The following is a 100,421-nucleotide window of genomic DNA, read 5'->3' as shown; positions in this document are numbered from 1 at the left end:
CATCAGAAATACATTATAAATTGGGGTTTTGAGTTTTTTCTGCGGTTACCACGCCCCCCCCCCCCCGGGGGGGGGCCGCCCCCGTGGGGGCGGGCCCGGGCGCCCCGGCGCCCGCCGGCCCCCTACCGGGTTCAGTTGCCGAACGAGAACCAGTTGAGGTTGACGAAGTCGGCGGGTTGCCCGCTGGTGAAGGTGATGTAGACCGTGTGGGTTCCGGTCACCGAGGCGATGTTGGCCGGGACCGTACGCCAGCTCTGCCAGCCGCCGGTGTTACCGATGGCGAAGTCGCCGATCGGAGCCGCGGTCAGGCTGTCGAGGCGCACCTGGACCAGCCCGCTGACCCCGCCGGCCGCCCCGGACGCGACGCGGGCCTTGAACTGGGTGGCCGCCGCGCCGCCGAAGTTGACTCCGTCGAAGCGCAGCCAGTCGCCGTTGCCGATCTGCGCGACGTTCTGCCCGCCGCCGGTGTCCGTGGTGGTCTCCAGCGACGTGCCCGCCTGCGCCTGGTAGCGCTCGGCCTGGATGGTCGAGCGGGCGTCCACCCCACCTGGAGGGGGAGTGATCGTCGGAGTGGGATTGGAGCCGGAGCCGCTCTGCCAGACGGCCACGTAGTCAACGAGCATCGGGCGGCCGGAGACCGTGGCCGCGGTCGGGGTCTGCCCGGCCAGCGCGTTGGGGAACGCCCCGCCCATGGCCACGTTGAGCAGGATGAAGTAGCCCTGGTGGCCGGTCATGTTGTTCCAGGTCCCGGCGTCGAACTGGGACTGGCTGACGCTGTGGAACTGCTGCCCGTCGACGTACCAGCGCAGCTGGTTCGGGGTGATGCTGCGGTCCCACTCGAAACGGTAGGTGTGGAACGCCGACTGGCAGGAGGAACCGGGGCACGTCCGGCTGGCGCCGATGCCGGTGGTCTCGTTGCAGGGCCCGCCGGGGTTCACACCGCAGTGGAGCACGCCCCAGACGGAGTTGATGCCGTTGACGTTCTCCATGATGTCGAACTCGCCGATGCCGGGCCAGTTCCAGTAGCTGCCGCGATACGGCGCGCCCAGCGCCCAGAAAGCGGGCCAGTAGCCCAGTGCGGCGTTACCGGTGACGTTGGGCATCTGGATACGGCCCTCGATGCGCAGGATACGGCCGTCGGCGGGTTTGAAGTCCGAGCGGCGGGTCTCGATGCGGGCGGACGTCCACTCGCTGCCGCTCTTTATCGGGGTGATGCGCAGGTTCCCGCCGCCGTCGAGGCTCAGGTTGGCGGGACTGTCGGTGTAGCGCTGGATCTCACCGGTGCCCCAGTTGGCGGGGCCGCCCGGGTAGGCGTGGCCGGTGTCGACGATCCAGTTGGCGGAGGAGGGAAGTGACCCGGCGCCGCCGGTGAAGTCGTCGCTCCAGACCAGGGACCAGCCGGAGGGGGTTGCCGGGACGGAGGCGTGGGCGGTGATGGCGATCATCATCGGCACCAGCGCGGCGACGATGACCGGGATCCATCCGAGAGAGCGCTTTCTTCTTGGGGGGTGGCTCATTCGAAACCTCTCACAAGGCGAACGAGGCGGACGGTCGAACATCGCTGCAGCATAAAGACCGATTGATACCACTGTTACGCGAAGGTTAAGCCAGGGTCAACACCCGAGTCGGAAAAAGCCAGAGAGCGCTCTCAGCGCTTGTCCGCGAGGTGTTCGGTCGTCGCTTCGCGCTCCGGACGTCCTGCCCGCGCCGCCGTTTGACGTGCGGCACCCTGCCGGGATCCGGGCGGCCGCCCGCCTTTGTCGGGGCCACGGTCGCCGGGCGCCTCGGGGGCATCCGTCCGGCCGGAAGCCTGACAACGTTTTCGGATATTCGCTGACTCGAATATTTACTGTTAGGAAAGTTTCCTTTATATTCGAGTCACCCCCCAGCGAAGGAGCAGTACATGCGCAGAACGGTCACCTTCCTCGCGACGGCGATCATCGCCATCGCCGCCACCGTGTTCATCGCCTCACCGGCCAGCGCGCACGGCTACATCTCGTCGCCGCCGAGCCGTCAGGCCATGTGCGCCCAGGGCCGCGTCTCCAACTGCGGCGACATCATCTACGAGCCGCAGAGCGTGGAGGGCCCCAAGGGCCTGCGAAACTGCCACGGAAACGTCGGTCGGTTCTCCCAGCTCAGCGACGAGAGCAAGGGCTGGCCGGCCACGAGTGTCGGCAACTCGGTCACCTTCAACTGGGTGCTGACCGCCCGCCACGCCACCAGCACCTGGGAGTACTACATCGGCAACACCCGGATCGCGGTCTTCAACGACGGCGGCAGGCAGCCCGGCGCCACGGTCTCGCACAACGTGAGCCTGGGCGGCAGGACAGGCCGCCTGAAGGTTCTCGCGGTCTGGAACATCGCCGACACCGCCAACGCCTTCTACTCCTGCGTCGACCTGCAGCGCTGACCCGTCCGACCCGCTCCCTCCGCGCCCCGGTGGGGGCGGGGCGGTTCCCGTCATCCTGGCCGCCGCTCGGGTTTCCCGCAGTGAGCGAGCGACCCGGCGGCGCCCTCTGGCGCCCTACCCCGCCGGGCGGCGCGCAGGGCGTCGGCGAACCGGGCGAGGTCCAGTTCCCTGGCGGGCAGGTCGCCGTTGACCACCGCGCGGGCGCACCCGCGGAACACCTCACTGAAAGCGGAGTAGTAGGAGTACTGCGGGCGTGATTCGGCCTTGCACAGGGCCTGGTGGATCTTCCCGGCCAGTTCCTGGAGCATGAGAGCGGTGATCTCAGGGTCCTCGCCGGGAGGGCCTGCGGCGGCGATGGCCGCCCCCGTCGAGGGATTCGCTCCCGTCCCCGGCGTGCAGTCCGTTCTCCCGGAGAAGCCCGTTTCCGTCCCGGGGGAAACCGAGAGCTGGTCACAGGTGCGCGGGTCGCGCCGGTATTCCTCGTAGACGGATTCGAGCACCGGCGGGTAGCCGCTGCAGGCGAACAGCCGAGCCTGGGCCTGGTGGCCGGTCAGGAAGTCGATGAGCATCCGTGCTTTCTCCGGATTGTCGGAGCGAGCGGAGATCGCCAGGTTGAAACCACCGAGGATGCCGGCGCCGGGCAGTGCGGCCATGCCGAAGCGCAGACGCCGGTGGCCGTCGTACATCGAGCGGTCTGTGGCCAGGCGGTGAAACGCGAACGGCCAGTTGCGCATGTAGGCCGCCTCCTCGTCGCGGAACGCCTGGAGGCTGCTCTCCTCCGCGGAGTCCTTCGGGCCTCGTGCGAGGAAACCGTCCCTGAAGGCGTTGAAGGTGTCCTGCTTGGAGAAGTTCTCCGCCCCGCGTGCCAGGGTGCCGTTCTCCAGCAGGGCTCGCCAGCGCGCGAGCGCCTCGCGCGTCCGCTCGCCGTTGACTCCCTCGTCCAGCACGATCCGGTCACCGTCGGTGACCCTTCCACCCGCGGACAGGACCGCCTCCAGCAGGTTGACGGTGCCCCCCTCGTAGTCGCCGAGCTGCACGGCGTACCCGCCGTTCGCGGCGGCGTACTTCCAGAGCTGCTCCGTCGTGGTGGGCACGGGCAGGCCGCGGCGATGGAACAGCAGGGGCACGTCGGTGACGAAGGGCACCGCGTACTGGACTCCGTCCACCTGGCCCGTCTTCAGGACGTTGTCCACGAAGAGGCCCGCCTTCTGTGGATCGAGAGGGTACGGAAGGAGATAGCCGCTCCGGGCGAATTCGGCGGTCCAGGCCACGTCCACCGAGAGCACGTCGTAGGCGCAGCTCCCCAGCCGGGCACGGCCCGCCATCTCGGCCCGCTCCTCGTCCGTACGCTCGGCCACCTCGACCAGGGTGACCTGGGTGGTGTGCGTGCGGTTCCACTCCTCGATCAGGTCGCGGCGGAAGCTGCCGGCGGTGATGTCGGCGCCGGTCGCCACGGTGAGCCGGTCAGGCCCTCCGCAGTCGGCGGGGAAGGCGGGCTTCCCGCTGAGGAGCGAGGGATCCCCCGCGGTGAGGGAGATGAGCACCGAGGCCAGCACCAGCCCCGCCACCACCCCGGCACCGCCCCAGCGACGCTGGCCGGGGTTCAACCTGCCGAGCAGGGCGCGCGGGCGTCGCGTCAGGCTCATCGAATCTCCTCGGTTGTGGAGATCCCGGGCTCCGGCCCTGGGAGGGAGGTCAACGGCGGTCCTTTCCACGCAGGCTGGAGATCAGGTGTCTCAGCGCCTGCCGCATGTCGGCTCCCGCCTCCACACACTCGCGGTACTTCCCCGCACGCGGGGGAGAGCGATCACAGCCGTTGTCGCCGAGGGCCAGCACATAGAGGGCGTTGACATTGGACGCGCGGGCGAGCGTCCCGCCGACGCCCTTCCCCCGTCGCTCGTTGTCGAAGACGCCCCCGTCGGTCACGACGACGAGGGCACGCCCAGGAGATCCGGCCCGCCGGTTCAGGTTCATGATCATGTCTGATATCGGGGCGTCGGAGCCCTCCGCCCTGGTACCGGCGACGCTCCTGGTCAGTTCGTCGAACTCGGCACGGCCCGCCGCCGGCTGGAGCTCCCTGACCCGGGTCCTGCGGCCGACCGTGGAGAAGGCGCTCAGCGCGAGGTCGTCACGAGGGGTGATCAGCGGTTTGATGTCGGGAAAGGTCTCACGCAGGCGTACCAGCAGGGAGCGGGGCGGTGCGGTCATCGAGCCGGACACGTCGAGGGCGATCTCGGCGTCGAGCCGGGGCAGGAGACCGAAGAACCGGCTCTGGGCCTCTCGCAGTGCCGCGGGGGAGCGCACGACCGCCCTCTCGGCGGAGCGCTCACCGAAGAGCGGGTTGGCGGCCAGCCACGAGCGAAGAAGGCCGAGCACGCTCGTGCGCTCCGCACTCCGCTCGTCCGGCCAGCTGATCGTGACGAACGGGTAGTCCAGCCCGGAGAGCCCGGGAGAGAAGAACTCCTTGAGCTTGGTCATCCCGCTCGGCGCCCCCTCGGGGCAGTGGGGGTCGTTGAACCGCCCGTCGTTGTAGTCCGTCAGACTGTGAAACGGGATCACCAGGGCGGGGCTCCGGTTGAGCTCCTCGCCGCCGGTCCCGCGGCTCGCGGTCCTGAACCGGCAGAGCAGCGAGCTGACGCTCTCGGCGACGATGTCGCGCTGCTCCCGATCCACGATGTCGCCCAGGGGCATGAGGTCGGAGACCGCTACGAGCCCGGCGGTGGAGAGTTCGGGCTGCGGGTAGCTCACCGGCATGCCGAATTTCGATCGGACCACCTTCCACAGGACCGGGAGGCTGTGGCTGCCCGGCCGCCCCGCCGGCAGTTCCTTCCTGACCTTCTCGGCACGCCCGCTGATCATGCCGACCACCAGGCGGTCGGACGCGACCGACGGGCCGATGTCGAGGGTGGCGCCGCCCGCTCCCACGTCCTCGGCGACGAGCCTGGCCTCGCCGGTGCTGGTGGCGACCCAGGCGTCGGCCCGGGGACCGTACAGCCGGCGAAACGGCTCGTCACCCTCCTGGCGCGCGTCGTCGCGGTACCAGTTGTCGCCGAAGGCGTAGGCCAGTTCCCCGACCGAGGGCGCCACCCCCACCGAGATCGTGTACGGTGCGCAGCCGTCCACCAGCCTGCCCTGGACGAACAGGGCGATGCTCTCGCGCAGGGCGGTCACGTTCTCCGGGGCGGTGACGACGCGTAACTCCAGCGGCCGCTCGCAGTCGGGGGGCCAGATCCGGTGGCTCAGCCACGTTCCGCCCTGGACGACTCCCCACGGGACCGTTACGGCCGCGGCGCCGAGGAGGACGCCGAGGTAGCCGGCCGACAACTTGAGCACGAACCCCTCCAGCCGCCGGTGCCTCCGCCCTGGCATGCCCGGTGCGGGCCTTCCCGCCGCGCGACGGCGCGCGACGGCCCGTCCGGCCGGTTCGAGCCATCGGCGCAGCAGGCGGGCGAACCTTCCCAACGTCAGCAGGACGGCCACGGCCAGGCCGATCATCGCGCAGACGAGCAGGGCGAGACCCGTGCCGAGTGCCCGCACCCCGTCCGTCAGCACCGCGAACAGGGTGGTGACGCCGCCGGTGACCAGGGCGGTCGCGGCGATCTCCTTGAGCTTCGCCGGGAGGCCGCCGGGCGGGCCGGCGTCCGGGTCCCGCGAGCCGTCGGCGGGTGAGGAGGGGGAGGGGCCGGACATGGAGATCACTACCTGTTCGACGACGTGAACGACGGGCTCTCAGACGGCCGTACTTCGAACGGGGCACTTCGGATGGCGAGGTTCCAGGCGATGGATTTTCCTGTGACAGGATTTTGACGGGGTTTCGAGGACGGCGCCTTGGCGTGAGATGAGCGGGGAGCGGCCTTTCCCGGCTCGGCTCTGGCCGCGTTAGATCCTAATCCGTCGGCCCGTCGAATGCGATGGATATCTTGATTTCACTGTCTTTTTTATCGACACTAAACATCGATTCGGACACGAGCCTCTATGTTCGTCTTATGGCTGCATTTAGTGACAGAGGAAGTGTTTGCGGCACACCGCCGTTCGCGGCCTGGTCGCGCGCGGCGGCTCCCCGCAGGCGGCCCTGGCCGCTGACGGCCACGGCGGACCCGGGCGGCGGCTCGAAAGGGATGGCCGAGGGTGATCGCGGCACCACGGAAAAGGGCCTCCATTGAATGTGAATCGGAATGGTCGGTGTCGATGCCGTGGACATAGCAGCGCAAAGCGTGCAACATGGCTTTCTGTGCGCACGTTAATTACCCGAACCTCGGTGATTCAACTCGGCGGCAATGGGGAACAGATATCGTGCGTTCAGGGTTCCCAGCGCCCGTCTGGGCAGGGGTCGGCACTGTCGAGGTGATCGTTGGCTCGTCGCACAAAAAAATTCGCCGATATGGCCACGGCGCTTCTGGTAGTTGTTGGAATCCTGGTCGGGCTGCCGATTGGAATGGTCGGAGAATATTTTCCGGAAACGGTGGCCGAGAACCGGATCACCTGGGTCGCGATTTTCGGGTTGACCGCCTTCCTCACCGTCCTGCTGACCCGGCTGACGCCGGAACTGATGAAGTCGCGCGCTCACGGCGGGCTCTTCCGGGTGCCCGAGAGAAAGGCGGGGTGGGTCCGCAGAACCGAGCTGGACGACGTGGTCTCCACTCTGACGATGAGAGGCTCGGGAACGGTCGGCCTGACCACCGGCATCGCCGGGGCGGGCGGTTTCGGTAAGACGTCCCTGGCCGTGGAGGCGTGCCACAGCGGTGAGGTGAGGAAGCGGTTCAAGGGCGGTGTCATCTGGGTCACGGTGGGCCGCGACCGCACCGGTGTCGACATCGCGGCGCTGGCCAACGACGTCACGGAGGCCGTGACGGGCACCCGGCCGGAGTTCTCCAGCCCGGAGCAGGCCGGCCACCGGATGGCCGAGATCCTGGCGGAGCGGGGCCAGACGCTGCTGGTGGTCGACGACGTGTGGAGCCTGTCACAGCTGAGACCCTTCCTGGCCGCGGCGGTGCGGTCCCGGGTGCTGGTGACGACCCGCCTGCCCAGAGCCCTTCCCCCGAACGCGATCGCGATGATCGTCGACGAGATGGCGCCGCGGGTGGCCGTCCAGTTGCTGAGCCGTGGGCTACCGCCGATGAACCCCGGCGTCGTCAACGGCCTGATGGGCCTGACGGGAAGATGGCCGCTGCTACTGGACCTCGTCAACGCGCGCCTGCGTGACGAGCACGGTGGCGGGGTGAACGCCGACGTCGCCGCCCGCCGGGCGGCCGAGCGGCTCGGCCGGGCCGGACCGGCCACCCTGGACGTCACCATTCCCCGCCAGCGGGAGACCGCGGTGCGCGTGACGGTCGAGCACAGCCTCGAAGCTCTCGGCGTGTTCGACCGTGCCCGCTTCCTTGAGCTGGGCGTCTTCCCGCAGGACGCCGACATACCGGTCGGCACCGTCGGGCTTCTCTGGCGCGCCACCGCCGGACTCACCTCCGAGCAGACCGAGCGCCTCTGCGCGAGGCTGCACGACCTGTCACTGATCGGCAGGCGCGAGGCGGAGGGAACGGTGCCGTCGATCACGATCCACGACGTCATCCGTGCACACCTCCGCTCGGAGTACGGGCTGGGGAGAGAGCGCGTCGAGGCGGCCAACCGCGACTTCCTCGACGAGGCCCGCGAACTGATCCCCGACGACGACCTCGCGGCGGACGCCGAATGGTGGAGACTGCCCAGGGAGGTGCCCTATCTCTGGGACCATCTGCTGTTCCACCTCGCCGAGGGGAGAAGGCATCGGGAGCTGGAGTCGCTCCTGCACGACGTGCGATGGTTCGTCACCCGGATACGAGCCTTCGGGGTGGCCGCGGCGGAGTCGGATCTGATGCTGTCGACCTCCCGCTCCGTCGCCGGGGTCCGGCAGCTGATCGCCCGGAGCGCACACCTGCTCACCCCCTTCGAATCGGATGCCGTCTCCACCGCGAACCTGCTGGCCCGCCTGTACGCGTTCCCGCCGATGCGGGCGTCGATCGAGCGCTACAGTCAGGAGGCCGAGACCCCTTTCCTGAGAGCCCGCTGGCCGCTGCCCGACATCGGCGCCACCTGCCTGCTGGGAACGCTGACCTCGACGACGAAACGGCTGAGGGACGTTTCGATCACACCGGACGGATCGAGATTCGTCGTCCACGGCCGCGACGGTGTGCAGATATGGAAGGCCGACGGCACTACCCGGACAACGCTGGCCACTCATCGGAAGCCGGTTCACGAGGTCGCCGCCGCGCCGGACGGTTCGTGGCTGGTGACCCGTTCCGGACGCCGGAGAGTGCAGGTCTGGGGGATCGACGGCACCCAGAGAGCGATCCTGGAGAACGGCGTCGGCAGGCTTGCCGGGATGGTGGCCGCGCCGGACGCCTCGTGGCTGGCGACTCTCTCCGCGCGGGGAAGGGTCGCCCTGTGGAACCCCGAAGGAAGCAGGCGCGCCGTACTGAAGAGCGGGATCGGCAGGCTTGCCGGGATGGTGGCCGCGCCGGACGCCTCGTGGCTGGCCACCTTCTCCGTGCGGGGAAGGGTCGCCCTGTGGAGCCCCGAGGGGAGGAAGCGCCTGACCCTCAGGAGCCCGGTCAGGGTGAGGACCAAGCCGCGAACCCTGAGGGACACCCTGCTGATGCGTGGCTGGAACCAGGAGAACGAGAAGGTCTCCGGCCGGAACAGGCCGATACGCGAGGTCTCCAAGATGGCCGTCTCGCCGGACGGCGGCTGGCTGGCGACCCTCTCCGGAGACGGGAGCGTGCGCCTGTGGGGAATCGACGGCGACGAGCGAGCCGTCCTGACGGGACACACCGGAGCGGCGCCCGGGATCCGCATCGCCCCTGACGGCAGCTGGCTGGCCACCTGGACGTCCACCGGCTCGGTCCGGCTGTGGGATTCCGACGGCAGGCAGCGGGCCGTTCTGTCCGGGCATGCCGGGGTGGTGCGTCAGGTGGTGATCGCCCCGGATGGCGGCTGGCTGGCGACTCTTTCCGAGGATCGGAGCGTGCGGCTGTGGGATTCCGACGGCAGGCAGCGGGCCGTTCTGTCCGGGCATGCCGGGGTGGTGCGTCAGGTGGTGATCGCTCCTGACAGCAGCTGGCTGGCGACCCTCTCCGGGGAGCAGAGCGTGCGGCTGTGGGAGTCCGACGGCAGCGAACGGGCAGCTCTGTCCGGGCATGCCGGGGTGGTGCGTCAGGTGGTGATCGCTCCTGACAGCAGTTGGCTGGCCGCCTGCTCGCAGGACGGGGAGATCCGGATCTGGCAGTCTGAGCGCTCCGGGCGGCAGAGCCGCAGGGGCCGGACCGGGATGGTGCGCAAGGTGACCATCTCCCCCGAGGGGAACTGGATCGCCACACACTCCGGCGACGGCTCGGTGAAGCTCTGGAACGAGGACAGGATAGAAGGAGCGACCCTCACCGTTCCCATCGAGACCGGTCACTATGGCGCGATCTCGCCGGACAAGACGTGGCTGGCCGTCTGGTCCGGTGATCACGTGATCCGGATACGCGGAGCCGGTGGCCGCAGGAGGGCCATTCCGACGGGGCACACCGGACGCGTGCGGGGAGTGGCGATCGCCCCCGACAGCACCTGGCTGGCGACCTGGTCGGCCGACCGGACCGTACGGCTCTGGGGTGCGGGCGGCAGCAGGAGGGCGGTGCTGGCCGGTCACACCGGGCCGGTGCGCGAGGTGGTGATCGCCCCCGACAGCACCTGGCTGGCCACCTGCTCGGAGGACGGCACCGCGCGTATCTGGTGGGCCGACGGCACCGAGCGGGCAGTACTGGTCGCGAACATCCGGGCGACCGCTCACATCCTCATCTCACCGGACGGTGCCTGGCTCGCCACCCTGTCCATCTACGGAAGAATCCAACTCTGGAAACCGGACGGCAGCAGGTACGCCGCCCTGAAAAGCAGGGTGGAGGCCATAGGCGAGATCACCGTCGCCCCCAACGGCAGGTGGTTCGCCATCGTCTCGGTCAACGGGACGGCGGGCCTGTGGGGAGCCGACGGAAAGGCGCGGGCCTCGCTCAGGGGATGCCCGGGAGCGGCCCGGCAGGTGGCGATCGCCCCCGACGGCACCTGGCTGGCCGCCTGCTTCGAGGACGGCACCGCGCGCGTCTGGTCGGCCGGCGGCAGGGATCGGGCGACGCTGCCCGCGAACTCGGGAAAGATCCGCGGCGTGGCCATCTCCCCGGACAGCAACCTGCTCGCCACCTGCTCGGACGACGGAACCATCCGGCTGTGGGACAGGTACGGCGAGTCGGCGGGCGCCGGAGCCAGGGTCGAGGCGGGTCTCAACTGTCTGGCCTGGTTCCCCAACGGCTTCGGTCTGGCCGCCGGGGGAGACCAGGGCCTGTACGGCTTCGACCTCTACCCACCCCCAGCCTGAACCAGGCCTGGAGGATCTGACAGGTCACTCGCCCCGGAATGCGTCGACCTCGTACTGGTCCCGGCTGTGCAGCCACGACTCGGCGATCTTGCCGTCGCGCATCGTGATGACGTGGGCCAGGTTGTTCTCCAGCGGAACCGAGCGGTCGGGCCTGGTCGCCGTGTACGTGGCGAGCGCGACGGCCGCCTCGTCGTCGGCCAGCACCCGGTGGACGTCGAGCCGCAGCGTTCGAACGGAGCGTCGAGGACCATCTCCAAGGGCTGGGAACGCTCCTCGGCGGGCTCTCGGACGACGAGCGCGAGCGGCTTTCCGATCTCCTCGCCCGGCTCCTGGAGAGCATGACGGAGTCCTGAGAGCGCGTTGGAGATGGGCGGTCAGGTCGGTTGGGTGGTGGGCTGGTTGCTCGCGCCGGGCCACGCCGGCTACCCACATCCTGAGATGTTCTTCGCCAAGGTACGCGACCACTGCGCCCTCTCGGAGCCGGTCGAGGAGCAGCCTGGTCAGCGTGCTCGAAGCTAGCAGCCCAGTCCGGCCACCCGCCGTTTGGCGGGCGGCGGGACAGGCCCGACGATTGGAGGTGCTCATGTGTCTACTGCGACATTGTGGGTTCCGGGGTTGCGGAGGGGCTCGGTTTCCCCTTCCTGCCCGACTTCGCCGCGGACCTCGTCAGTTCCTGGATCTTCCTCAGGCCTGCGTCGACGCTGGCAACGGGGATGCCGTCGCGGACCTGGCCTTGCTGGAACGCACCAAGAACCGAAATCGACGTGGCACTGCTGTGGGCGACGCTGAAGAACTCGATGGGGCCCAGGCTGGTGTTCACGCCCTGAAAAAGCACGATCTCCTCACCTCGAGCCCCTACGAAGTACTGAGCATCGAGCCATTGGCTCAAGAAGTACCAGCCCAGGCCGCCGCTGACGAGGACGAGGGCGAGGATTGAGATCAGCGCCCGCCGCAGCAGACGCCGTGACCGCCCCGAAGGGTGGGTCTGATCTGGAGGAGCTTGTTCTGGGGGTGCAGCCTGCCCGGGGAATCCGTCCGGCGTCGCACCATTCCCCGAAAATCGACCCCGATTCACCGATGACAGATCGGAAACCAGGCGGTCTCGACTGAACGGCTTGGTGGCGGGACCCTTGGCAATGGGGCGATCTGTCGGAGAGGTGGAACCGAAGTGAGGACCAGATCCGCTCTCTTGGTGAGGAAGTGAATCGGCTGCCGAGCTCTTGGAAGGGGTGATTTCCTCAGCCGGTCGACCATCATCAACAGCACTCCTGGATGAAATCCGATCTCGTCGGAGCGCGTCGATGTCAGGCTGGTTGGACAGAGAGGTCTCATTTCCAGGAACGGCTTTACCTTTGTCGGGCTTCGGCATTATGTCAGCCATCGATGTGACATGAGGACTGACATCAGTACTTGCCGGTCGGGCCTCCGTGGCGATCATTGGCGAAGGCGAGTCAACTGGCTGGCTTTGGATACTGGATTGGGAGGAAAGATCGAAAGGTCGACTGCCATGAGCGTGGGTCAGGTGACCGAGTAGATGGTCAATCGTTGGTCGTGCGCCAGACTGTTTGTTCAGGCACGCTGCGAGCAGGGGGCCGAGGTTGTCGGGCACGCCGGTCAGGTCGGGGGCGCGGGTCAGGACAGCAACGATTATCACCTGTAATGTGGCTCCAGCGAAGGCCAGATGTCCAGTGGCCGCGTACACCATGGTGGCGGCCCAGCTGAACACATCTGATGCCGGGCTGGCGATGTTATCGTTAATGTGTTCGGGCGCCATATATGGGAAGGTGCCGATCGGTGGCCCCGAGTACGAGGCCGTTTGATCGGTGAGGCGGGCGATGCCGAAGTCGATGATCACCGGGCCTCCGGGGCCAAGGATCACGTTTTGCGGCTTGAAGTCGCGGTGGATGATCTCCGCCCGGTGGATGGCGTTCAGCGCGGTTAGCGTGGTGACGGCAAGCCGCTCAAGGTCACTACCGGTCAACGGGCCATTGCTGTTGACGGCTTCCTTCAAGGATTGGCCGGCGATGTATTCGCTGATGATATAGGGCGAGTGGTTGACGACGCCCGCATCGAGGACCTTGGCGGTACAGAAGGGCGCGACCCTGCGGGCGGCTTCGGCTTCAGCCAGAAAGCGTTTGTGTGCCTTGGGATCCTTGGTGGGGCGCAACATCTTGACGGCGACGCGGGCGCCGAGTGGGGTCTCGCCGAGGTAAACCGCTCCTTGACCCCCCTCGCCTAGTTTGCCGATCAGTCGGTAGTTCCCGATCTGTTGGGGATCCCCTATATCGAGCGGCGGAATGGTACGTGGCACTGCCCACCTCTTCACAGACCTCGACGATCGTGATGCGAATTATGGCTATAAGACCGTCTCTGTAGGGCTTGATCCTGCTCAGGTCGCGATGCTCTACCACATAGGTGGTATGCCGAACGGCCATGCATCAGCATGATGACCATGTCAAAGACAGTCTGGCAAGGGAGCTGATCCTTGCAGATCTCCACTCGAGTCTCCGCTGAACCCGGGACGATTCACCAGGCCTGTTGGACCTGGATGGTTAGGACGCCCAGGCGTTCCTTTTCGGGTGGGTAGATACTTCGGATCACGGTCAGGAACTCGTCGCGGGACTCGCCGAGGTGGCCCGACGGCGTGCGGGTCCTCGTGGTCGAGCATCTCCTCGAACGACGCGTATTCGGTGACCTGTTTCACCTCGGTCGGCAGTTTCTCATCGCCGCAGACGAACTTGAGGCTCTGCCCCGGCCGGATCTTCCGCATGCCGGCGTAGCCGACCCGGACCTCGACCGTCCTCACACCGGAGGCGATCAGGTCGAAGTACGGCTTGCGAAGCCGCAGTCGATCGGGGTGGTGCGGGAGACTTGGAAGGTGACAATCGAGAACGCCCGTCCAGGTCCGCCGGAGACCAGCCCCTCCATCGTGCTGCTCACGCTGGCGCACCGGATCGAGTCCGAGCTCGGCGCCGCCCTCGCGCCGCTCGGACTGACGGTGAGCAGGTTCGGCCTGCTCGGACACATCACCGGCGTGCCCGGCGCGTCGTTCAGCGACTTGGCGCGAATGTCCGGAATCACCGTTCAGAGCGTTCATACGGCGGTGAAGGCGCTGTCCGGGGCAGGGCTCGTTCGTGACAACACCGCTCGCGCCGGGTCCGCTTCGGCCATCGAGATCACGCCCGAGGGTGCGCGTCTCATGCGGGAGGCGATGAAGGCCGTGGCCGAGGTGGACGAGCGGCTGTTCGGCCCGGACGCCGACCCGATTCAGCGTCAGATCGCCGACGCCGCACGCGCCGCGTTCGAAGGGCGTTCCCGGCTCTGACCTGACGTGCGAGACGCCCCGGACAGCAGGGGTGCCATTCCTTTGCCGCCACCTTCAGAGAGCCTGAAGCACCTGCTAAGCTTCAGGCTCTCTGAAGGCTGTGGAGAGGGGAAGCTCGTGGAAGGTGTGCTGCTGTCGGTCCATGTACTCGCCAGCATTGTGTTCGTCGGAGGCTCGGCCGTCGCGACAAGCCTGTTCTCCCGCTATGCCCCGGTCGCCGCGAGTGTCGCGGTGAGCCCGGCCGCCGCGGGCGCGTCTGTCGACCCGCGGTCGGAAACCTCGGGAGACCGCAACCGGGCCGTGGCTGTCGCACTGCACCGCATCACCCGCGGCTACGGCGTCTTCGGCATCGTCGTGCCCGTCGTGGGAATCGCTCTGGCCGTCACCCAGGGCCGGATGGGCGAGATTTGGATAAATATCTCCATGGTCCTCACCGCCGCCGCCGGTGGTCTGCTCGCCCTGCGAATCTGTCCGGAGCAACGCGAGGCCCTCGCCAACCCCGACGACGGCAAGCGGTTGCGCACCCTGAGCATGCTCGCCGGAATCTACAACCTGCTGTGGGCGATCGTCGTGGTCCTCATGATCGTCCGCCCGGGAGCCCAGACGTGACCACCGTAAGCGGCTCAGCGAGAAGCCGCTCTCTTCAGGGAGCGGAGGAGTCGCTTTCCCGGGACGCGTGACGGCTCGTCTGCGCGGTGACATCCCCGATCAAGAAGTGCGGGCGTGAGGTGGTGCCTTCCGGGTGGCCTTTGCCCTGGGGAGAGAATCTCCGATGGAAGCCGGATCGGCGGCAGACGGACATGGTCGCCGGGAATCACGCCGCCTCGGGGCGCGTACCCGCCGGGCGGCCTGAACCCCGCTGCCGGGGGGTGGAGCGGTCATTCCGCGATACGGGGGATGATCTCCGCGGCTATCCTCTTCGCTCCTTCGAGGGTGCCACCGAGCAGGGCCGTGCCGCCACTGTTGTTCAGGTTGGTGCTGATCAGCATCACCACGCCGTGGGCGTACACGCAGAGGTCTCCCTTGCCGGGAACCCAGACCGCCTGGTCGGCGACACCCTCCAGGTCCTGGGAGTCGGCCGTTCTGATGTTGTCGCAGAATTCCTCGTTCCTCTCCACCCCGGCGTTTGTCAGCGGAGTGCGCATGAGAACAAGGGCATACAGCGTGCTTTTACTGTTCTTGTAGTTGCACTGCGTGGTGACGTATGAGATTCCCTGCAGGGGATCGGCGGTCGGCGCGGCCGAGGGCTCGTCCTCTATGGTGCTGCCCTCGCCGAAGACCTTCTGAGCGGCGTCCCAATCGAGCACCTGGCACGCTCTCAGCGCCTGTTCACGCGGGCCCGGACCACATCCCGCGACGAGGGCGGCGACCACCACCAGCGCCGGTAGGAGGATCTGATGTCTCCGCCGGCTCATATTGATCACGACTAAGAACGTAGGCGCGGCCGGCGAGCCGTACAAGGGCTCATTGGCCAGAGGGCGCGCGGGAACTCCCGGCCCAGCGTGGCGGTCTATTCGGTCCTAGCGGAAGGCGGCGCCATTCTCCGAAGCCCACTGCTGGAACGGTCTGGCCGGGGAGCCGGTGATCCTCGGTACCGTGTCGCGCACCTTCAGCAGCTCATCATTGATGTCTCCGCCCATCAGGTCGAGCACCGCGTCGGCGGTCTGCTCTCCCATGAAGGAGGCCATCTGCAGATGGGCCTCCTGCCGGCTGATCTCGACGAAGGCCACCTCCCGCCCCACCGCCGCGGCGATGGCCTCGATCTGTCGCCGGGGTGTGATCCGTTCCGGACCGGTCAGTGCATACGTCCTTCCCTGGTGGCCGGGCTCGGTCAGCGCCACCCGGGCCACCGCGGCGATGTCCGCAGGATGGATGGTGGGCAGGCCGATGTCCGCGTAGGGCACTCGAACCGTCCCATGCTCGCGGATCGACTGCGCCCACCACAGGGCGTTCGAGGCGAACTGTGTCGGCCGCAGGATCGTCCAGGCCATGCCGCTGTCCCTGAGCAACTGCTCGACGGCCAGATTCTCGGCGGTGGCGGGCAGGTGCGGATGGGTCTGGACCGTGATGGACGACACGAGCACCACGTGTTCCACGCCTGCTTGCCGGGCGGCCATGAGGACGTCGGCCTCCGCGCCCAGGCCCCGCAGCAGGAACAACGAACGCACCCCGTCCAGCGCGGGCTTCAGTGAGTCCGGCTGAGCGAGATCACCCTCAACGGCTTCGACCCCCGAAGGGAATGAGACCCGTGCCGCGTCACGGGTCAGACCTCGCAAGCGTGTGAAACCGGACGTGTGTAGTTGCCTCAGCAGAGCGCTTCCGATGTTTCCGGTTGCGCCGGTTACGAGGATCATCATCGTTTCCCTGTCGTCAGTCGGTGGTCATGGCTACGGCACGTTAGAACCTCAACTGAACTTCAGGTCAAGGACGTGCGCGGTGAGCTGGGGCTTTCGGCGGAGGCAATGCCGTGGCGGGCCTGGTCGTCGTGTACGACCACGGTGGCTCCCTTCTTGATGGTGAGCGCGGTGGCCGGCGGGTGGAGCCTGCGCCGGCCTTCGACGCGGCGGGGGAATCCACGCTGATTCCGCTGCGTCATGTGATTGCGGAGCCCATCCACGCCCTGGACCGGCGGCGGGGCCTGGCGCGGGGTGTAGTGCGCCCCGAACAGCCCAGCGATCAGCTCGATGACCCCTCATGCCTCCGGTGTACCCCCGGTGAATCCCGGTCGGCGATCGGCCTGTCCCTAACCTGACCGCAGCCTTTCGAGATCATTAGCAGGGCTGGACATGCTCACCGTGTGCTCCGCGTGATTTTCCCAGGCGGCGCAGGATCAACATCGCGGCTCCCGCGACGACGATCTCGGCCACCGGGAAGCTGATCCACAACCACAGGGTTCCGAAGAGGCTGAAGGCGAGCAGCAACGGCACCCGGACCGCCACGATCGACCCGATCGAGATCACGTAGGACGGTCGCGCCCGCCCCAACGCCTGGAAGTACGCCGACACGAGCATCGCCACCCCCGAGAGGGGATAGCCGAGCGCGATGATTCGCAGGGCATGGGTCGCCGCTTCCCGGACCGCTGGATCGTCGGTGAACGCCGCCGTCAACGGCGCGGCGGCCACCAGGAGGACGAGACAGGCCGCCGTTCCGTAGACCGCTGTCGCGCGAAGGGCGAGTGTTCTCGTGCGGCCGACGCGAGCGGCCAGGGCGCGGCCCGCGTTGTATCCGATCAGCGGCTGCATCCCCTGTGAGATGCCGAGCTGGGGCATCAGGACGAACGTGCCGATCCGGCTGCAGATGGCGTAGGCGCTCATCAGCACCGGGCCGCCGAGCGTCACCAGCAGGTTGTTGACGAGCGCCACGACCAGGGTGTTGCCGAAGCCTCCGAGAAAGGACGGTGCTCCCACGGCTACCAGCAGGCGCAACGTGGGGCCGTGCGGGCGCAGATCGGCGCGGGTGACGCGGTAGGGGCGGTCGCGCTGGACGAAGAAGAACCACAGGCTCATACCCATGGAAACCGCCTGGCCGCCCACCGTTCCCAGCGCAGCGCCGCGAACCCCCAGGCCGAAGCCGAAGATCAGCAGCGGATCGAGCACGATCTGACAGACCACCGGAGCCACCCAGAGCATGGTCGAGAAGCGCATCCGTCCCTCGGCCCGCACCAGGCTGGAGAAGCCGGTCGCCGTGATCGCACCTGCCAGAATGATCAGGGCGTAGTCGCGCGCGTAGCCGTGAGTCTCGTCCGTGGCGCCCAGCAGGGTGAGGAGCGGGTCGACCAGCAGCACTCCCAGCACGCCGATGATCACGGCCGTCGTCCAGTAGACGAGGAACGCGTTGCCGGTCGCCCGAGCGGCTTGCCGGAGGTCGCCGGCGCCGAGGCTGCGGGAGACCAGCGACGCGCCGCCGATCCCGACCGTGGTCGCCACCGCCCCGAGGATCAACAGGATGGGCGTCACGATGTTCACGGCCGCGAACGCGATCGCCCCCACGCCGCGGGAGACGAACCAGGCGTTCGTCAGCGCGTAGATGCCGTAGGTCGCGACCGACACGGTCGCCTGGGAAGCGGAGTCCCAGAGCAGCGGCCCAACCGGTCGCGTACCGAGGGCCGTGGTCCGGTCCCCGCGGTCACCGCGTGGACTCGACGGGAGAGTCCCCGCCGGAGTCACCGCCGGTGGCCGAAGGTTTCCATGATCTGCGCCAGTTTCGTCCGCGCGAAGTCGTACTGCGAGGAATCCGTGTGCCCGCGGTAGACGGTCTCGATGACCATGATCAACAGAAGGTGAAGGTTGTACAGGCGGCGCCGCGTTCTTTCAGCCGGAGTGAACGGCTCCCTGCCGTAGCCCCGGATGAAGCTCTCCACGTCATTCGACATGCCGTCTGTCTCGGTGGCGACGAATCCGGCCTCCATGATCGGATCGCCGTACAGCGCACGCTCGTGGTCGATGATGCTCACCAGGGCGCCGTCGCGCACCATGACGTTGGAATCCCAGAGGTCCCACTCGACGAACGTCGGCTCGGTCACCTCGTCGAGGCAGTCCGCGTGCTCGGCCACGAGCCGGCGGATGACGTCGTAGTCCCAGCCGATGTCGACGTTGCGCCGCTCTCCGTCGCGCAGGACGTCTTCGACGATGCCGGTGAAGACCTGCCGCCAGGTGGCCCCGCTCGCCGTGTCGTCCAGCAACGGCCCGAAATGATCGCCCTTGATCTGGTTGAGGGCATGGTTCGCCGCGCCGAGTGCCTCCTGGTAGGTGCCGTATACCTCGGGGGACAACCGGTCCTTGATGATGCCGAGATTGTCGGCGTCGACGAACTCCATGAAGAAGTAGTCGGCGTCGCACAGCTCGTGGCTCTCGTCGTAGAAATGAACGGCGGGCACCGGTACGAAGGTGCGCTCACGGACCATCGTCAGCGCGTGCACCTCGGTGCGCATCATGTTCCGTTCGTACGTCATCACCTCGACGTCGGCAGGCGGCGCGATCTTGAGCACCACTGACCGGCCGTCTCGCAGGCGGATCCGGTAGGCCACGTTGAACCAGCCGTGGCCCAACTCCTCGACCCAGTCCTCACCCTCGGGCACCTGGGCATCTCCGAAGGCACGCGCGACCATGGCACGCAAGCCGTCGATCGACTGCCGGTTCTTGGTGACGCTGTCGGTCACGGCTTTCATGAAGATTCTCCGAGGTCGCGTTGGGGGGTGATCCGCTCGTCCATTCTCCATCCTCCGTACGGTGTTCCACGGGGCGGCCGAGTGGATCTTCGCGGCATGCGGCGCCGCGGCCCGGCCGAGTCGATGAACGGACTCTCGTAGGGTGACGGGACGGCAGTGATCTGGGCCGGCCGGTCGAACGACGACCGGACGCCGCGTTGAAGGGGGCTGGTGACCTTCAGCTCACTCGGCACCTGCGGGCCGCCCGCATGTCATGTGGCGGAGTGTCCGCTTCTAAACTCCAAGGTGTGACGAAATACCTTGATGTGCATCCGGACGATCCGCAGCCTCGGCTGATCCGCCAGGTGGTCGAGCTTTTGCGCGCGGACGGGCTGATCGCGTACCCGACGGACTCGTGCTACGCGCTGGGGTGCCGGCTGGGCAACAAGGAGGGCATCGACCGGATCAGGGAGATCCGCGACCTGGGCAGTGACCACCACTTCACCCTGGTCTGCAGGGATTTCGCTCAGTTCGGCCAGTTCGTACATGTGAGCAATGCACTGTTCCGCTCGGTCAAGGCGGCGACCCCCGGCGGATACACGTTCATCCTGCCCGCGACCAAGGAGGTGCCGCGGCGGTTGCTGCACCCCCGGAAGAAGACGGTCGGCGTCCGGATCCCCGACCACGCCATCACGCAGGCGCTGCTGGCCGAACTCGGCGAACCGCTGCTGTCGAGCACCCTGCTGCTGCCCGATGAGACCGAGCCCCCGACGCAGGGCTGGGAGATCAAGGAGAGGCTCGACCATGTGGTGGACGCCGTCATCGACTCCGGCGAGTGCGGCGCCACCCCGACGACGGTCGTCGACCTTTCGCAGGGCGAGCCCGAGATCCTCCGCCGGGGCACCGGAGACCCGTCCCTCTTCGAGTAAGGCGACCGGCACCGTTCACGTCTTCCCGGCGACTTCGCCAGGCGCAGGCCCTGCCGAACGAAGACCGCGCAGCACGACCGCAGGGCCTCGGCAAGTTCTCGGCCCAACCCGTTTCGCTCCCGTGGTGGGCGTGACCGCATCGACCTGTCGCGCCTGATCAACGGGCTGTCGTTTTGTAGCTGATTCCCGACACCATGTGGTCACCGATGGCGACGGCATCCCGCTTATGCGGCCATGGGGCGTGGCCGCTTCAACAGCTCGCGGGCGAGGGTGGCGCCGCGTTTCACGTCCGCGGTCGGGGCGGGTTTTCTGGTCTGGGGGTCGGCGCACTGAGGGCATCTGCCGGGGTTCGGTACGGGGCGTGCGCAGTCGTCGCACTCGGTGCGAGCCACGAGTCTGGCAGATGCGGTCATCGGCGCGGGGGCGGGCAGTTTGGTCCGCAGCCGGTGCATGATCAGTTTGGCGGGTGAGCGGATCTCGTCGGGGAGTCCGACTGTCAGAACGGTTCGGATCTGCGTCTCGGTGCTGCCTCGGGCGAGCCACTCGGCGAGGAGCGGCAGGACGGGGGCCATCTCGGGCGCGCCGACGGTCAGCCGGGGTTCGGCCCGGCCCAGGCGGGTCAGGAGGGCGACGCCGAGGGCCGCAGATCCACCCCCGCCGCCGTCTCCATCGTCCCCGCCATCCCCGTCGCCCTCGTTGTCTCCGCTGTCCGGGGGTGGCTTGGCGGGCCAGACGGGCTCGCCCGAGCCGCGCCGTCGCGCGGCCGGTCCGGGGGAGGGGGTGGTTTCTTGGAGTTCTTTCTTTACTCCCGTAGGGAGCGCGCTCGTCTCACCAAGGCTCGGTTTCCCGAGAGCCGGGGTGACCTGGAGATCGCTGTCGGGGCGGTCGTGCTGCGGGGTGTCGTAGACGTCCACCACGGTGCGCATCTTCCCGGCCTCGTCGCGGAAGCGCCTGCGGATCAGGTAGCCGTGGGCGGTCAGCTCGCGCATGGCTCTGGCGATGGCCTGCTGGCCCTCGGGGTTCTCGGCGGCGAGGGTCTTGATGTCCTGGTGGGGGCTGTCGGAGAAGGACATCAGGTAGGCGAGCAGGCCGCGCGCTAGGAAGGATAGGCGCCGGTTTTTGAGAAAACCGTTGGGCAGGATGGTGAAATTGGCCTTGGGGTTGCTACGGTGTATACGCATTCGGAAGGTTCTCCGGGTGCCGTGTCCCGGGGGTGTTGGAGCACCCGCCGGGGCTTTTAATGTTTCGGGGGGAACCATAGCCCGCCCGATGACCTGGCGGGCCGTAATACCCACTTACGTTGCGTGACAATCCCCGGCTCTCAGGTGTCTCCGTCTCTGGTCCTTGCTGATGTCCGAAAAAGCTTGTTACATACCATTCATGAGTTATGTTGCGAGACAAGAGCTAAATGATGAATGGTCGAACAGTCTGCACATGGAATGTTTCGTCGTCTTTGCTGGAAGGTTTGTCTGAAATACTCTTCTTTGTCGGGGATTTTCAGGTGAACATGTGAGTCCGCGTGCGCCGGCCCGTGCGGCGGACGGCAGGCACTCCAAAGCGGCCGTCCGCCTGATCTTTGGCAGGATGGATCTTCGAGGGGAGGGCGTCCGGACCGTTCGGTGCCGTCGCCGATATCGCCATCGTCGGTGACGGTCGCAATGTCCGGCTCGGATTCAGGGGAGAAGTGCCGGAAAGGGGCGGTCAGGTGCCGGATGATCTAATGATCGCATGCGACAGCATTCCAGCAGGGACGTCCCGACGATCTATCCGGTCGGTGTGGTCATCGCGCTTCTTTTCGCCCTCATGGCGTGCACGAACTCATCCGCTCCCAAGGTCACGATAACCGGAACGGATCCGCTGATAATCGTCCAGCGCTTCACCGGGGCGCACGAAGCGCTGCTCTCCGGGACCTTGACTTACGAGGCCGGGAGTAAGTGCCTGAGAATCGGCCCCGCCGGTGGAGGGGGCCAATCGGCGACGCCCGTGTGGCCGTCGGATACGCGTCCCGTGCTCATCGGCGGCAAAAGGGGAGTGGACGTTCCGGATGTCGGCACGATTCTGGAGGGCGACGGCGTCAAGGCCAAGGGCGGTGGCTCGACCTGGCGTAAGAACCCGCCCTCCGGTGTGGCCATCCCCGACAACTGCCTTCCCCCCGGGCCGGACGGGGCGGTGATGATCATCAGTGAGGTCATCGCCGTCACCCGGTCGGGCTGACCGGGTGACGGCGCGAGCCTGTGCACGCTCCCGCCGTCTCGGGCGACTACCGTCACGATTCCGCACAGGCCGCTACGTATCACCTGGGGGCACTTCGGAAGCGGAGGGCCATGACGCCGGCCCCGGCGCCTTCAGGGAAGAAGCGCCGGGGGCGGCCTGTTTCCTCGCGCTCAGGGCGTGATGCTCTACAGCTTCACGGTCCTGGACGGGTCGAGGGCGAAGTCATCCTGAACCGCCGGGGCATTGCAGCCAGTGTGAACGTCGGTAGCGGTGGCCGGCCTGGCGGCCAGGGCAGGAGGCGAGGAAGTCATCACGGTTCCTTTGGGGGATGGGGCCCGGCCGGACCCGGTGCGGCCGCCTACGGGCGGACCAGGACCTTGAGGGCCTCGCGCCGGTCCATGGCGCGGTATCCGTCGGGAGCCTGCTCCAGGCCGACGGTGCGGTCGAAGACCTTGCCGGGCTGGACGGTGCCCTCCAGGACACCCGGCATCAGTTCCTCGATGTAGGCGCGGACCGGGGCCGGGCCGCCGGTCAGGGTGATGTTCGGGCCGAACAGGCTGGCGAACCCGACCGGCGCGTCGCCGTACTGCGGCACCCCGACCCGGGAGATCACCCCGCCGGGCCGGACCACGCCAACGGCCTGCTCGTAGGCGGGCATGTGGCCGACCGCCTCCAGTACCTTGGCCGCGCCGTGCCCGCCAGTCAGCTCCCGGACCTTCGCGATCCCTTCATCCCCGCGTTCGGCGACCACGTCGGTGGCGCCGAACTCCCGGCCCAGGTCGGTTCGGTCCTTGTGCCGGCCCATCAACACGATCTGCTCGGCGCCCAGCTGCCGGGCCGACAGCACCGCCAGCAGGCCGACCGCGCCGTCGCCGATCACCACGACCGAGTCACCCGGGCCGACGTTCGCGCTCTTGGCGGCGTGGTAGCCCGTCCCGTACACATCGGACAGGGTCAGCAGGCCCGGCAGGAGCTCGGAGTCCTCGCCGACGGGCGCCTTGACCAGCGTCCCGTCCGCCAGGGGCACGCGGACGGCCTCGGCCTGGCCGCCGCCGATCCCGCCCGTGGCCCAGAAACCGCCGTGCAGGCAGGACGTCTGCAGCCCCTCCCGGCAGAACTCGCAGGTGCCGTCCGACCACGCGAACGGCGCGATCACCACATCGCCTCTGCGCAGGGTGGCGACCTGCGAGCCGGTCTCCTCCACGACACCGACGAACTCATGGCCCATCGGGCTGCCCTCGGAATCGGCGGGCATCGTGCGGTACGGGTGCAGGTCCGACCCGCAGACGCAGGCCCGCACAACTCGCACCAGCGCGTCGGTGGGCTCCTGCAGCACCGGGTCGGGAACTGTCTCGATCCGCACGTCTCCCGCCCCGTACATGAACGTCGCTCGCATATCCGTCTTCTCCCTGGTCGTTATCGCTGCTGGTGTGAGCCCTGCCCCGGGACGGCCCGGCCGCCGAGGCGGCTCATCTCCAGCAAACGTTCTTTCGCCAGGTGGAGGCAGTGCCTGTCGTTCCAGGTAACGCCAGTACCTGCCTCGCTCAGGGACCCTCGCATACCGTGGAAATATGGACGACCGCGCCGAAATCCAGCAGCTCCTCGCCTCCCGCCGGGCCCGCATCACCCCCGAGCAGGCCGGGCTGCCCGCCTACGGCGGCACCCGGTGGGTCAAGGGGTTGCGCCGGGAGGAGATCGCGATGCCGGCCGGCGTCTCGGTCGACCACTACGTGCGGCTGGAGCGCGGCAACCTGTCCGGCGCCTCCGACGGCGTCCTGGACGGCGTCGTCCGTGCCCTGCATCTCGACGACGATCACACCACCTCGAAGTCGGCCATCATCGCCATGTCCTCGTGTTCCAGGTTGTGGCAGTGCGTCATGTACCGGCCTCGGTAGCCTTCGAAGCGGACGAGCACCTCCACGACCTCGTACGGCCGCACGTCCACGGTGTCCTTCCAGCCCGCGTCGGTGGCGGCGGGCGGTCTGCCGTTGCGGGAGAGCACCTGGAAGTGGGCCAGGTGCACGTGCACCGGGTGGTGGAAGTCGCTGGTGAAGCGCCAGATCTCGGCCGTGCCGAGACGCGGGCGGGCCAGCGGGCTGCCCGGCCGGAAGGGCTGCCCGTTGATCGTCCAAAGGGCACCCGGCCCCCGCCTGGTGGCGCGGAAGTCGAACGTCCTGGTGGTCACCGCCGAGGACCGCTCGGCGGGCTCCGGCCGCGACAGCCGTTTCGGGATCGCGCTGTCGTCGACGGCCCGGTGAGTGACCAGGAAACGCAGCACGTTCCTGGTGGGGCCGCTCCCCAGGGTGTTGACCAGGGTCACCTCGCTGCCCACCGGGTAGTCGGAGAAGTCCACGACCAGGTCGAACCGTTCGGCGGGGGCGATGGTGACCGCGGTGTGCGTCACCGGCGCGGCCAGCAGCCCGGCGTCGCTGCCGACCTGTGTGAAGCGGCCGCCGGGAGACAGCTCCAACCGGTAGCGGCGGGCGTTGGAGGCGTTGAGCAGGCGCAGCCGGTGGCGGGTGGCCGACACCTCCAGGATCGGCCACGGGGCGCCGTTGACCAGGATCACATCGCCTTCGACACCCTCCATGTAGGCGTCCTCGACCCCCGCCGTGACCCGCAGGCTCGGGTCGAGCGACGGGTAGCGGAACGAGCCGTCCTCCTCGAAGGACCGGTCGCAGATCATCAACGGGATGTCGCGCTCGCCCTTCGGCAGCGGCAGCGCGTCGTCCTCGTCGTCGCGGACGATCAGGAATCCGGCCAGCCCTCGCCACACCTGCGGACCGGTGAAGTCCATCCGGTGGTCGTGGTACCAGAGCGTGGCGGCCCGCTGGTCCAGCGGGTAGACGTAGTCCCTGGCCCCGGAGTGGAACGTCCACGACGACAGGTCGTGCTGGGAGTGGCCTCCCGGCGGCGGCCCGAACCCCTGGCCCGCGGGCACCACGAGATCGGTCGGGTAACCGTCGGAGTCGGGTGGGGTGACGCCGCCGTGCAGGTGGGTGGAGGTGGGCACCGGCAACTCGTTGCGCACCCTGACGGTGCTGCGGCCGCCGCGGCGCAGGTCGAAGGTCGGCCCGGGGAAGGTTCCGCCGAACCCCCACACCTCGGTCGTGGTACCGGGGATGATCTCCACCCTGGCCGCGCGCTGGACCACCTCGTAGTGGCCCGGCCGTACCGGCCGGGCGAGTGCGGGGACGGGCAGCGGTACGGTGAACGGCCTGGGCAGCGGCAGCGCGCTGGCAAGGGCCTCGCCGGTGGTCTCGCCGGTCAGGCTCCCGCATCCGGCGACGGCGAGGCCCGCGCCGCCCAGCAGCCCGAGGAAGGCTCTGCGCGAGGTCATGCCGCGGCCCTCCGCAGGCCCCGCCAGGTCCAGACGCACAGCACCGCGGAGAGACCGAAGATCGTCATGCCGAGCGGGAAGTGCAGGGCGATGACCCGGTCCTGGCCCAGGGCGACCTGCGCCGTCTCCAGGGCCACGAGCCCGGCGCTCGCCCAGGCAGGCCAGAGTGGCCCCCGGCCGGGCCGCCACAGTCCGATCGCGGCACCGAGCTGGAGGTAGAGCAGGACGTGCGTGACGCCGGCGTTGTTCCGGTGCCAGGTGAGCATGTCCACGTCACCGGTGACGAACAGCCCGGCCAGCACGGCCTGCCCGAGCACCCCGGCCAGGTGCGCGGTGGCGAACAGACGCAACGACCGGATGATCCAGCCGGGGGAGGGTGGGGAGTCCATGCGGGCCATGCTGTCGATCCGGGGTCTGACGGTCGTCGCCTCCAAGATGGCCTTTCCTCGTACGACCCGGGATGTATCCGGGGCCGGAATACGGCGGGGGAGGTATGCCGGGCCTCCACCGCGGGCGGGAGGATCCGCCTCCTTTGGTGACCTACCGTTGCGGGGGTGAGGAACCAGAGGACGGACGTGCTGATCGCGCTGGCCGCGCTGAGCGGGATCGTCGGGGGTACCTATGGCGGACTGTCCTGGTCAGGACCGTTCGAGCGGCCGCTGGACACCACGGGTCTGGCGCTGATCACGGTGTCGTCGCTGGCGCTGGCCTTCCGCCGGAGGACGCCGATGATCGTCGGGGCGGTCACCGTCGCGTGCGGCATCGCCTACTACGCGGGGCGGTATCCGGGTGTCTTCGTGGCCGCGCCCGCGTTGACGGCGATCTACACGGCGTCGACCCTCGGCCGCCGCCGGCTGGCCGTCACGCTCGCCGTGGTGCTGGCCGCGGGCGTCTACGGCCCCATCGCGCTGTCCGACTCCGATCCCGCACCCGGCGATGGGTTCAACCTGCTCAGCGGGTGGCTGGTGGCGATGGTGGTCATCGGCGAGGTCGTCAGGAATCGCCGCGCCTCCGTGCGGGAGGTCGAACGGCGCGCGGCCGAGGCCGAGCGCACCCGTGAGGAGGCCGCGCTGCGCCGGGCGGGAGAGGAACGGCTGTGGATCGCCCAGGAACTGCACGACACGCTCACCCACAGCATCTCCGTGATCAACGTCCAGGTGGCGGTCGCTCTGGAGCTGCTGGATCGAAAGCCCGAACGGGCCCGCGAGGCGCTGGTCGCGATCAAGGACTCGGGACACGAGGCGATGCGGGAACTGCGCGCCACGCTGGGCGTGCTGCGGCAGGTGGAGCCGGACGGCCCCGAGACGGGGCTGGCCCGCCTGCCGACGCTGGTGACCAGGGCCGAGGCGGCGGGGCTGCCGGTGAGGTCCGCCGTGGTGGGAGTGCCGCGCGAGCTTCCCCCCGACGTCGACCGGGCGGCCTACCGCATCGTGCAGGAGGCGTTCACCAACGTGCTGCGCCACGCCGGGCGCGCGTCGATCGCGCTGACGCTGGAATACCATCCCGTCATGATCGTGGTACGCGTCGAGGACGACGGTGAGTCCGGCACGGGCACCGTGGAGCACGGGATGGGCCTGATCGGGATGCGCGAGCGCGCGGTGGCCGTCGGCGGCTCGCTCACCGCCGGGCCGCGTGACCGGCACGGGTTCGCGGTCCGTGCCGAGCTGCCGCTGGCCGGACAGCCGTGATCCGGGTGCTGCTGGCCGACGACCAGGCGCTGATGCGCGCCGGCTTCCGGGCCCTGCTCGAACTCGCCGACGACATTGTGGTGGTCGGCGAGGCGGCCAACGGGGTGGAGGCCGTCGAGCTGACCCGGCGGCTGCTGCCGGACGTCACGCTGCTGGACGTGCGGATGCCGCTGCTCGACGGGATACAGGCCACCCGCAGGATCGGCGAGGATCCCGAGCTCGACGGAGTCCGGGTGGTGATCCTCACCAACTACGCCCTCGACGAGTACGTCTTCGCCGCCCTGCGCGCGGGAGCCAGTGGATTCCTGCTCAAGGACATCGAGCCCGCCGAACTGCTGCAGTCGGTACGGGTGGCCGCCCGCGGCGACGCGCTGCTTTCGCCGTCCGTCACCCGGAGGCTGATCGAGGAGTACGTCTCCACGCCGCCGCGCCCGGTGGCCGGTCCGGGGCTGGAGCGCCTGACCGAGCGGGAGCGCGAGGTCCTGTCGCTGGTGGCGGCGGGCATGTCCAACGAGGAGATCGCCACCCATCTGGTCATCAGCCACGCCACGGTCAAGACGCACGTCAGCAGGACGATGACCAAGCTCGGCGCCCGCGACCGCGCGCAACTCGTCGTCTTCGCCTACGAGTCGGGGCACGTCGTCCCGGGAGCCGGTCGCTGAACCGCGCGTCTCCCTGATCGGCCGGGAAATCGGCTCCTCGGCTCGATGGGGCCGCGACGTGATGTCGTGAATCGCCGCAGTGCCGCGACGGCGCGGGAGACCCTCATGAAGGCGGTTGTCCAGGACACGTTGGGTGTTCCTCAACAGCGGCGGCGAGGTCTACGGCGACGACCTCCGCGCCGAGTGGCCGGCTATGCCAGCGGCCGAAGTTCTCCGCCGGTGTCCTCGATCGATCGGACACGTGTCGCGGCCGGAGGGCGGAGCAGTGTGACCCCGAGCGCGAAGGTCCAGAGGGTGAACGGCTCGAGGGCGAGCCGTTCGAGGATGCCGAACCAGAGGGCGGGCAGCCGGAGGACGAAGAGCACTGTGCCGACGGCGCCCACCGCTCCGACGACGAGGGAGAAGGCGGCGAGCCGGCGTCTCTCGTGGCGCAGGGCGAGGCCGAGAAATATCGGCGCCATCACGGCGGGTAGCTGAAGCAGCGCCCCGAGGCTGTGCAGATGCAGGGCGGTGTCGGAGGGGGCGAGACCGACCAGGACTCCGCTGGCGCCGGCGAGGTTCACGCCGATCAGGGCCGCAGTCGTCAGCCGGGAGCGTGGCCAGGCCCGCCGGGTCAGGATCGCGCCGACGGCGGTCGTCACGCCGACGAACACGAATCCGATGTTCATCAGCGGGTGCAGCGGCGAGCAGACGAAGATCTCGCGGCCGGGGAAGGGACTCGATTGTCCGCAGCTCGTGACGCCGAGATCGCTGATGGTGTTGGCCGTCAGGGAGTAGGGCTCGGGCCAGGCCAGCGCCACCACGAGCTGGATCGGGAAGTAAAGGATGGTCAGTGTCCAGGCTACGGCGCCGAGCCGGGTGTGGTTCGTCAGGGCCGGCATGTCACTGTGCGATCGCTTGCGAGGTGCGGGCCGGAGCTCCCCGGAGCTGGGCGGCACCGAGGCAGATGATCCAGAGGTTCACGCCGATGGTCGCGCCGGCGAAGACCAGCCAGTCCGGGAGGAGGTTGACGCGCAGAGCGAGCGTGAGCCCGCCGACGACCGAGAACGCGCCGAGCGCGACGGCGGTCCAGCCGAGGACCGGGCGGGCGGTGAGCACAAGGGAGGATCCCGCCAGCATCGGGGCGAGGCCGTAGAGGATGACGACCCAGGTCAGGGCCGTTCCGACGAGCGCGGCGGGAGCGATTTCGGCGATGGCCTCGAACGTCTCCCTCGATGCGCCGGGTTCGGACCAGAGCGCGGCCAGGGCGGTCATCCCGATCCCGTCGATGGAGAACTGCACGGCCATCACCGCGGCCCCGGCCAGCGCGGCGTGGCCTGCCGCTGCGGCCAGCCACTGGCCGGTCGGAGCCGCCCGGTCGACGTATCGGCCGGCCAATCCGATCGACCAGAGCACGGCGCCGAGAATCGAGACGATGTGGACCAGCGCGTATGCGGGATGGTCGGCCACGAACTGAAGGGCGGCCGCGCCCGAGTCCTCGGGCAGGTCTCCGTGGGTGGCTCCCCCGATCAGCCCGGCCGCGCCGCCGACGATCAGGAAGACCGGCCCGACCTGTGCGACGGGACGTCGTTTCCCGGTCATCGCTCGACCTCGTCGCCCACGATGAGGTCTGCCGTGCGCTCGAGCACCGCTCGCGCGGTCGGCGGATCGAGCCGGACCCCTTTCACGACGGCGATCACCAACTCGACCAGGCCGATGTCGCCGTCGAGGAGCTGCCCGAGTCCCAACCGCCAGCCCTGCTCGACTCGATCGATGATCGCCCGCACCTGCGCGTCCCTTCGGGCCCGCAGGTCGATCTCGGCGAGCACCACGAAGAGGTCGGGCTCGGTTTCCATCATCTCGGCGAGAATGCGGACGTGGCCCCGTAGACGCTCGCCGGCGGACGATCCGGAGGGAATCGTTCGGTACAGAGGCGCGGTCGCTCTGTTGACGACCGCCTCGATCAGATCCTGCTTGGTCGCGAAGTGGTGGTGGATCGTCGAATGGTCGATCCCGGCCGCACCGGCGACCTCTCGAAGGCGCAGCCCCTCGAAACCATGCCGGGCGATCGACTCGAACGCGGCCTCGACCAACGCCGCCCTGCGATCGATCGGCACCTGTGTGGCGTTCATAGCGATGACCTTATCCCCCAAGCGTTTGCTTGTCAACCAAGTGGTTGGGGGAGTTGAACGGCGGCCCGGAACGCTTGGCGGCGGGCCGTTGATGCGGCAGAGTGAAACATTGTTTCCCTTTTGGAGGTCGCGCTGTGCGTTACGTCATCATCGGCTGTGGCAACGTGGGCATGGAACTCGCCCGCCGCTGGACCTCCGCGGGTCATCATGTGACCGGCACCACCACCTCGGCCGGGCGTGTCGACGAGCTCAAGGCCGTCTGTGCCGACGTGGCGATCCTGCGGGGCGGCGACAGCACGGCGGTGCGGGACGCGACGTGCGACGCCGACGCCGTCGTGCTGACGGTGAGCCCGCGGGTCGCCCGCTCCTTTGACGCGAACGGCCGGATCGCCGAGTACGCGGACACGCTCACCGCCACCGCGCGGACCGCCGCCACCGTGCACCCACGAGTCGTCTTCACCAGTTCGACGTCCGTCTACGGTTCCGGTGACGGGCGACCGCTGGACGAGTCGAGCCCGACGACCGACGATCCGGACGCGTCGCCGCGCAACTTCGTCGCCGCCGAGGACGCCGTCCTGGCCACGCCGCGCGGGGCGGTGGTGCGCATCCCCGACGTGTACGGGCATCCGCGCGACATCGACTACGTGACCAGGGTGAGGCTCGTCCACGAGATGCTCGGCGGCAGCGTGCCGTTCGCGGCGAACGCCCTGCTGTACCGCGTCGACTACCGCGACGCGGCCGCCGCGCTCGACTTCGTGGTGAGCCACGACCTCGTCGGAGTCTTCAACGCGGTTCCGGACGCGACCGTGCCGCCGACCAACGGGGAGGTGTTCGGCCGGATCTGTGCCGAACAGGGCTGGCCCGAGCTGAGCTACCGCGCCGAGATCAAGACCCCGTCCGTCCCGGTGTCCTCCGCCAGACTACGGGCGGAGGGTTTCGGCTTCGCGCACGACGGGCCCCAGCCCGGTCACTCCTCCGCCCCGGCGAGGTGACGGCCCACCAGCCGGCCGAAGGCCATGGCGGGAGTGAGGCACATGCCGGAACAGAACGCGTTGCCGTTGACGGCGGCGGAGCCGATCACCTCACCGACCGCGTACAGGCCGGGAATGATCCGACCGTCGCCGCGACGCACCCGCAGCCGCGCGTCCACGTCGAGTCCGGCGAAGGTGATCAGGGTGACCGGGTGGTTCTCGATCGCGTAGTACGGCGGCTCGGCGATCGGCGCGGGCAGGTGGGCGCGGGCGAAGTCGGGGTCCTGCCCCGCCGCCACGAAGAGGTTGTACCGGGCCACCTCGTCGATGAGCCCGGCCGCGTCGATGCCCGCGCGCTCGGCGAGTCCGGCCAGGTCGGAGGCCTGGTGCACGCCGTGGCGGCGCCCGCACCGCGCGACCAGCTCGGCCGGACTCCACCCGTGGACCATCGGCTGCGACTCGCGCAGCGCCCGCGCGTCGAACACCATCCAGAAGGTCATCCGCTCAATGGTGGTGAGCACCCGTTCCTTGCGGTCGATGCTCGGCTCGTCCTCGGCGATCCAGCGACGGCCACGCAGGTCGACGTAGATCTCCCAGGGCGGCCGCTCGGCGGCCACCAGCTGGGGCCGGTGCGACCAGTCCACCCGCAGGTCCCCGCCGTGCGGGGGCAGCCCGCCGAAGGTCGGGATGTACATGCCGGAACCTTGCAGACCGGCCCCGGCCCGCCGGCCCATCAGCAGTCCGTCGCCGGTGGAGGTGGGGGCCGCCGAGGTGGTCAGCGGCGCGCCCTCCAACTCGGCGAACAGGTCCGGCTCGTACCCGAACCCGCCGGTGGCGAGCACCACCGAGGGTGCCCGCCACCGGGTGCCGCCCTCGATGATCACCCCGGTCACCGCACCGTCCTCGATCAGCAACTCGGTGACCCGTGCCTCGCAGCGCAGGTCGATCCGGCCGGCGGCGCGGTGCGCGTCCAGCAGCGGGCGCAGTACGGCCAGGATCGCCGGGCCGCCGGGTACGGCGGTGGCGTGGACGGTGCGTGGCGTGCGATACGGCTCGTGCCCGTGGACGACGCGGGGTGTCCGCGGATCGGGGACGAACCCGGCGGCGAGCAGCCATTCCAGCACGGCCGGCTGCTCGCGCAGTGACAGCCTGGTCAGATCCTCGCGGGCGGTGCCCCGGCTGATGCGCCGGATGTCCTCGAGGTGACGTTCCGGATCGTCGTCGATGCCGCGCTCGCGCTGCGCGGAGAACCCTCCGGCGGACAGGTGGCCGCCGGAGTAGGGCAGCGCGCCGCCCACCTCGGAGGCCTTCTCCAGCAGCAGCACCCTGGCCCCCGCGTCCGCCGCGGCGATGGCGCAGGCGAGGCCACCGGGCCCGGCGCCCACGATGATCATCGCCGGTCGCGCTCCCGGGGCGGGCGCCACGCGCGTCTCCCGCTCATCCACGGCATGTGTTTCCATAATGGAAACAGTGTTTCCGGCAACCGGGTGGGCGTCAAGGTGTGATCACCGGCCGGTCCGATCGCGGTTTCAGACGGCCGTCTCGCCGCGGAGGACGGACTTGGCCACCAGCGTGCGCAGGACGTCGTTCGTGCCCTCGCCGATGCTCATCAGGATCGAGTCGCGGTAAAGGCGCTCCACCTCGTACTCGGTGGAGTAGCCGTAGCCGCCATGGATCTTCATCGCGTCGATCGACGCCGCCAGGGCGACCTCGGAGCAGAAGATCTTCGCCATGCCCGTCTCCCCGTCGGCGCGGCCCCGGCGGACCGCGTCCGCGGCCCAGTAGGCCATCAGGCGAGCGGCCTGAACCTGGGTGGAGAGGTTGCCGAGCTGCAACTGGATCGCCTGGAAGTCGGCGATGGCCTGGTTGAACGCCCTGCGCTGTTTGGCGTAGGCGAACGCCTCGTCATGGGCGCGCTGGGCGATGCCGACCGACCGTGCGGCGATGTTCACCCGGCCCCACTCAAGCGCGGAGAGCGCGTGTTGCATCCCCCTGCCCTCGACGCCGCCGAGCAGGTTCTCCCTGGGGACGCGCACATCGTCGAGCACCACCTCGCAGGACTCGGTGCCCTTGTAGCCGAGCTTCGGGATGTCCTTGGTGACCTGGTAGCCCGCGAGGGACGAGTCCACCAGGAGCACGCTCATGCCCTTGTGCGCGGGGGAGGTGCCCGGGTCGGTCTTGACCAGGACCGGGAGCGGGTCCGCGTACCGCGCGTTGGTGATCCACATTTTGGTGCCGTTGACGACGTAGTGATCGCCGTCGAGCGTCGCGGTGGTGCGGATGCCCTGCAGGTCGGTGCCGGCGTCGGGCTCGGTGAGGGCGATGCCGGTACGGCGGATGCCGGCGGCGAGGTCGGGAAGGTACTTCCGCCTCTGCTCCTCCGTGCCGCGCATCGCGATCATCCGGCAGGCCAGGGAGTGGCTGCCCAGGATGCCGGCGATGCCCATCCAGCCACGGGCTATCTCCTCGAAGACCAGCGCGAACGAGACGGGGTCGAGGTCGAGGCCGCCGTACTCCTCGGGAATCGTCATCCCGAACAGGCCCATCTCCCGCATCCCGTCGACGATCTCCGCCGGATAGCGGCCCGACTGCTCCCACTCGCGGGCGACCGGGATGATCTCCCGATCGACGAAGTCGCGCAGGACGGCGCGGAACTCGCGCTGGTCCTCGTCAAGCTGGAAATCCACTGCGACTGCCTTTCTCGCCCGGAGCCTCCCGGACTCCGTTGTTCAGGAAACGCCGGCGGGAACGAAGACGGGAAGGGCGCGCCCGTCATCGAGGTCCACCCAGGTGAGCCGGACCGGGTCGTCGATGCGCCACTCCTCCTCCGGCCGGCCTTCCAGCCGGGTGAGCAGGATGACCCCCTCGGCCAGCCGGACGCGGGCGATGACGTAGGGAACGTCGAGTTCCGGGCGCGGTGCCCGATACACGACGGTGAACGAGTCCACCACGCCGGCCCCGGCCGACGTGCTCCAGTTCAGCCGCTCAGAGCCGCAGTGCACGCACAGCGCGCGCGGCGGGTGCTGCGTCCCCGCGCAGCCGGCGCAGGTCTGCACCAGCAGCCGACGGTCCCTGGTCGCCTCCCACCAGGGCAGGGTGATCTCGTCGGGCGGCGGAACCTCGGGGGCGATCACGCCTCCACCCCCAGCACCACGGTGGCGTGCGTCGACAGGATTCCTCCCGTACCGTGGGCCAGCGCGAGACGCGCGCCGGGAACCTGCCGGTCACCGGCCTCGCCGCGCAGCTGCGCCACCGCTTCGATCAGCAACATGACCCCGAACTGGCCGGGGTGGCAGTAGGACAGGCCACCGCCCGAGGTGTTGAGCGGAAAGTCGCCACCCGGGCGGATCCTGCCGTCCGCGATCCAGTCCAGCGCCTCGCCCCGGCCGCAGAAGCCCAGCGCCTCCAGGGTGAGCGCCACGGTGATCGTGAACGAGTCGTAGACCTGCGCGACGTCGATGTCGGCCGGGGTGACGCCGGCCCGCGCGAACGCGTCGGCGCCGGAGCCGACCGCGCCGGTCACGGTCAGATCGGCGACGGCGGTCATCGAGGTGTTGGTGGTGCGCTCGCCGTACCCGAGCACCTCGACCGGCTTCCTGCGCAGGTCCCTCGCGCGCTCGGAGGAGGTCAGCACGACCGCGCCGCCGCCGTCGGTGACCAGGCAGCAGTCCAGAGCGGTCAGCGGGCTGGAGATCGTCGTGGAGCCGACCACCTCCTCGGCGGTCAGCGACCGGGTGCCGTAGCGGAACGCGGCGGGGTTCAGCAGCGCCCACTCCCGCGCCGCCACGGCGACCTCGGCGAGTTGCTCCCGCGTCCCGCCGCCGGTGTGCAGGTAGCGTCGCGCGGCCATCGCGTAGTACGAGAGCGGATAGAGCGGGCCGTACGGCGTCTCGAACTGGGCCTCCGGCGTGTGCTCCTCCACCACGCCCCCGAGAGAGCGGGAGCGGGCCGACCGCTGGTTGGAGGCGAAGCTGATCACGACGGTCTCGGCCTGACCCGCCTGGATGGCCTGGGTCGCCCGCGCCACGAACATCTCGAAGGCGGAGCCGCCCGCGTACGTCGAGTCGGTCCAGCGCGGCTGGAGACCGAAGTGGTCGGCGAGCTGGGTCGCGGAGAACCGGGAGACCCCGGTCGTCGCCAGCCCGTCGACGTCACGCAGGGTCAGCCCCGCGTCGGCGAGCGCCCGGCCGATCGCCTGGGCCTGCAGGCCGAGAATCGACCGGTTGGTGACCCCGAGATCCGACTCGGCGGCCCCGACGATCGCGACACCGGTGCTCATCTCGCCTCCGGTCCGCCGGCGCCGCCGAGTCTCGCCCCTGGCCCGTCGGCGACACCGAGCAGGACCCGGGCGCGCGCGGGACCCGCGGCGACCCGGTCGACCTCGCCGTCGGCACCGACCACGACCACCCGCTGGCTGAGCACCAGGAAGTCGTCACCGACCTCGGAGACCGTGCCCTCACAGCGCACGGTCTCCTCGGCGAAGACCAGTGCCTTGAAAGTGAAGTCCAGCTCGCGCACGAAACACCGCGGACCGAGCCAGTCCTGGATCTGCTCGACCAGCAGGGCACCGAACACCTGGCCGTCGACGACCGGCGCGGGAACCTGCTGCCTGGCGACGAACTCGGAGTCGTAGTGCAGCCGGTACCAGTCCCAGGTGGCTCCGGCGTAGGCGACCATGTTCGCGAGCCCTACTTTGCGTTCGAGCGGGGGGACGACCTCCCCGGGTTCGTGGGTCATGCCCCGGCCCCCAGCGATACGAAGATGATGGTCTCCTCGTTCTCCGCGAGCAGCTCGTCGTGCTGGTCGGTGTAGGCCGCCCGCGAGGTGATGATCAGCATCTTCGCGCCGGACCTGGTGGTCTTCTCGGTCGCGTCCTTGATCTCCCAGGTGGCGGTGACGACGTCGTCGGGGCGGATCCGGCGGTGGAAGACGTAGGAGTTGCCGCCGCGGACCTTGCGGGTGCCTGGGATCTCGATCCCCCAGTTGTGCCCGGCGTCGCCGTCGGGGCCCATCGGCAGGCCGGCGTACTGGTTCGTCTCGCAGATCAGGGTGGGCGGCGCGGTCACCCCGGACAGTCCCTGGGCGCGCGCGTATTCGGGATCGGAGTACAGCGGATTGTCGTCCCCGACGGCGAGGCCGAAGTACCTGCACGCGGCGGGGCCGAGCTCCTCCGGCGCGGTGTAGACCCGCCTGCGCCCGACGAGCGCGCGGATCTCCTCGGTGAGCAGCGTCACGACGGGTCCTTCGGGTAGAGAGCGGTCGGGAACACCTCAAGCAGGAACTCGGGACGGAGCAACTCCTTGCAGATCGCTCCGGTCGAGGCCGGCCACGGGGGCGAGAGCAGGCGTTCACGGACCGGCGCGACCACGCGGTAGTCCGGCAGGGCCGACTCGACGCAGAACTCGACGATGGAGAGCAGGTTCTCCGGACCGAGACCGGCATGGGAGAGCAGGTGCAGGATCGCCCCGTAGGTCTCCTCGGCCTGTGCCCGCAGGTCGCCCGGGTGGAGCGCCTGCTGGGTCTCCATGTCCAGCGCCGCGAAACCGGACATGAACAGCGTGCGGCCGGCCCGGACGCCCGGCGAGTACGTCAGGGTGTCATACCGTGACCAGCCCGGGTTCACCAGCTCCAGCGGATGCCTGGAGGCGGTGACGTCGATCGCGACCATGGACTCCGGGTGGTGCAGGCGGCTCATCAGGATGCCCCCGGCCCCCGGGTACACCCCCGCTCCGCCGAGCCGTTCCTTACGCACCCGGTGGCTCTTGCGATAGACGCCGCGAGAGGCCGGGGTCGAGTAGTCGTAGGTGGTCACGGCGTTGTCCAGGGACAGGCCGGCCTGGCGCAGCAGCGCGTCCGCCCGGTCGAGGCAGTACGCGTACTGGCCCACGAAGTCGCCGGGGGAGACGATGTCGCCCGACTCGTCGACGGGTACGACGGTCGGCAGGTACACCGTGCCGTCATGCCCCTCGCGCACCGGAGAGGCGGCCCGCACACCGGCCTCCCGCCGCTCGCCGGCGGCCGGCAGCTCGGTGCCGCCGCCCCGGACGGCACGCATCTCGATCTCCAGCAACGCGGTCGAGCGGACCAGCCGCTCCACCACCACCGTGGAGAGCGTGGGCCGGTGCGCCCCGAAGACCTCCCCGCGCACGGCGGCCGCGGCCTCGTAGTCGGGCAGGCCCGCGAGGGTGACGTTCTCCGTCACGTGCACGACGTCGTCCGGGCCGAGACCGGCGGCCTCGATGATCGTCAGCACCTTCCGGTAGGCGATCCGCGCCTGCTCCTCCATGGTGCCGGAGACGACCATCTTGCCGAGCGCCTCGTCCCGTGCGGCCGCGCTGTGCCCGGACGACCAGGCGCTGTCGCCCTCGGACAGGCCGAGGCAGAAGGTGAAGTCCTCGTAGGGGAACCAGGGGAACTCGGCGGGTCTGACAGCTCGCAACGTCATCTCTGCTCCTGACTGCGCTGGGCGAACTCGGCTGCGGCGGCGGCCGCGGCACTCAGTACGGCGGTGAGATCCGGTTGCTCGTCGAGCGCCTCGACGACGTCGACGAGCCCACTCGCCCGGCCTCCCACGTTGCCCTCGAACTTGGCGACCAGCGCGTCCCGGCCGAGCGGGTTGACCCCGCCCCCCTCGCTGCGCCGCACGAAACCCTCGACGACCCGGCCGTCGCGGAGCCTGATGGAGACGCGCCCCGGCGCATCGGCGGCCACGAGCCCCGAGGGCTCGGTGACGTCCCAGCGGACCCGGGCGGCGAGCTCGCTCACCTCGGCCCGGGCGATCGAGTGCGGCTCGAAGGTGTCCAGGCTCACCCCCCGGTCGACGACCAGTGCCGCGACGGTCCAGGGGAGCGAGAACTTCGCGGCGTACGCGCTCGCCGGTCGCAGCAGGTCGCGGGAGGTGTCACAGACCACCGAGGCGGAGTCGGGGTGGACCTGGGCATGTATCTCGGAGACGTCCTCGGGGCCGAACGGCTCGCGCGCCATCGCGTCGAGGGTCGCCCCCATGGTGGCATGCGACAGCTGGCAGGCCGCGTAGGGCTTTATGCCGATCCGGGTGGTCTCCCACCGGTCACCGAGGTCGGCGACGATCGAGTGCGGGTCCACGCCGCCCTGTGCGAGCGCGTCGAAGACACCGTGCGGACCGTCGAACACCGTCTCCGGTCCGGTGGCACCCGCCGCCGCCAGGCGGGCGGCGATGATGCCCGACTGCGAGGCGAACCCGGGATGGAGCTGTTTGGTGGAGGCCCCGGTGCCGAGGAAGGCCAGCAGGCCGCCCGCCTGACTGCCCGCGATCCCCAGCGCGTTGGCGGCCTGGGCGACGTCCAGGCCGAGCAGCCGCGCGGCGACCAGAGCCGAGGAGAAGACGCCCGCGACCATCGTCGCGTGCAGGCCACGCGCGTGGAATCCGTGCGGGGCGGCGGCGGCCACCCGGCAGGCGGTCTCGTACCCCGCCACGGCGGCGGTGAGCACCTCCCGGCCCGACGCGCCGACCTGCTCGCCGACGGCGAACGCCGCGGGCAGGACGACGGCGGTTGCGTGCACGAGGCCGCCGGCGTGGGTGTCGTCGAAGTCGAGGGCGTGCACGAGGGTGCCGTTGGCGAGGGCCGCGGCGGGTGCCGAGAGCCGGTGGCCGGTGCCGAGGACCGTCGCCTCATCGGGGCCGCCCAGGTCTCGGGCCACGGTCAGCGCGGGGGTCGCGGCTCCGGTCCGGTACGCGCCGAGCGCGGTGCCGACGCCGTCGAGCAGGTGCCGGACGGCGGCCTGGCGGGCCGCGGCCGGAACGTCGGTCAGACCGAGCGCCCACCGGGCCAGCTCCCGGGCGATCATCGCGTGGCCGCCTCGGTCACCTCGCCGAACGCGCCCTGGGCCTTCAACTCGTCGATCGTCGCGTCGTCGTATCCCACGATGTCACGGACCACCAGGTCGAAGTCCTCGTTGCGGAGCGGGGCACGGCGATAGGTCGGCGGTTCGCCGCCGACCCGCACCGGTGAGGCGACCTGCTCGACCGTACCGAACCTGGGGTGCTCGGTGGTCACCCGCAACCCGCGCGCCCTGGTGTGCTCCTCCTCCAGCGCGGCCGCGACGTCGTTGATGGGAGCGCAGGGGATCGAGGCCGGATACAGGACCCTCAGCCACTCGGCCACGGTACGCCTGCGGAAGATCTCTTCCAGGAGTCCCAGCAGCTCCACGCTGTTTCGCTGCCGGCCCGCGAACGAACCGTACGGGGAGTCCGGCTCGGCCCATTCGGGATGGCCGACGACCTCGGCGAGCCGCGCCCAGAACTTCTCCTTGGCGCAGCCGACGACCAGCCAGCCGTCGCCGGCCTCGAACGCCTGGAACGGCACCAGCGAGGGGTGGGCCGAATGACGGGTTCGGGCCGGGGTGAAGCCCGCGTTCAGGTGCCAGGCCGCCGGATAGGTCAGCATTCCGATCGCGGTGTCGTACAGGCTGACGTCGCAGTCCATGCCCGTCCCGTCGCGTCGCGCCGCGTGCACGCCGGCCAGCAGCGAGAGGGCGGCGACCAGCCCGCCGGAGTAGTCGACCAGGGAGAGCCCGGACTTGGTGGGCGGCCCGTCGGGCTCGCCGGTGAGATCCATCCAACCGGCCAGGCCCTGGAGCACGTAGTCGTAGCCCGGCTCCTTACGGCGCGGGCCGGTCATCCCGAAACCGGTGAGCGAGCAGCAGACGATGGCCGGGTTCAGCTGCTTGAGGTCGTCGTAGGTAATACCGATCTTCGCCGGGACGTCGCCGCGAAGGTTGGAGTAGACCACGTCGGAGACCTTCACCAGGTCCTCGAAGACCCTGCGCCCGGCCGCCGAGGACAGGTCGAGGGAGAGACTGCGCTTGTTGCGGTTGAAGGTCTCGAAGAAGAGCGAGTCCTCCCCCTCGCCGTACGGCGGCACGTAGCGGCCCACGTCACCGCCCACCCTCGGGTCCTCGATCTTGATCACTTGGGCGCCGAGATCGGCGAGGTGCACGCTGCCGAACGGGCCGGCCCCGTACTGCTCGACGGCAATGATCCGGATGTCTTCCAGAGGCTTCAAAGGGTGCTCCCTGCGATGTCTGCCATGAGCGACAGGATCTCGTTCTGAGCCGCGCGGATCTCGGCGGCGGTGAGCCCGTGGGTCGGCGGGCTGAGCTTCACCGAATCGGCCTTCCCCGTGTAACCGGCGATGCGTTCGGCCACCTGGTCGCGGGTGCCGGTCATGGTGAGCACGTCGACCATCTCCGGGGAGACCGAGCCGGCGAGGTAGTCCGCGCCCCGGCCCTGCCGGAACGCGTCGACGACCGCCCGCTGCTGGTCGGCCAGGCCGTGGAAGCCGAAGAAGTCGGCGTAGGTGCGGACGCTGGCGTAGAAGCCGACGACACCCGACACGCGGCGGACAGCCGTCCGCCGGTCGTCGGCGACGGAGCAGCAGGCGGACACCACGACGTCGAGGTCCGCGCGCCTCTTGCCCTCGACCCGGGCGATCCCCGCCTCCAGCTCCGGCAGAACCAGCTCGTCCAGGTAGCGAGGGGAGCAGAGCTCGTGGCTGATCCAGCCGTCGCCGATCGCCCCGGCCAGCCGGGTCATCACCGGTCCCATCGCCGCCAGGTAGATCGGGATGTCCGTCCGCCGCACCCCGAAGGGCCGCGCGTAGCCCCGCATCCGCATCGGCTCGTACTCGCCGGTGAGAGCGATCTCGGCGCCGGTGGTGCAGGTCTCCCAGAAGTGGCGGATGTTCCGGACGGTCTCCCTCATGTGCCCGGACGGCTTGCCGAAGCGGGCGTTGTGCCAGTCCTCGTTGAGCCGCCGCACACCGGTTCCCAGACCCAGGACGAAGCGCCCGTCCGACAGCTCGTCGATGTCGAGCGCCTCCAGGGCGGTGGTCATCGGGCTGCGGGTGAAGGCGAGCGCGATGGCGGTGCCGATCCTGACCCGCCTGGTGGCCGTCGCGAGAGCCGCCGCGGTGACGGTGGCGCTGCGATGCAGCTCGGGAACCCAGATGACCTCGGCGCCCGCGGCCTCCGCTCTGCGGGCCACCTCCATCAGCTCCCCGAGGGACTCACCCCAGGGGGCGAAAGTGATCCTCATGCCTGGGACGGCCCCTGGTCACCGGTGAGCGGCTTCTTGCCGGTGGGGAAAAGGCCCTCCAGCTGGGGCGCTCCCCTTTTGTAGACGTAGAAGGTGCGCTTGAACGAGCAGACCTCGTCCCCGTCCTGGTTGAGCGTCCGGGTGCGCACGGTGACGATGCCCGCGTGGGGACGGCTGCCGGACTCCCGCTTCTCCAGCACGAGCGACTCGCTGTACAACGTGTCACCCGCGAAGACCGGGTGGGTCATCCTGATCTCGTCCCAGCCCAGGTTGGCGAACGCGTTCTGGGTGATGTCGGTGACGCTCTGCCCGACCGCGATCGCCACGGTCAGGGTGGAGACGACGAGCGGTCTGGTGAACTCGGACCGCTTGGCGTACTCGGTGTTGAAGTGCATCTGGTTGGTGTTCATCGTCAGCAACGTGAACCACGTGTTGTCGGACTCGGTGACCGTTCGGCCCAGGGGATGCTGGTAGACGTCACCCACCTCGAAGTCCTCGAAGAAGCGGCCCTTCCATCCCTCTTTGATCGCCATCGCCTTCCCCGGATGCTCGCGTCGGTAGATAATGTCAGACGTATAAAGCGTAGGGCAATGCGGTGACCTTGTCTAAGGTGTCCGACGCCCCTGGTGCCGCCGGTGTGAGGTGCTGTGCGCGTTGTTCAACAGGCAGGGCAGCGGTGATCGCCGTTCGTGTCTCCGGCTGGGCGCGCCCTGACATCCGACGGTCAGAGCGTCGGGAAAAACGCCTGTGGCGAATACATCAGATATTTTAAGCGAGCCTCAGCCCCCGGGCATGCGGAAGCCGGAGGGGACGGATCGGCGAGGACGCGCCGGGCGTACCGGCCTCGCGGGTCCCGGCGCGGTGAAGTCCGCCCCGACGCACGCTCGTGCGGCGCGGAGCCGGCCGGAAACGCTCGCCGGGACCTTCGCTCAGTCGTGGTAGGCGTCGCGGATTCTGCTCAGGTGAACCTGCATGGCCTCGGCGGCGCCTTCGGCGTCGCCGGCGTCGATGCGATCCACGATCGTTTCGTGCTCACGGTCGACCTGCGCCCAGAACTCGCGCGGCACGTCCGGGCTGAGGAACCGTGACCGCAGGACCCGGAAGACCGGCTCGGTCATCACGGTCAGCAGGCCGTTGCCGGTCGCCTCGATGATGATTCCGTGGAAGTGCCGGTGCTCGTTGAACTTCACGCTCCGGCCGCGACTGTGCTTCTCGCGCTCCATGGCGGCTCGCAGCGCGTCGACATGTCGTGGCTCGCGGCGCCTCGCCGCGAGCCCGGCGGCGCGGACCTCCAGCATCTCGCGCGCCTCCAGGATGTCCGACAGGGTCAGGGTGTCCGAGCCCGACATCAGGCCGATGCTGGTCTCGAGGTAGTCGCTGACCTGGTCCGGCTCGACATGGGAGACGAAGGTTCCGCCGGTGGTGCCTCGAACCGTCCTGACGAGACCCTGCGAGGCGAGAACGCGCAGCGCCTCGCGGACGGTGCTCCGGCTCACCCCGAAGTCGCCGCCGAGATCGGCTTCGGGAGGCAGACGATGTCCCGAGGTGAGCGAGCCGTTGAGGATCAGCTCGCGCAACTGGTCGGCGACCTGCTGGTACGCCGGGCGTAGCCGGCTGACCGGTAGCGGGGACGGTGCCGTCGAAGGAGTCGCGCGCGTGGCGTCGTTCTGTCTCGCCGTGGACGGCGTGCTGCCCTGCCCCATGGTTTCGCCTTCTCAACCGATCGTCTGGCGGTCCGTGCCGTCCTGCGGAGGGAGCCGTCGGCGAACGAGCCGGTCCTGTCCGTGGCCGGTCGGCCCCCAACTCTGTGATCATGCCTCTGATCAGGAATACATCAGACATCGACTATACCTGGACCGGGGCCGAGCGGAGCACGCGATCGCACACCCGGCCAGGGAACATGGGCCGTCATCCAGGCCGCCCCCGGAGAGATGTCGTTGCGGGCGGAGCGACACTGCTTGACCCTCAAATAGTCTGACCTTTAGTCGCGGCTCGCCGGGATCGAGTGACACCGCCTCGTCCGGTGGTGGCCGAGGCGTCCGTGCCCATGCGTGTGTGATCAGCGCGGTCGACGAGAACGGCATCGAGCGGGCCAAGCAGGCGGGCGTCATCGTCATCGCGGTCGACATCCCGGCCAAGGGCCCCGACGCCGTCATCATGACCGACGCCGTGCAGGCGGGCGAGCGGTCCTGCGACTACCTGTTCAAGGAGATGGGTGGCAAGGGCAACGTCCTGCTCGTCGACGGCACGCCGATCCAGACGATCCGTGACCGGATCACCGGCTGTGACAACGCTCTGAAGAACCACCCGAACATCAAGGTCGTCGGCCGGCAGGCCTCCAAGAACGACAGGGCCTCGGGACTGGCCGTCACGACGGACATGCTCACCGCCTCCCCGGACGTGCAGGGCATCTTCGGCATGAACGACCCGTCCGCACTGGGTGCGGTCCTGGCGGTCGAGCAGGCCGGCAAGTCGAAGCAGGTGAAGGTCACCGGCGTGGACGGCAGCCCCGAGGGCGTGGCCGATTCGAGGCGGTCGCCCTTGATGAGACGATCTTCCCGGGACCGGCTTCCAAGACCGTGGAGTTCCATTCCGAGCTGTCCCGGGCGATGATCTGGTGGACGGCGGCACCCTCTGGAGCCTTTCAGATCGTCCAGCGGCGCCAGTCCGGCTGGGTCAACTGGGGGACGAACGGCGAGAACGAATGCCCGGAACTCCCGGTGGGCGTCGCGATCAAGACCGCGTACGGCATGTTCAAGGACTCCTGGAGAGACGTGGCCGACCAGCTCGCAACCCCTCCCACCGTGACGGACCGGCCGGGATCGGCGGCCCACGCACCGGACGGCACGCCGTGATCAGCGTCATCGGCGAGTCGGTCGTCGACATGGTCGCGGAGGACGACGGCCGAACCTACACCGCGCATCCGGGCGGCAGCCCGCTCAACGTCGCGGTCGGCCTGGCCCGCCTGGGCGATCCCACCGCGTTCGTCGCCCGCCTCTCGTCGGGGGTGCTGGGCCAGACGCTGCGCGCGCACGCCGCGGCGAACGGGGTGGACCTGCGATGGGCGGTTCCGGCGAGCGAGCCGGCCACCCTCGCCATCGTCTCCGTCGACGAGGCGGGTCAGGCCGCCTACGACTTCCACGTCGAGGGCACCGCCGACTGGCAGTGGCGGGACGGCGAGCCGCACCTGCCGGCGGAGACCCAGGTGATCCACGCCGGGTCCGTGGCCGCCTGGCGGCCGCCCGGCGGTGACCGGATCGCCGACGCCGTCGCGCGGGCGAGAGCCGAAGGCCACGTACTGATCAGCTACGACCCGAACATCCGGCCCGCCCTGCTCGACGACCCTGCCGCCGCGCGCCCGCTCATCGAGCGGTACGTGGCCCTCGCCCACGTGGTCAAGGTGAGCGAGGAGGACCTGCGCTGGCTCTACCCGGAGCGGCAGGCGAGCGAGGTGGCCGAGGGATGGCTGGCCCTGGGCCCCGACCTGGTGGTGGTCACCTACGGCGGCGAGGGCTGCCTGGGGCTGACCCGAGGCGGCCACGCGCTCCGGCGACCGGCGATCCCGGTCCAGGTGGTGGACACCGTCGGCGCCGGAGACGCTTTCACCGCCGGTCTGCTCGACGGGCTGCTGCGGGGCGGTCGCGCCACCCCGGCCCTGATCGGCGAGTTGTCCGAGGCGGAACTGACCGGAGTCCTCGACCAGGCGGTCATGGTGGCGGGCCTCACCTGCGAACGCGCGGGAGCGAACCCGCCCACCCGCGTCGAACTACGGGCCGCCCAGGACCCGGACCGTCGGTACCGACGCACGGCAAATAGGTAGCGCGGGCGGTGGAGGCCGATCGGTGGCCGAAAACAGGTCCGGCCGGACGCGGCCCGTCGCCCCGGTCGCCATGAGGCTCCGAGCGCGGGACGCGCCCGCCGGATCCTCAGCGGAGCGCCTTCTCCAACTGCGCCTTGCTCATGGTCGAGCGGCCCTTGATGTTGCGGCGCTTGGCCTCCGCGTAGAGCTGCTCCTTGGTGCGGCCACCGGCTCCGGAGCGTGAGCGCAGTCCGCCGCGCCGGGACGAGGAGATGTCCTGGGTCGAGGTGCGGCTCGCGGTGCGGGACTCCCCGGCACGGGCGCGTTCCTTGTTGACCGTACGGGCCGCGATCTCCTCGGCCCGGCTCTCCTTCTCCCCGCGCCGTCGCGCGCTCTCCTTGATGTGCCTGTACTGCCGCTCACGCTTGGAACTGGAACCACGCGGCATGGCGATCACCTCTTCGCATCGTTCACTTCTGCCTTACCACTCCGCTACCCGCGCCGTCCCGCCTGACACCGGCATCACCGCCGTCCCAGACCGACTCTTGACGATGCCCATGCCGGGACCATCCCCGCGCACGTGGGGACGGTCCCGCGAAGAGCGATGTCGTGTTCCGGGCTCACGGCGGGGCGACCGTCGGTTCGAACTGTCGGTGAGGCGTCGTAAGGTGAGGCGGTTCGCTGGGTTTTCCTACGAAGGGGGCGGTGTCGGTGAGTGACGGGCTGACGTTGATGGCGGTTCATGCTCATCCCGATGACGAGGTGATCGGGACCGGCGGGATCCTCGCCAGATACGCGGACGAGGGCATCCGCACCGTCCTGGTCACCTGCACGAACGGCGAGCAGGGCGACGCGCCCGGCGGGGCGAAGCCCGGGGAGCCCGGCCATGACGAGGCGGCGGTGAGCGCGCTGCGGCTGGAGGAGCTCCGCGCCTCGGCGGCCCACCTTGGGATCTCCCACCTGGAGTTGCTCGGCTACCGAGACTCGGGCATGGTCGGCTGGGCCGGGAACGAGGCCGAGGACGCCTTCGCCAACGTGCCGTTCGAGCAGGCCGTGGGCCGGCTCGTCGCGCTGATGGAGCGCTACCGCCCGCAGGTCGTCGTCACCTATGACGAGAACGGCGGCTACGGCCATCCCGACCACATCCAGGCTCACCGGATCGCGGTCGCCGCGACCGAGGCCAGCGGGATTCCCGGCAAGCTCTACTACACGGCGGTGCCCCGCGAGCGGATCGCCGAGATGTTCGCCTATCTCCGCTCGACCGGTGCCGCCCCCGAGGACCTGGAGCTTCCCGACGACTTCGGCGTCCCCGAGGAGCAGATCACCACCGTGGTCGACGTGGCGGACCAGGTGGAGCGCAAGCGCAAGGCGCTGGAGGCGCACGCGAGCCAGGGCGAGAACATCTTCCTGCTGCGCATGCCCGCCGAGGCCCAGCACCGGGCGTTCGCGCAGGAGTCCTTCATCCGCCGGCTCAACCGCGTCCCGGCCGCAGCCGACCGTGAGGACGATCTCTTCGACGGTCTCCGTTAGCGCGCCGGCCGGAAACGTTCACCCGGTCGAGTGACCCTCGATCTCCAGCCGCGGGCCTGGCCGGAGCGACTGTCGCGGAACCGGCGAGGATTCGGGGTCTCCGCCAGCCACGCTCCGGTACCGAAGTCGAGAAAAGCCTGGTTCGCCACTGGTCATCACCTTTACGATCTTTTCGCTGGTGAGCAACCGTGGAAACCCAGGGGAGTAAACGGTTATGCGGGATCGACGGCTCCTCGTGCTGGCCGCCTCGGCGGTCGCGATCGTCGCCTTCGGCGTGTACGGGGTGATGGCGGCACCGGGGGCCGTGGTGGCCTCGCCGTCGCCGCGGTCCACGCCCACCGAGGAGCCGCGGCCCGACCCGAGGCTGACCCTGTCCGATCCGGCACCGGTCACACCGACCCCGGTCACACCGAACCCACAGGACGGTCCCGCGCAGGCCGGAGCGAGATACCTCACCGCCTGGCAGGCCGGTGATCTCGCCGCCATGGCGGACCTGGTCGCCGACCCCCCGGCCGACTTCGCCGACCGGCACCGCAGGTTCGACGCCGACCTGCGGGCCTCGTTGTCCTCCCTCGCCCCCGGCGAGCTGCACCGCGAAAGCGAGGCGGCCGAGTTGTCCTTCACCGGGGTGAGGGAGGTCGCGGGGCTGGGCCGCTGGCCGTTCACCTCGGTCCTGCGCCTGGTGATGCGGGCGGACACCTGGAAGGTGCTCTGGAGTCCGGAGACGATGCACCCGGCGCTCAAGGACGGCGGGCGCCTGGTGCTGAAGGAGACGGAGGTCCGGCGCCCGGCCACGCTGACCCGCGAGGGGGTGCCGTTCCCCCGCGACAGCAGGGCGGGCGACTACTTCACCGGGCTGGGCGACACGGTCCTCGACGTGAAGCTGGAGGAGGAGAGCTCCGGCCGGGTGCTGCTGGCCTCCCCGCCCCGGCCGCCCTCGGGGAGGAAGACCACGATCTCCCAGCCGGTCCAGGCCGCCGCCGCCCGCGCCCTGGACGGTGTCGGGCAGCCCGCCGCGATCGTGGCGGTGGACATCAAGACGGGCCAGGTGCGCGCGGTGGCGGACGGGCTGGGCCGCATGGAGGCGTTCAACGGCCTCTACCCGCCGGGCTCGACGTTCAAGGTGGTGACCGCGGCCGCGCTGCTGCACAACGGCATGACTCCGGAGTCGCAGGTGGCCTGCCCGGCGGGCTACACGATTCCGAACGGCCGGAGTTTCACCGACTCCGACGGTGTCGACCACGGCACCGTGAGCCTCACCACGGCCTTCGCGCTCTCCTGCAACACCACCTTCGCCCAGCAGGCGTACGAGCGGCTGCGCGACGACCGGTTGCGTGCCGAGGCGGCGGACCGGTTCGGGTTCCGGGAGAAGCCGGGGCTGAGCTCCTGCCGGATCCAGCCGTACGAGAGCGCGGACCAGCTGGGTTCCGACGCCATCGGCCAGAACTCGGCGCAGGCCAGCCCGCTCTGCATGGCCGAGGTCGCCGCCGCGGTCGCGAGCGGCGTGTGGAGACCCGCGATCACGACCGCCGAGCCCCCCGCGGACTCGCCGCCGCCGGTGCCGCTGGGCGATGAGGTGGCCTCGGGCCTGCGGACGATGATGGGCGCCGTGGTCAGCCGGGGTACGGCCGCCGGGGCGGGCCTCCCGCCGGACACCGCCGGCAAGACCGGTACCGCCGAGGTCGAGAACGGAGAGGACCACGCCTGGTTCATCGGCTACCGGGGCTCCCTGGCCTTCGCGGTGTTCGTCCGGCACGGCGGCGCCGGGGGCGCGATCGCGGCGCCGATCGCCGCGAGGTTCCTGAACGCCCTTTGACGACAGAGGCGGCAACCGGCCATGGGCGGAGAACGGGCTAACGTACGGAGGGTGTATGTGAAGATCTGCGGGCTGCGTGAGCCCGGACATGTGGCGGCCGCCGTCGAGGCGGGCGCCGACGCCATCGGATTCGTTCTCACCAGGAGCTCGCGGCGGGTCACCCCGGCGCGGGCGCGCGAACTGGCCTCGGCGGTCCCCCCGCACGTGCTGACCGTGGCGGTGTTCGCCGGCGAGCCCACCGAGGAGGTCAGGGCGGCCACCCTGGAGTCAGGGGTACGCGCCGTCCAGCTGCACGGCGAGCACCCGCACGCGGACTTCACCGCGCTGAAGGACCTCGGCGTCACGCTGGTCCGCGCCGGGGCCGCGAGCACCGACCTGCGCTGCGGCGCCCTCGACGAGGACCTGCTCATCGTGGACGCGCCCAGGCCGGGCTCGGGGGAGCCGTGGGACTGGGCGGCCGTGCGCGGGCGCCCGGAGGGCCGCTGGCTGCTGGCGGGGGGCCTGACCCCGTCGAACGTGGCCGAGGCGATCACCGCGGCCCGACCCTGGGGAGTCGACGTGTCGAGCGGCGTGGAGGTCGCGCCCGGGGTCAAGGACTCCGGGCTCATCAGGGATTTCATCACCGCCGCCCGCGCGGGGTAGAGCCGCCGTCATTCTTGCTGGTCGTTCAGGTTGCCCGTTATGACGACTCATGAAGACATGTCCACGCGTGCCACTCTTTCCGCAGGATCGGGGAGGGCGACCAGGAGGCAGTGGTCGCGCTGCACGTCACCGTGGAGAACGGGCCGGTCACCCGGCAGCACCGAGGAAATGGGATGCCAGCGGTCGGAGGCGCTTGCTACCGTCGGCATCATGCCCAGTCCGGAACCCAGGAGCAACCGGTCGGTCACCTGGCGTCGCCTCACCGAGCAGGACTTCCCGCTGCTGCGCGAGTGGCTGCAGCAGCCGCACGTGGCCCGCTGGTGGCACCACGAGACCTCTCCTGAGGCGGTGGCCCGCGACTTCGGCCCCGCCGCCAGGGGAGAGGAGCCGTCCGAAGACCTGCTGGTCTTTCTCGACGGACGGCCGCTCGGCCTGGTCCAGCGGTCGAGGTACGCAGACTACCCCGAGTACATCGCCGAGCTGGCAGCCATCGTCGCCGTCCCCGAGGGGGCGATGAGCATCGACTACCTGATCGGCGATCCGGCGCAGGTCGGGCGCGGCCTCGGGACGCTGATGATCCGGACGGTCATCGAGCGGACCTGGGCGGAGTCCCCGGCCGCCTCCTGCGTCCTGGTCCCGGTGTCGGCGGCCAACCGCGCGTCCTGGCGGGCGCTGGAGAAGGCCGGGCTGCGCCGGGTGGCCGAGGGTGAGCTGGAACCGGACAACCCGATCGACGACCGCGCCCACTACGTCTACCGGATCGACCGGTAGACCCCGGACCCGGGCGTGGGTGACCCGCAGCCCTCCCAGTTCCCTGGGCGTGCGGTCCGTCCACCGTGTCGTCCACACGCGCATGAGATCAACCGGTCTGGTGCCAACCTTTCCGGGCGCGGGCCGGGTATCAAGGAACGTGAAGGCTCTCATACGCGCGCTGATCACCGGCGGCGCGGCCACGGCCGTCGTCCTGTCGTCCGGGATGGCCGATCACAAACTCGCCGGGGCCCTGACCGAGCAGCCGAGGCTGTTCCCGATGCCCGGAGCCGGCATGGATCCGGGCCTTCGACGAGGAAGGCCGCACTGGAGCGCCTCCCGTATCGGGGTGTTCGGCCACGGCGGCATTTTCGTCCCGCCCGGTGGGGAAGGCGACACGGCTCTCACGGTGGCTGACACGCCGACCGTGGATCTGGCACTGACGGGTGATGGGTCGGCGGCCAACCCGTATGAGGTGACGGCGAACGTCATCGTGGATGCGGCGCCGCCCGGCGGAGGCGCAACCTCCTCCATGAAGGCCAGGACGGCCTCTACGTCGAATGCGCCGACGTGCGGACCTGCCTGTCAGCCGGCGACGGCATCGACTACGACCCGGCGACCGGCGTGATCGAGGTGGACATCTCCCCGCAGGCCGGCAATCAGGTCGTCCTCGCTCCGGACGGCGGCCTGTACGCGCCGCCCGCTGCGCTGGCCGAGCTTGAGATCAGCTGCGGTCTGGTCGGCGACGGCACCGCAGGGGTGCCGTTGGCGGCTGCGGTCAGCGCTTGGCCGTACCCGTGTGACGTCAAGGCTCAGGGTGGCCTGGTCTACTGCGACTCGGCGGGCAACCTGCGGTCCGAACCGAGAGGTAAGGCCCAGTACTTCACCACCAGCCTCAACCAGACGTGCACGCCCACAGCGGTGCCGGCGACCACGACCGTCGGCGGCACGACCGTCGAGACACGCAGCCTGACGGTGACCAACCCCGACCCGTGCCGCGACGCGATCGCGATCACCGTGGCCGAGCTCGACGTCGACTTTGTTCTGCCGCCCGGAGGCCGGGCGGGGCAGTTCATGTACGGCGACGAGACATACCGATTCGAGAACCGGGGTTCGGCAGCGGTTAACGACGTCCACACGCAAACGGTGAAGGTGCTGGGCAACACGATCATCCCGGCGGGGGCCACGGTCAACGTCGACCTCGTCATCGGCCTTGGGTTCGGTCTTGGCGGCGCCACCTACAACCGCATTCAGACGTTCATCCGCGCCGTACTGATCGCCCTTTGAAAGGTGGACCCCATGGCATTGGCAGCTGAGCAGGAGTACGTGCGGCACTTCCGCGCCCCGAACGGGTCGGTGGGGGAGATCCGCGAGTCCGCGCAGCAGGTCACCCCGCTGCCTGGCGGCGCCGTTGAGATCACCGCCGAAGAGTACGAGCAGAACCTGGCCGCCCTCCAGGCCGATAAGGCCGAGTATGTGGCGGAGCTGGAGGCGGCGGAGGCAGGCCGGGCGAAGAACGACTTCGACGCGCTCACCGCGCCGGGGCTCCCCGAGGCGAGCGCGCGCCGCCTGAGCGGCTACATCCCGACCGAGCGCACCGGAGAGGAGGTGACGCGGTGAGTGCGATGAAAGCGGCGTTCGATCTGCTTACTCCCGCCGAGCAGGCCGAGGCCCTACGAGACTCCGAGCAGCACCCTGTTGACCCTCGCCGCAGTGCGCCGGCCAGCACCTCGGAAGCGACGCCGGTCGGGTCACCATGACGGCCGGGGATCCGTTCAGCGGGGTCGTCACGGCGACCACCGTGTACGGCAAGGTCGTCGAAGTCGGTGAGCGGGTCGCCCAGGTCGACAGCAAGGTCGACCGGGTCGATCAGAAAGTCACCGGCGTTGTCGCCCGCGTCGACGACCACGAGGAGCGCATCCGCGTACTGGAGACGGCTCGCTGGCCGCACGGGAAACTCACTCTGCTGGTCTCGATCGCAGGTCTTGGCCTTTCCTTATTCGCTCTGATCATCGACTTGATCATTCAAGGAGGAAGCCCGTGAACCTCGGCCAGCTGGAGTGCTCCAGATGCCGTACCTGACGCAGCTCGCCGACGTCGCCCGCCGTACTGGGTATCCGGTGACCGAGGTCGCCGGGTGGAAGAGCCGGGGGCACGGGCCGCAGCCCGCCGTCGACGGGATCGTGTGCCACCACACCGCGGGCCCACCCGCAGGTGGCGACTACCCTTCCCTCGCCGTCGTGCGCGATGGACGGCCAGGCCTGGACGGGCCGCTCAGCCAGTTCGGGCTCGGCCGCTCGGGCCGCATCTACGTGATCGCGGCCGGACGGTGCTGGCACAACGCCCCGTCGACCTCGACTCGGCATGACAACTCCAGCAGCCTCGGGATCGAGGCGGAGAACGACGGCCACCAGCCATGGCCGCCCGCACAACTGGACGCCTACCACCGGCTGTGTACCGAGCTGTGCAAGGAGCTTCGGCTCCCGGCCAGCGTGGTGAAGGGCCACAAGGAGGTCAACGCCTCCAAGCCCGACCCCCACAGCCTCAACATGAACACCTTCCTGGCCGAGGTCGCCCGGCTGATGAAGGAAGACGACATGCCAACCGCTAAAGAGATCGCCGACGCTGTGTATGAGCGGCTGTCGCACACCGTCACCGAGGACGTATGGGCGGCCAAGGAAGGGATTTTGGCGCCGGGTCAGAAGATCGACCCCAGGACGGCGCTCAGACAGGTCTGGGCCTACGGCAAGGACGGCTACCACCGCCAGCGGGAAGTCCTCGCGCGGCTCGACGCCCAGAACGCCACCATCCGCGAGCTCGTCGGCGCGCTCGCCCAGCGAGACGGCGAGATCGACGTGGAGGCCCTCGTTCACCGGATCGAGGTGGCCATCTCCGGGATCACGGTCCGGCTCGATGTCAATGACTCCGCCTGATCAGAGGTCGCGTCCGCTGCGCGTGGCGAGCGAGCCCGCCGCACCTCGTTGACGTGAGTCTCGAACCCCGCCACAAGCGGGCTGCCCCTGAAAGGAAAACGTATGAAGGACGACACCAAGCAGGCGCTGCGCACGATCCTGCAGACCGGCGTCGGGATCGCCGTGGCACTACCGATGATCGTGACCGTCTCCGGGATCCCGGAGGCACTGCCCTGGGTGGCGGGGGCGCTCGCGGTCGCTGGTGGCGCGGCCCGGGTGATGACGCTCCCGGTCGTGCAGGTGCTGCTGCCGTCGTGGCTGCGGACCGGCACCCCCCAGCGGTAGCCTGATCTTCCTGGTGAGAGCTTCGGGGGACCTCAAAGCTCAGGGAACGTCCGTCTCTGCTGCCTCCACGGGCGTGGGGAGGACGGGAGCCGAAGCCCTCGCCCGGCGCGTGCGGACGGCTCACCCCCATGTGCGTAGGGAGGACGGGCAGCTCCGGCACTTGCGTGGCCGGGGCTGCGGCTCACCCCCAAGTGCGTGGGGAGAACCCGTGGTGGATGATGCCGGTCGTGCCCCACAGCGGCTCACCCCCAAGTGTGTGGGGAAGATGATCGCCCCTACACGCGGGGCCGCCATCAGATGGGCTCACCTCCACCTGTGCGGGGATGGTTTTGTTCGTGGGAACTGACCGCACTTGGCGGCCGGAAGCATGATCTATGTTCGCGAGAAGTGACCGCACTTTTGGCGGCTGCGGGTCTGCGGCCGTGGTCGTCCTGGTGCGGGGTGAGCGGAACCGTGCTCCCGCCAGGTCGCGGCCGCTCGGGCATAGCCGGACCACGTGGGGAACGTGGTGAGCGGTTGGCGCTTCTGCTACGGCGGTAGCGGGGCGGTGGCTAGTCGGACATGGTGTAACGAATGACCACTGTGCGCATGATTGCGGATCAAGAACCCGTTGAGATCGTCATTGCGGATGAGAGCGATCTCCCCGGGATCGTCGACATCTTGAACGACGTGGCGGCAAGCTCGATCGCAACCTTCGATACCCGGCCGACCAGCGTGGCCGAGCGGCACGCCTGGTTCGAGCAGTTCTCCCCGACAGGCCCCTACCGGCTGCTGGTCGCTCGGCGTCACGGTCGAATAGTCGGTTACGCCTGTAGTCAGCCCTACCGGAACCACGAGGCGTTCCGGGACACTGTTGAGCTCAGCGTTGCTCTCGACGCTGGTTGCCGGAGCCGGGGCATGGGAACGTCGCTGTATCGAGCCTTATTCGAAAGCATCGCCGACGAGCCGATCCACGCCGTCGTCGTGGGAATCGCCATGCCTAACGACGCGTCGGTCGCCCTCCATCGCAAGTTCGGCTTCACAGAAGTCGGTACCTTCCGCGAGTACGCCACCAAGAACGGCCAGTACATCAGTTCGCTGTGGATGCAGCGGCTCTTCTGACTGTCGACTGTTCGCGCCTCGAAGGATGAGTTGTCGGCCAGGTGGGTACTACCAAGGCTCTGGCGATGTGGTTTTGTTCGCCAGTTCCGGCCGCAGTTGTTCGCGACCGGCGACCGCACCTCCGACCTGGTGTGGTCGATGTTCGCCAGTTCTGACCGCACCTGGTCGTCACACGAGCAGGTGCCGCTGACCTCGGCCAACACCCTGCCTGATTTCACCAGCGGCAACTGGCCCCACTTGTGGATCTTCGGTAGGTGCGAAGTTCGCGTGGGAGTTGGGTTCTGGCCCACATTTCGTGATGGATGCGGGGCTACCGCGATTGGTCTCGCCTGTAACTTGCCGTGCTATGGGGTGTTGAGTGCCTCGTTGATCTTCAGGTGCTCGTCCAGAGCTGCAATGAGCGGGACGGTCAGCTGGGGAGTGGTGCGGGAGGTCCACTGCTGGGCGAGGTTGAGGAATCCGCTGAGCTGCTGTTGCGCTGAGGTGAGCAGGCCGGGGATCTCGTTGACATTGATCTCGATGGTCAGGGATGGAGAATCATCCCGATCGTCTGGCGAGAGCCGGATGAACTGGCCATCGTGTTCAAGACGTGGCGCTGGGCTGTGTCCGAGCCAGAGCTCCTGACCGCGCATCACGTCCAGCCAGTCGCGCCAGTTCTCCAGGCCGAAGCAGCAACCGGGCGCGACCTGGGCGTTCGTGGTGGTGTCACGGAAGCGCAGTCCGCCTGGGGCGATCAAGGCTTCGGCTTCGGCGAGGTGCTGTTCCAATTGAGCGCCGGTCAGGTCGGTGACTGGTTCGACCGAGAGTCGGTTGTAGCTGAGTATGACGGCCATCGCAGTCCCAACTTCAGCCGGGGGCATCTGGCCAGAGAGCGCGAGGAACCGATCGCTGGACGGCTCGGCGATCGGCCAGGCAGTGAAACCGACCGCCTCGTCGGTCTCCAGAACGACTTCGACGATGACCATGTCCACAAGTATCGGGCTGCCGATCCGCTTCTTGGTCAACGGCCGGCTGCAGTGAGCAGCGCTCGCTTGCGGAGCAGGGGCAGGCCGGCACGGCCGAACATCTGACGCTTGATCATCTTGATGTGGTTGACGCGGCCCTCGACGGGCCCGGAGTTCCAGCGCATGCTCAGGCCGTTGGTGACGGCGTCCAGGTCGGTCTGGAGGCCGTTGGCGAAGGAGGTGAGGCCGGGCAGGTCGTCGGTGCGGACGGCGGCGATCCAGGTCTGGAGATTGAGGCCGCGCAGTTCGGTGAGCATCTCGCCGAAGAGTCGGACGTGGCCGGCGGCGGCTCGCAGCTCGGGGCAGTGTTCCAGGATCGGTTTGAGCCCCACTTTGTCATCCTCGGTCAGGCTGTCGGGATGCCGGGTCAGCCAGCTGGTGACCTGCCGGACGGTGGGCGCAGGTGCGGCGATCAGGACAGGTTCTACACGGGCATGATGCCCGTCGAGGTAGTCACGCACGGTGGAGTAACTGCCATGGAAGCCGAGCGCGGTGATCTCGCGGTGCAGCTGTTTGGCGTTGGTGCAGCCGGTGTCCCATCGCTGGTGGAGGTGGGCTTTGAACGGGTCGAGCTTGCTGAGACGAACGCTTTTCCATATTCCGTCGACCAACTCCTGCCAGGTCACGGCCCGGGCATACCGCTGGACGGTGTGACGGCCCCACCCGAGCTGGCGAGCGATGCCACGCATGCCGTGGCCTTGTTCGATCAGGTCGTGGACCAGGGCGTGATGGCGGCGGGCCCGTTCAGCGAACTTCCCGGTGAGCTCCGCCTCCGGCGGATCCCAAGTCGGAGAGATCGAAGTCTGCTCCGGGGGCTCAGGTTCGGGGGTGCGCAGGCAGTCTCGGTGCCGGGCCACGCAACGTTCGACGGCTTTGCCGAGGTTCTGCCAAAGGTGGAATCTGTCGGCGACCTGCGCCGCGTCCGGCGCTCCGGTGCGGGCACCGTCGGCATAAGAGCCGGATCGATCTCGGCAAATGATCTCGACCCCGGGATGTTCAGCCAGCCAGTCGGCGAGGGGCTGGGCGTCCCGGCCCGCCAGCAGATCCGGCGGTGCCCCAGTCTCGCAGTCGATCAACACGGTTCCGTAGATGTGGCCGCGCCGCAACGCGAAATCGTCGACTCCGGGCACCCGCGGGGTCATCGCGGCAGGGTCGGGCAACGCCATGACCAGTCGCAGCAGCGTCGACCGGCTCACGGCCGCCCGCAACCCGCAAGCGAGCCGGGCACCGGCCCGTCCCGCGAGCGCAACCGCGATCTTCTCCAGCATCGACTGCAGCAGCGGTGTCCGCCGCCCGTATCGGACTGTGAGACCCGCGACCTGCTCCGCGAACGTCCGACGGAGGCAGGCCGCGTCGCCGCAGATCAAACGCCGTACCGACAGCACGATCTCCATCCTGCGATCGCCCAGGGCCTTGTCAGCCAGACAACGCTGGTAACGGCTATGCACCTTCTCCGATAGGAACCCGCAGTCCGGACAAGGCATCGCCCCCGTCCTGGTTCGGGCCAGGATCCGGACAAGGGCGGCGGACTCAATGACCCGCTCGAGCTCCACTCCGGCGAGGTGAGGGAGCAGGACACCCAGACAATGATCTTTGCACCCGGAGCAGCTTCATACACTCGAACCGGGTTACGGATCAGTATTCATCACGAAATGTGGGCCAGATCCGGGAGTTGGCCCCACCCCTGAGGGTCTACGGCGAAGCCTTGGCTGCCCGCCCAGCGACGAACCCCCGCCCTTCCGCGCTGGAAGGACGGGGGATTTCGGTGGGGAGGTCACGTTCGCAGGTCGCGGTCGTCGACCAAGACGGTGCGGTGCACGTCAACCAGAATCTACCCAACGAGGTCGGGACAGTGCTTCGGGCGATCGGCGATCCACGTCCATGCGGTCGACGTGCCGTGTCAGGCCGGTGGTGCCAGGCGTTTTCACGCCCGCTCTGGGGCACGTCATCCGCCCGCGGCGTCCTCGGCCTCCCAGCGCAGCAGGTCGCCCGGTTGGCAGTTGAGTGCCTCGCAGAGCGCGGCGAGTGTCGTGAAGCGCACCGCCTTGGCGCGGCCGTTCTTGAGTACCGCCAGGTTGGCGGGTGTGATCCCGACGCGGTCCGCGAGGTCGCCTACGGACATCTTCCGCCTGGCCAGCATCACGTCGATGTCGACGACGATCGGCATCAGATCGTCTCGTCCAACTCGGCCTGCATCTGCGCCGCTTCGACGTCGCGCGCGACGGCCTGGGCGAGCAGCATCCGCAGCACGAGCACGATGAGCGCGACCCCCAGGATGGCCAGGCCGACGACGCCCATGATGACGGTGACGCCCGGGTCGGCCCGCTGGCCCGGCGCGTTGAGGGCCGTGACCGCGAACCATAGGAGGGCAGCCGCCACGATCGCGCCGATCACGGCGTCCACGTACCGGAAGGCGGCGGAAGAGAACACGGTTTTGCGTCGGACCATCGTCACCAGCCGCCATACGCTGACCAGGGCGACTTGGGCCGACACCATGCCCAGGATCGTGATCACGCGCAGCGGGGTCAGCGGGAGCGACCCGTCCTCCGGGTCGCTCCCGCTGGCCAACGCCCACACCGTAAATGCCTGTACGAACACGGTGCCGGCGAGCACCACCACGAGCACGGCGCGAAGCGCACGCACTGTCAGCTTTCCCATGACCCGTCCTTCTATCGAGTTGCGATGAGAATCTATCGAATCTCGATAGGCGAGGCAAGAGTTGGGGCGGAGGGCCGACGGCGGTTTCGCACCGTGGCGGGACGCCGTCGCCCCCGCCCATGGCATGGCGTGCGCGCGAACCGTCTTGATCTTGTCGAAGTCGGCCTTGCTTGAGCGCAAATCGGACGCCACCCGACTACGCCGAAGCGCTGCGGCCGACGGTCCTTGGAAGTGCACCGACAAGGGGCAGCCGGGTGGGGCCAAACTCGTTGGTCCCCGTTCCGGTCGCCGGCTGGCTGGGGCCATCCACGTTGGGGTGGGGCCAGAAACCGTTGGTACAACCACCCCGACTCTCGTCGATGTCAACGACCTGAGCCCATGACTGCGGTCACTTCTCGCGAACGCCAGCCCACCTCGGTGCGGTCGAAAGTGGCGAGCATTCGCGGTCACTTCTCACGAACGAAATCACGGGGAGCTCGCCAGCCGACTCGTGTAGAAGTCCCGGGTGCCCCGGTTCATCTCGCCTGTTCGGGGAGCATCTCGCCGTCCGACGGATGCCCGAGAATCTGATTGGTCCCCCGTGGTTATGATGGCTAGGCACGGCCCCACCCGCCTGCGCAAGCAGTACATATTTTCTTCTCTGTGTAATTTTCAAGTTTCAAGACGCAGTTCACCACGCTTACGGGCAGACCACGGTCTATCGTTCGGTCACCTTGGTTCACCCCACCTGTGCAGGGATCACGGGGCGATGCTCAACAGGCCACAGCCGTAGGACTTGCCTCGGCCGATTCCACTCAGCATGGCCTCTCTCAGGGATTTGGCGTCGGTGACGGTCGCTGTCCCGTCGAAACGGGTGCAGGCGTGGTTGATTCGACCAGAGGTTCCCCGGTGCTGGCCTCTGGCGGAGGCGATCGGGGTCGAGGTCACTGTATGCAGGACGAGACCGGCACTGGTGGCCTGCCGCTGCCACCATTCTTCCGCTGCGGCCCCGTCAAGCGGGACGATCTGCCGAGGGCGGCCCGCGACGGCCTGCTCTGAGATGCACGCTCCATCCGCGACCTGTTCGCTCGCGTCGTCGCCCGCCTGACCCCCCGGCTCAACCCGCGAGTTCGAGCGGTCTGACTGGGGCGCCGTCGCGAAGGTATCCAGCGATGAGGTCACCCAGCTCGATCGGGTAGACGGTCTGGTCGCTGGCGGCCAACTCGGCGACGGTCCACCAGTGCCAGGCACGGATCTCGTCAGGCTGGGTTGCATACGCAGGATCGACGTCATCGGCTCGGACACGGGCGACGTAGTACCTCTCGACCTGGCGCACCGGCTTGCCGCCGACCAAGTGGTCCTTGCTGCGGACCGCAAGCTCGGGGCCGAGCATGACATCGTCGACGCCGAGTTCCTCGCGGACTTCCCGCAGCGCTGTGCTGTGATGGTCTTCACCAGGCTCCAGAGACCCGCCAGGGGTGGCCCAGAACCCGCCGTTTTCCTCATAGCGCAGTAGCAGCAGGCGGTCGTGCTCGTCGAGAGTATCGTCGTCCAGATCGGCGGGAAGGTACGACGTGAAGTCGGCCCGGAGGTCAACGTATGGGTGACCGGCCAGAGTGACCATGAGGTGGTGAGGGGCGGAATCGTGGTAGCCGAGGCGGCGCCGCGCGTCGCGCCACACCTCACGTGTGATCAGACGTTGATACAACGACAGGGCTAGGGTCCGGGGGTGAGCACCGATCATTTCGGCGGGGTTCCAGTCCGCCATGGTGCTGTAGGCGCTGCGGGTGCCGTACAGGCCAGGCCGGGGATGGTCGTGCATATGAAGGGTGTCTTTGACCTGGGCGATCTCGGCGGCCACCCGGGCATCATTGGCCGTGTGGTCGCGGCCCGCACCAGGCATCGGCCGCACCTGCAGCACGTACAGATGTTCGGCGTCGGCGGCGAACTCAACATCCAGCTCTGGCCGGCCGGTGAGGTGGGTCAGCTCGCGGACCGTCGCGGCCACGGCGTTAAGCGGCGGTTTCAGTCCCGCCGTGGGCGCCTGGTGGTGAACACGCACTACGCGCGGGATGGTCCCGATCCCGCTGGTCACGGTGTCGGTGCGCTCACCCTCGTCGTAATTGATCACCAGGTAGGGGCCCATGCTGCCCAGGTCGCGGGTGAACGCGACGCCGCTGCACGTCACGCCGCACAGCATCGGCTGGATCAGGATCTCGAATGCGTCGATGTCTGGGCCATGGCGTCGGGTGTAGCTGAAGATGACGGCGTGGACGGCCTGGGAGAGGGCGCCGGGAGCGGTGGCGGGCACGTGCAAGATGCTGGTGTAGACGCCGGCGGCCGAGTCGCTGTCGGTGTCTTCTCCTGGTGCGCTGCTCCGCACGATGAGTTGCTCGTCGGGGAAGGCGCGCTGAATGGTGTCGACGCATCCTTGCTGGTCGTCGAACCACTGCCCGGCGGTGATGGTGACCTGTTCGGCGATCCGGGCGGTGGTCAGTACGCCGCGCAACCGCTCAAGGGTCTGCGCCTCGGTACCGAGGGTGATCGGCGGGTCGAGGCTCATGCGGGGATCTCCCGTTCTGCGCGGGGCAGTGTGGTGACGGTGCGGGGGATGACAGGGGCGATGCGGGTGAGGACATCGCTGTTGATCGTTTGAGCCAGGGCCGCCCATTCCTGCGCGTCGATGGCATGCCCGCCTTGCGCGCCGAGCAGGGTGACGCCGGTACCTACCGTGACCTGAGGAATGTGGGTGACGTCGGCGGTCAGGTGCGTCATGCCGACGCAGCCGATGACGGGGGCGTAGCAGCCGCAGATCAGCATGCGGCCGCCGTCGGCGAGTTGCCGGGGAACGCCGTCGGCGAAGCCCGCCGGCACCATGGCAATCACGGTCGGGGCCGTGGTGCGGTAGGTCGACCCGTACCCGATGGGCGTGCCCGGCGGCACGCACGCCAGGTGTTCGACGTAGGACGTCACAGACAGCACCGGCCGCAGGGACAGCGCGGAAGCCTCTCTGGAGTAGGAAGGGGCCAGGCCGTACAGCACGGCGCCCGGACGCACCATCTCCAGCCGGGTCCGGTCGTGCAGGCCGGTGGCCAGTCCCGCACTGGCGAGCACATGCCGCGGCGGCCGGTAGCCCAACGCGGCGACCGCACGCGCGTACATGTGGTCGAACAACCGCAGCTGCTCAGCGTAGGCCTCGGGCTGGTCGCTGCTCAGGTGAGTGAAGACGCCACACACGACCAGGTGATCAAGTGCGGCAACGCGGGTGATCTCGTCGATGCTGGCCGCAGTGGCCGCCCACCTGAACCGGGCTAGCCCGGTGTCGAACTCCAGGTGCACCGGCACCGGACGGCCGAGGCGTGCCCCGGCCTTGTGCAGGTCGCGAGCGGCGGCGAGGGTGGACAGCGACGGGCGCAGCCCGCGCGCCACCAGGTCGACCATCGCGGCGGGCGGGGCAGGCGACAAAACCATGATCGGCACGTGGATCCCGGCGTCATGCAAGGCGCAGGCGTCGGCGGTGGTGGACACGGCGAGTTGCTGCACACCGTGGCGGGTCATCAGCCGGGCGGCGGGGATCAGCCCGTGCCCGTAGGCGTTCGCCTTGACGACGCCGATCACGACGGTGGCGGGAGTGATCAGCTGGCGAACGGTGTGGATGTTGTCGCGCACCGCGGCCTCGTCGAGGTGGACGGATAAGCGTGGGGGCCTGTCCATGGCGTCACCTCGTCGACAACCGGGCGTCGATGGCGAGGTTCCGCACGTACTGTTTGAACAACGTCCCGCGGGTGCGGTGATCGGGGAACATGTCCTTGCTGTTCGCGCCTGGGCTGAACAGCACGACCTCGCCGGCCTGGGCGATCTCGGCGGCCTGGGCGAGAGTGTCGGCCCTGGCGACGGCGGTGAAGCCGTGCGCGTGCGCGGCTGCGGTGATGCGAGACCCGGTCTGCCCGATGGTGATGACGTGACGTACCCGCCCGGCCAGGCCGGCGGCCAGGGGGTCCATGTCGGCGTGCTTGTCGTCCTTGCCGCCGGTGATCAGGACCACCCCTCGGCCGGGGAACGCGTCGAGGGCGTGCAGGGTCGACCACGGGTTCGTCGCCTTGGAATCGTTGTAGTAGTCGACCCGCTCGGTGGTGGTGACGTACTCGATGACGTGCTCGCGGCCGGACCACTCGGCGGCGACGCGGCGGATCACCGGCACGGGCACGCGCCACAACAGCCCGACGGCCATCATGGCGAGGAGGTTGACGGTCGCACCGGGCACCCTCAGCTCCTGCCGGGTGCATATGGCCGTGCGCGTTCGCCCGTCCTGGGCGATCACATCGTCGCCGGCCAGGAACACGCCGTTGAGGTTGTCGGGCAGCGCGCGGGTACTGAAATACATGAGGTGCCCCGCCGCCTGCTCGGCGATCTTCCGGCATACGTCGTCGTCGTAGTTGACGACCGTTGAATCGGCCGGGGTGTGGTTACGCACGATGCGGGCCTTCGCCGCGACGTACTGGTTCCAGTCGTAGTGGTCCATGTGCTCGGGCCGCACGTTGGTCAACACTGCGGTGGAGGCTTGGAAAGAGTGGCAGTCCTCCAGTTGCGCTGAGCTCACCTCGACGACCGCGACATCGTCACAGCTGATGTCTGCGACCGCGGAGGCGAACGGTGCGCCGATGTTGCCGACGACGTGCGCGGTGCGACCGGCGGCGCGCAGCAACTCCCCCACCAGGGTGGTCGTGGTCGTTTTCCCGTTCGTGCCGGTGATGGCGATGATCGGGGCCGGGCACAGGGCGTGGGCGAGTTCGATCTCGCTCCACACGGGGATGCCGCGAGAGTGGGCCTCGGCGAGGACCGGCAGGTCGCGGGGTACCCCTGGACTACGGATGATCAGCGTGTAGTCGGCGCACTCGGGCGGCTCGCCGCCGAGGTGGTAGGAGATCGGGTACTGGGTGAGCCGCAGCAGTGCCGGGTGGAGCTGGGCGGCTCGACGCGTATCGGTGACCGTGACCTGGGATCCGCGGGAAGCACAGATAGCCGCCGCGGATTCACCGCTGATCCCTAAGCCGATGATCAGAATCCGCGCATGGTTAAGGAACACAGGACGTCCCAAGGGGGAGAGGCTGGGAGGAAACCAGCAGGCGAAAAAAGGGGGGCCAGCGGCCCGGCGAGGGGGGCCGCGTTACAGGGCCGCCGCGGGCACGAGGTGAGGAGGTCGCTTCCGCGTCGAGTGGGCGCGAGCGTTAGGAGGCTGACAGGTCTGCGGTCAGTTTCCGCACGGTCTCCATGTCGTTGAAGTGGATGGTCATCGTGCCGATGACCTGGTACGTCTCGGCGCCCTTGCCCGCGATCAGCACGGTGTCATCGGGTTCGGCGACGGTCAGCGCCCGCCGGATCGCCGCCTCGCGGTCGAGGATCCGCTCGACTTCGGTATCGGTCTGCGCCACGCCGGCGATGAGCTGGTCGGCGATGGCCTCGGGGTCCTCGCTGCGCGGGTTGTCGTTGGTGACCACCACGAGATCAGAGTGTTTGCCGGCGATCTCACCCATGGGGGAACGCTTGGTTGTGTCGCGGTCTCCGCCGGCGCCGAGGACGGTGATGATGCGGCGGCGGGCGAATCCTCTGATCGTCGTCAGCACCTTCTCCAGGGAGTCGGGCGAGTGGGCATAGTCCACGATCACCGAGACGCCGCTGGGGGTTTGGAAGGTTTCGAACCGGCCCGGGATCGGGGGCAGCGACGCCAGCGCGTCGAGGACCGCGTGCACGTCGTGGCCGAGCAGGTGGCAGGTCGCCACGGTGGCCAGGGCGTTGTGTACGGCAAACCGGCCCGGGACCGGCACCGTCGCGGGCAGGCAGCGGCCGTCGTAGTGCAGGACGAACCGCGTGCCGACGGGCCCGATCACCAGGTCGGTTGCCCGGAAATCCGCTTCGTTGTCGATGCCGAACGTGGTAGTCGTTGTTGGCATCAACGCGGAGATGTCCGCGCTGACCGGGTCATCGGCGTTCGCTACCGCCCAGTAGCACATCTGGTCGAATAGCCGCAGTTTCGCGGCCTTGTACTCCTCCATGCTGCCGTGGTTGTCGAGGTGGTCAGGCGTGAGGTTGGTGAACACGCCGACGTCGATGTCAGCGCAGTCGACGCGGTTAAGCGTCAGCGCCATGGACGACGCCTCCATGATCACTGTGCCTGCGCCGCGATCCCGCATAAGCCGCAGGATGTGCTGCAGGTCCACTGACTCCGGAGTGGTGGGCGTCGTCCGGTCAACCTTGATCGTCTCGTGGCCGACGCGGTACCCGTCGGTGCCGATGACTCCGGCCCGCACCTTCAGGCCGGTGCGGAGAACCTCCTCGATCATGTAGGACACCGACGTCTTGCCGTTCGTGCCGGTGACGGCCACGACGGCGAGTTCACGCGCAGGTTCACCGAAGTACCTGGAGGCTACAACGGGGACCGCTGCACGGGTGTCTGCCACCCGCACCACACACACGTGCGGCGGCACGTTGTCGTCGATCGGGCGGTCGACCAGCACCGCCACGGCGCCGCGCGCCACGGCGTCGGCTATGAACCGGTGACCGTCGGCGCGGGAGCCCCGCATGGCGATGTACATCGATCCGGGGGTCATTCGCCGTGAGTCGTAGGCGATACCGGCCCGGACGTCGGTCGCCGTGGGATCACCTTGGATCACGCGGTGGTCGTGGTCGGCGAGGAGGTCGCTTAGTTTCATCGGTGGTGCTCTCCTTTCTGCGTCAGCCTGTCGGGCAGGAAAGGCAATGCCCAGGTAACGCGCTGGTGGGCTTACGGTCGCTCATCGCAGGCTCGTGATGAAGAGAGTTACCGTTGCCTGGCGTTGCCGAGCGGTTGCCTTGTGTTGCTTCCTACCCCGGCGCTATTCCCGGCGCCCGTATACGGCACCACACTTGGGGGCCGACCCTTGACCAGAGGGGACGACGCATCTGTGAACACGGTGGAGTGTCACCCGCTGACCACGCTGCTTACCCGCAAGCGCTGGACGGCGGAAGATTTCTTACGGCGGGTCGCTGAACGTCACCGCGCTCGGGGAGACGGCGCGCTAACCGCCCGCAAAGAAAAGCTCTCGCGGTGGATCGCGGGGACAGTGCCGTGGATGACTGCTCAGCTGGCGATGGCCGAGCTGCTCGACGTCGACCCGCACGAGGTGCATCAACGCGGTTGGCCGGACTGGCTGCTGTTGGCCTTTTGCGACGACCGCACCGTTGGGAGGGCCGATGGATCGACGCGGTTTCTTGATCGCCTCAACGGGCGCCCTCGCCGCGGTCGTGGCCCAATGGAGTACCGCCCCGCACGCAGCGGGTGTTGCCGCCTCAGGCCGCCGCGTTGGCACGCAAGTCGTGACCCTGCCCGATGGTCGCTTGGACGCCCTGCGCCGCCTCGACGACCAGGTCGGTTCCGGTCAGACCTACGACGCGGCGACAACCGAGCTACGGCTGATCACTCGGATCCTGGCGGACTCCTCCTACACCGAGGACGTCGGCCGCGGCCTGTACGCCTCGGCGGCCGAGGCATCCCGTCTGGCGGGCTGGTGCGCCTACGACGCCGGCCACAACGCCGCAGCGGAACGGCATTTCGTCGCCGCGCTACGGGCCTCGGCCAGCGCGGGCAACGACACCGTCGGGGCGAGCACACTCGCGTTCTGGGCGAACCTCCGCTACGCCAGCAACGACCCGCGCGGCGCCTTGGACCTCGTCGACGGCGCCCTGAGCACCTCCCGGAAGATCACCTCTCCTCGGGTGCTGGCCATGCTGCACGCCCGGCGAGCCCGCGCACATTCCAAAGCAGCCGAACCGATCAAGGCCTATCAGGCGATCGACGCCGCGCTCGCCGCCTACGACCGGGCCGGCCCGGTCGCTGAGGATCTTCCCGCTATGTACTGGCTGACGGCCGGAGAACTGCACCAGGTTGCGGCGAGCTCCGCGCTGACGTTGGGAGAGCCACGACGGGCGTTGGAGCATTTCGACGCAGCCCTGTCCCACCACGATCCGTACGACACAGAGAAAGAGGCCCGGGGCACGGCGATCTACCTCGCGCGCCAGGCTGAAGCGCACCTGGCGCTCGGCGACATGGACGCCGCAGTGCACACCGCTCATCAGGCTGTAGACATGATGGGCGGGGTTGATTCCGCCCGCGGGTCAGGCACTCTGGACGAGTTGCGCACCGAGCTCGGTGCACACCGGCATGCGGCCGTCGTGCGTGACTTTCTCGAACTGACGGCCTGAGCCGGTAAGCCGGAACGTGCCTGACGTCACGATCCCGTTGGCCGCCGAGCGGGGTGACCGCGTGGCCGCAGTCCTGGCAGGCCGTTACGGGCTGACGGCGCGCACCATCGAGCAGCTGCCCATCGGGCAGGGCACCGTCAACTACCGGGCCGTGTGCGCCGATGGCCTGGAGGTGTTCATCAAGAGCTACCCGGCCGGCACCGACCTGCAGGCCGAGGAGGCAGCCATCGCCTTGTCGGCCCGGGCGGTGGACGCGGGCATCCCCGGCCCGCATGTGCTGCTCAACCAGGAAGGGCAGACCCTCGACGCCGGCACCCCGCTGCCAGCGTCGGTGTGGGAGTGGATGCCCGGCCACGTCTCCACCCTCCTGTCGCCGCCCCAGCTGGCCGAGGCTGGTATCGCGCTGGGCCGCATCCACGCCCTGTTCGCCGACCTGCCAGGCAGGGCCCCGGCGCAGGGGTCGGCGGGGCAGCGGTGGCGCGACATCGACGTGGAAGAGATCATCGCGACGATCGACCAGTTGCTGAAGGTCATCGCCGGGCGGATCAACGCCGGTGCCGGCGACGGATTCGACACCGTGGCGCAGCGCACCCTGTTGGAGCGCCGCGACCAGCTGGCCCACGTCCCCGGGCTGCTGGCCGACCTGCCCGTGGACCTGACCGTGCAGGTCGTGCACGGCGACTACTCACCGGTGAACCTGCTGTTCGTCGGGGAGACCCTGTCGGCGGTGCTGGACTTCCGGCCCCCGGCCCCGTTCCTCGTCGCCTACGACCAGCTGGCATGACAGTCAACCAAGCCAGCTCCACGGAACTCGGGGAACATCATCCGTCCGGTTCTTCAAGGTGGAGCCACCGCGATGGACCGCATCTTTGATGATGATCCAGAAGCTTAGTCACGCATTTAGTCACTCAGAGGATCGTGAAGGCCGCTCCCGGAGGTCGGGAGCGGCCCTCTACCTTGTGTTTCGCGGCACCTCTGGCTGGAATCGAACCAGCGGCCTCCTGCTCCGCAAGCAGGCGCGCTCTCCATTGCGCCACAGAGGCTTGGTAGCGGGTGCGGGAATCGAACCCGCCCACAGCGGCTTATGAAACCGCCGAGCACACCAGCGCCCTCACCCGCTCCAAAGAAAGAGCCGTCTCGGACCGTGTGGTCCGGGACGGCTCGTGTCGTGACGGCGGGTGTCACACACGAGCCTCCCGGGGCATGCGCATACGGCGACGAGCACGCATGACGCGACGGCTCCGACCGTGATGGCGGCGCATGATCCCTCCTGGTGAAGCTCGACTGACCTGATGTGAGGATGCCGGATCTCCGGAACCGGCCGCAACGCGTTTTCTCCAGGAGCCCGGCCGCGCCCACTCCTCATCGGTCAGATCGTGCCGCTTCAACCGATCCTTATCCACGGAACGGATCTATCAGACGAACCCCACCAGGATCTACTGGACAGGCCCCAGTCGAACCCTCGCTGCCTGGAACTCACTGCCTTCCGAAGTGCTCGACCAGGCGCGAGTAGCTGTCGTTGGCATGGCCCTCTGCGACAGCCTTGGCCACAAGGGCCCGGGTGTAGCCGGGAAACTCATCATTGATGTTTCGCGCTCGGCTCTCCCGGACCAGGTCCTCGGCCGACGGCAGGTGATGCTGGAGCGCCCCGTACTCCGCCGCATGTTCGCCACGATCGACCTCATCGGCGATCGACGGCAAGATTGCCAGTAGCGCGGAGACCGATGCGCCGGCATGGTCCAAGAACCGCTTCACCTCGATGCCCTCGCTCGACAGCAGCGCGGCCGCGTGCAGGAATCCGTTGAGCGTTCCCCACATGGTGCCGTGCACGGCCATCCCATACAAGGTCGGTATGCCGGCATCGGCCGCCCCGATCATTGCCAAAGTCGTCAACCGTGTTTACTATATAGACAACCACATTGACGATATTGCCCCGATGTGCGTCCGCCGGGCCCGTCTTCGGCGTGCCCGGAGAATCCAGAGAGAAGGTCCCCATGTCCCACGACGTCTTCGTCACCCACACCGCCGAGAGTGCCCCTGCCGCCGCCCGCGCCACGGTCGAGGGGGTGGAGCGGAAATTCGGCTTCATCCCCGCGCCGGTCGGCCGGATGGCCACCTCCCCGGAGTTGCTCAAGGGGTTCCTGACGGCCAGTGCCGTCTTCGAGCAGACCACCCTCGCCCCGGTCGAGCGTGAGATCGTCATCCTGACGGTCGCCACCCGCAACGGCTGCCACGTCTGCGTGGCGATGCACACCGCCACGCTGGTCAGGCTGGCGGCCCCGGCCGAGATCATCGAGGGGCTGCGGGCCCAGAAGCCCCTTCCGGACAACCGCTCGGAGGCGCTGCGGTCGTTCACCCTCGCGGTGATGGACCACTGCGGCGCGGTCGGCGACGAGGAGACGCGGGCGTTCCTCGGCGCCGGCTACACGCCGCAGAACGCCCTTGAGGTCGTCCTCGGTGTCGGTGCCTACACGATCTCCACGTTCGCCAACCGGCTGATCGACGCCCCCCTCGACCCGCCGTTCCAGGCCTACGCCTGGGACGGCGACGGCAGGTAGGTGTCCGCCCGTTCGTCAGGGCCGCAGCGCGGCCAGTTGCTGCTCGAACGGGATCACGGCCTCGACCTGCCGGGCGGCGGCGGGCCGGTGCGACATCAGGCCGGCCAGTTCGCCGGCCGCGCGGGCGACGCGGGAGGCGAGGTCGTCGGCGCGGCTGTCCCCGCCGGTGCCCCAGTCCTCGGACGCGGCGTAGACGGCGGTCGGTACGACGATCGCGCGTAGGTAGGCGAAGAGCGGGCGCATGGCATGCTCCAGGACGAGCGAGTGGCGTGCCGTCCCCCCGGTCGCCGCGATCAGCACCGGCTTGCCGGTGAGCGCGCTGTTGTCGATCACGTCGAAGAACGACTTGAACAGGCCGCTGTAGGAGGCGGTGAAGATCGGCGTCACCGCGATGAGGCCGTCCGCCTCCGTCACCGCCTCGATCGCCTCGCGCAGCGTGGCGCCGGGGAAGCCGGTCACCAGGTTGGCGGCGATGTCGGTGGCGAGGTCGCGTAGCTCGATCACGCGTACCTCGGCCGGGTGCTCGTCGCCCGACAGCCGTCGTACGGTTGCCTCGGCCAGCCGGTCGGCCAGCAGGCGTGTCGAGGACGGCAGGCCGAGACCGGCCGAGACGACCACGAGCCGGACGGATTCCATTGCTTTTCCTTTCCAGGGGTGGACTCGGATGTCTCAGGTGGCGGGGACGGGCTGCTCGCCCGTCTCGGCCGCGCTGTCGCGCCTGGCGAGCAGGGCCGCGTGGGTGGGGCCGTCCGGCACCTCGGCCGGCCTGCCGGAGGCGAACTCCCTGCGCAGTACCGGGACGACCTCCTCGCCGAGGATGTCGAGCTGCTCCAGCACCGTCTTGAGCGGGAGCCCGGCGTGGTCCATCAGGAACAGCTGACGCTGGTAGTCGCCGAAGGAGTCCCGGAAGGTCAGGGTCTTGTCGATGACCTCCTGCGGGCTGCCCACGGTGAGCGGGGTCTGGTCGGTGAACTCCTCCAGCGAGGGGCCGTGGCCGTACACGGGAGCGTTGTCGAAGTAGGGGCGGAACTCCCGGACCGCGTCCTGGGAGTTCCGCCGCATGAACACCTGCCCGCCCAGGCCGACGATCGCCTGCTCGGGGGTGCCGTGGCCGTAGTGGGCGAAGCGCTCCCGGTACAGCTCGATCAGGCGGATGAAGTGCTCCCTGGGCCAGAAGATGTTGTTGGCGAAGAACCCGTCGCCGTAGTAGGCGGCCTGCTCGGCGATCTCCGGGCTGCGGATCGAGCCGTGCCAGACGAACGGCGGGACGCCGTCCAGCGGGCGGGGGGTCGAGGTGAACGACTGCAGGGGAGTGCGGAATCGGCCCTGCCAGTCGACCACGTCCTTACGCCACAACTGGTGCAGGAGCGCGTAGTTCTCGATGGCCAGCGGGATGCCCTGGCGGATGTCCTGCCCGAACCACGGGTACACCGGCCCGGTGTTGCCGCGGCCCAGCATCAGGTCGACGCGCCCGTCCGCCAGGTGCTGCAGCATCGCGAAGTCCTCGGCGATCTTGACCGGGTCGTTCGTGGTGATCAGGGTGGTGGACGTGGAGAGGATGATCCGCTCGGTCCGCGCGGCGACGTAGCCGAGCATGGTCGTCGGTGAGGAGGGCACGAAGGGCGGGTTGTGGTGCTCGCCGGTCGCGAAGACGTCCAGGCCGACCTCCTCGGCCTTGAGCGCGATGGCCACCATCGCCTTGATCCGCTCGTGCTCGCTCGGCGTCCGGCCCGTGGTGGGGTCCGTGGTGACGTCGCCTACGGTGAAGATCCCGAACTGCATCGTGCTCACCGTCCTCCGTTTCGTTTGAAATTTCAACTACCCTTAACGTCTCAGCGGGAGGGTTATTCCTGCCCGGGCCGGCCTCGGTGACCAGGCGGCCGGACACCGGGAACGGCCGCGGGCATGACGACCCCGGACAGGCCACCACGACACCCCCACCCGGTACGGAAACCTTTGTCACAAGCGTGCGCTTCCCCAAAATGATCACCATCCGGGCTTTCCGTACCGGCGAACCCGGGAACGAACAGCGGATCAGCGGGAAGGCGCCCGGTGGAGCACCGTTCCACCTCGTCATCCGGTCGTGAGTGCCCGCCCGTACGGGGGACGGCTCCGCGACGGGCATCAAAGGACGTGACGCATGCACATCGATCTCACCGGCAGGACGGCACTGGTAACCGGATCCACAGAGGGGATCGGGGCGGCCACCGCCGCCGGCCTCGCGCGGGCGGGCGCGACGGTGGCCGTCAACGGCCGCACCCCGGAGAAGGTGGAGAGGGCCTGCGACGCGCTGCGCGCGGAGGTCCCCGGCGCGCTGATCGTCCCGGTCGCCGCCGACCTCGCCACCCAGGAGGGCGCGGACCACACCGTCGGCATCCTGCCGGAGGTCGACATCCTGATCAACAACCTCGGGGTCTTCGGGGTCCAGGACGCCCTGGAGATCACCGACGACGAGTGGCGCCGTTACTTCGAGGTGAACGTCCTGGCGGCGATCCGTCTCACCCGCGCCTATCTGCCGGGGATGGTGGCGCGCTCCTGGGGGCGCGTCCAGTACATCGCCAGCGACTCCGCGATCGTCATCCCCGTGGAGATGATCCACTACGGCATGTCCAAGACCGCGCTCCTGGCCGTCTCGCGGGGCTTCGCCAAGAAGGCCGCGGGCAGCGGTGTCACCGTCAACTCCGTCATCGTCGGTCCCACCCACACCCGAGGCATGGAGGACTTCGTCTACGAACTCGTCGACAGGAACCTGCCCTGGGACGAGGCCCAGCGCGTCTTCATGCGGGAGCACTGCTCGGAGTCCCTGCTGCGGCGGTTGATCGAACCGGAGGAGGTCGCCAACATGGTCGTCTACCTCAGCTCACCACAGGCCTCCGCCACCACCGGCGGCGCGCTCCGCGTCGACGGGGGCTACGTCGACGCCATCCTCCCCTGACCGATGGCGCACCCCGGCGCGGCGCACGGTGGTCAAGGCTTCGTCGGCGAGCGCGGGGATAACCCGGCGGGGCGGACGGGTAGGGGTGCGCCGTGGACCGTGAAGAGACCACCTCGGGGCCGGGCGTGTCCGGCGTGCCGGCGTACTGAGCACGGCGAGCGATGCCCCCGCTCTTCCGGCGGGCCGCCGACCGGCTGATCGACGCCGCTCCGGACTGGCTGGTCGAGACGGTCCGGCCGGCACCCGCGGCGCTTCGATGGTGGCCGATGCTGCGCATGGCCGTGGCGGTGACCGTCCCGCTCCTCGGAGGGGCCGCCGCCGGGCACGTCACGGCCGGCCTGCTGCCCGCCATGGGCGCCATGAACGCCGGGACGGCCGACCGGGGCGGCCCGTACCGGGCCAGGATCATCCGGATGGGCGCGGCCGGCGCCGCCGGGGCGCTGGGATATCTCATCGGGGCCGCGGTCCGCGACCACGGCTGGTGGGTGGTGCCGGTCATGGTGGCCGTTTCCGTGCTGTCCGCACTGATCAGCACGAGTGGGGGCACGGGCTCGGCGGCCGGGCTGCAACTGCTGGTGATGACCGTGATCGCCGGCGGCATAGCGCTGCCGGGACCGCCCGGCCTGAACGCGCTGACGTTCCTGCTGGGCGTGCTGTGGGTGATCGCGCTGGGGGTCGCCGACTGGCCCCTCCACCCGCGCGCGCCGGAGGAGACCGCGGTGGCCGAGGTGTACCGGGCCCTCGGCCTGCTGTTCACCGATCGCGGCGCCGACGCCCTGGCCGCGTTCGACACCGTGCTCAGGAACGCCTACGACACTGTCCTCGGCGCCCGCTCCCCGGCGGTGGGGCTGGATCCCGGGCGCACCCGGCTGGTCGCCCTGCTGAACCAGGCCTCGCTGATCCGCAACGCATTGCTCTCGCTGTGCCACGAGGGGCGCGAGCCGCCCGAGGAATCGGCGTCCGCCGTCGGGGGCGTCGCCGCGTCGCTCACCGGCGGGCCCGCGCCGCGGGCGGTGTGCCACGAGGGCGACTCACCCGCCGTACGCGCCCTCTCCTCCGCCGTCCAGGGGGCGGTCGACCTGGCGTCCGGCGGCGACGTCGCGGCCGACCAACTGCCGTACGAACCGGTCGGCTACCGCTCCCGGCTCCGGGCCGTTCTGGAGAAGATGTGGTACGGCCGCCTCGTCCGGGTCTACACGGTCCGGCTCGCGCTCTGCATGGGCGTCGCCGCCGCGGTCAGCCGGCTCGGCTGGTTCGATCGGTCCTACTGGATGACACTGACCGTCGCGCTGGTGCTCAAGCCCGACTTCGGGTCGGTGTTCGCGCGCGCCGTGCAGCGCGCGCTCGGGACCGTCGCGGGTACGGTGATCGGCACCCTGGTCCTTCTCCTGGTGCCGTACGGCCCGCTGCTGCTGATCCCCATCGCGGTGTGCGCGGCGCTCCTGCCCTACGGCATGCAGCGCAACTGGGGTCTGATGTCGACCTTCCAGGCGCCGCTGGTTCTGTTCCTGGTGGACCTGTTGACCCGCGGGGGGCCGGAACTGGGCAGGACCCGGATCGTGGACACGCTGGTCGGATGCGTGATCGTCCTGCTGCTGGGGTACCTGCCGTGGCCCGGGAGCTGGGAGGCACCGGTCGGACCTCGGTTCGCCGACGCGGTGTCGGCCACCGCGAACTACCTCAGGTACGCCTTCGACCCCGAGTACCCCGGCAGGGCGCTGCTCCTCCGCAGGGTGTACGACGCCCTGGCCGACCTGCGGACTGTCTTCCAGCGGGCGATGACCGAGCCACCTGTGATCAGCAGACGCGTCACCACCTGGATGCCCGCGATGACCGCGCTGGAACGGGTGGCCGACGCGACCGCCGCCACCGTCGCGCGCACCGGGCGCGGCGCGCCGCCCCCGCCGCGGGCGGCGGTCCAGGCCCTGGCGGAGTCCCTGGAGGGCATCGCCAGGGACGTCCGCGCGGGGCGGAGACCCGGCGATTCCGGGGCCTGCGCCGACGAGACGCTGGAGCGGGTCGACTCCGCCGTACGCAGCCTGCGCGACACGGTGGCGGGAGACCGCTAGCGGCTGGAACGGCCTGGCGGACCCACTCCTGCGCGCGATGTCCGTGCTCATCGCGAATGATTGTCGCGGTCCGCGGGTGCTGCTTGAATCGGGATCGTGGTCCTCGACGAATTACGCGATCTTCTCAACCGCCATGCTCGGCCTGATCTGCGGACTTCCATCGAGGACATGCTGATCTTCAAGGCCGAACACCCCCAGCCGCCGACGCCGACGACCTACGGCAAGGTGCTTGCTGTGGTCGCGCAAGGAGTGAAACGGTTCGCGTTGGGCGACACGGTCTACGAGTACCGGGAGGGGCAGTATCTCGTCGCCTCGGTCGACCTGCCGGTGACCGCCCACTTCGCCAAAGCCAGCCCGGAGCTGCCGGGGCTCGGGGTCGGGCTGACCCTGCATCCGGCCACCGTCGCCGAGGTACTGCTGCAGGCGGCTCCCGGTGACCTCCCGGAGCTCGGTGACGACGCTCCGCCGGGCCTGGCCGTCAGCACCGCTTCGGCCGAACTCCTCGACGCCGTCGTCCGCCTGGTGCGCCTGCTCGACCGCCCCCAAGACATCGCCGTCCTCGCGCCCCTCATCAAACGAGAGATTCTCTGGCGGCTCATCACCAGCGACCAGGGCCCCGTCATCCGCCAGTTCGGCCTGCCTGACAGCAGCCTCAGCCACATCGCGCGCGCTGTTCAGTGGATCCGTGACCACTACGCACAGCCGTTCCGGGTCGAGGACGTGGCCAAGCTGGCGGGGATGAGCGTCTCCGCTTTCCACCGGAGCTTCCATGCAATCACCGCGATGAGCCCGATCCAGTTCCAGAAACAGATCCGGCTCCAGCAGGCGCGACTCCAGCTTGCGGCGGCTCCCGCCGACATCGCCGCTGTCGGCCGCCGCGTGGGCTACGACAGTCCGTCGCAGTTCAGCCGCGAGTACCGTCGCCAGTTCGGGGCATCCCCCAGCCAGGACGCCATGCGCCTGCGCGCCACGAGCTGAGTTCCGTAGTGGTCAGTCCTCCAGGACGCGGTCGAGACGGATCGGCAGCTGCCGCTGCCGGACCCCGGTGGCATGCCAGACAGCGTTGGCGATCGCAGCCGCAGTGCCGACGTTCCCGATCTCACCAGCACCTTTGACTCCCATGGGGAGGCCGGGTTCGTGGTCAGGCACGAATTCGGCTTCGATGTCGGGAACGTCGGCGTGTGCGGCGATGTGATAGCCGGCGAAGTCAGGGTTGACGTGCCGCCCCGAGACCGGGTCACGGACGCCCTCTTCGTGCAGAGCCATGGACAGCCCGCCGACCATTCCCCCGATGACCTGGCTGCGGGCCATGAGCGGGTTGATCACCCGGCCCACGGCGAACAGCCCGAGCAGCCGCCGCACGCGCACCTCACCGGTCGCCGGGTCGACGGTGACCTCGGCGAAGACGGCGCTGTAGGCGTGTCGTTCCCTGGATGGCAGCTCGCCGAGCAGGTGCGTCGTGTCGACCGTGACCGTCGCCGGCCGTTCCGGGCCGCGCATCTTCGCCGCGGCCTCGGTGATCGCCCACGCCCAGGACGCGGTCCCGCGGGACCCGCCCGCGCTCCACGCGGGGCCGAGGTCGCTGTCGGAGATCCGAAGCCCGATCTTCTCCACGCCGACCTCCAGCGCATCGGCGGCGATCGCGGTCAGCGCGGTGCGGGCGCCCGTGCCCAGGTCGGTGGCGGCGACGACCACGGTGAAGGTGCCGTCCGGCTCGGCCGTGATGGACGCCGTAGAGGGGAACGCCCCGGTGCTGAAGGAGGTGGCGGCCAGCCCGGTGCCGACGAGCAGGGATCCCTCCCGCCGCATCCGCGGCCGGTGGTCGCGATCTGCCCAGCCGAACCGGCGTGCGCCTTGGCGCAGGCACGCGACCAGATTCCGGCTGCTGAACGGCAGTCCGGACACGGGACCGACGACGGGCTCGTTGCGCAGCCTGAGCTCGAGCGGGTCCATCTCCAGGCGCTCCGCCAGCTCGTCCATGGCCGATTCGAGCGCGAACGAGCCGGGCGCCGCGCCGGGGGCACGCATGGAGTACGGCGGCAGGATGTCGAGCGGAACCGCCGTGAGCCGGGTGCGGATCGCGGGCGCCGCGTAGAGCGTCTTGGTGAGCTCGGTGCACCCCTCGATGTACTCCGCGAGCGGGGACAGCTCGAACGCGGCCACGTGGTCGATCGCCCGCAGGCGCCCATCGGCATCGGCTCCGATCCGGATCACCTGGTCCGTGGCCGGCCTCTGCGCGGTGGCCAGGAACACCTGGTCGCGGGTGAGCGTGACCCGCACGGGCCGCCCGAACCGCGTCGCGGCCATCACGGCCAGGATCAGCTGCGGCCCGCACATGCCCTTGGACCCGAAGCCTCCGCCGACATGCTCGACACGGATACGCACCCGCTCCGGAGGCAGGCAGAAGAGCGTGGCCAGGGTGACGGCGATCTGGTACGGCCCCTGGTTGGAGTCGACGGCCTGCAGGCGTTCTCCCTCCCACCAGGCGGTCGCCGAGTGCGGCTCCATGGCGCTGCAGTGCTCCTCGGGCGTGCCGTACCTCTCGTCGACCACTACCGCGGAGGCGGCCAGCTCGGCGTCCACATCGCCGACGTCCACGGGCCCGTCGAAGAGGGCCGATGCCGGACGGCCCGCCGGGTGGCCGAAGAAGAACTCCGTGTCATGCGGTTGCACGTCATAGACCACCGGCAGCGCCTGGGCGGCGGCACGGGCCTGTTCGGGCGTCTCGCCCACCACGAGGGCGATGGGGCGGCCCGCGTGCGGGATCACGTCATCCTGCAGGAGTCGCAGCCCTCCGTCCGGACCGAAGAAGTGCCCTGCTTCCGGGTTGAGCCGGGGCGCATTCCTGTGGTCGATCACGCCCAGCACGCCGGGCATGTCCTGAACGGCCGCGACGTCGATGTCGAGGACGCGCCCGCGGGTGATGGTGGAGACGACGACTGCGCCGAAGGCCAGGCCCGGCACCGGCTCGTCGGCGGAGTAGCGGGCGCCGCCGGTGACCTTGGCTCGGCCCTCGACGCGGGGCCGCGCGGCCCCGACGGCTCCCGCGGCCGTCGGGACCGAGGATTCAGCGTTCATGGGTGATCTCCTTCAGTACGGCGAAGCCGCCAGGTCGGTCAAGACGGCCACGATGAGATTGCGCGCCAGCGTCACCTTGTAGGCGTTGCCGGGCAACGGCTCGGCGGCGGCCAGCTCGGCTTCGGCGGCCGTCCGGAACCGGTCGGCGGTGGCGGGGCCGTCCAGCAGCAGGCTCTCGGCGGTCCTGGCGCGCCAGGGCCGCGACGCGACCCCGCCGAGGGCGATCCGCGAGCTGCGCACCACCCCGTCGCGGATGTCCAGGTCGGCGGCGATGGACACGGTCGCGAAGGCGTACGACGCGCGCTCGCGGACCTTCCGATACCGCGAGAGCGGCGAGATGGCGGACTCCGGGAGACGCACCGCGGTGATCAGGGCTCCGGGCGGCAACGCCGTCTCCCGCTCTGGCGTGTCGCCGATGGGCAGGTAGAACTCCTCCAGTGGGATGTCCCCGGCGCCGTCGAGGGTCTCGTAGCGCACGACCGCGTCGAACGCGGCCAGCGCGACCGCCATGTCCGACGGGTTCGTGGCCACGCAGTGCGGCGACCAGCTGAGGACGGCGTGGTTGTGGTGCGCGCCGGCGATCGCTGAGCATCCGCTGCCGGGGGCGCGTTTGTTGCACGGTTGCGAGGGGTCGGCGAAGTAGGAGCACCGGGTCCGCTGCAACAGGTTCCCTGCCACCGTGGCCATGTTGCGCAGCTGGCCTGACGCGCCCGCCAGCACTGCCTGGCTCAGCGCCGGATACCGGCGCCGCACCTCGGGGTGGGCGGCGAGATCGCTGTTGGTCGTCGTCGCACCGATCTCCAGCCCACCGCCGGGTACCTGCCGGATGCCGTCCAGCGGAAGGAAACGAACGTCCACCAGCCGGGTGGGGGACTCGACACCGGCTTTCATCAGGTCGACGAGGTTCGTGCCGCCGCCGAGGTAGCGGACGTCGTCGTTCCCGGCGACCAGTCTGAGCGCCTCACTGATCCCCGAGGCGCGCTGATAGGCGAACTCCTTCATCGGGCCTCCTCCAGGATCGCGCGCACGATCGACGGGTACGCGCCGCAGCGGCACAGGTTGCCACTCATCCGCTCGCGCACCTCTGCCGCGTCCAACGCCGGCGCCGGGCCGTCCGGGCAGAGATCGGCGGTGACCGCGCTGGGCCAGCCCGCCGCATGCTCGGCCAGCATCCCGACGGCCGAGCAGAGCTGCCCGGACGTGCAGTAACCGCACTGGAACCCGTCGAGCCGTACGAAAGCCTGCTGGATCGGCCGCAGCTCGCCGTCACCGGCGAGGCCTTCGACGGTTGTGACCTCGGCGCCCTCGGCGGCGACCGCAAGCGTCAGGCAGGACAGCACCCGCCTGCCGTCCAGTAGCACGGTGCAGGCGCCGCACTGGCCGTGGTCGCAGCCCTTCTTCGGCCCGGTGTGGCCGGTGTCCTCGCGCAACGCGTCGAGCAGCGTCCTGCGATTGTCGAGGCACAAACGATGTGTCGCGTCGTTGACGCGCAGCGAGATCACACTGCGGGTGTCGTTGGTCATGGTCTTCCTTCCTTCAGGCGCGGCATGCCCGGGCGCGTGAGGCCGGATGGCAGGGGGCTGGCGGCGCATGCGTCGCGGCCGGCCCGCTCGCGCGCGTACCGGGTGGTCTCGACGACGATCAGAGTGATCAGGAGGGTCACCAGTCCCGCCAGCCCAGCCAGCGGCGGCAGGACGACGGCAGCCGGCGTGGCCGCAAGGATGGCGCAGGCCGCCAGCAGCCGGGGGCGGCTCAGCGTGTGGTGCATGCGGCGCTCGAACAGCAGATGCCCGACGAGGTACAGCGTGAAGCCACCGAAGAGAGCGAGCGCGGAGAACACGCCCAGCGGCCGGCTGTCCCCGGCGTGTGCGAGCACGCCCTCCACACCCAGGGCGGTGAGCAGGATGCCGGCGATGAGAGGCAGGTGCCCGTAGGTGTAGGCCTCGACAGCCAGGCGCAGCCTCGTTTCGCCTCGTGCCCGTCCGAGCCGGTGCTCGGCCGCACGTGCCACCACCTCGAAGTACAGCCACCACAGGCACACCGCGACGGCGACGCCGAGGACGGCGGCGAGCAGCAGGGCCCCGCTCATGGGCCGGTCGGCGGCGCCGACGCCGATGGCCAGGAACGACTCGCCGATGGCCAGGATGACGAACAGGCCATGACGCTCGCTCAGGTGGGCCGGGCTGTGCAGCCGCCACTGGCCGTGCCTAGCCGTGAGGTAGATGCCGACCCAGTCCACCAGGAGGGCGACGGAGAACAGAAGCACCTGTGTCCAGCCCCCGAGCAGCGCCCCGGACACCAGCAGAACCGCGCTCGTCAGCATGGGCAGCCAGGTGATCGCGATCTGCCGTCGCAGCCCGGCGTCACCGGTCGCGGCCACCGCGAAGACCGCGAGGTGCACCCAGCGGACCAGCAGGCAGGCGCCCACCAGCACCACAGGACCGTTCAGGCCGCCCGGCTCGTCGTCCCATGCTTCGGGGATGGTCAGGCCGACGACGAACATCGCCGTCATCGCGACGGCCATTCCCGCCCGCGGCAGACCCTGGTCGGCTCGTGAGTGGTTGCCCAGCCAGGTGTAGCCGGACCAGGTGCCCCACAACAGTGCGAGCATCAGCAGCCCCCGGAGCACGCCGGGAGCGCTGTGCTGCTGGGCCATATAGCCGTTGAGCTGCGTTATCGCGAAGACGTAGACCAGGTCGAAGAACAACTCGAAGGGCGTCGCACGATGGTCCTCACCGGTGGAGCGAACGTTGTCGTGTCCACGTTTCACACCCATGGTCACCCCTCCAGGTCATGCGACGCGTGCGCGTCCATCGGGGACCAGCGGGCGCGCCTGTACCGAGGCCGAGTTCGACGACGAGCGGGTCACCGTCGCGTGGGATGGGCGAGGCGATCAAGTCGGCCAACGGCTCACCGCTCGGCGCGACAGCGCCGACGGTGAAGGGGGACCGGAGGAACTCTCGCAGGAACGCGGCACGGTTGACGGCGCTCATCGGTTGGCCCCTTGTGCTGGCTGAAGGGCCTCGTCCGGCGAGGCGGGGGTCAGGACGCGGGCGAGCCAGTCGTTGCGGGTACGGCGGGCGGTGGCGGAGATCCGGGCATGGGGGTAGAGCGCGTCGAATCCGTGGAAGCCGCCCGCCCAGACATGCAGCTCTGCCTGGCCGCCGGCCGCCCAGATCCTGGTTGCGTAGGTGACGTCCTCATCGCGGAAGACCTCTGCCGTGCCGGCGTCGATGTAGGTGGTCGGCAGGCCGGACAGGTCGCCGGCGGTCGCAGGTGAGACATAGATGGACACAGCCTGGTCGGCCAGGGGGCCGAGGACCGATCGCCATCCGAACTCGTTCATCTCGCGGGTCCAGACACCGGGGTCGCCGGAGAACTGGTGGCTGGAGACGGTGATGTTGCGATGGTCGAGCATGGGACAGATCAGCACCTGCGCGGCGATGGCGGGGGCGCCGCGGTCACGCGCCAGAAGGGCGAGCCCGGCAGCGAGACCACCGCCGGCGCTGGCCCCCGCGACGATGATGCGCCCCGGGTTGATACCGAGCTCGCCAGCGTGCTCGGCGATCCAGAGCAGGCCCTGGTAGCAGTCTTCGACCAAGGTCGAGCCGGTTGCCTCCGGTGCCAGCCGGTAGTCGACGGTGGCCACGACGGCGCCGAACAGTTCGAGCCATTCCAGCGGGATGTCGATGTTCGAGAACCGGTCACCCATGATCATTCCGCCACCGTGGATCCAGTAGACGCACGGCGCCGCCGCCGTGGAACGGCCGGGGGTGAAGATCGACAGGGGGATCTGGGCGCCGTCTTGGCCGGTCACCGTCACCTCGCGCCGGTCGATCGCGCGACCCTCGAGGTACGGCTCCACCGATGTCACGGACAGGTGGCGCATCTGGGCGAGCATCTCGGGGTCGAGCCGGGATACCAGGGGCATGTCCGCAAGAAGCTCCCGCAGTTCGGGATCGAGGTCGGGTCTGGCCAATGTCACGATGAACTCCTCCTGGTTCAGGTTCAGAAAGCGGCTTTGCCGCCGACCGGTACCGCGTCGGCGTATTCGGACTCGCCGGCGAGCAGCGACTGGAGGCGTGCGACCAACGCCTGCGCCTGCTGGGTGGCGAAGAACATTGCGTGCGCCTCCCGGCTGACCCACCCTTCCGTGACGTGCACGACGTCCCGGTTGCCGGACGAACGGCTGACCAGGAACACGACGCAGTCCTTGTTCGGTAGTGACGGTGCGTTGAGCAGAAGCTGGACCAGTTCGTCGCCCTTACCCGGCTGCGCCGTCATCGTCGCGTGAAATCCATGGCCGACAGACATGGGGACGACCTCCTCACTGTGGTGCGCTGTTCGCTTGTCTCACGCCCCACTTTCGGCGCCGCCCGGGCGGCCCCACATCAGTCACTCGACTCCGAGTTCACGGCCTTTCCCGGGGCAGGCGACCTACTTGCGGGTGGAGTCACGCCTCTGGAAAACGGCCTGTCCAGGGACCACCGCCCCTGGGCGATTAGGTCATATGACAGATGCCTCGGTGCGACTCTGTGTCTCACCATCGAGGGTGTGACGAGGCTTCCAAGCCCAGAGCAGCTGTCCAAGCGCGAGGTCCGGGACCGTGCCCTGTTCGATCTGGAGGACGGGCCGGTGACCCCGTCGAACCGTGCTGAGCTGACGGCTGTCGCACGTCTGCTCAACGTGCTGCTGGTGAGCCTGGTCGTCTCCTCGTTGCAGTACGAGCAGCATGCGCACCTCGTCCGCGCGCCGTCATACCGGCCGATCTCCGAGTTTCTCCACGCCTGCGCGGACCAGGACCGTGGTGGGGCCAGGCTGCTCGCGGCGCGGATCTGGCAGCTCGGCTTCGCCGCCGACTACGACCCGCAGCACCTGTCCGCCCGGTCGTGCGTCACCTTCCAGACCTTCCCCGACGGGGACCTCACGGGCATCGTTACGCAGGATCTCCTCACGGCGCGGATCCTCGTCCAGACCCTGCAGGAGGCGGTGCGCTGGGTCGGGAACAGCGATCCGACCACCCGGCAACTGCTGGAGCGGCTGCTCGAAGAGAAGGAGAGCCAGGCTGACGCGCTCAGCGCGCAGGCGGCCGCGACTCGTCGGGATGCGACGACAGCGCATCCCTGAGCCCCGCGCGGGAGGTGACGCCAAGCTTGGGGAAGATCCGGTACAGATGCGCGCCGACCGTTCGGTGCGACAGGTACAGGCGCTCGGCGATCTGCTTGTTGCTCAGACCGCTCGCCGCCAGCTGCGCGATCTGAGCCTCCTGCGCAGTCAGGGCGGTCGGACCACCCGACGGCACGTCAACCTGCCGGTGGCCGGCCGCGCTCAGCTCGCTCCGGGTGCGCGCCAGCCACGGCTCCGCGCCCATGGCGGCGAACCCGTCACAGGCGAGGAGCAGCTGCCGACGAGCCTCCGACGCCGATCGGCCACGGCGGAGCCTCTCGCCGAACGCGAGCCGTACCCGCGACGCGTCGAACAACCACCGCTCGCTCGCGGGACTGGCCAGCAGAGCCTCCAGCCGCGACATCGCCGCGTCGTCATCGAGAACGAGAGCCTCCGCGCCGGCCTGGATCAGCGCCATCCTGCTCGACAGCGAGGCCACGTCGGCAGCCCGCATCGCCTCTACGTGCGCCCTGGCCTCGACCGTGCGTCCGACTCGCACCGCCGCCTCGACCAGGTCGAACATGACCCAGGTGCAGTGCGGTGCATGCGAGGCCAGGACGCCGGGCGGGCTCATCGCGGCGGCGTGCCGGAAGGCGGCGTCGTAGTCGCCCCGGCCCAGCGCAGCCAGGGCGCGCGGATGGTGCGCGAACAGGGCCGCAGCCGACACACCGCGCGGCAGCGCCCAGTGCGTGATCTCGTCGGCCAGTGTGTACGCCTCGTCGAAACGGCCCCGGCCGGCGGCGATGATCGCCCTGTTGTACAGGAAATACCACTCGAAGAACGAGAAGCCGCTGGCGTCACAGACCCGATGCCCCTCCAGAGCGAGTTCCTCGGCCTCGTCCCACCGGCCGACGAGGTAGTCGTCCAGGCACAGGTGCATCAGGGCGCCGAGGTGCCGGCGGGGTGCTCCGCCGTTCCGCCCCTGCTGGACCAGGCGCCATGAGGACTCGCGGCAGTCGGCCAGGCGGTCCAGGTAGACCGATGCCGTACCAATCCGCATGATGCGCGTGGGATCCCCCTCGTCGGGGAGGGTGCGGAGGATTTCGTCGATCGCCGGCCGGGCCGAAGCCGCGGTGCGTACGGGGTCGGGGAACGTCTTGCTCGCCAGTGCGAGCACGTCGGGCGGCGATGGCCTCAGCCTGCGCAGCGCCCGGTAGAACGGTTCCCAGTACTCCGGATCGCTGCCGTACCAGCACAGCAGCAGCAAGGTGTGCATGGCTTCGATCAGGGCGGGGTTGTCGGCGCGGAATCCGTGGTCGCCGGTCTCGATGGCTCCCAGCAGGAGGCGGTGCGCGGTGTTCACATCGCCGTCTCCGTTGAGCATCAGGAAGGCGGCCGCGTTGGCGGCCAGCAGGGAACCCGCCGAGTCCGGGTCCGACCGGCGCGCATCCGTCAGGAGCGACTGGGCGTCCTCGACGGCGCCGCCGGCTTCGGCACCGATGTAGGCGGCCTCGGCGAGCCGCCGGCCACGGCTCGCGCTGGTCGAGCTGAGTTCGGCGGCGCGGATCAGAGCCGCGACCGCGGCGAAGGCGTCTCCGCGGAGCATGACGCGGTGCGCCGAGTCCTCCAGCAGCTGCGCCACCGTCTCATCCGGTCCGGTGGCAGCCGCCGCGAGGTGCCACGCGCGGCGTTCCTGGTCGACGTCCAACGCTCCGGCGAGAGCGAGGTGCGCGCTGCGTCGCTCCTCGTGGGTGGACACCGCCACGATCGCCGACCGGATCAGCGGGTGCCGGAACGCGATCCGCGCCGTGGCGTCGTCCACGCGTACCAACTGCGCCCGCTCGGCCGGGGCGAGGCCGGCCAGGCCGTGCCCGGCCCCCACGGCGGCCCTGAGCACCCTGATGTCGCCGTTGCCCTCGAACGTGGCCAGCAGTAGCAGCCTGCGGGTCGGCTCCGGCAGATCAGCCATCCGCGTGGCGAACATCGCCTGGAGCCTGTCGCTGAGCGGAACCACCTCAAGGTGGGTCACCGGGTGATACGCAGCACCCAGCAGCGTGGACGGCAGCTCAGTCAGCGCCAGCGGATTGCCTTGGGCGAGGTCGAGCAGCCGTCGCCGGACGCGCGGCGGCATCTCCGGGAAACCAGCGTCGACCAACCGCTCGGACGCCTCATGGTCCAGCGGCCGGACCGTCATCTCGGTCAGTCCCCGCGGATCCAGGAAGCTCGCCGCGCCCGTTCTGGCGGAGACCAGCAGCCCGGCCTGGGTACCCTCCAGACGGCGGGCGACGAAGCTCAAGACGACGGCGCTGGCCCGGTCGATCCAGTGCACATCGTCCACCAGAAGAGCGAGCGGCGCATCGGCGGCTACCGCCTTGACGAGCAAGAGCGTCGCGTTGCAGACCAGGAGCGCGTCCGTGGGCGCCCCCACACCGAAACCGAGCGCCACCGACAACGCCTCCCGCAGACCGGGCGGGAGGCGCTCGATGTCGGCGTTCAGCGGCAGAAGCAGCTGGTTGAGGCAGGAGTAACTGACTTCCGCCTCGAACTCCGACCCTGACGCTCGCAGAACCCGCATGTCCGCCGTGATGGCGAGCTCTGCCACGGCGGCCATGAGAGCGGATTTGCCCACCCCGGGCTCGCCCCAGAGCAACCGCGTGTCGCCGCGCTGCCGGGCGGCATCGAGAAAACCGGCGAGCTGGTCGAGCTCGGCACGGCGTCCGAAGAGTTCACCGCCGCCCACAGGCACCTCACAGCGTCGGCCATGTCCTACCTGCCCGACGCGACTCGCCGCACCACGACGGCTGTCGCATAAGGCGTCGCGAGCATATCCCGCGATGCGGCGGACATGGCGGCGTCATTGGTCTCCTTCGGCCGAGAAGGCAGAATCGGGCAACAGTTAGCGAGAATCGAACAAGCCAGAGACCTGGAAGCGCCAAGGCGCGTCTTGACCGTCGCGGCCGGCCCGGCCGGCGCCTGCGGCGCACGATGCGCCGCCCCAGAGAGGACGCGGCTCAGCTTGGCTGATCCGGTCCCGGGCCGTGCGTTATATGAACAGGCTCAGTCCATTGGGCGGCGTACCTGGAGAACAGTGGTCCGGCGATGGCGACGGTCGGCACGGCGATGAGCACGCCCAGGCCCAGCGCGATACCGAGATCGGCCTTGAGGGCGTCGATGGCGAACCAGCGGTCCCGGGTGGGGAGGGACGAGCTCGTGCATCACCGACAGGCCCGCGAGCGCGGCCGGGACAAGCCGGCCGGGGGAGGTCGTGGCGGGCTCGGCGAGCATGATCAGAACGGTGCTCACCTCGCCCTCCCGGCCTCGCCTGCGTCTCGGGGGCCACCGGGATCGGCGGGACCGGTGGGGTACGGGTCCGGTCGCGTCCGGGGGACGGCCGCCGCGGCGAGGTAGGCGTCCACGAGCTCGCCGACGGGCCTGGCGAAGTCGAGAACGATCCCGTGCTCGTCGGGCCCGAGGGGCTCCAGGGTCCTGAACTGCGAGTCGACCAGCGAGGCGGGCATGAAGTGCCCCGGACGGCCGGCGACCCTCCGGCGTACGGCGTCGATCTCGCCGTGCAGATGGACGAAGCTCACCGTCGGCGCGGATTCCCGCAGGATGTCGCGGTAGCTCCGCTTGAGCGCCGAGCAGCTCACCACCCCGCCGGTGGCGGCGTGGTCGGCGAGCCAGGCACCGATCGCGCGCAGCCACGGCAGCCGGTCGTCGTCGTCGAGGGGGATGCCCGCCGACATCTTGGCGATGTTGGCCTCGTTGTGGAAGTCGTCGGCGTCGGCGAACGGCACCCGTAACCGCCGGCTGAGGGCGGCGCCCACGGTGGTCTTGCCGGAGCCGGTCACGCCCATGACGACGAGTGGCGCGGTTCCGGGAGCCGGTGCGGCGGAATCCTCAGCGGGGTTCATTGAGAAGGGCCTCCCATGTCGCTCTGTGCGGCAGCCTGACGGGGTTGGTGATGACCGATCTGGGATCACGGTCGACAGGTGGTGCTTGAGATCGGGTGCGGGCATTGACGAAGGATCATGCGATGGCGGGCCGCCCCGGGGGCGACGACCGGACGAGTATGGGACTACACCGGAGCGTCCTCGATGAACTCGATTTTCCCGATCGTTTCAGGCGGCCGCCACACCGGTCAGGTGTCGAGGGCCGAGCCGGCCTCTGGGACGGGGGCCGGAGTGTGCGGCCGGTCGGCCGCTGAGAGAGGCAGGGGCGTCAGGGCTTGCGGGCGACGCCGCAGAACTGGGACACCTCATCGGGCTCGCCCCACGGGCTGTGTTCCGGACGCCATCTGGAGCAGGACACCACGCCGGGCTCCAGCAACTCCAGACCGTCGAAGAACGTGACGAGGTGGTCGCGGTCGCGGGCCACGATCGGGGTGCCGCCTCGCTCCATGAACTGCCGCATCGCCTCGTGCATGGCATCGCCGTGGACCTCGGCGGTGGCGTGCGCGATCACCAGGTGGCTGCCCGAGGGGACGGCGTCGACCAGGTCCCGTACGACCTGCCTGGCCTCGTCGTCGTCGGTGATGTGATGCAGGATCCCCAGCAGCATCAGCGCGACGGGTTCGGTGAGGTCGAGGGTCTTCTCGGCGGCCCGCAGGATGCGGTGGGGTTCGCGCAGGTCGGCGTCGATGTAGTTGGTGACCCCTTCGGGGGTGCTGATGAGCAGGGCGCGGGCGTGCACCAGGACCAGCGGGTCGTTGTCGACGTAGACGACCCGGGACTCCGGGGCGATCCGCTGCGCCACCTCGTGGGTGTTGTCGGCGGTGGGCAGGCCCGTGCCGATGTCGAGGAACTGGCGGATACCGGCGTCGGCGACGAGGTGGCGGACGCAGCGGCCCAGGAACGCCCGGTCGGCCCGGGCCGAGTCGACGATGCCGGGGATGAGCCCCTCGACCATGTCGCCGGCGTCGCGGTCGGCGGGATAGTTGTCTTTTCCACCCAGCCAGTAATTCCAGATGCGGGCCGAATGCGGCCGGTCGGCATCAAGTTCCACGGGCTGCCAGTCTGATTCGCGAGAGGTGCTCATGGGGGCCGGTTCCGTTCATGAGGTATTCGCACTGAATGGGATGGGATGTAGTGGATCACATCCACGACGGTCACGGCAAACCCCCTCGATGGGCAGGCCGGTGCCGGACTCGCTGCCGGCCCCTGCGGTGGTCCACGGCCTTCGGGGCGTGCAGAAGGCGGGGGCGGGTCGTCGCGAAACTCGCGTGCCCGGGATTTTCCGCGACAGTTCAGTGGTGTGAAGAGAGCTTCGGGATCTGCGTCTATGTAATATCGCTAATATCATGATAAATGCCCTGGGTGACTATCGGATTCTGGCAACGTTCCAGTAACGCTTCGCTGTCTTCCGCCTATTTTGGTGGCGAAAAGTTATATTGACGCTGACGGGGAAGGCGTGTGCTGCCGACTGGATCTCGGCGACCGGAATACGGTTGCCGGGAATCATGGAAGCGGATATGCAAACCGGCTTATCGCGCTTCATGGATATTGGCCGCGTTTGCCGTTTCTCGAATAGATTGCAGGGCTTCGTCCTGCCCTCACCCGCCAGGATTCCCAGCCGGGAGCCAGTGTGACGCCATCATCTGACAGACCACCGAATCCGCGGACAGCCGGGACCGTCCCGGTCCGCGGGTGGGCGGAGCCGCTTCGCGCGCTGAGAGCGGCGCTGGCGGTCGTGCTGTTGATGTCGCTGGTGACGGCCGTGCTGGGGGTGCCGACCGCGACCCGGGCCGAAACCACATCTCACCCGAGCGCGTCGGCCGCCGAAACCATCCCCGGCATCGGTGCGGTGCTCGGTACCGGGTTCAGCGTGCTTCCCGCTGACGGGCCGTGCGTGTTCGAAGACGACCGGCTGGACGGCGCGGACGGCCTTTCCGGCGCCGTGCCGGACGGAACGCGTGAACCGGCGCGGGACGCCGCCGTCACACTCCACCGCACCAAGCCGTCCCAGACGAGTCCGAAGACGGGCGGGGCCCGTGGTCCACCTGTGCGTACCGAGCACCTGTTCTCAGGCGCTCTCCGTACGCACCGCATCCGGCCGAGCGCGGCCGGAGTGGATCATCCCTGCCATCGTGAGGACCACGCTGATGCCCGAACGGCAAGACCCGAAGACCCATGACCGCTTACCGGCCGCGCGCCGGTTCACGTTCCAGAAATCGTTTCCGAAAGCGGATCTGAAATCCGGTTTCCTGGTTTTCCTTATCGCCCTCCCGCTCTGTCTGGGAATCGCGCTGGCCAGCGGGTTCCCGCCGGTCGCCGGTGTGTTGACGGCGATCATCGGGGGCGTCCTGGTCAGCCTGCTCGGCGGCGCCCCGCTGACCATCAAGGGCCCGGCCGCCGGCCTCATCGTGATCGCGCTGGGCGCGGTCCAGGAACTCGGCCAAGGCGACCTCGCCGCCGGATACCGGCGGGCGCTGGCCGTCGGCGTCGCCGCCGCGCTGATCCAGATCGTCTTCGCGCTGTGCCGGGTGGCCAGCGTCGGTGTGGCCATGTCCCCTTCGGTCGTGCACGGCATGCTCGCCGCGATCGGGGTCATCATCATCGCCAAGCAGACGCACGTCATGCTGGGGGTGAAACCCCATGGCGAGCGCCCCTTCGACCTGATCGCCGAGATTCCACACAGCCTCGCCCACGCCAACCCCCGCATCCTGCTGCTGGGCGCGGTGTCACTGGCGATCCTGTTCGGCCTGCCGCTGATCCGCGCCCGGTGGGCCCACATCGTGCCCGCCCCGCTGGTCGTGCTCGCCGTGACCGTGCCGGTCGGGTTGCTGTTCGACCTGCACAGCCCGCACGACTACCGCTTCATGGCCATGACCTACCACCTTGGCCCCGAGTATCTCGTCCGGCTCCCCGACACCCTGCTCGACGCCGTCGCCTTCCCCGACTTCTCCATGCTTCTCACGATGACCTCGCTGAAGTACGTGGTGATGTTCGCCCTGATCGGCACCATCGAGTCCACTCTCACGGTGCTCGCGGTCGACTCCATGGCACCGGGGAGGCGCCCCGCCGACCTCAACCGCGACCTGCTCGCCCTCGGCGGGGGCAATTTGGTGTCGTCCCTGGTCGGTGGCCTGCCGATGATCTCCGAGATCGTCCGGAGCAGGGCCAACATCGACGCCGGTGCCGTCTCGCGCCGGTCCAACTTCTTCCACGGAGCCTTCCTGCTGCTGTTCGTCAGCCTGGCCCCCGGGCTGCTCCAGATCATTCCCCTCGCCGTCCTGGCGGCCATGCTCGTCTACACCGGGACCCGGCTCGCCGCGCCCCGCGAGTTCCGCCACGCCAGGAGGGTCGGCCTCGACCAGCTGGCCCTGTTCCTGATCACAATGCTCGTCACGCTCGCCACCGACCTGCTCGTCGGCGTCGCGGCCGGGCTCGCCGCGAAGTTCGTCCTGCACCTGCTGCGCGGGGTGCCCGTCCCGGCCTTCTTCCACCCTCGCGCGCAGGCCGTCCGTACCGGTCAGGTGCTGCACGTCAGCATTCCCGGCGCCGCCATCTTCACGGCTCTGCTGCCCCTGCGGCGTACGGTGAGGCGCGCCGGCGGCGACGGTGAGGACATCACCGAGATCGTCATCGATCTCAAGGACGCCGCGGTGGTCGACCACACCTTCCTGGCCGGAACCGACGCGATGTCCAGGGAGTGGCCCGCGGCCACCCTCACCTTCCGAGGGCTCGACCGGCTGTGGCCCGTCTCGTCCCATCCGCATGCCACCAGGCGCAGGAGGCGGGCATGAACCACATCGGTATGGTCATGTACCCGGTCAGGGAGGACCGACGTGTCGCCGTGGCGGACATGGTGGCGCGAGCGGCGAGCCTGCTGCCCGGGCAGGCGCCGTTGCAGACGTTCGTCCACCACAACACCCTGCACGCCTTCGAACACCTGCCCTTCGAGAAGGCCGTCGTCCGCGCGGCGCGGCTGTTCGGCACCGAACCCTTCCAGAGCGAGGCGGCCTTCCACGGCCACCTGGGTTCGGGGCGGATCCAGCGCGGAGACCTCGACGCGGTCGTCGGGCCGGTGACCGGCGACGACATCCCGATCGTGCCGGGCGGCCCGACACGCCGCGAGTTCCACGCCCTACGGCTCCGGCACCTGCTCGACGTCCCCAGGGGCCCCGCGCTGCGCCGGCTGCTCCACGAGACGCCCCAGCTGTCCCGGTTCACCGTCCACATCGGCGAGCGGCGCCGCGCCGAGCTGCTACGACAGGCCCGGCGAGACCGGCGCGGGCCGGCGGTGCCCGGATCGGGCGCGCGGGCACCGGTGGAGCAGCTGCTCGAACGACTCTGGAACCGGCTGAAACGGGTGGCGCCACCCCCGAGAGAGGCCGGACGGCCGTCGCCGCGCCCGCGTGACCGGATCCTCGCCGTCACCGGAGCGGACCCCGACGAACTCGTCCACCCGCTGATGATCCGGCTCTGCGCGGCGTTTCTGGACCAGGGGGTCGCCTACTGGCCGATGCCGGAACGAGAACGGGGCTTTCTCGGCGCCTTCCGGCGGCTTTACGGCCGGGGCGGGGGCCCGCCCGACCGGTTCCTTCGCGGACTGGCCGCCGAGCTGAGGCGGCAGGAGGCGGAGTCCTGGACGGCCGAGCGGACCGTCGCGTGGGCCCTTGGCGAACTGGCGGTGCCCGAACGGGACTGGGCGGCCGTGATCCAGGCCACCCTGCTGTCGCTGCGCGGCTGGGCGGGCATGACGCGCCAGTTCGAGCACCGGCCCGACCGCTCGCCGGTCGAGGCGCGTCCCGCACGGCTGGTCGACCACCTGGCCGTGCAGCTCATCCTCGACGCGTACGCGGCCCGCCACGTGGTGGCCGAGCGCCTCGGCGGTCGCGCCGCGCTCACCGACGTCGATCGGCCTCCCCGGCTCGCTCCGGAGCCCGACCTGGAACTGGTGTACGAGGCGTTCGTCCTGGCCCAGATCATGCCGGTCGACACCGCGGTGTTCGCCGACGCCGGGCATGCGGCGGCCTGGCTGGCGGAGGTCAGGTCCTTCGACGGGATCGAGCGGCGCCGCCTGCTGCACCTCGCCTACGAGCGGCGCCATCGGATCGGGGTGCTCGACGCGCTCGCCGCGCACCACGCGCTCGCCGCGACGAGAAGGTCACCCCGTCCCGTGTTCCAGGCCGTGTTCTGCATAGACGAGCGAGAGGAGTCGCTGCGACGGCACCTGGAGGAGCACTTCCCGCGGGCCGAGACCTTCGGCTACGCCGGTTTCTTCGGAGTCGCCATGATCTACCGGGGGCTGGAGGACGTGCGTCCGCGCCCTCTCTGCCCGGTCGGTGTCACGCCCCGGCATCTGGTCGTGGAGGAGCCGGTCGGCGGGACGTGGCCCCCTCGGCGCGAGAGCTCACGCCGTCGCCGGGGCGCCTGGGGACGGCTGATCGCGGTGGGGAACAGGACCCTGGTGCGCGGTGGCGCGCTCGCGCTGGTGGGTGGACTCGCCCACCTGTTCGGCCTGTTCGGCCGCTGCCTTCTCCCTCGCCTGTCCCACAGCTGGTCCCGGCGGCTCGGGGCCGGCGCGGCTGCCGGGCCCGTCACCCGGCTGGCCGTCGAACGGGTCCTCACGGGCACGAGCGGTGACGGCCCGCTCAGGGGTTACTCCGTATCGGAGATGGCCGACGTGGTGTCGGCGGTCCTGCGGACCACCGGGCTCGGCCGGGCTCTGTGCCCCGTGGTGCTGGTCGTCGGGCACGGCTCGTCCAGCCTCAACAACCCGCACGAGTCCGCGCACGACTGCGGCGCCACCGGTGGCGGGCGTGGCGGTCCGAACGCGCGCGCGTTCGCCGCGATGGCCAACCACCCGGGGGTGCGCGCGAACCTCCGCGATCGGGGGATCCACCTGCCGGAGGGCACCTGGTTCGTGGGCGCGTACCACGACACCTGCGACGACTCGATGACCTACTACGACGAGGACCTGGTGCCCGAGCGGTGCCGCGCGGAGGTCGGCAGGGCTCAGCAGGCCGTGGCCGCCGCGTGTGTCCTGGCCGCGCACGAGCGGTCCCGCCGTTTCGAGTCCGCGCCCGCGGACCTCTCGCCCGGTGACGCGCCGGTCCACGTCGGGACCCGCGCCGTGGACCTCGGGCAACCCCGGCCCGAGTACGGGCACGCCACGAACGCGGTGTGCGTGGTGGGGCGGCGCTCGCGGACCCGCGGGCTCTTCCTTGACCGGCGGGCCTTCCTCGTCTCCTACGACCCGGACGGTGATCCCTCGGGGGAACTCCTGGCGGGCCTGCTCCTCGCGGCGGGGCCGGTCTGCGCCGGCATCAACCTGGAGTACTACTTCAGCCACGTCGACCCCGTCGGCTACGGCTGCGGGACGAAGCTTCCGCACAACATCACGGGCCTGCTCGGCGTGATGGACGGGCACGCCTCGGATCTGCGGACCGGGCTTCCCTGGCAGATGGTCGAGATTCACGAGCCGGTACGCCTGCTGCTGGTCGTCGAGGCCGAGCCGGAGCGCCTGGCGGCGATCCTGCGCGCCCATCCCGGCCTGAACCGGCTCGTCGCGAACGGCTGGATCCGGCTCGTGGCGTGGAGCCCGGACTCCGGCGCGATGCGCGTGTTCCGCCACGGCGCCTTCGTGCCCCACATTCCGGAGACCACCGCGTTCCCCGTGGTGGACCGCTCCGCGCGGTTCTACGCGGGCGAGCGCGGCCATCTGGGCTGCGCCCACGCGATGGCCGCCTTCGAGGCGGAACCCCCCGAGGCCTGCGACGTGTTCGACCCGATCGGTGCCCCTGTCGTCGGGCACGAGCCGGCGGGTCACGGGCAGCGGACCCGGGAGCCGCGGTGAGCCTCGCGATACACCGGTGTCTGCTGATCGCGATCGCCGGGCTGCCCCTCGGCGCGTTCCTGCTCCTGGCCGCACTCGCCTGGTGGGGCCGGGTACGCGCTGAGCGGACCGTCTCAACGATCGTCACCGTGGCCTTCGGGCTCGCGACGGTGTCAGCGCTCGTGCTCGCCGTCACCGTGACGCGCGGCGACCGTGCCCTGACGGTGCCGGTGACGATGCCGGCGGGCGCCTGGTTCGGCGGCGGAGAGTACGGGTTCCACCTGCTGCTCGTGGGTGACCGGCTCTCGCTTCCCTTCGCCGCCCTCACGGCGCTCCTGGTGGGTCTCATCGGTGTCTTCTCGCAGCGGTACCTGCACAGGGAGCCGGGATACCTGCGGTTCTACCTGCTTCTCGCCCTGTTCGGGGTCGGCGTCGAGACCGTCGCCCTGTCGGGCGCGCTTGAGCTCGCCTTCGCGGGCTGGGAACTCGCGGGGCTGGCCTCGGCGCTGCTGATCGCCTTCTTCCACGAGCGGAAAAGGCCGGTGGAACACGCCCTGCGTGCGTTCCTGACCTACCGGGCGTGCGATGTGGGGCTGCCGGCCGCCGTCGTGTGGCTGCACCACACCACCGGCGTGTCCACGGTCACCGGCGTCCTGCGCGACGGAGGGTGGGCGGGTTTCGAGGCGCCCGCGACCACTCAGGACGCGGCCCTGATCGGGATCCTGCTGCTGTGGGCGGCGATGGGGAAGGCCGCGCAGGTGCCCCTCGGGGGATGGCTGCCCCGCGCCATGGAGGGGCCGACGCCGTCGAGCGCCATCTGCTACGGAGCGGTCTCCGTCAGCATGGGCCCGTACCTGCTGCTGCGCACCGAGTCCGTGTGGGCGGGGGCGACGGCGGCGCGGATCGCGGTGGTCGCCGTCGGCGCGCTGACCGCCGTCCACGTCACCCTGTCCGGACGTGTCCAGACGGACATCAAGAGCGCGCTGGCCTACGCCTCGATGACCCAGATCGGAATGATCATGGTCGAGGTCGGACTGGGGCTGCGCTACCTCGCGCTGGCACACCTGGTCGCGCACGCCGTGTCGCGCAGCGCCCAGATCCTGCGCTCGCCCAGCCTGATCCACGACCATCACCACCTGGAGCGGATGACGAACGGGCCGCTACCGCGTACCGGAAAGCACCTGGAGCGCCTGATTCCCCGGGCGGCGCAGGCATGGCTGTACCGGTACGCGCTGGAAAGGGGCTACTTCGACGCCTGGCTGCGGGACTACGCGGTGGGCGGGTTCGTGCGACTGGTCCGGCGGGCCGACTCGCTGGACGATCGCTGGGCGCGGTGGCTGAGCTGTGGCCGAGGGGAGCGGAAGTCATGATCGCACTGGTTCCGCTGCTGGTGGCGGCCGTTCTCCTGGCCGCGTCCTGCGCCGTCGCCAGGACCGTTGACCGGCGGCGCGCGCGCCACGTCGCGGTGGTCTGCGCCACCGCCGCCGCCTCCGTCGCGACGCTGTCCGCCGCGCCGCCCCTGGCGGGCCTGCTCGCCCCGCTCACCGGAGGTCACCTGTGGGGCCTGCTCGTGGCGGTCGTGCCGGACGGTGCCGCCAGGTTCGCGGGCATCCTGACCTGCCTGGCCGGCCTGCTGGTGGTCGCGATGAGCCCGCTCGCCGAACACCCGCCGGCGACCCTGGCCCGGATACTGCGCCTGCTGGCCGCCTCGTCGGGTTTCGGGGCCGTGGGGCAGGGCGGGGCGACGGTCGCGCTGTGGGCGCTCTCGGCCTGGCTGGTCTGGGCCGAACTGCGCCGGTGCGACGACGGGCTCGCCCGCCTGTTCGCCGCCTACCACGTGCCCGGCGTGCTGCTCCTCGGCGCGGGCACCGCGCTGGCGGCGACCGGCCACGAGGAGGCGGGGGCGATACTTGTCGCCCTCGCGCTCGTGATCAGGCTCGCCCTGGTGCCCGCGCACGGCTGGTACCCCAGGTTTGTCGAGCGGGCTCCGATGGGGGTGGTGGTCGCGTTCGGCATCGCACCGCTCGGCATGCTCACCCGGCTCGACCTGCTCTCCGCGTTCCCCGCGCAGGAGGTCGCCTCGCTCGGTGTCCTGACCGCCGTCGCGGCCGCGGTGCTCGCGGTGGTGCAGGACAGGGCGAGGCGGGCGCTGGCCTTCCTCATGATGAGCCAGGGCGGGCTGGTCGTGTTCGGGCTCGGCGGCGATTCACCGATCGCGGTGTCCGGGGCGCTGCTGACCTGGCAGGCGTCGGCCCTGGCCCTGCCGGGATTCGCGATGTCCCTCGCCGCGCTGGAGGCTCGGCGGGGACCGCTGTCACTGGCGACCCCCGATGGGAACTTCGCCAGGACCCCGCGCCTGGCCGTCGCGTTCCTGCTGTGCGGCCTCGCGGGCGTCGGTTTCCCGCCGTCCCTCGGATTCGCCGGTGATCACCTGCTGGTCCACGGTTCGGTCACCGGTTTCCCGCCGGCCTGGCCCGTGCTGCTCGGTGTCGTCGGCGTCAACGGGATGACGGTGATGAAATGCTTTCTCACCCTCTTCGCGGGCAGCCGCGCCCACTACGGCGAACGCGACCTCGTCCCGCTCGAGGCCTATGCCCTCACGATCGTCATCGGTACGCTCCTGATCGGCGCGGCCTTCCCGGTGACGCCGGGATCCGCGTGGTTCGGTGGCTCGTAAAGCGCGGCGGGGGGCCGTTCCCCGGTAAGAGGGCCGGTCGTCGGGTACTGCCGGCGGAGGTGGAATCAGCTCCAGGGAAGCGCGCCGCGCTCGGCCCAGTAGCTCTCCGGGGTTTCCGCCAGTCCGGCGAGCCGCTCGTCGAGCTCATGGTCCCAGCCGGTCTCGACCGCGCCGAGGTTGTCGCGCAGTTGCCCGGCCGAGACCGCGCCGCTCAGCACCACCCCGGCCCACGGCCGTGCCAGTACGGCGGCCAGCGCGAGCGCGTCCGGTGTGGTGTCCCGCTCGCGCGCGGCGGCCAGGAGTGCGGCGGGTGCCGCCTGGGCGGTCAGCCGGCCGTTCGCCACGCCCTCCTTGACGATCACGCCCAGCCCCGCCTCGTGCGCCCGCGCGAGTGCCTCACCGGCCGAGCGCTCCAGCAGGTTCCACGTCGACTGCACCGTGTCGAACAGCCCGGCTCCGATCGCCCGATCGATCGTGTCCGCCTGGCGCGGCCCGCTCGTCGACAGACCGATCGCCACTCCCTCGGCCCGCAGCGCGCGCAGCCGGTCGAGCACGTCCTCGTCGTCGAGCACGCCGCTCTCCACGGTCGCCGAGTGGATCTGGTAGAGCGACAGGTGCTCGCCGAGCAGCGCGCGTGTCTGCTCCAACTGGACGCGCAGCCGGTCGGCGGTGAGTTCCTTCACCTCGTGCCGCTCGGCGTCCAGACGCCAGTCGCCGACGTAGGCGTATCCCCACTTCGAACCGATCGTGACCGCTCCCGGGGCGATCCCGCGCTCGCGCAGCCAGCCGGCGAGGAACTCCTCCGCCCGCCCGTACGAGCGCGCCGTGTCGAGGTAGCGCACCCCCGCCGCCCAGGCGGCGTCGAGTACGGCCCAGGTGCGTGACCGCATCACGGCGATGTCGCGGTCGTCGCCGAGGTCCTCGGCGCGGCCGAGTGTGATGTAGGCGGGACGGCCGAGTGCGGCCAGGCCGAGACCGACAGGTGTCACGGTCAGACCGGTCTGGCCCAGAGGGCGTCGGACCAGCGAGTTCATGACCGCCAATATATCGGCCGCCAGATCCGGGGGCGTCGCGTGAGGTGCCGCCAGGCCACTGGCTATACACCGAAATATCTGTATATGCAATTCCCGATAGCCGACGGGTGTCGTTTGTTGCCGGATTTGTGGCCGATATCTGCAATATTAGGTTTTTTCGCCTGACTTCCTTTAGTTCAAGCAATTTCTGGACTTATGGCGTTCTGGGATTGAAAGTAGAAAGCAGCGTGGTCGGAAGGGATATGGAGATGTTCCGGCTGGAACGACCTTGGAGGGCGTATGGGGAAGTGGCGGGTCGCGATCGTCGCGGTGCTGGTGCTGTTCGTCCTGGGAGCGGCCGCGCCGCCCCAGGCACCGGCGGGGAAGTCGTACGAGGTGTGGCTGGTCGACCAGTCCAACACCGACGGGCTCTCCTACGGCGGCGCGGTCAACGTGTACTCCGGAGCCGAGGTCACCCACCGGCTGTCGGCCGCGCGGCCCGTCCACGTCATAGACCTGAGCGGTGCGACCTCGTCCCTCTGCCTGGCGAGCACCGGCAGCGTCCCCGTACGTCCCCACATGATTGTTTTCAACAAGGCCGACACCCACGCCGCGCTCGCCTTCGTCGCCAGCGGTCACGTGGTCGTCTTCGACGCCGCCGCCCGGCAGCCGCTCGCCTGCTTCCTCACCGAGGCCGGGGCGGGAGGGGTCCGGCAGGCCCATGCCCTCTGGCCCACCGAGGACGACAAGTACCTCGTCGTCTCCAACCAGAACGGCAAGAAGCTGGAGCGCATCAGCACCGACTACGCGTCCGGCGCCTTCGTCCAGCAGCCGGCCGCGACGGTCGACCTGGCCGGATGCACCACCCCGAACGGGATACCGTGCCAGGCACCCCAGCTCCGCCCGGACAACGCGCCGATCTGCCCGTTCATCGCCTCGGACAACGGCCCGGTCTTCGTCAGTCTCCGGGGCGGCGGGATGCTCGTGGTCGACTGGCGCACGACGCCGATGTCGATCGTGGGGGAGTACGACGCGAGCAGGATCCCCGCGAACGGCTGCGGGTTCATCGAGGCCAAGGGGAAGGTCTTCGGGAACGGAGGCGGTGGCACGCCCAACCACCTCGACCAGTTCAGCGTCTTCCGGCTGCCGATGAGCGGCTACTCACCGGCCAACCCGCCGAACACCCCGGCGGTCCAGTCGCTCTTCAACGACGACTCGCCCGACCGCGACGCGCACGGCGTCCTCGCCTCCGACGAGGAGCGCTACGTCTGGGCCGGTGACCGCGCCGCCAATGTCGCCGAGGTCTTCGACGGGGCGACCGGCGCCCATGTCGGCACCGTCGACCTCGTCTCCCGGTTCAGCGCGGACCCGACGGTCGACCTCTTCGCCGTCTCGCCCGACCACGACTGGGCCTTCGCCTCGACGCGAGGGCCGATCCCGCTCTCCGGCGACCCGCACTCCTCCCACGGAACCGACCCGGGAATGCTGATCGTCAAGCTGACCGGAAACGGTAAGAAAGGCGTGGTCAAGGGCCTGATCCCGATCTCCAATGTGGACGCCGGCGGCCTCCAGCGCGCCGACGCCCACGGCATCCGCGTGCGGCGTACGGGCCCCGTCCGGGCGGCAGCTGAATCGGCACCGTAAAGCAGAATCACTATAAATATAAATAATTAACACTTCTTTGCTTGTTGGTGATAATTCCATTCTTTAGTCTGATATGTCGCTATGTGTTCTTGGCAGGGCGGCTGCTCAGGGCGTGCCCGCGTGGTGACCGCGGGGGTTCGGTCTCCGGGAGTGAGGCGGTGCCGGGACTCTCCGCCGCGCACCGGCCACGTGGCCACGCCGGACGCGGTGGTCAGCGGACCGCCGGCCGCTCCGCCTCCTCCTTGGGGACGTCGTACGAGGCCGCGCAGAAGGTGCACTGCATCCCGTACCTCGTCCGCACCGGGAACAGCGGGACGAAGAACAGGCTGAACTTGGTCACCCGCCGCGAGAGCACCTGCGCCGCCGCGTTGCCGCAGTTGCGGCAGACCAGGGTCAGCACCCCGAGCCGGTGGACCACCGTGCGCAAACCGAAGATAAGCATCTCTCACACCTACCCTGTCCCGGCCGGTCAAGCGCGAGGGGACCCCCGCTACCCCTTGTCGGCCCCCTCGTTGGCGCCGCGGATGAAGTAACGCTGGAAGATCACGAAGATGATCGCGACCGGGATGGTGGCCAGCACCGCCGCGCCGAGTTTGAGCGGATACTGGGTGCCGACCCCGAGGGAGCCGCTGACCAGGTCGGCCAGGCCGCGCGGCAGTGTGAAGAGGCTGGGATCCTGGACGGCCACCAGGGTGTGCGGGAACTCGTTCCAGCTGCTCTGGAAGGAGATGATCGTCAGGGTGATGACGGCGGGGCGCCCCATCGGCAGCACCACCGACCAGAAGATGCGGAAACGGCCGGCCCCGTCGATCCGCGCGGCCTCCTCCACGCTCACCGGGATCGACTCGAAGAACTGCTTCATGATGAACACGCCGGCCGCGTCCGCGATCACCGGCAGGATCAGCGCGGTGTAGCTGTCGTAGATGCCGAACTGGTTCAGCACGAGGAACTTCGGGATGAACAGCACCACCCCCGGAACCGCGATGATCGCGACGATCGCCGAGAAGAGCGCCTGTCGCCCGCGGAAGCGCAGCCGGGCGAGCGCGTACCCGGCCAGGGAGTCGAGGAACACCCGGCCGACGGTGATGACGACGGTCACCAGCACCGAGTTGCCCAGCCACAGCGGCATGCCGGTGTCGGCGAACACGCGCTCGAAGCCGGCCAGCGTCACCGGGTCGGGGATCGGCGAGAGCGGGCTGGCCGAGGCGTCGGGCGCGGTCTTGAACGAGTTGGCGACCTGGATGACGAACGGGTAGAGGAAGACCAGCGAGAAGAAGACCAGGACGGCGTACCCGCCGAAGGTGGAGACCAGCGAGCGGATCCCGCCCGGCCGCTCCGGGCGGACGGGGACGAGGCGATTCTCGGCCGCGGACATCATGCCCTCCTCTGGCGCGGCGTGCGGCGTTTCGCGTTCCCGCGGTCCTTGTCGCGCATGACCCATCGCTGGAACGCCGCCAGCACCACGATGAGCACGAACAGGATGAACGAGATGGCCGCGCCGGAGCCGTAGTCCAGCTCCTTGAAGGCCGTCTGGTACGACAGGAAGGCCGGGGTCAGGGTGGTTTTCGCGGGTTTGCCCTGGCTCATCACGTACACCTGGTCGAAGACCTGCCAGGTGGCGATCAGGCCGAGGGTCAGCACGAGGAACAGGGTGGGCTTGAGCATCGGCAGCGTCACGTAACGCAGGCGCTGGCGGAGGGTGGCGCCGTCCAGCATGCTCGCCTCCTCCAGGGTCACCGGGATGTCCTGGAGCGCGGCGAGGAACATCAGCATGAACGTTCCCGAGGTGGTCCAGACGACCAGGATGATGATCGTGCACATGGCCACGCTGGGGCCGGACAGCCAGTCCCACCACGACAGCCCGAACGGGCCGCCGCCGGTCAGCGCCTCGGGGGGCGCCTCGGGATCGACCAGGCCGACGGAGCCCAGTAGCAGGTGCAGCACGCCCCGCGCGTCCGAGAACCACGGGGGCCCGTCGACGCCGACGAGCGCGAGCAGCCTGTTGACCGCGCCGGAGTTGCTGAAGATGAACAGGAACAGGACGCTGATCGCCACCGAGCTGGTCACCGACGGGAAGAAGAACGCGGTGCGGAAGAAGCTCTTGCCCTTGAGGATCCGGCGGTTGACGATCAGCGCCAGGCCGAGCGCCAGGACCGTCTGGGCGGGCACCACGATCAGCACGTAGTAGAAGTTGTTGCGCAGGCTCGTCATGAAGTTCAGGCGGCCCAGGTCGTCCTGGGTGAACAGGTCGGTGTAGTTGTCCACGCCGACGAACGGCACCTGCGCGCGGAACGGGCTGCCCTGCCCGTTCCAGTCGGTGAAACTCACCCACAGTGCCATCAGGATCGGCAGCAGCATGAACAGGGTGAGGATCACCACCACCGGCGCCACGAAGAGCCAGCCCGCGATGTTCTCCCTGGCCCTGTCGCCAAGGCGGCGCCGCCACCTGCCGAATGGATGAGAACACGATCACCCGCCTTGATGTCGCAGAGGTGGTGCAGCGCGTAGTAGGCGGTGAGGTAGGCGGTAGGAAG

The 100,421-nt window shown here is 69.4% G+C and carries 92 protein-coding genes and 2 tRNA genes; 36 read left to right on the top strand and 58 right to left on the bottom strand.

The genetic code is table 11. From position 1 onward, the window contains the following. Nucleotides 1-131: 131 nt before the first annotated feature. Nucleotides 132-1,517, bottom strand: a complete 1,386-nt coding sequence (locus ACWD3H_RS33805; RefSeq protein WP_451957877.1) for a glycoside hydrolase family 16 protein — start codon at nt 1,515-1,517, stop codon at nt 132-134. A 386-nt stretch (nt 1,518-1,903) separates the two neighbouring features. Here ACWD3H_RS33805 and ACWD3H_RS33800 point away from each other — a divergent pair, with 386 nt between their 5' ends. Further along, nucleotides 1,904-2,410, top strand: coding sequence for a lytic polysaccharide monooxygenase auxiliary activity family 9 protein (locus ACWD3H_RS33800; protein WP_355550980.1), 507 nt, complete (start codon nt 1,904-1,906; stop codon nt 2,408-2,410). 50 nt (nt 2,411-2,460) lie between these two features. Here the strand turns inward: ACWD3H_RS33800 and ACWD3H_RS33795 are convergent, their stop codons facing one another. Further along, nucleotides 2,461-4,056, bottom strand: coding sequence for an extracellular solute-binding protein (locus tag ACWD3H_RS33795; protein WP_451957876.1), 1,596 nt, complete (start codon nt 4,054-4,056; stop codon nt 2,461-2,463). 49 nt (nt 4,057-4,105) lie between these two features. Next, a complete protein-coding gene (locus ACWD3H_RS33790; RefSeq protein WP_355550984.1) occupies nt 4,106-6,100 on the bottom strand; it encodes a vWA domain-containing protein in 1,995 nt (664 codons plus the stop codon). 691 nt (nt 6,101-6,791) lie between these two features. Between ACWD3H_RS33790 and ACWD3H_RS33785 the strand changes: the two genes are divergently transcribed. After that, the gene (locus tag ACWD3H_RS33785) at nt 6,792-10,793 is read left to right on the top strand and encodes an NB-ARC domain-containing protein (protein ID WP_451957875.1); all 4,002 of its coding nucleotides are present in this window, start codon (nt 6,792-6,794) and stop codon (nt 10,791-10,793) included. 24 nt (nt 10,794-10,817) lie between these two features. Here ACWD3H_RS33785 and ACWD3H_RS33780 read toward each other — a convergent pair whose 3' ends face one another. The 3 genes from ACWD3H_RS33780 to ACWD3H_RS33770 form a co-directional block, all read right to left on the bottom strand. Further along, complete coding sequence (locus ACWD3H_RS33780) at nt 10,818-11,225, bottom strand: nuclear transport factor 2 family protein (RefSeq protein WP_451957874.1); 408 nt, start codon at nt 11,223-11,225, stop codon at nt 10,818-10,820. A 157-nt stretch (nt 11,226-11,382) separates the two neighbouring features. Then, nucleotides 11,383-13,104: a serine/threonine protein kinase gene (locus tag ACWD3H_RS33775; RefSeq protein WP_451957873.1), complete on the bottom strand. Its 1,722-nt coding sequence runs from the start codon at nt 13,102-13,104 to the stop codon at nt 11,383-11,385. Nucleotides 13,105-13,248: 144 nt separating this feature from the next. Continuing rightward, nucleotides 13,249-13,890: an ASCH domain-containing protein gene (locus tag ACWD3H_RS33770; protein WP_451957872.1), complete on the bottom strand. Its 642-nt coding sequence runs from the start codon at nt 13,888-13,890 to the stop codon at nt 13,249-13,251. On the opposite strand from ACWD3H_RS33770, the gene ACWD3H_RS33765 reads away from it, so the two are divergent. Both ACWD3H_RS33765 and ACWD3H_RS33760 read left to right on the top strand, forming a co-directional pair. Then, nucleotides 13,792-14,118, top strand: a complete 327-nt coding sequence (locus tag ACWD3H_RS33765) for a MarR family transcriptional regulator (protein ID WP_451957871.1) — start codon at nt 13,792-13,794, stop codon at nt 14,116-14,118. The genes ACWD3H_RS33770 and ACWD3H_RS33765 overlap by 99 nt on opposite strands. Nucleotides 14,119-14,235: 117 nt before the next feature. Then, nucleotides 14,236-14,727 carry a hypothetical protein gene (locus ACWD3H_RS33760; protein WP_451957870.1) on the top strand — a complete coding sequence of 164 codons (492 nt, stop codon included), beginning with the start codon at nt 14,236-14,238 and terminating at the stop codon, nt 14,725-14,727. A 269-nt stretch (nt 14,728-14,996) separates the two neighbouring features. Here the strand turns inward: ACWD3H_RS33760 and ACWD3H_RS33755 are convergent, their stop codons facing one another. From ACWD3H_RS33755 to ACWD3H_RS33740, 4 genes are all read right to left on the bottom strand, one after another. Then, the gene (locus ACWD3H_RS33755) at nt 14,997-15,542 is read right to left on the bottom strand and encodes a hypothetical protein (protein ID WP_451957869.1); all 546 of its coding nucleotides are present in this window, start codon (nt 15,540-15,542) and stop codon (nt 14,997-14,999) included. Between the two features lie 96 nt (nt 15,543-15,638). Continuing rightward, complete coding sequence (locus tag ACWD3H_RS33750) at nt 15,639-16,472, bottom strand: SDR family oxidoreductase (RefSeq protein ID WP_451957879.1); 834 nt, start codon at nt 16,470-16,472, stop codon at nt 15,639-15,641. 417 nt (nt 16,473-16,889) lie between these two features. Then, a complete protein-coding gene (locus tag ACWD3H_RS33745) occupies nt 16,890-18,167 on the bottom strand; it encodes an MATE family efflux transporter (RefSeq protein WP_451957868.1) in 1,278 nt (425 codons plus the stop codon). A 113-nt stretch (nt 18,168-18,280) separates the two neighbouring features. After that, on the bottom strand, nt 18,281-19,285 hold the full coding sequence (locus ACWD3H_RS33740; protein WP_451957867.1) for a phosphotransferase family protein: 1,005 nt from the start codon (nt 19,283-19,285) through the stop codon (nt 18,281-18,283). 287 nt (nt 19,286-19,572) lie between these two features. On the opposite strand from ACWD3H_RS33740, the gene ACWD3H_RS33735 reads away from it, so the two are divergent. Further along, nucleotides 19,573-20,193, top strand: coding sequence for an L-threonylcarbamoyladenylate synthase (locus ACWD3H_RS33735; RefSeq protein ID WP_451957866.1), 621 nt, complete (start codon nt 19,573-19,575; stop codon nt 20,191-20,193). A gap of 224 nt (nt 20,194-20,417) precedes the next feature. On the opposite strand, the gene ACWD3H_RS33730 is transcribed toward ACWD3H_RS33735, so the two are convergent. Then, on the bottom strand, nt 20,418-21,374 hold the full coding sequence (locus ACWD3H_RS33730; RefSeq protein WP_451957865.1) for a hypothetical protein: 957 nt from the start codon (nt 21,372-21,374) through the stop codon (nt 20,418-20,420). Nucleotides 21,375-21,921: 547 nt separating this feature from the next. Here ACWD3H_RS33730 and ACWD3H_RS33725 point away from each other — a divergent pair. Continuing rightward, nucleotides 21,922-22,407 carry a hypothetical protein gene (locus ACWD3H_RS33725; protein WP_451957864.1) on the top strand — a complete coding sequence of 162 codons (486 nt, stop codon included), beginning with the start codon at nt 21,922-21,924 and terminating at the stop codon, nt 22,405-22,407. A gap of 358 nt (nt 22,408-22,765) precedes the next feature. On the opposite strand, the gene ACWD3H_RS33720 is transcribed toward ACWD3H_RS33725, so the two are convergent. Continuing rightward, on the bottom strand, nt 22,766-23,803 hold the full coding sequence (locus ACWD3H_RS33720) for a zinc-dependent alcohol dehydrogenase family protein (protein ID WP_355551004.1): 1,038 nt from the start codon (nt 23,801-23,803) through the stop codon (nt 22,766-22,768). A gap of 175 nt (nt 23,804-23,978) precedes the next feature. Here ACWD3H_RS33720 and ACWD3H_RS33715 point away from each other — a divergent pair, with 175 nt between their 5' ends. Next, a complete protein-coding gene (locus ACWD3H_RS33715) occupies nt 23,979-24,302 on the top strand; it encodes a hypothetical protein (RefSeq protein ID WP_451957863.1) in 324 nt (107 codons plus the stop codon). Here ACWD3H_RS33715 and ACWD3H_RS33710 read toward each other — a convergent pair. Further along, entirely contained in the window at nt 24,221-25,747 is a 1,527-nt protein-coding gene (locus tag ACWD3H_RS33710) for a multicopper oxidase family protein (RefSeq protein WP_451957862.1), read from the bottom strand. The two genes, ACWD3H_RS33715 and ACWD3H_RS33710, sit on opposite strands and share 82 nt — an antisense overlap. Next, nucleotides 25,744-26,136: a hypothetical protein gene (locus ACWD3H_RS33705; RefSeq protein ID WP_350920186.1), complete on the bottom strand. Its 393-nt coding sequence runs from the start codon at nt 26,134-26,136 to the stop codon at nt 25,744-25,746. Before ACWD3H_RS33705 ends, ACWD3H_RS33710 begins: the two co-directional genes overlap by 4 nt. A 165-nt stretch (nt 26,137-26,301) precedes the next feature. On the opposite strand from ACWD3H_RS33705, the gene ACWD3H_RS33700 reads away from it, so the two are divergent. Together ACWD3H_RS33700 and ACWD3H_RS33695 are read left to right on the top strand one after the other, a co-directional pair. Further along, the gene (locus ACWD3H_RS33700; protein WP_451957861.1) at nt 26,302-27,435 is read left to right on the top strand and encodes a sensor histidine kinase; all 1,134 of its coding nucleotides are present in this window, start codon (nt 26,302-26,304) and stop codon (nt 27,433-27,435) included. Next, nucleotides 27,432-28,097 (top strand): response regulator transcription factor, encoded by a 666-nt coding sequence (locus tag ACWD3H_RS33695; protein ID WP_350920180.1) that lies wholly within the window; start codon nt 27,432-27,434, stop codon nt 28,095-28,097. Before ACWD3H_RS33700 ends, ACWD3H_RS33695 begins: the two co-directional genes overlap by 4 nt. A 191-nt stretch (nt 28,098-28,288) precedes the next feature. Here ACWD3H_RS33695 and ACWD3H_RS33690 read toward each other — a convergent pair whose 3' ends face one another. From ACWD3H_RS33690 to ACWD3H_RS33680, 3 genes are read right to left on the bottom strand one after another with little or no spacing between them, the layout of a single operon-like run. Next, a complete protein-coding gene (locus ACWD3H_RS33690) occupies nt 28,289-28,978 on the bottom strand; it encodes a DUF998 domain-containing protein (protein WP_451957860.1) in 690 nt (229 codons plus the stop codon). Nucleotide 28,979: 1 nt separating this feature from the next. After that, nucleotides 28,980-29,678, bottom strand: coding sequence for a hypothetical protein (locus tag ACWD3H_RS33685; RefSeq protein ID WP_451957859.1), 699 nt, complete (start codon nt 29,676-29,678; stop codon nt 28,980-28,982). Next, nucleotides 29,675-30,208, bottom strand: a complete 534-nt coding sequence (locus ACWD3H_RS33680) for a TetR/AcrR family transcriptional regulator (protein WP_451957858.1) — start codon at nt 30,206-30,208, stop codon at nt 29,675-29,677. The genes ACWD3H_RS33685 and ACWD3H_RS33680 overlap by 4 nt, the downstream gene beginning before the upstream one ends. 134 nt (nt 30,209-30,342) lie before the next feature. On the opposite strand from ACWD3H_RS33680, the gene ACWD3H_RS33675 reads away from it, so the two are divergent. After that, nucleotides 30,343-31,200: an NAD(P)-binding domain-containing protein gene (locus ACWD3H_RS33675; protein ID WP_451957857.1), complete on the top strand. Its 858-nt coding sequence runs from the start codon at nt 30,343-30,345 to the stop codon at nt 31,198-31,200. Here ACWD3H_RS33675 and ACWD3H_RS33670 read toward each other — a convergent pair. From ACWD3H_RS33670 to ACWD3H_RS33615, 12 genes are all read right to left on the bottom strand, one after another. After that, on the bottom strand, nt 31,176-32,639 hold the full coding sequence (locus ACWD3H_RS33670; RefSeq protein WP_451957856.1) for an FAD-dependent oxidoreductase: 1,464 nt from the start codon (nt 32,637-32,639) through the stop codon (nt 31,176-31,178). The genes ACWD3H_RS33675 and ACWD3H_RS33670 overlap by 25 nt on opposite strands. 69 nt (nt 32,640-32,708) lie before the next feature. After that, entirely contained in the window at nt 32,709-33,866 is a 1,158-nt protein-coding gene (locus ACWD3H_RS33665) for an acyl-CoA dehydrogenase family protein (protein WP_451957855.1), read from the bottom strand. Nucleotides 33,867-33,908: 42 nt separating this feature from the next. After that, the gene (locus tag ACWD3H_RS33660; protein ID WP_355551024.1) at nt 33,909-34,313 is read right to left on the bottom strand and encodes a Zn-ribbon domain-containing OB-fold protein; all 405 of its coding nucleotides are present in this window, start codon (nt 34,311-34,313) and stop codon (nt 33,909-33,911) included. Further along, nucleotides 34,310-35,458 (bottom strand): acetyl-CoA acetyltransferase, encoded by a 1,149-nt coding sequence (locus ACWD3H_RS33655; RefSeq protein ID WP_355551026.1) that lies wholly within the window; start codon nt 35,456-35,458, stop codon nt 34,310-34,312. Before ACWD3H_RS33655 ends, ACWD3H_RS33660 begins: the two co-directional genes overlap by 4 nt. Beyond that, nucleotides 35,455-35,916, bottom strand: coding sequence for a MaoC/PaaZ C-terminal domain-containing protein (locus ACWD3H_RS33650; RefSeq protein WP_355551028.1), 462 nt, complete (start codon nt 35,914-35,916; stop codon nt 35,455-35,457). Before ACWD3H_RS33650 ends, ACWD3H_RS33655 begins: the two co-directional genes overlap by 4 nt. Then, a complete protein-coding gene (locus ACWD3H_RS33645; protein ID WP_355551031.1) occupies nt 35,913-36,413 on the bottom strand; it encodes an FAS1-like dehydratase domain-containing protein in 501 nt (166 codons plus the stop codon). Before ACWD3H_RS33645 ends, ACWD3H_RS33650 begins: the two co-directional genes overlap by 4 nt. Further along, nucleotides 36,410-37,624: a Rid family hydrolase gene (locus ACWD3H_RS33640; RefSeq protein ID WP_451957854.1), complete on the bottom strand. Its 1,215-nt coding sequence runs from the start codon at nt 37,622-37,624 to the stop codon at nt 36,410-36,412. Before ACWD3H_RS33640 ends, ACWD3H_RS33645 begins: the two co-directional genes overlap by 4 nt. Beyond that, nucleotides 37,621-39,006 carry an MmgE/PrpD family protein gene (locus tag ACWD3H_RS33635; protein ID WP_451957853.1) on the bottom strand — a complete coding sequence of 462 codons (1,386 nt, stop codon included), beginning with the start codon at nt 39,004-39,006 and terminating at the stop codon, nt 37,621-37,623. Before ACWD3H_RS33635 ends, ACWD3H_RS33640 begins: the two co-directional genes overlap by 4 nt. Next, complete coding sequence (locus tag ACWD3H_RS33630) at nt 39,003-40,223, bottom strand: CaiB/BaiF CoA transferase family protein (protein WP_451957852.1); 1,221 nt, start codon at nt 40,221-40,223, stop codon at nt 39,003-39,005. Before ACWD3H_RS33630 ends, ACWD3H_RS33635 begins: the two co-directional genes overlap by 4 nt. Continuing rightward, nucleotides 40,220-41,254, bottom strand: coding sequence for an LLM class flavin-dependent oxidoreductase (locus ACWD3H_RS33625; protein ID WP_451957851.1), 1,035 nt, complete (start codon nt 41,252-41,254; stop codon nt 40,220-40,222). The genes ACWD3H_RS33630 and ACWD3H_RS33625 overlap by 4 nt, the downstream gene beginning before the upstream one ends. Beyond that, a complete protein-coding gene (locus tag ACWD3H_RS33620; protein WP_355551042.1) occupies nt 41,251-41,787 on the bottom strand; it encodes a MaoC family dehydratase in 537 nt (178 codons plus the stop codon). The genes ACWD3H_RS33625 and ACWD3H_RS33620 overlap by 4 nt, the downstream gene beginning before the upstream one ends. 396 nt (nt 41,788-42,183) lie before the next feature. Beyond that, a complete protein-coding gene (locus ACWD3H_RS33615; RefSeq protein WP_451957850.1) occupies nt 42,184-42,957 on the bottom strand; it encodes a FadR/GntR family transcriptional regulator in 774 nt (257 codons plus the stop codon). A gap of 271 nt (nt 42,958-43,228) precedes the next feature. Between ACWD3H_RS33615 and ACWD3H_RS33610 the strand changes: the two genes are divergently transcribed. Genes ACWD3H_RS33610 through ACWD3H_RS33600 form a run of 3 tightly spaced genes read left to right on the top strand, consistent with a single transcriptional unit; the run spans nt 43,229 to nt 45,074 of the window. After that, nucleotides 43,229-43,867, top strand: a complete 639-nt coding sequence (locus tag ACWD3H_RS33610) for a substrate-binding domain-containing protein (RefSeq protein WP_451957878.1) — start codon at nt 43,229-43,231, stop codon at nt 43,865-43,867. Further along, nucleotides 43,834-44,109, top strand: coding sequence for a hypothetical protein (locus ACWD3H_RS33605; RefSeq protein ID WP_451957849.1), 276 nt, complete (start codon nt 43,834-43,836; stop codon nt 44,107-44,109). The genes ACWD3H_RS33610 and ACWD3H_RS33605 overlap by 34 nt, the downstream gene beginning before the upstream one ends. Continuing rightward, on the top strand, nt 44,106-45,074 hold the full coding sequence (locus ACWD3H_RS33600) for a carbohydrate kinase family protein (RefSeq protein ID WP_451957848.1): 969 nt from the start codon (nt 44,106-44,108) through the stop codon (nt 45,072-45,074). Before ACWD3H_RS33605 ends, ACWD3H_RS33600 begins: the two co-directional genes overlap by 4 nt. A 106-nt stretch (nt 45,075-45,180) precedes the next feature. Here the strand turns inward: ACWD3H_RS33600 and ACWD3H_RS33595 are convergent, their stop codons facing one another. Continuing rightward, nucleotides 45,181-45,501 carry a plasmid stabilization protein gene (locus tag ACWD3H_RS33595; RefSeq protein WP_350958732.1) on the bottom strand — a complete coding sequence of 107 codons (321 nt, stop codon included), beginning with the start codon at nt 45,499-45,501 and terminating at the stop codon, nt 45,181-45,183. 263 nt (nt 45,502-45,764) lie between these two features. Here ACWD3H_RS33595 and ACWD3H_RS33590 point away from each other — a divergent pair, with 263 nt between their 5' ends. From ACWD3H_RS33590 to ACWD3H_RS33540, 11 genes are all read left to right on the top strand, one after another. Then, the gene (locus tag ACWD3H_RS33590; RefSeq protein ID WP_451957847.1) at nt 45,765-46,583 is read left to right on the top strand and encodes a PIG-L family deacetylase; all 819 of its coding nucleotides are present in this window, start codon (nt 45,765-45,767) and stop codon (nt 46,581-46,583) included. 214 nt (nt 46,584-46,797) lie between these two features. After that, the gene (locus ACWD3H_RS33585; protein ID WP_451957846.1) at nt 46,798-48,399 is read left to right on the top strand and encodes a penicillin-binding transpeptidase domain-containing protein; all 1,602 of its coding nucleotides are present in this window, start codon (nt 46,798-46,800) and stop codon (nt 48,397-48,399) included. Nucleotides 48,400-48,450: 51 nt separating this feature from the next. Further along, on the top strand, nt 48,451-49,041 hold the full coding sequence (locus ACWD3H_RS33580; protein WP_451957845.1) for a phosphoribosylanthranilate isomerase: 591 nt from the start codon (nt 48,451-48,453) through the stop codon (nt 49,039-49,041). A gap of 210 nt (nt 49,042-49,251) precedes the next feature. Further along, nucleotides 49,252-49,812, top strand: a complete 561-nt coding sequence (locus ACWD3H_RS33575) for a GNAT family N-acetyltransferase (protein WP_451957844.1) — start codon at nt 49,252-49,254, stop codon at nt 49,810-49,812. 82 nt (nt 49,813-49,894) lie between these two features. Further along, complete coding sequence (locus tag ACWD3H_RS33570; protein ID WP_451957843.1) at nt 49,895-50,419, top strand: hypothetical protein; 525 nt, start codon at nt 49,895-49,897, stop codon at nt 50,417-50,419. Then, the gene (locus tag ACWD3H_RS33565; protein WP_451957842.1) at nt 50,362-51,078 is read left to right on the top strand and encodes a hypothetical protein; all 717 of its coding nucleotides are present in this window, start codon (nt 50,362-50,364) and stop codon (nt 51,076-51,078) included. Before ACWD3H_RS33570 ends, ACWD3H_RS33565 begins: the two co-directional genes overlap by 58 nt. A gap of 12 nt (nt 51,079-51,090) precedes the next feature. Further along, the gene (locus ACWD3H_RS33560) at nt 51,091-51,411 is read left to right on the top strand and encodes a hypothetical protein (RefSeq protein ID WP_451957841.1); all 321 of its coding nucleotides are present in this window, start codon (nt 51,091-51,093) and stop codon (nt 51,409-51,411) included. 181 nt (nt 51,412-51,592) lie between these two features. Further along, nucleotides 51,593-51,835, top strand: a complete 243-nt coding sequence (locus ACWD3H_RS33555) for a hypothetical protein (RefSeq protein ID WP_451957840.1) — start codon at nt 51,593-51,595, stop codon at nt 51,833-51,835. A gap of 25 nt (nt 51,836-51,860) precedes the next feature. Further along, nucleotides 51,861-52,724, top strand: coding sequence for a peptidoglycan recognition protein family protein (locus ACWD3H_RS33550; protein ID WP_451957839.1), 864 nt, complete (start codon nt 51,861-51,863; stop codon nt 52,722-52,724). Nucleotides 52,725-52,826: 102 nt separating this feature from the next. Then, nucleotides 52,827-53,048, top strand: a complete 222-nt coding sequence (locus tag ACWD3H_RS33545; protein ID WP_451957838.1) for a hypothetical protein — start codon at nt 52,827-52,829, stop codon at nt 53,046-53,048. Nucleotides 53,049-53,621: 573 nt separating this feature from the next. Further along, complete coding sequence (locus tag ACWD3H_RS33540) at nt 53,622-54,149, top strand: N-acetyltransferase family protein (protein ID WP_451957837.1); 528 nt, start codon at nt 53,622-53,624, stop codon at nt 54,147-54,149. Between the two features lie 344 nt (nt 54,150-54,493). Here the strand turns inward: ACWD3H_RS33540 and ACWD3H_RS33535 are convergent, their stop codons facing one another. The 9 genes from ACWD3H_RS33535 to ACWD3H_RS33495 all read right to left on the bottom strand — a co-directional run bounded on the left by ACWD3H_RS33535 (nt 54,494) and on the right by ACWD3H_RS33495 (nt 64,500). Then, complete coding sequence (locus tag ACWD3H_RS33535) at nt 54,494-55,114, bottom strand: hypothetical protein (RefSeq protein ID WP_451957836.1); 621 nt, start codon at nt 55,112-55,114, stop codon at nt 54,494-54,496. Between the two features lie 35 nt (nt 55,115-55,149). After that, nucleotides 55,150-56,706, bottom strand: coding sequence for an ISL3 family transposase (locus ACWD3H_RS33530; protein WP_451957835.1), 1,557 nt, complete (start codon nt 56,704-56,706; stop codon nt 55,150-55,152). A gap of 392 nt (nt 56,707-57,098) precedes the next feature. Then, nucleotides 57,099-57,320 carry a helix-turn-helix domain-containing protein gene (locus ACWD3H_RS33525; RefSeq protein ID WP_343980091.1) on the bottom strand — a complete coding sequence of 74 codons (222 nt, stop codon included), beginning with the start codon at nt 57,318-57,320 and terminating at the stop codon, nt 57,099-57,101. After that, the gene (locus tag ACWD3H_RS33520) at nt 57,320-57,811 is read right to left on the bottom strand and encodes a DUF2975 domain-containing protein (protein WP_350958328.1); all 492 of its coding nucleotides are present in this window, start codon (nt 57,809-57,811) and stop codon (nt 57,320-57,322) included. The genes ACWD3H_RS33525 and ACWD3H_RS33520 overlap by 1 nt, the downstream gene beginning before the upstream one ends. 738 nt (nt 57,812-58,549) lie before the next feature. Further along, nucleotides 58,550-58,972: a type I-E CRISPR-associated protein Cas6/Cse3/CasE gene (gene cas6e, locus ACWD3H_RS33515; RefSeq protein ID WP_451957834.1), complete on the bottom strand. Its 423-nt coding sequence runs from the start codon at nt 58,970-58,972 to the stop codon at nt 58,550-58,552. Then, nucleotides 58,908-60,353, bottom strand: coding sequence for an NUDIX domain-containing protein (locus tag ACWD3H_RS33510; RefSeq protein WP_451957833.1), 1,446 nt, complete (start codon nt 60,351-60,353; stop codon nt 58,908-58,910). The genes cas6e and ACWD3H_RS33510 overlap by 65 nt, the downstream gene beginning before the upstream one ends. Further along, nucleotides 60,350-61,504, bottom strand: a complete 1,155-nt coding sequence (gene alr, locus ACWD3H_RS33505; RefSeq protein ID WP_451957832.1) for an alanine racemase — start codon at nt 61,502-61,504, stop codon at nt 60,350-60,352. The genes ACWD3H_RS33510 and alr overlap by 4 nt, the downstream gene beginning before the upstream one ends. Before the next feature lie 4 nt (nt 61,505-61,508). Continuing rightward, nucleotides 61,509-62,876, bottom strand: coding sequence for a UDP-N-acetylmuramoyl-L-alanine--D-glutamate ligase (gene murD, locus ACWD3H_RS33500; protein ID WP_451957831.1), 1,368 nt, complete (start codon nt 62,874-62,876; stop codon nt 61,509-61,511). A 142-nt stretch (nt 62,877-63,018) separates the two neighbouring features. Then, nucleotides 63,019-64,500 carry a UDP-N-acetylmuramoyl-L-alanyl-D-glutamate--2,6-diaminopimelate ligase gene (locus tag ACWD3H_RS33495; protein WP_451957830.1) on the bottom strand — a complete coding sequence of 494 codons (1,482 nt, stop codon included), beginning with the start codon at nt 64,498-64,500 and terminating at the stop codon, nt 63,019-63,021. 520 nt (nt 64,501-65,020) lie between these two features. Between ACWD3H_RS33495 and ACWD3H_RS33490 the strand changes: the two genes are divergently transcribed. Together ACWD3H_RS33490 and ACWD3H_RS33485 are read left to right on the top strand one after the other, a co-directional pair. Further along, nucleotides 65,021-66,028: a hypothetical protein gene (locus tag ACWD3H_RS33490; RefSeq protein ID WP_451957829.1), complete on the top strand. Its 1,008-nt coding sequence runs from the start codon at nt 65,021-65,023 to the stop codon at nt 66,026-66,028. A 16-nt stretch (nt 66,029-66,044) separates the two neighbouring features. Beyond that, a complete protein-coding gene (locus ACWD3H_RS33485) occupies nt 66,045-66,812 on the top strand; it encodes a phosphotransferase enzyme family protein (protein WP_451957828.1) in 768 nt (255 codons plus the stop codon). Nucleotides 66,813-66,998: 186 nt separating this feature from the next. On the opposite strand, the gene ACWD3H_RS33480 is transcribed toward ACWD3H_RS33485, so the two are convergent. From ACWD3H_RS33480 to ACWD3H_RS33470, 3 genes are all read right to left on the bottom strand, one after another. Beyond that, nucleotides 66,999-67,071: transfer RNA gene (locus tag ACWD3H_RS33480), tRNA-Arg, on the bottom strand. A 1-nt stretch (nt 67,072) separates the two neighbouring features. Beyond that, a tRNA-Met gene (locus tag ACWD3H_RS33475) sits at nt 67,073-67,148 on the bottom strand. Between the two features lie 356 nt (nt 67,149-67,504). Continuing rightward, nucleotides 67,505-67,921, bottom strand: coding sequence for an imine reductase family protein (locus tag ACWD3H_RS33470; RefSeq protein ID WP_451957827.1), 417 nt, complete (start codon nt 67,919-67,921; stop codon nt 67,505-67,507). Between the two features lie 101 nt (nt 67,922-68,022). On the opposite strand from ACWD3H_RS33470, the gene ACWD3H_RS33465 reads away from it, so the two are divergent. Further along, complete coding sequence (locus ACWD3H_RS33465) at nt 68,023-68,586, top strand: carboxymuconolactone decarboxylase family protein (RefSeq protein WP_355551069.1); 564 nt, start codon at nt 68,023-68,025, stop codon at nt 68,584-68,586. Between the two features lie 15 nt (nt 68,587-68,601). Here ACWD3H_RS33465 and ACWD3H_RS33460 read toward each other — a convergent pair whose 3' ends face one another. Further along, nucleotides 68,602-69,222, bottom strand: a complete 621-nt coding sequence (locus tag ACWD3H_RS33460) for an FMN reductase (RefSeq protein ID WP_355551071.1) — start codon at nt 69,220-69,222, stop codon at nt 68,602-68,604. Between the two features lie 33 nt (nt 69,223-69,255). Next, nucleotides 69,256-70,368: an LLM class flavin-dependent oxidoreductase gene (locus ACWD3H_RS33455; RefSeq protein ID WP_355551134.1), complete on the bottom strand. Its 1,113-nt coding sequence runs from the start codon at nt 70,366-70,368 to the stop codon at nt 69,256-69,258. A gap of 358 nt (nt 70,369-70,726) precedes the next feature. Here ACWD3H_RS33455 and ACWD3H_RS33450 point away from each other — a divergent pair, with 358 nt between their 5' ends. The 3 genes from ACWD3H_RS33450 (at nt 70,727) to ACWD3H_RS33440 (ending at nt 74,568) form a co-directional block, all read left to right on the top strand. Beyond that, nucleotides 70,727-71,521: an SDR family NAD(P)-dependent oxidoreductase gene (locus ACWD3H_RS33450; protein ID WP_451957826.1), complete on the top strand. Its 795-nt coding sequence runs from the start codon at nt 70,727-70,729 to the stop codon at nt 71,519-71,521. 161 nt (nt 71,522-71,682) lie between these two features. Beyond that, on the top strand, nt 71,683-73,590 hold the full coding sequence (locus ACWD3H_RS33445) for an FUSC family protein (protein ID WP_451957825.1): 1,908 nt from the start codon (nt 71,683-71,685) through the stop codon (nt 73,588-73,590). Nucleotides 73,591-73,686: 96 nt separating this feature from the next. Continuing rightward, nucleotides 73,687-74,568, top strand: a complete 882-nt coding sequence (locus tag ACWD3H_RS33440) for an AraC family transcriptional regulator (protein ID WP_451957824.1) — start codon at nt 73,687-73,689, stop codon at nt 74,566-74,568. Between the two features lie 12 nt (nt 74,569-74,580). On the opposite strand, the gene ACWD3H_RS33435 is transcribed toward ACWD3H_RS33440, so the two are convergent. From ACWD3H_RS33435 to ACWD3H_RS33410, 6 genes are all read right to left on the bottom strand, one after another. Beyond that, nucleotides 74,581-76,668, bottom strand: a complete 2,088-nt coding sequence (locus tag ACWD3H_RS33435; protein ID WP_451957823.1) for a xanthine dehydrogenase family protein molybdopterin-binding subunit — start codon at nt 76,666-76,668, stop codon at nt 74,581-74,583. Between the two features lie 12 nt (nt 76,669-76,680). Further along, on the bottom strand, nt 76,681-77,670 hold the full coding sequence (locus ACWD3H_RS33430; protein WP_451957822.1) for an FAD binding domain-containing protein: 990 nt from the start codon (nt 77,668-77,670) through the stop codon (nt 76,681-76,683). Continuing rightward, the gene (locus tag ACWD3H_RS33425) at nt 77,667-78,191 is read right to left on the bottom strand and encodes a (2Fe-2S)-binding protein (RefSeq protein ID WP_451957821.1); all 525 of its coding nucleotides are present in this window, start codon (nt 78,189-78,191) and stop codon (nt 77,667-77,669) included. The genes ACWD3H_RS33430 and ACWD3H_RS33425 overlap by 4 nt, the downstream gene beginning before the upstream one ends. Further along, the gene (locus ACWD3H_RS33420) at nt 78,188-79,444 is read right to left on the bottom strand and encodes a low temperature requirement protein A (protein WP_451957820.1); all 1,257 of its coding nucleotides are present in this window, start codon (nt 79,442-79,444) and stop codon (nt 78,188-78,190) included. Before ACWD3H_RS33420 ends, ACWD3H_RS33425 begins: the two co-directional genes overlap by 4 nt. A gap of 213 nt (nt 79,445-79,657) precedes the next feature. After that, nucleotides 79,658-80,653: an alpha/beta hydrolase gene (locus ACWD3H_RS33415; protein ID WP_451957819.1), complete on the bottom strand. Its 996-nt coding sequence runs from the start codon at nt 80,651-80,653 to the stop codon at nt 79,658-79,660. Between the two features lie 23 nt (nt 80,654-80,676). Then, a complete protein-coding gene (locus ACWD3H_RS33410; protein WP_355551094.1) occupies nt 80,677-80,982 on the bottom strand; it encodes a putative quinol monooxygenase in 306 nt (101 codons plus the stop codon). 240 nt (nt 80,983-81,222) lie between these two features. Here ACWD3H_RS33410 and ACWD3H_RS33405 point away from each other — a divergent pair, with 240 nt between their 5' ends. Continuing rightward, nucleotides 81,223-81,795, top strand: coding sequence for a ferritin-like domain-containing protein (locus tag ACWD3H_RS33405; RefSeq protein WP_355551096.1), 573 nt, complete (start codon nt 81,223-81,225; stop codon nt 81,793-81,795). On the opposite strand, the gene ACWD3H_RS33400 is transcribed toward ACWD3H_RS33405, so the two are convergent. The 4 genes from ACWD3H_RS33400 to ACWD3H_RS33385 form a co-directional block, all read right to left on the bottom strand. Next, on the bottom strand, nt 81,743-84,514 hold the full coding sequence (locus ACWD3H_RS33400) for an AAA family ATPase (protein ID WP_451957818.1): 2,772 nt from the start codon (nt 84,512-84,514) through the stop codon (nt 81,743-81,745). The genes ACWD3H_RS33405 and ACWD3H_RS33400 overlap by 53 nt on opposite strands. Nucleotides 84,515-84,785: 271 nt before the next feature. Beyond that, nucleotides 84,786-84,902: a hypothetical protein gene (locus ACWD3H_RS33395; RefSeq protein WP_451957817.1), complete on the bottom strand. Its 117-nt coding sequence runs from the start codon at nt 84,900-84,902 to the stop codon at nt 84,786-84,788. Between the two features lie 171 nt (nt 84,903-85,073). Further along, nucleotides 85,074-85,688, bottom strand: coding sequence for a gluconokinase (locus ACWD3H_RS33390; RefSeq protein ID WP_355551104.1), 615 nt, complete (start codon nt 85,686-85,688; stop codon nt 85,074-85,076). Nucleotides 85,689-85,995: 307 nt separating this feature from the next. After that, complete coding sequence (locus tag ACWD3H_RS33385) at nt 85,996-86,778, bottom strand: SAM-dependent methyltransferase (RefSeq protein WP_451957816.1); 783 nt, start codon at nt 86,776-86,778, stop codon at nt 85,996-85,998. 1,096 nt (nt 86,779-87,874) lie between these two features. Between ACWD3H_RS33385 and ACWD3H_RS33380 the strand changes: the two genes are divergently transcribed. From ACWD3H_RS33380 to ACWD3H_RS33365, 4 genes are read left to right on the top strand one after another with little or no spacing between them, the layout of a single operon-like run. Continuing rightward, nucleotides 87,875-89,518 (top strand): SulP family inorganic anion transporter, encoded by a 1,644-nt coding sequence (locus ACWD3H_RS33380; RefSeq protein ID WP_451957815.1) that lies wholly within the window; start codon nt 87,875-87,877, stop codon nt 89,516-89,518. Continuing rightward, nucleotides 89,515-92,574, top strand: coding sequence for a YbcC family protein (locus tag ACWD3H_RS33375; RefSeq protein WP_451957814.1), 3,060 nt, complete (start codon nt 89,515-89,517; stop codon nt 92,572-92,574). The genes ACWD3H_RS33380 and ACWD3H_RS33375 overlap by 4 nt, the downstream gene beginning before the upstream one ends. After that, nucleotides 92,571-93,923, top strand: a complete 1,353-nt coding sequence (locus ACWD3H_RS33370) for a proton-conducting transporter transmembrane domain-containing protein (RefSeq protein WP_451957813.1) — start codon at nt 92,571-92,573, stop codon at nt 93,921-93,923. The genes ACWD3H_RS33375 and ACWD3H_RS33370 overlap by 4 nt, the downstream gene beginning before the upstream one ends. Continuing rightward, complete coding sequence (locus ACWD3H_RS33365; protein WP_451957812.1) at nt 93,920-95,230, top strand: proton-conducting transporter transmembrane domain-containing protein; 1,311 nt, start codon at nt 93,920-93,922, stop codon at nt 95,228-95,230. Before ACWD3H_RS33370 ends, ACWD3H_RS33365 begins: the two co-directional genes overlap by 4 nt. Nucleotides 95,231-95,295: 65 nt before the next feature. On the opposite strand, the gene ACWD3H_RS33360 is transcribed toward ACWD3H_RS33365, so the two are convergent. After that, nucleotides 95,296-96,264: an aldo/keto reductase gene (locus ACWD3H_RS33360; protein ID WP_451957811.1), complete on the bottom strand. Its 969-nt coding sequence runs from the start codon at nt 96,262-96,264 to the stop codon at nt 95,296-95,298. Nucleotides 96,265-96,543: 279 nt separating this feature from the next. On the opposite strand from ACWD3H_RS33360, the gene ACWD3H_RS33355 reads away from it, so the two are divergent. Next, nucleotides 96,544-97,887: a hypothetical protein gene (locus ACWD3H_RS33355; protein ID WP_451957810.1), complete on the top strand. Its 1,344-nt coding sequence runs from the start codon at nt 96,544-96,546 to the stop codon at nt 97,885-97,887. A gap of 211 nt (nt 97,888-98,098) precedes the next feature. On the opposite strand, the gene ACWD3H_RS33350 is transcribed toward ACWD3H_RS33355, so the two are convergent. Genes ACWD3H_RS33350 through ACWD3H_RS33340 form a run of 3 tightly spaced genes read right to left on the bottom strand, consistent with a single transcriptional unit; the run spans nt 98,099 to nt 100,266 of the window. Further along, the gene (locus ACWD3H_RS33350) at nt 98,099-98,329 is read right to left on the bottom strand and encodes a zinc-ribbon domain-containing protein (protein ID WP_451957809.1); all 231 of its coding nucleotides are present in this window, start codon (nt 98,327-98,329) and stop codon (nt 98,099-98,101) included. A 48-nt stretch (nt 98,330-98,377) separates the two neighbouring features. Then, nucleotides 98,378-99,265: a carbohydrate ABC transporter permease gene (locus tag ACWD3H_RS33345; protein ID WP_451957808.1), complete on the bottom strand. Its 888-nt coding sequence runs from the start codon at nt 99,263-99,265 to the stop codon at nt 98,378-98,380. Further along, nucleotides 99,262-100,266, bottom strand: a complete 1,005-nt coding sequence (locus ACWD3H_RS33340) for a carbohydrate ABC transporter permease (protein WP_451957807.1) — start codon at nt 100,264-100,266, stop codon at nt 99,262-99,264. The genes ACWD3H_RS33345 and ACWD3H_RS33340 overlap by 4 nt, the downstream gene beginning before the upstream one ends. Nucleotides 100,267-100,421 lie beyond the last annotated feature (155 nt).

Source organism: Streptosporangium sp. NPDC002607 (assembly GCF_053592655.1).
The sequence above is the reverse complement of the archived record's forward strand: the minus strand, read 5'-3'. Positions and strand labels throughout refer to the sequence as shown.

Excerpts from the sequence above, each read along its gene's own strand:
- ACWD3H_RS33805 (WP_451957877.1), bottom strand. The coding sequence starts at position 1,517 with ATGAGCCACCCCCCAAGAAGAAAGCGCTCTCTCGGATGGATCCCGGTC.
- ACWD3H_RS33800 (WP_355550980.1), top strand. The coding sequence starts at position 1,904 with ATGCGCAGAACGGTCACCTTCCTCGCGACGGCGATCATCGCCATCGCC.
- ACWD3H_RS33795 (WP_451957876.1), bottom strand. The coding sequence starts at position 4,056 with ATGAGCCTGACGCGACGCCCGCGCGCCCTGCTCGGCAGGTTGAACCCC.
- ACWD3H_RS33790 (WP_355550984.1), bottom strand. The coding sequence starts at position 6,100 with ATGTCCGGCCCCTCCCCCTCCTCACCCGCCGACGGCTCGCGGGACCCG.
- ACWD3H_RS33785 (WP_451957875.1), top strand. The coding sequence starts at position 6,792 with ATGGCCACGGCGCTTCTGGTAGTTGTTGGAATCCTGGTCGGGCTGCCG.
- ACWD3H_RS33780 (WP_451957874.1), bottom strand. The coding sequence starts at position 11,225 with ATGTGGGTAGCCGGCGTGGCCCGGCGCGAGCAACCAGCCCACCACCCA.
- ACWD3H_RS33770 (WP_451957872.1), bottom strand. The coding sequence starts at position 13,890 with ATGAACGCTCTGAACGGTGATTCCGGACATTCGCGCCAAGTCGCTGAA.
- ACWD3H_RS33750 (WP_451957879.1), bottom strand. The coding sequence starts at position 16,472 with ATGATCCTCGTAACCGGCGCAACCGGAAACATCGGAAGCGCTCTGCTG.
- ACWD3H_RS33740 (WP_451957867.1), bottom strand. The coding sequence starts at position 19,285 with ATGAAAGCCGTGACCGACAGCGTCACCAAGAACCGGCAGTCGATCGAC.
- ACWD3H_RS33730 (WP_451957865.1), bottom strand. The coding sequence starts at position 21,374 with ATGCGTATACACCGTAGCAACCCCAAGGCCAATTTCACCATCCTGCCC.
- ACWD3H_RS33725 (WP_451957864.1), top strand. The coding sequence starts at position 21,922 with ATGCGACAGCATTCCAGCAGGGACGTCCCGACGATCTATCCGGTCGGT.
- ACWD3H_RS33720 (WP_355551004.1), bottom strand. The coding sequence starts at position 23,803 with ATGCGAGCGACGTTCATGTACGGGGCGGGAGACGTGCGGATCGAGACA.
- ACWD3H_RS33715 (WP_451957863.1), top strand. The coding sequence starts at position 23,979 with ATGGACGACCGCGCCGAAATCCAGCAGCTCCTCGCCTCCCGCCGGGCC.
- ACWD3H_RS33710 (WP_451957862.1), bottom strand. The coding sequence starts at position 25,747 with ATGACCTCGCGCAGAGCCTTCCTCGGGCTGCTGGGCGGCGCGGGCCTC.
- ACWD3H_RS33705 (WP_350920186.1), bottom strand. The coding sequence starts at position 26,136 with ATGGACTCCCCACCCTCCCCCGGCTGGATCATCCGGTCGTTGCGTCTG.
- ACWD3H_RS33690 (WP_451957860.1), bottom strand. The coding sequence starts at position 28,978 with ATGCCGGCCCTGACGAACCACACCCGGCTCGGCGCCGTAGCCTGGACA.
- ACWD3H_RS33685 (WP_451957859.1), bottom strand. The coding sequence starts at position 29,678 with ATGACCGGGAAACGACGTCCCGTCGCACAGGTCGGGCCGGTCTTCCTG.
- ACWD3H_RS33680 (WP_451957858.1), bottom strand. The coding sequence starts at position 30,208 with ATGAACGCCACACAGGTGCCGATCGATCGCAGGGCGGCGTTGGTCGAG.
- ACWD3H_RS33670 (WP_451957856.1), bottom strand. The coding sequence starts at position 32,639 with ATGGAAACACATGCCGTGGATGAGCGGGAGACGCGCGTGGCGCCCGCC.
- ACWD3H_RS33655 (WP_355551026.1), bottom strand. The coding sequence starts at position 35,458 with ATGAGCACCGGTGTCGCGATCGTCGGGGCCGCCGAGTCGGATCTCGGG.
- ACWD3H_RS33650 (WP_355551028.1), bottom strand. The coding sequence starts at position 35,916 with ATGACCCACGAACCCGGGGAGGTCGTCCCCCCGCTCGAACGCAAAGTA.
- ACWD3H_RS33640 (WP_451957854.1), bottom strand. The coding sequence starts at position 37,624 with ATGACGTTGCGAGCTGTCAGACCCGCCGAGTTCCCCTGGTTCCCCTAC.
- ACWD3H_RS33635 (WP_451957853.1), bottom strand. The coding sequence starts at position 39,006 with ATGATCGCCCGGGAGCTGGCCCGGTGGGCGCTCGGTCTGACCGACGTT.
- ACWD3H_RS33625 (WP_451957851.1), bottom strand. The coding sequence starts at position 41,254 with ATGAGGATCACTTTCGCCCCCTGGGGTGAGTCCCTCGGGGAGCTGATG.
- ACWD3H_RS33620 (WP_355551042.1), bottom strand. The coding sequence starts at position 41,787 with ATGGCGATCAAAGAGGGATGGAAGGGCCGCTTCTTCGAGGACTTCGAG.
- ACWD3H_RS33615 (WP_451957850.1), bottom strand. The coding sequence starts at position 42,957 with ATGGGGCAGGGCAGCACGCCGTCCACGGCGAGACAGAACGACGCCACG.
- ACWD3H_RS33595 (WP_350958732.1), bottom strand. The coding sequence starts at position 45,501 with ATGCCGCGTGGTTCCAGTTCCAAGCGTGAGCGGCAGTACAGGCACATC.
- ACWD3H_RS33585 (WP_451957846.1), top strand. The coding sequence starts at position 46,798 with ATGCGGGATCGACGGCTCCTCGTGCTGGCCGCCTCGGCGGTCGCGATC.
- ACWD3H_RS33575 (WP_451957844.1), top strand. The coding sequence starts at position 49,252 with ATGCCCAGTCCGGAACCCAGGAGCAACCGGTCGGTCACCTGGCGTCGC.
- ACWD3H_RS33570 (WP_451957843.1), top strand. The coding sequence starts at position 49,895 with ATGAGATCAACCGGTCTGGTGCCAACCTTTCCGGGCGCGGGCCGGGTA.
- ACWD3H_RS33560 (WP_451957841.1), top strand. The coding sequence starts at position 51,091 with ATGGCATTGGCAGCTGAGCAGGAGTACGTGCGGCACTTCCGCGCCCCG.
- ACWD3H_RS33550 (WP_451957839.1), top strand. The coding sequence starts at position 51,861 with ATGCCGTACCTGACGCAGCTCGCCGACGTCGCCCGCCGTACTGGGTAT.
- ACWD3H_RS33545 (WP_451957838.1), top strand. The coding sequence starts at position 52,827 with ATGAAGGACGACACCAAGCAGGCGCTGCGCACGATCCTGCAGACCGGC.
- ACWD3H_RS33540 (WP_451957837.1), top strand. The coding sequence starts at position 53,622 with ATGACCACTGTGCGCATGATTGCGGATCAAGAACCCGTTGAGATCGTC.
- ACWD3H_RS33535 (WP_451957836.1), bottom strand. The coding sequence starts at position 55,114 with ATGGTCATCGTCGAAGTCGTTCTGGAGACCGACGAGGCGGTCGGTTTC.
- ACWD3H_RS33525 (WP_343980091.1), bottom strand. The coding sequence starts at position 57,320 with ATGCCGATCGTCGTCGACATCGACGTGATGCTGGCCAGGCGGAAGATG.
- ACWD3H_RS33520 (WP_350958328.1), bottom strand. The coding sequence starts at position 57,811 with ATGGGAAAGCTGACAGTGCGTGCGCTTCGCGCCGTGCTCGTGGTGGTG.
- ACWD3H_RS33510 (WP_451957833.1), bottom strand. The coding sequence starts at position 60,353 with ATGAGCCTCGACCCGCCGATCACCCTCGGTACCGAGGCGCAGACCCTT.
- alr (WP_451957832.1), bottom strand. The coding sequence starts at position 61,504 with ATGGACAGGCCCCCACGCTTATCCGTCCACCTCGACGAGGCCGCGGTG.
- ACWD3H_RS33495 (WP_451957830.1), bottom strand. The coding sequence starts at position 64,500 with ATGAAACTAAGCGACCTCCTCGCCGACCACGACCACCGCGTGATCCAA.
- ACWD3H_RS33490 (WP_451957829.1), top strand. The coding sequence starts at position 65,021 with ATGGATCGACGCGGTTTCTTGATCGCCTCAACGGGCGCCCTCGCCGCG.
- ACWD3H_RS33465 (WP_355551069.1), top strand. The coding sequence starts at position 68,023 with ATGTCCCACGACGTCTTCGTCACCCACACCGCCGAGAGTGCCCCTGCC.
- ACWD3H_RS33460 (WP_355551071.1), bottom strand. The coding sequence starts at position 69,222 with ATGGAATCCGTCCGGCTCGTGGTCGTCTCGGCCGGTCTCGGCCTGCCG.
- ACWD3H_RS33455 (WP_355551134.1), bottom strand. The coding sequence starts at position 70,368 with ATGCAGTTCGGGATCTTCACCGTAGGCGACGTCACCACGGACCCCACC.
- ACWD3H_RS33450 (WP_451957826.1), top strand. The coding sequence starts at position 70,727 with ATGCACATCGATCTCACCGGCAGGACGGCACTGGTAACCGGATCCACA.
- ACWD3H_RS33445 (WP_451957825.1), top strand. The coding sequence starts at position 71,683 with ATGCCCCCGCTCTTCCGGCGGGCCGCCGACCGGCTGATCGACGCCGCT.
- ACWD3H_RS33435 (WP_451957823.1), bottom strand. The coding sequence starts at position 76,668 with ATGAACGCTGAATCCTCGGTCCCGACGGCCGCGGGAGCCGTCGGGGCC.
- ACWD3H_RS33430 (WP_451957822.1), bottom strand. The coding sequence starts at position 77,670 with ATGAAGGAGTTCGCCTATCAGCGCGCCTCGGGGATCAGTGAGGCGCTC.
- ACWD3H_RS33425 (WP_451957821.1), bottom strand. The coding sequence starts at position 78,191 with ATGACCAACGACACCCGCAGTGTGATCTCGCTGCGCGTCAACGACGCG.
- ACWD3H_RS33420 (WP_451957820.1), bottom strand. The coding sequence starts at position 79,444 with ATGGGTGTGAAACGTGGACACGACAACGTTCGCTCCACCGGTGAGGAC.
- ACWD3H_RS33410 (WP_355551094.1), bottom strand. The coding sequence starts at position 80,982 with ATGTCTGTCGGCCATGGATTTCACGCGACGATGACGGCGCAGCCGGGT.
- ACWD3H_RS33390 (WP_355551104.1), bottom strand. The coding sequence starts at position 85,688 with ATGAACCCCGCTGAGGATTCCGCCGCACCGGCTCCCGGAACCGCGCCA.
- ACWD3H_RS33380 (WP_451957815.1), top strand. The coding sequence starts at position 87,875 with ATGCCCGAACGGCAAGACCCGAAGACCCATGACCGCTTACCGGCCGCG.
- ACWD3H_RS33375 (WP_451957814.1), top strand. The coding sequence starts at position 89,515 with ATGAACCACATCGGTATGGTCATGTACCCGGTCAGGGAGGACCGACGT.
- ACWD3H_RS33365 (WP_451957812.1), top strand. The coding sequence starts at position 93,920 with ATGATCGCACTGGTTCCGCTGCTGGTGGCGGCCGTTCTCCTGGCCGCG.
- ACWD3H_RS33360 (WP_451957811.1), bottom strand. The coding sequence starts at position 96,264 with ATGAACTCGCTGGTCCGACGCCCTCTGGGCCAGACCGGTCTGACCGTG.
- ACWD3H_RS33355 (WP_451957810.1), top strand. The coding sequence starts at position 96,544 with ATGGGGAAGTGGCGGGTCGCGATCGTCGCGGTGCTGGTGCTGTTCGTC.
- ACWD3H_RS33350 (WP_451957809.1), bottom strand. The coding sequence starts at position 98,329 with ATGCTTATCTTCGGTTTGCGCACGGTGGTCCACCGGCTCGGGGTGCTG.
- ACWD3H_RS33345 (WP_451957808.1), bottom strand. The coding sequence starts at position 99,265 with ATGATGTCCGCGGCCGAGAATCGCCTCGTCCCCGTCCGCCCGGAGCGG.